The organism is Streptomyces sp. NPDC017993 (genome assembly GCF_044328065.1).
GTDB lineage: Bacteria > Actinomycetota > Actinomycetes > Streptomycetales > Streptomycetaceae > Streptomyces.
Map to the genome: position 1 here is coordinate 169,064 of NZ_JBIRGO010000001.1, position 111,955 is coordinate 281,018.

Here is a 111,955-nt window from a genome sequence, read left to right on the forward strand (position 1 = left end):
GGCGGTCGGGGCGGACAGGTTGGTCAGCTCGCGGCGGGCGGCGAGCACCCGTCGGCAGGCCCGGCGGATGCGCTGCGTGTCCAGGTCGTTCGGCGTCCGGTCGAGGGTCATGATCTGTGCGTCCAGCAGCTCGACTTCCGCCGAGATGGCCGGCATCTCTGCGTCGATCGCGTCCAGTTCCGCATCCGTCGGCTCCAGCCACGGGGCGAAGGCGGTAACGGCGTCCTGAACAGTGACGATGTGACTCATTGGGTTGTGTCCCTTCGCAGTGAGACGGCCCGAAGCGGCCCCGGTGTCTTCAGCACCGGGGCCGCGCCGTCGGGTGGTTGTGGTACTCGACGCCCTTGGGTCGGGTGGCGAAGGCCCGGCGACACTGGCCCACCTGCATGCCCTTGCAAGGCGGTGTCGCTTTCTAGAGCTGCCGAGCCTTGAGGCCCCTCTCCCGCCTTTGGGGCGGTTCGCCGGCGTCCGGGATGTGACCCCCATCTGCGTAGGTCCAGGGCCTAGAGATCCCTGCTTTGACCTCCCGTTTTCAGGTCCGGATGACCGTATGGGCAACTTCCCCTGTTGTTCCTCGGGCGTGCTGTGGTGCTCGTCCTGGCCCGCTCTGTCCCGGGCTCCTTGACCACGACCAAGCCGGATGTGAAGCCAGGCACGTCGAGGTCCGGCGCCCGCTGGTCGATCAGACCGACTCGCAGGCACATCCCTAAGGTTCCCTAGGGTTCCCTGCGGTGTCAAGCGGTAAGCTAGGGAACCTCAGGGATGTCACGAGAAGGAGCAAGCGATATGGCAGGCCAGGCCGACAATCGGGCGCCGTACGCGAAGATTGCCGCCCACTACGCGGAGCTGATTTCGTCTGGTCAGCTCCAGCCGGGGTCACTCTTGCCGAGCATCAAGAACCTCGCGGAAGAGTGGAAGGTGAGCACAGCGACGGCTGAGAAAGCCCTGCGCAAGCTGCGCAACGACGGCCTTGTGCGGGGCATTCATGGCATCGGGACTGAGGTCTTGGATCGGCCGGCCTCAATGTCTTCGGGATCCCAGCGCCAAGACCGCGGGCGCCGTACCGGATCGAGCTGGGGGAATGGCGAAAGGTCGGATTCGCATCAGGCGGCCGTCGTTCCTGCGCCCGCCGGCGTGGCTCAAGCACTGGACATCGAGCCAGGTTCGGATGTGGTCCGCCGCAGCCGGGTCTACAGGGACCGGCACGGCATCGTGGCCCACAGCACGTCTTGGATTCCTGCTCGGTACGGCAAGCTAATCCCCCAGCTAGCGACGAGTGAACGCCTGACGGGGGGGACGTCGCTCCAGCTCATTGCCCAGGCGACCGGTCACCCGATCAGCCACCGAATCGACACTGCTTCAGCCCGCCTGCTTACGCCGGAGGACGCACGGCTCCTGGAACTTGATCCTTCCAACCCGCCGGCGGAACCAGTCGTCGTGATGACTGCGAAGTTCGTCGACAGCGAGGGCAACATCGTGGAATACGGCGTGGACCTCGGCGGCCCCAGCCGCACCTGGCGCACAGAATCGGAGGTCTCCGCGTGACGGCCCCCCACCCGCCGTTCTGCGTCCTGATGGCCGGACTGCCTGGCTCTGGCAAGACCACTCTTTCGCGCGCTCTCACCGCGCGCGGGTTCGCGCGACTGTGCCCGGATGAAGAGATGTACCGCCGGCATGGTGTCTACGGCGTGGACTTCCCCCGCGGCACCTTTCCCACCCTCGAGCGGCCGGTCCTCGACGACGTGGCCATTGAGCTTAGAGAGCAACTCAAGGCAGGGCGCGATGTCGTCGTCGACCACGGCTTTTGGACCCCGGATGATCGGGCCAGATGGCAAGCCATCGCCACCGACGCCGGCGCCACCTCTGTGCTCGTCTACCTCGCGGCCAGCCACGACGAGCTTTGGGAGAGGATCAGCAAGCGCAACGATTTTCACGCGAACGATCCCAACTCCATCTACTTCTCGGAGAGCGACCTCCAGCGGTACCGCACCCGGTTCATCCCTCCTCAGGCCGATGAACCGCACCTCTTGTACGAGGGGGACACGACGGCCGTCATTGCGGCTATGAACGCTCCTCCCTTCGACCAGCGGAGCTCTAAGGGGGCTGGGTGATGGGAACTGGAGCAGTGTGGCGTCTAGGGGCATTCTCGCAAGCGCCTGAGAAACCTCTTCAGCACCGTCAGCAGTTCTTGCGGGTTGTCTATAACCTCAACCGGAATCCGATCGACATAGGCAATACCCGCATCACGCAGCAGGTGATCCCGAGACGTGTCCATCGCCCGCCGGGCCCGATGGTTGGGCCCGTCAATCTCCAAGACTCCGGCCCGCCCTCGATACGTGACAATCACGTCTGGCTCCCAGGTGTGTCCGAGAACCCGACCGTTCGGGAGGGGGAAGATCGAGATCGTTTCCTCGGAGGCTAGTTCCTTCTCCTGCAAGTGTTTTAATGCCTGATAGACACGGCGTTCACCAAAGTTAGTGAAAGCAAGCCCGTCCAACGTCCACTGCGGCTTTTCCGGCATGGTCCGCCGGGCCATGTTCGTCGGCCTGTCTGCACTCATCATTTCTTGTAGACGCTCGCGCCAATCAGGACCGACGTTGGGCAGCGTCTCGCGGAAGCCGAGCCAGTCCACCCCGTAGTTGAGCCGTTCAGCTACCTGTTTGAAGACTGAGGTCAGCAGCCTCTTGGCCTCCGGCGTGAAGGCCGAATCGTTCTGCGGATCGACCTCCAACCACAAGTCATCCGTCTGCGACTGGTCGTCATACTCGATCACCGCACTCCGGACCATAAGAAGCAGCTGAACATGGGCAGTGTCTCCGCGTTGAGCCAGCAGAGCTGCCATGTGGCCCAGCAAGGAATCCGCTTTAGCGTGTTGCGCTTCCTCTTTCGTCGACCACGCGTCGTTGATGATCTCGCCGTAGGTGCGAGGTGGAACGTTCGACTCCCCCGGTGCGGCCTGCTCCATCACTGCCCCTCCCCGAATTAGGCCCTATGTGGAAGCTACCCGATGCCTACGACAGTCCGGGGGCAGTCGTGCACGCACAGTTGAACCTGAGCAGGGCAGAGGCAGCGGTCAGAGCGCTTCCCTGTTCTCCCTTGGGGCTTCCCCCGACGTACTGGAGGCAAGACGCTCCAGGGCGACTTGTGTCCGTCAGCGCAGATGGCTCAGGACGGTATCGGGGCGGCAGACGGGGCAGGGAGCCGTGGTCTCGTGGTCGGCGAGGGCCTGTAGAGCTTCGGCGTCGCTCAGGAGCCGGTCGCCGAGGCATTGTGCGCAGTCGTCGCGGTGGATGTAGTAGTCAGACGGGCTGGTGCGGGGGGCGTCGTAGATCCGCCAGCGCCGACGCAGGTGCGCAGGCGGCGGGTTGAGGCTGCTGTAGTCCTCGCTCGGAAGGGGCTGGACGACGGGGTGCGGGGCGCTGAAGGCGATCACGCGCGTAGTAAGGGTGGGGCCGTGGCGCCGATCGTCGTCGCGGTCGGGTATCTCGACCTCCAGGTCGTACCACCACACGCCGGCGCGGTCACGACGCCGGCGAGTGACAGCAGCCCTCAGTCGCTGGCCGTCGGGCAGGGAGACTTCAGCCCGCGGGCGGGTGTTGGTCTCCTGATCGCGGGGCCACTCCATGGCTATACCGCAGTGCCTTCCGATTCGTCCTCAGGCTCGTGGGCGCGCTTGAGGGCAGATCGCGCCTTGACGACGTCGCCGGGACACGAGGCCCAGTAGTCGTGGCACGACACCGTGACCGTCAGGTCAAGCTGCCGGGCGCGCAGCTCTGCGACCTGGTTCTTTTCCTCGTCCGTGTGGCCGGGTGAGTCCTCGCGCAATCGCGGGAGCCAGAAGTCCTCGCCATGGCCCGTCATTGGCTCGACCGACCAGGGCAGTCGCGCGTACAAGGCGTGCAGCTCGGCCTGGACCTGGTGCAGCTCCAGCTGTGCGTCCAGCAGATCTTGGGGGAAGTCGAAGGTGTCAGCCACACTCCAGAGAATACGCTCACTCGTTCGATTCCTGAGTATGGCCAAGCGCGCCGCACCGGATTCACCCATTCTTGACAACGAACCGCTCCACGCGCTGTTCACCAGGCCCAGGCAGACATGCTGCGTCAGGTCCCGCGGAAGATTGCTGGGCGGGCAGGGGTCGAGCGCAGCCGTGCCCATATTCAGACCTGGGAAGTCTCCCGCGAACCCGCCGGGCCGCGGGCGGGCCGCTGGCGTGCGTAGAGCCTCGCCGTGGGGCAGCCTGGTGAGAAGGCAACCCTGGAGGTCTCCAATGGCCTATCACGAGGAAGAGCCCTGGCGGGACAGGCGCCGAGTTCGCCGGGTACGGCCAAAGATGGTGCTTGGCTGTCTTCTGGCGCTGGGGCTGGTGATCGTGATGGCCGTGATCAATTTTCAGATCGCAGCGATCATCGTAGGTCTGGCCGTCGTTACCGTCGTTCTCTTGCTCATAAGTAAGCGGGCTGATCGGCGCCGTCGTTAGCGCTGAAGTGATCCACTTCCTAGTACCGCATCAGGCAACGTTTGCCCTGTCTGTATCCCTGGTTACCCGTTCGGCTGATTCCGCAAGCCGGGCTGCCTGGCATGACTTACGGTCGCCCTGAAGGGCAAGTCGGAGGACGGAGGTACCTGTGACTCAGCGTGTGCCGGTAGCGGCTCAGCGAGAAGCGTCCCAAATCGCGAATGAGGGCCTACGTCTTCTTCAGTTGGATGAAATCTGGAGCACTCAGAAGCAGGAAGAAGTCCATTACATCGACTATGAGGACGACCGTGACCGGCAGGCGTCGCTAATTGGTCTCGGGGAGGCGATGATTGAGGTACTCCGCAGCATCGCTGGAAAGCGTGACTTCCTGACGCGCGAGTACCCCCTGTTGGCGTCCGACGCGGTCAGCCGAAATATCGATCGACTCGACATCGGTGAGCGCGAGTTTTGGGACCGGATGAAGGATGCCGTCGAGTACATTGCCGAACACAAAGGGGAGGAGATCGATCGGATTCAGCAGCAGATGCAAGAACTGGGTCGTGGCGGAATGACCGCGGGTGATCTCACTCCGCGAATGCGTGGAGCGGTCACTGTTCTGGTGGGAGCGCTCCTGCTCGCTGGCTCCCTCGTCACGGGCGTTGCTCCCCCCGTCAGCGCGGCGCTTTTGACGCTCGGTGCCACGATGATTGCCGTCGGCTGGCCAGACTTGGTCAGGTAGCTGCCAGAGGTCCGCCGCTGAATCATCTGGTGGAACAAGCACGCCTCCGATGAACGGTTCAGCCAGGTAGCCAACAGGGCGATCATTGCCTGATGGGCACTAGGGCCCTCGGCAGCTGAACCGCAGGCCAAACAAGGCGGAACGGGGCGCTTGTGGGGCCCGTGTGGGGCACGAGGGCGTTGCTAGCAAAGAAGGCCAGGTCAAAAGGGCTGTTCTGAGTGGCCTGTAAATCTGCCGGCTTCGCCTTCCCAGGTTCGAATCCTGGCGCCGCCACAGGTGTGAAGGGGCCCCTGGATCGTAGAAATACGGTCCAGGGGCCCCTTTCGTATGGGCTCGGCGGCCGCCCCCGACCCGGCCCCGGAGTCAGTGCGCGGCCACCGCGCGAACCGCCTGGGTGATCGGGACATCGCCGTTGATCAGTTCCAGCGTCCGGCCGATCATGCCCGGCTCGGCGAGCAGCTCCGCGAGGGTGGCCGCGACGTCGTCCCGCGTCACCGCGCCGCGGCCGGTCGCGTCGGCCAGGGTCACCAGGCCGGTGCCGGGGTCGTCGGTCAGGCGGCCCGGCCGCAGGATGGTCCAGTCGAGACCGGCGCGGGCCCGTACGTCCGCGTCCGCTGCGCCCTTCGCCCGCAGATACGCCGCGAAGACCGGGTCGGTGCCCTCCGGCGGCTCACGGTCCGCGCCCATGGACGACACCACGAGGAAGCGCCGTACGCCCACGGCCTCGGCCGCGTCGGCGAAGAGGGAGGCGGCGCCGCGGTCCACGGACTCCTTCCGCTCGATGCCGCTGCCCGGCCCCGCGCCCGCCGCGAAGACGGCCGCGTCCGCGTCCTGGAGGTGTCGTGAGACTTCCTCCACCGATGCCGACTCCAGATCGCAGACCACCGGCTCCGCGCCCGCGGCCAGCAAGTCCCCGGCCTGCTCCGGACGGCGGATCATGCCCGCGACCTCATCCCCGCGCCCGGCGAGCAACCGCTCCAGCCGAAGCGCGATCTGACCATGTCCACCTGCGATGACAATGCGCATGGTGCCGACCGTACGCCGAAGTCGGCCGCACGCCGAAGGACCGGGCGGCGCGGCTCACGGGCTGTCAGCGGCCGTGCGCCGCAACGCTGTCGGGGCCTCGACTCAGCGCTGTGACTGGCGGGGCAGGTCCAACGCCACCTCGGCCGCCGAGTCGCAGTACTCACGCACCGCGCTGGTGCGCGCGACAACGCGCCCCCGGTGCACCACGATTCGGCTGTAGGCGAGGGAGAGCACCCCGGCGATCCGCTCCCCGCGTACCGCCAGCAGCTCGGCGGGGAAGCCCGCCTCGACGCGTACCTCCGGCAGGCCCAGCGTCGCTCGCGCCGCGCCGCTCACCGCCTCGTACGCCGCCTCCGGCGTGGCCTCGCCCAAGGAGGCCAGCAGGTACGCCGCCTCCAGGGGGTCGCCGCGGCCGACCGGGTTCGCCACGTCGCGCAGCGCCCCGCTGCCCGCCGCGACCCGCACCCCGGCGGCGCGCAGCAGCCGCACGGGGGCGGGCCGGGACACTCGTGAGCCGTAGCGCTCCAGGGCCGTGCAGTCGCCCTGCGGCAGGCAGACGACGGTGACGTCGGCGGCGGCGAGCTGCTCGGCGACCCGGGACGCCACACTGCGCGGCATCCGCGCCATCCCGGCGCACGGCCCCAAGGCCACGCCGGACCGAAGCCCGCCCGCCATCGCCGCGAAGCGTGCCAGCCGCGCCGGGTCGTCGCCGTCCGTGTGCAGGTCCACGGGGCAGCCGTGCTCCCCGGCCATCTCCAGGACCGTCTCCATGTATCCGGCCGGGTCGGGGTCGAGATCCGGGCAGCCGCCGATGACCGAGGCGCCCATCTTCACGGCGTCCCGCAGCATCGCCAGCCCGTCCGCGCCGGCCACCCCGGTCAGCACCCGCGGCACCGCCACCGCCGCCAGCTCCGCGAGGCCGCGCAGCGACCTGCGGGCCTGGAGCACCGCCTCCAGCGACCGCAGGCCCTGGACGCCGCCGATCCGCACATGGCTGCGGGAGGCGGTGGCCCCGTGCCCGAGTTGCAGCAGCGCGGCCTCCGTCGTGCGCCGTTGGACGTCCTCGGGCGAGTCGGAGGCGGGGCCGTCGGAGTCCGCCGTCAGGGCCGTGTCGCAGTGTGCGTGGGGTTCGGCGGGAGCGGGCAGCAGGAGATAGCCGGCGAGGTCCACGCGGGAACTCTGCGCCGGGAGGCTGCCGGTCGTCCCGACGGCCTCGATGTGCCCGCCGCCGAGCCGTACGTCCACTGTGCGACCGTCGGCGAGGCGGGCGCCGCACAGCAGCAGCGCACCGTTGTCCGACCTGGCGCGCCGACCGGAACGGTCGGGCTTCCCGGGCTGTCCCGGCTGTGGTTGCGGCTGCGGCGAACCGTCGGACATCGCGCTCCTCGAAGGCACGGGCGTGCAAGATCACGCAGCGTTCAGCCGAGCCTAGGGGGCCGTCGGGAGAGCATCGAGCAGGCGCGAAAAAGTCGTACCGGTGTGGTGCGCGAGGCGGCTGTGGGACGGCCCGGATTCGGATTTCACCTTTGGCTGCGGGCCGTGTAATGTCTTCATCGCTCGCCCCAATAGCTCAGTCGGCAGAGCGTCTCCATGGTAAGGAGAAGGTCTACGGTTCGATTCCGTATTGGGGCTCTGGTGTGAGGTTCCTCGCCTTCGGGCGGGGTCTCCCACATCGCAGCGGTGTAGCTCAGTCGGTAGAGCAAGCGGCTCATAATCGCTGTGTCACCGGTTCAAGTCCGGTCACCGCTACTGACAGTAGCCGATTGTGGGCTCGGTCCTCCGATCGGCTACTCTTTTATGCGTTCACCCGTCCATCCGTCCGTCAAGGAGCACTCACGTGGCTGCCACAGACGTCCGCCCGAAGATCACGCTGGCCTGCGTGGAGTGCAAGGAGCGGAACTACATCACCAAGAAGAACCGGCGCAACGACCCGGACCGTCTTGAGATGAAGAAGCACTGCCCCCGTTGCAACTCGCACACCGCGCACCGCGAGACGCGATAACTCAGGCTCGTTCGTGAGGCCGTCCCCATTTTTTGGGGGCGGCCTCACGGCGTTGTCACCACTTCAGTACAGGGAGGTTGCGAGCCCATGGCGCTCGACCCGTCTTTTGTCGGACGCACGTACCCGCCCACCGACCCGTACGAGGTCGGCCGGGAAAAGATCCGCGAATTCGCCGAGGCCATCGGCGACAGCAATCCCGCCTACACGGACCCCGAGACGGCCAAGGCCCTCGGGTATCCCGATGTGATCGCGCCGCCGACCTTTGTCTTCGCCATCAGCTTCAAGGCCGCGGGACAGGTCGTCGAGGACCCGCAACTGGGCCTGGACTACAGCCGGGTGGTACACGGCGATCAGAAGTTCGCCTACCGCCGTCCGGTGCGCAGCGGTGATCGACTGACCGTCACCTCCACCATCGAGGCGATCAAGACCATGGCGGGCAACGACATCATCGACATCCGCGGTGAGGTGCACGACGAGGCGGGCGAACACGTCGTGACCGCATTCACCAAGCTGGTGGCCCGCGCCGCCGAGGGGGCCTGAGATGACCGCGAAGATCTCCTACGACGACGTCGAGGTCGGCACCGAACTCCCGGCGCAGTCCTTTCCCGTGAGCCGCGCCACCCTCGTCCGGTACGCCGGCGCCTCCGGTGACTTCAACCCGATTCACTGGAACGAGAAGTTCGCCAAGGAGGTCGGACTGCCGGACGTCATCGCGCACGGCATGTTCACCATGGCCGAGGCGATCCGCGTGGTCACCGACTGGGCGGGCGACCCGGGTGCCGTCGCCGAGTACGGCGTGCGCTTCACCAAGCCCGTCATAGTCCCCAACGACGAGACCGGCGCGCTGATCGAGGTCAGCGCCAAGGTCGCGGCCAAGCTCGACGACAGCGACCGCACGGTCCGCGTCGACCTCACCGCGACCAGCGCCGGCCAGAAGGTGCTGGGCATGTCCCGCGCCGTGGTCCGGCTCGCCTAGCGACGGCGCCCGCAGGCCCTGAGCCGCCCCGCCCGGGGCGGCCAGGCCGACGGCTGCCGGCCCGCCCCCGTACCCTTGGGCGCGTGCAGGAACTCCACGACGCCCCCCTCGCCCCGCTGACCACCTTCCGGCTCGGTGGCCCCGCGACCCGCCTCGTCACGGCCACCACCGACGACGAGGTGATCGCGGCCGTCCGCGCGGCCGACGACGCCGGCACCCCCCTGCTGCTCATCGGCGGCGGCAGCAACCTCGTCATCGGCGACAAGGGCTTCGAGGGCACGGCGCTGCGCATCGCCACCCGGGGCTTCGCGCTCGACGGCACGGCCCTGACACTCGCCGCGGGCGAGAACTGGTCCGACGCGGTGGCCCGCACGGTCGAGGCCGGACTGGCCGGGGTCGAATGCCTGGCGGGCATCCCGGGATCCGCGGGCGCCACGCCGATCCAGAACGTCGGCGCGTACGGCCAGGAAGTCTCCGCCACCATCACCGAGGTCGTCGCCTACGACCGCCGGGTCGGCGAGACCGTCACGATCCCCAACGCCGACTGCGGCTTCTCCTACCGCCACAGCCGCTTCAAGCAGGACCCCGAGCGCTTCGTCGTGCTGCGGGTGCGGTTCGCCCTGGAGGACGCCGGCGGGCTCTCCGCGCCCCTGAAATACGCCGAGACCGCCCGCGTCCTCGGCGTCGAGCCCGGCGAGCGGGTGCCGGCCACCACCGCCAGGGAGACCGTCCTGGCCCTGCGCGCCGGCAAGGGCATGGTGCTGGACGCCGCCGACCACGACACCTGGTCGGCCGGCTCCTTCTTCACCAACCCGATCCTCACCGAGGCCGAGCACGCCGCCTTCGTGCAGCGCGTCCACGACCGCCTCGGGCCCGACACCGCACCCCCCGCCTTCCCGGCAGGCGACGGCCGGGTGAAGACCTCCGCCGCCTGGCTCATCGACCGCGCCGGGTTCACCAAGGGCTACGGCAGCGGGCCCGCCCGCATCTCCACCAAGCACACCCTCGCGCTCACCAACCGCGGTGAGGCCACCACCGAGGACCTCCTCGCCCTGGCCCGCGAGGTGCGCGACGGGGTGCACGCGGCCTTCGGCGTCGTGCTGGTCAACGAGCCCGTGACGGTCGGCGTCAGCCTGTAGCCGACGCCCGGTCGTCCGCCAGCCAGGCGTCGATGCCCGCCAGCAGGCGTTGCTGCTCGCCCTCCGGCGCCCGTGAGCCGCGGACCGACTGCCGGGCCAGCTCCGCCAGCTCGGCGTCGGTGAAGTGGTGTGCGGAGCGCGCGATCTCGTACTGCGCGGCCAGCCGCGCGCCGAACAGCAGCGGGTCGTCCGCGCCCAGCGCCATCGGCACCCCGGCCTCGAACAGCGTCCGCAGCGGCACGTCCTCGGGCTTCTCGTAGACCCCCAGCGCCACATTCGACGCCGGGCACACCTCGCAGGTCACGCCCCGGGAGGCCAGCCGGCGCAGCAGGGCGGGGTCCTCCGCCGCCCGTACGCCGTGCCCCACCCGCCCGGCGTGCAGATCGTCCAGACAGTCCCGCACGCTCGCCGGCCCCGACAGCTCACCGCCGTGCGGCGCCGCGAGCAGACCACCCTCCCGGGCGATGGCGAACGCGCGGTCGAAGTCCCGGGCGAATCCCCGGCGTTCGTCGTTGGACAGGCCGAAGCCGATGACGCCCCGATCGGCGTAGCGCACCGCGAGGCGCGCCAGTGTCCGGGCGTCCAGGGGGTGCTTCATCCGGTTCGCGGCGACGAGCACGCGGATGCCGAGACCGGTGTCCCGGGAGGCGCTCGCGACCGCGTCCAGGATGATCTCCAGCGCCGGGATCAGGCCGCCGAGCCGCGGCGCGTACGACGTCGGGTCGACCTGGATCTCCAGCCACCCCGACCCGTCCCGGACGTCCTCCTCGGCCGCCTCGCGCACCAGCCGCTGGATGTCCTCGGGGGACCGCAGGCACGACCGGGCGATGTCGTAGAGCCGCTGGAAGCGGAACCACCCGCGCTCGTCAGTGGCGCGCAGCTGGGGCGGCTCCCCGCCCCGGAGGGCCTCCGGCAGATGGACGCCGTACTTGTCGGCGAGCTCCAGCAGCGTCGTGGCCCGCATCGAACCGGTGAAATGCAGGTGCAGATGGGCCTTCGGCAACCGGCGGACCTCACGAAAGCTCTCCATCCAGAGATCTTGCCGCATGCACCCGGCACGCCGGTAGGGCCTTTCCCGAAGGGGTGTCCCGGGGAACGTGCGAGCGGGCGCCCGGAAGCCTCCGGACGCCCGCTCGCACGTGTGCCTCCCGGCCGCCCGAGGGCGGCCGGGAGACGCACCTCAGTCCTTCGCCTCGGCCAGCAGCTTCTGCAGCCGGGAGACGCCCTCGACCAGGTCCTCATCGCCCAGCGCGTAGGAAAGCCGCAGGTAACCGGGGGTGCCGAAGGCCTCGCCGGGAACGACCGCGACCTCCGCCTCCTCCAGGATCAGGCCGGCCAGCTCGACGCTGGTCTGCGGGCGCTTGCCGCGGATCTCCTTGCCCAGGAGCCCCTTCACCGACGGGTAGGCGTAGAACGCACCCTCCGGCTCCGGGCACAGCACGCCGTCGATCTCGTTGAGCATCCGCACGATCGTGCGACGCCGCCGGTCGAAGGCGACCTTCATCTCGTCGACTGCGGCGAGGTCACCGGAGACCGCCGCGATCGCCGCCGCCTGCGCGACGTTGGAGACGTTGGACGTGGCGTGCGACTGGAGGTTCGCGGCGGCCTTGATGACGTCCTTGGGGGCGATCGCCCAGCCCACGCGCCAGCCGGTCATCGCGTACGTCTTCGCCACACCGTTGACGATGATGCACTTGTCGCGCAGCTCCGGCACGACGACCGGCAGCGAGCTGAACTCGGCGTCGCCGTAGACCAGGTGCTCGTAGATCTCGTCGGTCATGACCCACAGGCCGTGCTCCGCGGCCCAGCGGCCGATCTCCTCGACCTGCTCGCGGCCGTAGACCGCACCGGTCGGGTTCGACGGCGAGACGAACAGCACCACCTTGGTGCGGGGCGTGCGGGCCGCCTCCAGCTGCTCCACGCTCACGCGGTACCCGGTGGTCTCGTCGGCGACCACGTCGACCGGCACGCCGCCCGCGAGGCGGATCGACTCGGGGTACGTGGTCCAGTACGGCGCCGGGACGATGACCTCGTCGCCCGGGTCGAGGATGGCCGCGAACGCCTCGTAGATGGCCTGCTTGCCGCCGTTGGTCACCAGAACGTTGGCGGCCTCGATCTCGTAGCCGGAGTCACGCAGCGTCTTCGCGACGATCGCGGACTTCAGCTCGGGGAGGCCGCCGGCCGGGGTGTAGCGGTGGAACTTGGGGTTGCGGCACGCCTCGACGGCCGCCTCGACGATGTAGTCGGGCGTGGGGAAGTCGGGCTCACCGGCGCCGAAGCCGATCACTGGACGCCCGGCGGCCTTGAGGGCCTTCGCCTTGGCGTCGACGGCGAGGGTCGCGGACTCGGAGATCGAGCCGACGCGAGCCGATACCCGGCGGTCGGTGGGCGATCCCTGGGGAGGGGTGGCGGGGGACGATGCAGAAGGAGTAGCAGCGCTCATATATGCATCGTCGCAGACCGCCGACCGGCCGGGCACATGGGTTTGGCGGCGCCACCCGGGACGTTTCTGTTCGACGCCCGGCCCGGAAGCACGTACACTCGCTGACCGTTGGCTCCCAACAGGCCGCCGCGACTCACGCACTTAGTGCAGTCGGCCGCATGCGGTAGGTTGGGGGAACCACAAAGGGTCGTAGCTCAATTGGTAGAGCACTGGTCTCCAAAACCAGCGGTTGGGGGTTCAAGTCCCTCCGGCCCTGCTACACGCACTTGGTCACTGAAAGTGTGTGCACGCGTACGTACTGAAATGCACCGCCGTGCGGCTCAACCGGGCGCGGCACGGCCACGACCCGGATTCAGGTGAGGACGAGTGACGGACGCCCTGGGCTCCATCGACATGCCTGAGCGCGGTCGTTCCGAGGATGCAACCGAAGACTCCGAGAAGAAGCCCCGTCGTGGCGGTAAGCGCGGCAAGAAGGGCCCCTTCGCGAGGCTCGCGCTCTTCTACCGCCAGGTCGTGGCGGAACTCCGCAAGGTTGTCTGGCCGTCGCGCAACCAGCTGTCGACGTACACCAGCGTGGTGATCGTCTTCGTTGTCATCATCATCGGTCTCGTAACCGTGATTGACTTGGGTATCAACCGAGTCGTCGGGTACGTCTTCGGCTGACCCCGCGGAGGGCGCCTCAGCGGGCGCCTTTTCGCATGTTCAACCCCTTGAAGCAAGGAAGAAGCAGCCACGTGTCTGACCCGAACCTGAACGACGCCGCCGAGCCCGTCGCGGCTGCAGAGGCCGACGTTGACGAGGCCGTCTCGGCCGAGGTCGAGGGCGACGACACCGCTCTGGAGATCGTCGAGAACGCCGACGGCGTCGATGAGCTCGACGCCGAGGACGCTGCTGCCGGCGAGCCCGCCGAAGAGGCCGCGGTGCACGTCGAGAACGATGAGGCCGACGAGGACGAGTCGGCGGAGCCGGCGGAGGAGCAGGAGCCGGTCGACCCGGTGGCCGCCCTCCGTGACGAGCTGCGCACTCTCCCCGGCGAGTGGTACGTCATCCACACCTACGCGGGTTACGAGAACCGTGTGAAGACCAACCTCGAGCAGCGCGCCGTCTCGCTGAACGTCGAGGACTTCATCTTCCAGGCCGAGGTGCCGCAGGAAGAGGTCGCCCAGATCAAGAACGGCGAGCGCAAGACCGTCCGGCAGAACAAGCTCCCCGGGTACGTCCTGGTGCGCATGGACCTGACGAACGAGTCCTGGGGCGTCGTCCGTAACACCCCGGGTGTCACGGGCTTCGTCGGCAACGCCTACGACCCGTACCCGCTGACGCTGGACGAGATCGTCAAGATGCTCGCACCGGAGGCCGAGGAGAAGGCCGCCAAGGAGGCCGCCGCGGCCGAGGGCAAGCCGGCGCCGTCCCGCAAGGTCGAGGTCCAGGTGCTGGACTTCGAGGTGGGCGACTCCGTCACCGTCACCGACGGCCCGTTCGCGACGCTGCAGGCGACGATCAACGAGATCAACGCCGACTCGAAGAAGGTCAAGGGCCTGGTCGAGATCTTCGGCCGCGAGACCCCGGTCGAGCTCAGCTTCGACCAGATCCAGAAGAACTAGTTTCTTCCGGAACACCAGCCATACCGAGCAGGTCAGACGGGCTTCGCGGCCCGTCTGACCTGCTCGGTTTTTGGCCGCGCGACTATACCCGTTATCGTTGTGCGGTATGCCTCCATCCGGATGACCGGATCGCGAGGCGAAACAACTCTCACTAGGACCCGGAGAGAGCATGCCTCCCAAGAAGAAGAAGGTCACGGGGCTTATCAAGCTCCAGATCAGCGCCGGCGCCGCAAACCCGGCTCCGCCGGTCGGCCCCGCGCTGGGCCAGCACGGCGTCAACATCATGGAGTTCTGCAAGGCCTACAACGCAGCGACCGAGTCGCAGCGTGGCATGGTCGTGCCGGTGGAGATCACGGTCTACGAAGACCGCTCCTTCACCTTCATCACGAAGACTCCGCCGGCCGCGAAGCTGATCCTCAAGGCCGCGGGTGTGGAGAAGGGCTCCGGCGAGCCGCACACCAAGAAGGTCGCGAAGATCACCGACGCCCAGGTGCGCGAGATCGCCACGACCAAGATGCCCGACCTGAACGCGAATGACCTGGACGCCGCGGCGAAGATCATCGCCGGCACCGCGCGTTCCATGGGCATCACGGTCGAGGGCTGACCGCCACCTCGTAGGCACCCCGTGGCAGGGCCAGGCGCTGGCCCGCACCACGACTCCATCTCCATCACTCAGGAGCAGCAGTGAAGCGCAGCAAGACTCTTCGCAACGCGGACGCGAAGATCGACCGGGAGCGTCTGTACGCCCCGCTCGAGGCCGTCCGTCTCGCCAAGGACACCTCGTCCGCCAAGTTCGACGCGACCGTCGAGGTTGCCATGCGTCTGGGCGTTGACCCGCGCAAGGCCGACCAGATGGTCCGTGGCACCGTGAACCTTCCGCACGGCACCGGTAAGACCGCCCGGGTCCTGGTCTTCGCGACCGGTGACCGTGCTGCGGCCGCGGAAGCCGCCGGCGCCGACATCGTCGGCTCCGACGAACTGATCGACGAGGTCTCCAAGGGCCGTCTGGACTTCGACGCCGTCGTCGCCACCCCGGACCTCATGGGCAAGGTCGGCCGCCTCGGCCGCGTGCTCGGTCCGCGTGGTCTGATGCCGAACCCGAAGACCGGCACCGTCACCCCGGATGTCGCCAAGGCTGTCACCGACATCAAGGGCGGCAAGATCGAGTTCCGCGTGGACAAGCACGCGAACCTCCACTTCATCATCGGCAAGGTCTCCTTCGACGAGACCAAGCTGGTGGAGAACTACGCCGCGGCGCTCGAGGAGATCAACCGCCTCAAGCCGTCCGCCGCCAAGGGCCGCTACATCAAGAAGGCGACCATCACCACCACGATGGGCCCCGGCATCCCGCTGGACTCCAACCGCACCCGCAACCTCCTTGTCGAGGACGAGGCCGTCTGATCTCCTGATCGACGCCCCGTAGCGCGCGATACGTGCCCTCAGGCCCCGTCCTCCCTTGGGAGAACGGGGCCTGAGGCGTTCCGTGTCGGTGCCCTGCACTACAGTCACCCCCGAGGTCCATAAAGGTGATCTAAAAGGGGGAGCCTCACATGCGTAGCACTCGTATGACCGCCGCTGTGGCGGGAGTTGTCATGATGGCCGGTCTCACCGCCTGTAGCGGTGGCAACAGCGGTGGCGGTGGCGGGAGCGACGCGGCGGGGGAGAAGTCTCCGTTGCAGGCCGCGCTGGCCACGCTGCGGACCGCCTCGCAGCAGACGGGCGGCGAGAAGTCCGCCAAGGTCGAGGGCACGGTCAAGAACGGACCGTCGAACCAGACCATGAAGGGTGCCCTGGACTGGTCCCAGGGCATGCGGATGAACGTCGACATCACCCAGTCCGGCGCGCAGTCCCCGGTGGCGGGCAAGCCCATCAAGGCGCTCTACACGCCGCAGGCGATGTTCATGAACATGGGCGCCGCCGGGATGCCGGTGGGCGGCAAGTCCTGGGTGAAGTACGACTACGACGCCCTGGCGAAGAAGATGGGTCCGGCGGGCGCGCTGCTCAAGGACCAGATGCAGAACAACAACCCGACCCGCGCGATGGAGCTGCTGATCGCCTCGGGCAAGGTCAAGGAAGTCGGCAAGGAAGACGTCCGCGGCGTCCAGGCGACCCACTTCACCGGCACGCTCTCGGTGGCCGAGCTGACCCGTATGCAGTCCAAGAACATCAGCGAGGCGGACATCAACGCCCTCCAGCAGCAGCTGGAGCAGTCGGGCACGAAGAACGAGACCATCGATCTGTGGATCAACGCGGACAACCTGCTGGTCAAGAAGCGCGAGCTGACCGACAGCAAGACCGCCGTCTTCGACTCGACGGTGTTCTACTCCGACTACGGCACCGAGGTCACGGTCGAGGAGCCGCCGGCGGGCGACACCGTGGACTTCGACAAGATCTCCCAGTAGACGGACCGAGGGGGCGTCATGGGCGCCCCCTCTTTGCCAATTTGCCTGAGCGCAGGGCGTCCCGTACCGTATGCGAGAAGCCAAAGACCGCTGGTTGTCTCTGCGCGTCCGATCTCGGGCGTGTGGTGGCCGAAGGATCCGCTAGCTATTGCGGACGGCCTGCGCAGGTATGTGTGGATGAACTCCCGGACGTATGTCCGGTCGAGTCACGCCCCGTGCGCCTGCGCCGGGGCGTTTGTTTTGCCCAGCCCCTTCTGCGCGGTCCTCATCACCCGGAAGGAGGCCGAGGCTCATGGCGAGGCCCGACAAGGTCGCAGCTGTCGAGGAGATTACGAACAAGTTCCGTAACTCCAACGCTGCTGTAGTGACCGCGTACACCGGTCTTACCGTTGCGCAGCTCAAGGAGCTGCGTCGTTCGCTCGGTGAGAACGCTCAGTACCGTGTGGTGAAGAACACGCTGACCAAGATCGCGGCCAATGAGGCCGGGATTCAGCTGGACGAGCACCTCAAGGGCTCGACCGCTGTTGCCTTCGTTACCGGTGACCCGGTCACGGCGGCGAAGGGTCTTCGTGACTTCGCCAAGGAGAACCCCGCTCTCGTCATCCAGGGCGGTGTCCTTGACGGCAAGGCGCTGTCCGCCGACGAGATCAAGAAGCTTGCGGACCTCGAGTCCCGCGAGGTTCTGCTCGCCAAGCTGGCGGGTGGCATGAAGGCGTCCATGGCCAAGGCCGCGGCGACCTTCCAGGCCCCGCTCACGAAGTTCGCCCGCACCGCGGACGCGCTTCGCAGCAAGGTCGAGCAGGGCGGTGCCGGTACGCCGGCTCCCGCCGAGGCTGCCGAGTAGCACTCACATACCCCTCGCGGGGTGTGGCTCTCAGTAGTCCAGCGGGCCCGTACGCCCGCCATTCATGTACATCCGGCACCAGCCGAATTAGTGGAAGGACCGCCACCATGGCGAAGCTCAGCCAGGAAGACCTGCTCGCGCAGTTCGAAGAGATGACCCTCATCGAGCTCTCCGAGTTCGTCAAGCTCTTCGAGGAGAAGTTCGACGTCGAGGCTGCCGCCCCGGTCGCCGTTGCCGCCGCCGGTGCCCCGGGCGCCCCGGCCGCCGAGGTCGAGGAGCAGGACGAGTTCGACGTCATCCTCACCGGCGCCGGCGACAAGAAGATCCAGGTCATCAAGGTCGTGCGTGAGCTGACCTCCCTGGGCCTGAAGGAGGCCAAGGACCTCGTCGACGGCACCCCGAAGCCCGTCCTCGAGAAGGTCGACAAGGCCGCCGCGGACAAGGCCGCCGAGTCCCTCAAGGGCGCCGGCGCCTCGGTCGAGGTCAAGTGACTTCACTGAGTCTCTGACTCACGTCCTGGGCGCCTGAGGCGCTCGGGGCACAGCGAAGGGCGATCACCCATGCGGGTGGTCGCCCTTCGGCGCTCTCCGCCACTGCTGCGTTGGCCCGGCCCGACGTGCGAGTATGGTGATCTTCGTCGTCCGAACGTGCCCCATGTGACGATCTCCCTGAGGTGGGGGGCCTTGACGAACCGGACGCGGCGCGCAATTCTCGGGACGCGACGCAGAAGCGATCCAGGGTCCGAGGCATGGATCGCGGACGAAGAGGGAAGCATCGGTGTGCGCCACTGGCGCAGGGCTTTCGGCAGGCGCAGGGCATTGGGCGTAGAGAAGAACAACGAGGGGCTCCTCCGGTTCGGAGGATGCGCCCTCCCGGAGGGAGAAGATCGGTATCACGGTGCTGAGCCGGTCTCCGGAACCTCGCTCTGGACATCAGTGTGCCAAGTGGCTACACTGACCCTTTGCGCTGCCTGTTAGCTGCTCCCTGCCCGTCACCAGGGGCATACCTGAATCCGAGTCCAGTTGAATGACCGCCCCGACCAGGGCTTTCCGTCCGACTGCTCGATCCGGGACCGGTACGCGCGTAGTGAGTCCGAGCCCTCGGAAGGACCCCCTCTTGGCCGCCTCGCGCAACGCCTCGACTGCCAATACGAACAACGGCGACAGCACCGCCCCGCTGCGCATCTCTTTTGCGAAGATCAAGGAGCCCCTCGGGGTTCCGAACCTCCTTGCGCTGCAGACCGAAAGCTTCGACTGGCTGCTCGGCAATGCCGCATGGAAGGGTCGCGTCGAGGCTGCGCTGGAGAGTGGGCAGGAAGTCCCCACCAAGTCCGGTCTCGAAGAGATCTTTGAAGAGATCTCCCCGATCGAAGACTTCTCCGGGTCGATGTCGCTGACGTTCCGCGACCACCGCTTCGAGCCCCCGAAGAACTCCATCGACGAGTGCAAGGAGCGCGACTTCACGTACGCGGCTCCGCTCTTCGTCACCGCCGAGTTCACCAACAACGAGACCGGCGAGATCAAGTCCCAGACGGTCTTCATGGGCGACTTCCCGCTCATGACGAACAAGGGCACCTTCTGCATCAACGGCACCGAGCGTGTCGTCGTCTCGCAGCTGGTCCGCTCGCCGGGCGTCTACTTCGACAGCTCCATCGACAAGACGTCCGACAAGGACATCTTCTCGGCCAAGGTCATCCCGTCCCGCGGTGCCTGGCTGGAGCTGGAGATCGACAAGCGCGACATGGTCGGTGTGCGCATCGACCGTAAGCGCAAGCAGTCCGTGACCGTCCTGCTCAAGGCTCTCGGTTGGACGACCGAGCAGATCCTTGAGGAGTTCGGCGAGTACGAGTCCATGCGCGCCACCCTGGAGAAGGACCACACCCAGGGCCAGGACGACGCGCTGCTCGACATCTACCGCAAGCTGCGTCCGGGCGAGCCGCCCACCCGTGAGGCCGCGCAGACGCTGCTCGAGAACCTCTACTTCAACCCGAAGCGTTACGACCTCGCCAAGGTCGGCCGCTACAAGGTCAACAAGAAGCTCGGTGGCGACGAGCCGCTCGACGCGGGTGTGCTGACCACCGACGACGTCATCGCGACGATCAAGTACCTGGTCAAGCTGCACGCCGGCGAGACCGAGACGACCGGCGAGTCCGGCCGGACGATCGTCGTCGAGACCGACGACATCGACCACTTCGGCAACCGTCGTCTGCGTAACGTCGGCGAGCTCATCCAGAACCAGGTCCGCACGGGTCTGGCTCGTATGGAGCGCGTCGTGCGTGAGCGCATGACCACCCAGGACGTCGAGGCGATCACGCCGCAGACCCTGATCAACATCCGGCCGGTCGTCGCCTCCATCAAGGAGTTCTTCGGCACCAGCCAGCTGTCGCAGTTCATGGACCAGACCAACCCGCTGTCGGGTCTGACCCACAAGCGTCGTCTGTCGGCGCTGGGCCCGGGTGGTCTGTCCCGTGAGCGGGCCGGTCTGGACGTCCGTGACGTGCACCCCTCGCACTACGGCCGCATGTGCCCGATTGAGACCCCTGAAGGTCCCAACATCGGTCTGATCGGCTCGCTGGCCTCCTACGGCCGGGTCAACGTCTTCGGCTTCATCGAGACGCCCTACCGCAAGGTCGTCGACGGCCAGGTCACCGAGGAGGTGGACTACCTCACCGCCGATGAGGAGGACCGCTTCCTGATCGCGCAGGCCAACGCGCCGCTGACCGAGGACATGCACTTCGCCGAGCAGCGTGTGCTGGTTCGCCGTCGTGGCGGCGAGGTCGACCTCGTCACCGTCGACGAGGTGGACTTCATGGACGTCTCGCCGCGCCAGATGGTGTCGGCCGCGACCGCCATGATCCCGTTCCTCGAGCACGACGACGCCAACCGCGCGCTCATGGGATCGAACATGATGCGCCAGGCCGTTCCGCTGATCAAGGCGGAGGCCCCGCTGGTCGGCACCGGCATGGAGTACCGCTGTGCGGTCGACGCCGGTGACGTCATCAAGGCGGAGAAGGACGGTGTGGTCCAGGAGGTCTCCGCGGACTACGTCACCGTCGCCAACGACGACGGCACGTACACCACGTACCGCGTCGCCAAGTTCACCCGCTCCAACCAGGGCACCTCCTTCAACCAGAAGGTCGTCGTGGACGAGGGCGCGCGGGTCATCGAGGGCCAGGTCCTCGCCGACGGTCCGTCCACGGACGAAGGCGAGATGGCGCTCGGCAAGAACCTGCTCGTGGCGTTCATGCCCTGGGAGGGTCACAACTACGAGGACGCGATCATCCTGTCGCAGCGCCTCGTGCAGGACGACGTCCTCTCCTCGATCCACATCGAGGAGCACGAGGTCGACGCCCGTGACACCAAGCTGGGCCCCGAGGAGATCACCCGGGACATCCCGAACGTCTCCGAAGAGGTCCTCTCCGACCTCGACGAGCGCGGCATCATCCGGATCGGTGCCGAGGTCGTCGCCGGCGACATCCTCGTCGGCAAGGTCACGCCCAAGGGTGAGACCGAGCTGACCCCCGAGGAGCGCCTGCTCCGCGCGATCTTCGGCGAGAAGGCGCGCGAGGTGCGCGACACCTCGCTGAAGGTGCCGCACGGTGAGATCGGCAAGGTCATCGGCGTCCGCGTCTTCGACCGCGAAGAGGGCGACGAGCTGCCCCCGGGCGTGAACCAGCTGGTCCGCGTCTACGTCGCTCAGAAGCGCAAGATCACCGATGGTGACAAGCTCGCCGGCCGTCACGGCAACAAGGGCGTCATCTCGAAGATCCTGCCGGTCGAGGACATGCCGTTCCTGGAGGACGGCACCCCGGTCGACATCATCCTCAACCCGCTGGGTGTCCCGTCCCGAATGAACCCGGGCCAGGTCCTGGAGATCCACCTCGGCTGGCTCGCCAGCCAGGGCTGGAAGGTCGAGGGTGTCGAGGAGGAGTGGAAGAAGCGTCTCCACGCCATCTCCGCCGACGAGGTCGCCCCCGGCTCCAACGTCGCCACCCCGGTGTTCGACGGTGCGCGCGAGGACGAGATCTCCGGTCTCTTCGAGTCCACGATCCCGAACCGCGACGGCGAGCGCATGGTGAAGGGCTCCGGCAAGGCGCGGCTGTTCGACGGCCGCTCCGGTGAGCCGTTCCCCGAGCCGATCTCGATCGGCTACATGTACATCCTCAAGCTCCACCACCTGGTCGACGACAAGCTGCACGCGCGTTCGACCGGTCCGTACTCGATGATCACCCAGCAGCCGCTCGGTGGTAAGGCCCAGTTCGGTGGCCAGCGCTTCGGTGAGATGGAGGTGTGGGCGCTGGAGGCTTATGGCGCCGCGTACGCCCTCCAGGAGCTGCTGACGATCAAGTCCGATGACGTGACCGGCCGCGTGAAGGTCTACGAGGCCATCGTCAAGGGCGAGAACATCCCCGAGCCGGGCATCCCCGAGTCCTTCAAGGTGCTCATCAAGGAGATGCAGTCCCTGTGCCTCAACGTGGAGGTGCTGTCCTCGGACGGCATGTCCATCGAGATGCGGGACACCGACGAGGACGTCTTCCGTGCAGCGGAAGAGCTCGGTATCGACCTGTCCCGGCGCGAGCCGAGCAGCGTCGAAGAGGTCTGACGGGTCTGGGAGGGGCTCCCACAAGGAGCTCCTCCCTCCCCCAAGGCCCGATACGGCCTGGGGGGACCCCCATCCGGACCCCCAGTCAGACCATGATTGAGACTCGACCCTGAAAGAGGGATTGACGACAGTGCTCGACGTCAACTTCTTCGACGAGCTGCGGATCGGCCTCGCTACCGCTGACGACATCCGTCAGTGGTCGCACGGCGAGGTCAAGAAGCCGGAGACCATCAACTACCGCACCCTCAAGCCCGAAAAGGACGGACTCTTCTGCGAGAAGATCTTCGGTCCGACCCGGGACTGGGAGTGCTACTGCGGTAAGTACAAGCGCGTCCGCTTCAAGGGCATCATCTGCGAGCGCTGCGGCGTCGAGGTCACTCGCGCCAAGGTGCGTCGTGAGCGGATGGGCCACATCGAGCTGGCCGCTCCCGTCACCCACATCTGGTACTTCAAGGGTGTGCCGAGCCGGCTGGGCTACCTGCTGGACCTCGCGCCCAAGGACCTCGAGAAGGTCATCTACTTCGCCGCCTACATGATCACGTGGGTGGACGAGGAGCGCCGTACGCGCGACCTGCCCTCGCTGGAGGCGCACGTCTCCGTCGAGCGTCAGCAGATCGAGCAGCGTCGCGACTCCGACCTGGAGGCCCGCGCCAAGAAGCTCGAGACCGACCTGGCCGAGCTGGAGGCCGAGGGCGCCAAGGCCGACGTGCGCCGCAAGGTGCGCGAGGGTGCCGAGCGTGAGATGAAGCAGCTGCGTGACCGTGCGCAGCGCGAGATCGACCGCCTCGACGAGGTCTGGAACCGCTTCAAGAACCTCAAGGTCCAGGACCTGGAGGGCGACGAGCTCCTCTACCGCGAGCTGCGTGACCGCTTCGGCACGTACTTCGACGGCTCCATGGGTGCGGCTGCTCTGCAGAAGCGCCTGGAGACCTTCGACCTGGAGGAGGAGGCCGAGCGCCTCCGCGAGATCATCCGGACCGGCAAGGGCCAGAAGAAGACCCGTGCGCTCAAGCGCCTCAAGGTCGTCTCCGCCTTCCTGCAGACCCGCAACAGCCCCAAGGGCATGGTGCTGGACTGCATCCCGGTGATCCCCCCGGACCTGCGTCCGATGGTGCAGCTGGACGGTGGCCGCTTCGCGACCTCCGACCTGAACGACCTGTACCGCCGTGTGATCAACCGCAACAACCGCCTCAAGCGTCTCCTTGACCTCGGTGCCCCCGAGATCATCGTGAACAACGAGAAGCGGATGCTGCAGGAGGCCGTCGACGCGCTGTTCGACAACGGCCGCCGTGGTCGCCCGGTCACCGGTCCCGGTAACCGCCCGCTGAAGTCCCTGAGCGACATGCTCAAGGGCAAGCAGGGTCGTTTCCGTCAGAACCTGCTCGGTAAGCGAGTCGACTACTCGGCGCGTTCCGTCATCGTCGTCGGCCCGCAGCTCAAGCTGCACCAGTGCGGTCTGCCCAAGGCCATGGCGCTGGAGCTCTTCAAGCCGTTCGTGATGAAGCGCCTGGTCGACCTGAACCACGCGCAGAACATCAAGAGCGCGAAGCGCATGGTCGAGCGCGGCCGCACGGTCGTCTACGACGTGCTCGAAGAGGTCATCGCCGAGCACCCGGTGCTGCTGAACCGTGCACCGACCCTGCACCGACTGGGCATCCAGGCCTTCGAGCCGCAGCTGGTCGAGGGCAAGGCCATTCAGATTCACCCGCTCGTCTGCACCGCGTTCAACGCGGACTTCGACGGTGACCAGATGGCCGTCCACCTCCCGCTGTCCGCGGAGGCCCAGGCCGAGGCCCGCATCCTGATGCTGTCCTCGAACAACATTCTCAAGCCGGCCGACGGCCGTCCGGTCACCATGCCCACCCAGGACATGGTGCTCGGCCTCTTCTTCCTCACCACGGATGAAGAGGAGCGCAAGGTCATCGGCGAGGGCCGGGCGTTCGGCTCGACCGCCGAGGCGATCATGGCGTTCGACGCCAAGGAGCTCTCGCTCCAGGCGAAGGTCGACATCCGCTTCCCGATCGGCACCGTCCCGCCCCGTGGCTGGACCCCGCCGGTTCCGGAAGAGGGCGAGCCCGAGTGGCAGCAGGGCGACAGCTTCCGGCTGCGCACGACCCTGGGCCGCGCGCTCTTCAACGAGCTGCTGCCCGAGGACTACCCGTTCGTCGACTACTCGGTGGGCAAGAAGCAGCTCTCCGCGATCGTCAACGACCTGGCCGAGCGTTACCCCAAGGTCATCGTGGCGGCGACGCTCGACAACCTGAAGGCGGCCGGCTTCCACTGGGCCACCCGTTCCGGCGTCACCGTCGCCGTTTCGGACATCGTCGTCCCCGAGGCCAAGAAGGCCATCGTCAAGGGCTACGAGGACCAGGACGAGAAGGTCCAGAAGCAGTACGAGCGCGGTCTGATCACCAAGGACGAGCGCACGCAGGAGCTCATCAACATCTGGACCAAGGCGACCAACGAGGTTGCCGAGGCGATGAATGAGAACTTCCCGAAGACCAACCCCATCTTCATGATGGTGGACTCCGGTGCTCGCGGAAACATGATGCAGATGCGTCAGATCGCGGGTATGCGTGGTCTGGTGTCCAACGCCAAGAACGAGACCATCCCGCGACCCATCAAGGCGTCGTTCCGTGAGGGTCTCTCCGTGCTGGAGTACTTCATCTCCACGCACGGTGCCCGTAAGGGTCTGGCGGACACCGCCCTGCGTACCGCCGACTCCGGCTACCTCACCCGTCGTCTGGTCGACGTCTCCCAGGACGTCATCATTCGCGAGGAGGACTGCGGCACGGAGCGTGGCCTCAAGCTGCGGATCGCCACGAAGGGCGCCGACGGTGTCCTGCGCAAGGCGGACGACGTCGAGTCCAGCGTGTACGCGCGGATGCTGTCCGAGGACGTCGTCATCGACGGCAAGGTCGTCGGCCCGGCGAACGTCGACCTCGGTGACGTGCTCATCGACCAGCTGGTCGCGCACGGCGTCGAGGAGGTCAAGACCCGCTCGGTCCTGACCTGTGAGTCCGCGGTCGGCACCTGTGCCTTCTGCTACGGCCGCTCGCTGGCCACCGGCAAGCTGGTCGACATCGGTGAGGCGGTCGGCATCATCGCCGCCCAGTCCATCGGTGAGCCCGGCACCCAGCTGACGATGCGTACCTTCCACACCGGTGGTGTGGCCGGTGACGACATCACCCTGGGTCTGCCGCGTGTCGTCGAGCTCTTCGAGGCCCGTACGCCCAAGGGCGTCGCCCCGATCTCGGAGGCGGCCGGCCGCGTCCGCATCGAGGAGACCGAGAAGACCAAGAAGGTTGTCGTCACCCCGGACGATGGCAGCGACGAGACCGCCTACGGCGTCTCCAAGCGTGCCCGTCTGCTGGTGGGCGAGGGCGACCACGTCCAGGTCGGCCAGCCGCTGACCGTGGGTGCCATCAACCCGCACGACGTGCTGCGGATCCTCGGCCAGCGTGCCGTCCAGGTCCACCTGGTCGGCGAGGTCCAGAAGGTCTACAACAGCCAGGGCGTGGCGATCCACGACAAGCACATCGAGATCATCATCCGGCAGATGCTGCGCCGTGTGACGATCATCGAGTCCGGCGACGCGGAGCTGCTGCCGGGCGAGCTGGTGGAGCGCACGAAGTTCGAGGGCGAGAACCGTCGCGTCGTGGCGGAAGGCGGCCACCCGGCCTCCGGCCGTCCGCAGCTGATGGGTATCACCAAGGCTTCGCTGGCCACCGAGTCCTGGCTGTCGGCGGCGTCCTTCCAGGAGACGACCCGGGTTCTGACCGACGCGGCGATCAACGCCAAGTCGGACTCCCTGATCGGCCTCAAGGAGAACGTCATCATCGGTAAGCTCATCCCGGCCGGTACGGGTCTGTCCCGCTACCGCAACATCCGGGTCGAGCCCACCGAGGAAGCCAAGGCTGCGATGTACTCGGCCGTCGGTTACGACGACATCGACTACTCGCCCTTCGGCACCGGCTCCGGCCAGGCGGTCCCGCTGGAGGACTACGACTACGGTCCGTACAACCAGTAAGCCCGGACCGGGACACGTCCCGGAACGCGCTGTTCGCAGGGCGGTCACCCCGATGGGGTGGCCGCCCTGCGGCGTTGGAGGGGGCAAGCGGCGTCGTACGTTCCCGTATGGGTGGGGTGTGGTGCGGGCGGCCCGCGCAGGGCGTCCAGTGGCGGCGCCGACCGGCCGCAGCGCGGGGCGTACCGCGCCACCCCTCCATACGAGGGAACTTGTCCTCCCATTGCTGCGTCTCTGATGAGAAGATGGGGAGAACTGTCGAGCGGGGGGAGGTTCGCGAAGTGGCATTCCAGCCGTGGCAGGGTGGGCAGCCCGTCCAGCCGTCGAATCAGGTGCCGGCCATGCGTGCCTCGCATGCCGATCGTGAGCGTGCGGTCGATGTGCTGAAGGCGGGCTTCGCCGAGGGCCGGCTCGGGCAGTCGGAGTACGAGCAGCGGATCACTCGCGCCTATCAGGCGCAGACGCATTCCGAGCTGCAGATGCTGGTCGCGGATCTTCCGCAGGGGCCGGTGCCGCAGGCGCAGTTCCAGCCGCGGCCGTTGCCGGCGACGTTCATGCCGATGCCCATGCAGATGCCCATGCAGATGCCCATGCCGGTGCAGACGAACGGCTCCGCCACGGGCGCGCTGGTCTGCGGGATCATGGCGCCGGTGACCTGGGGTCTGACGTCCATCCCGGCCGTGATCCTGGGGCACAAGGCGCGTGCCGAGATCCGCAGGACCGGGGAGCGCGGGGACGGGCAGGCGATCGCCGGGCTGGTGCTCGGCTGGCTGGGGATCGGCGCCTGGGCGCTGTTCTTCCTGGTGTTCATCTTGCTCGCCGCTGTCAACTGACGGCGGGCGCGGGGCGTGGGGCGCCCGGTGGCCGGGGGATGTTGCGGGAGTGTGGCGCCTTCTTCCGTACCGCCGTTCATCCCACTACGGTGGCCGCAACGCCGTGAGGAGTCCGGCGTGTCCTTCGCGTGTGCATTTGTTTTGACCGCAGCCCATGCGGTAGGTACGCTCTGACCTTGTGCCTGGGGTGTCCCTGGGCTGCCGTGCGCGCATTCTTCCCCAGCTACGGCCGGGAGCGCACTGAGCACGGCAGCCGGGTTTTGACACCGCAATCTGTCGCCTCCCTCGTTCCAGCGGGGGGTTGGTCTGCAGTGTTCGACACACCCGACCGCGTGGGTCGGGAATGTTCCAGGTTAGCTTTACCGAGACTGGCACACAGAAACCGGAGAAACGGTGCCTACGATCCAGCAGCTGGTCCGAAAGGGCCGGCAGGACAAGGTCGAGAAGAACAAGACGCCCGCGCTCGAGGGTTCCCCCCAGCGCCGTGGCGTCTGCACGCGTGTTTTCACGACCACCCCGAAGAAGCCGAACTCGGCCCTGCGTAAGGTCGCGCGTGTGCGTCTGACCAGCGGGATCGAGGTCACCGCTTACATTCCGGGTGAGGGCCACAACCTCCAGGAGCACTCGATCGTGCTCGTGCGTGGCGGCCGTGTGAAGGACCTGCCGGGTGTTCGGTACAAGATCATCCGCGGCTCCCTCGACACGCAGGGCGTCAAGAACCGCAAGCAGGCTCGCAGCCGCTACGGCGCCAAGAAGGAGAAGTAAGAATGCCTCGTAAGGGCCCCGCCCCGAAGCGCCCGGTCATCATCGACCCGGTCTACGGCTCTCCTCTGGTGACCTCCCTCATCAACAAGGTTCTGCTGAACGGCAAGCGCTCCACCGCTGAGCGCATCGTTTACGGCGCCATGGAGGGTCTGCGCGAGAAGACCGGTAACGACCCGGTCATCACGCTCAAGCGCGCGCTCGAGAACATCAAGCCGACCCTTGAGGTCAAGTCCCGCCGTGTCGGTGGCGCGACCTACCAGGTCCCGGTCGAGGTCAAGCCCGGCCGTGCCGGCACCCTCTCGCTCCGCTGGCTCGTGGGTTACTCCCGCGCCCGTCGCGAGAAGACCATGACCGAGCGCCTCATGAACGAGCTCCTCGACGCCTCCAACGGCCTCGGTGCTTCGGTCAAGAAGCGCGAGGACACGCACAAGATGGCCGAGTCCAACAAGGCCTTCGCGCACTACCGCTGGTAGTCGCACCCCACATCGAGACCGAGAGAAGATTGAGCCGATATGGCCACCACTTCGCTTGACCTGGCCACGGTCCGCAACATTGGGATCATGGCCCACATCGACGCGGGCAAGACGACCACCACCGAGCGGATCCTGTTCTACACCGGTGTCTCTTACAAGATCGGTGAAGTCCACGACGGCGCTGCCACGATGGACTGGATGGAGCAGGAGCAGGAGCGCGGCATCACGATCACGTCTGCCGCGACGACCTGCCACTGGCCGCTGAACAACGTCGACAACACCATCAACATCATCGACACCCCGGGCCACGTCGACTTCACGGTCGAGGTGGAGCGCTCGCTGCGCGTCCTGGACGGTGCGGTGACGGTGTTCGACGGTGTTGCCGGTGTCGAGCCCCAGTCCGAGACCGTTTGGCGTCAGGCGGACCGCTACGGCGTGCCGCGCATCTGCTTCGTCAACAAGCTCGACCGTACGGGTGCCGAGTTCCACCGCTGCGTGGACATGATCGTGGACCGCCTCGGTGCGGTGCCGCTGGTCATGCAGATCCCGATCGGCACCGAGATGGACTTCAAGGGTGTCGTCGACCTCGTCACCATGAAGGCCCTGGTCTGGTCGGCCGAGGCTGCCAAGGGCGAGATGTACGACACCGTCGACATCCCGGCCTCGCACGCCGAGGCGGCCGACGAGTGGCGCGGCAAGCTGCTCGAGGCCGTCGCCGAGAACGACGAGGAGATGATGGAGCTGTACCTCGAGGGCAAGGAGCCCTCCGAGGAGCAGCTGTACGCGGCGATCCGTCGCATCACCATCGCCTCCACCGGCGCCGAGGGTTCCGTCACGGTCACCCCGGTGTTCTGCGGTACGGCCTTCAAGAACAAGGGCGTTCAGCCCCTGCTCGACGCGGTCGTGCGCTACCTCCCGTCGCCGCTGGACATCGGCGCCGTCGAGGGCCACTCCGTGAAGGACTCCGACGAGGTGCTCAAGCGCGAGCCCTCCGACGACGCCCCCTTCTCCGGCCTGGCCTTCAAGATCGCGAGCGACCCGCACCTCGGCAAGCTCACGTTCATCCGTGTGTACTCCGGCCGCATGGAGGCAGGCACTCAGGTGCTGAACTCCGTGAAGGGCAAGAAGGAGCGCATCGGCAAGATCTACCGGATGCACGCGAACAAGCGTGAGGAGATCGAGTCGGTGGGTGCCGGTGACATCGTCGCCGTCATGGGTCTGAAGCAGACCACCACTGGTGAGACCCTGTCCGACTCGGGCAACCCGGTGATCCTTGAGTCGATGGAGTTCCCGGCCCCGGTCATCCAGGTCGCCATTGAGCCCAAGTCCAAGGGCGACCAGGAGAAGCTGGGTGTCGCCATCCAGCGCCTCGCCGAAGAGGACCCGTCGTTCCAGGTCCACACCGACGACGAGACCGGCCAGACCATCATCGCGGGTATGGGCGAGCTGCACCTCGACGTGCTGGTCGACCGTATGCGCCGTGAGTTCCGGGTCGAGGCCAACGTCGGCAAGCCGCAGGTCGCGTACCGCGAGACCCTGCGCAAGCCGGTCGAGCGTCTCGACTACACGCACAAGAAGCAGACTGGTGGTTCCGGCCAGTTCGCCAAGGTGCAGATCGCGATCGCGCCGCTCGAGGGCGACGGGTACGAGTTCGAGAACAAGGTCACCGGTGGCCGTATCCCGCGGGAGTACATCCCGTCCGTGGACGCGGGCTGCCAGGAGGCCATGGAGTTCGGTGTTCTCGCCGGCTACCCGCTGACCGGCGTCAAGGTCACGCTCCTCGACGGTGCGTACCACGAGGTCGACTCCTCCGAGATGGCGTTCAAGATCGCCGGTTCGATGGCCTTCAAGGAGGCCGCGCGCAAGGCCTCCCCGGCCCTGCTCGAGCCGATGATGAAGGTCGAGGTCACCACGCCCGAGGACTACATGGGCGACGTGATCGGCGACATCAACTCCCGCCGTGGACAGATTCAGTCCATGGAGGAGCGCAGCGGCGCCAAGCTCGTCACGGGCCTGGTTCCCCTCTCGGAGATGTTCGGCTACGTCGGCGACCTCCGCAGCAAGACATCGGGTCGCGCAAGCTACTCGATGCAGTTCGACTCCTACGCCGAGGTTCCCCGGAACGTCGCCGAGGAGATCATCGCGAAGGCCAAGGGCGAATAGCTCCGTCTCCCGATAGTCGGAACACGCTTTAGGCTTGACACCGTCTGCCGGGGTAGACCCCGCAATCCGTGAGGAATACCCCGGCAGCCGGCATCCCAGCAAAGATCACCTGGCGCCGATGAGTAAGGCGTACAGAACCACTCCAGGAGGAACCAGTGGCGAAGGCGAAGTTCGAGCGGACTAAGCCGCACGTCAACATCGGCACCATCGGTCACATTGACCACGGTAAGACGACCCTCACGGCCGCCATTACCAAGGTGCTGCACGACGCGTACCCGGACCTGAACGAGGCCTCGGCCTTCGACCAGATCGACAAGGCTCCTGAGGAGCGCCAGCGCGGTATCACGATTTCGATCGCGCACGTCGAGTACCAGACGGAGAACCGTCACTACGCCCACGTTGACTGCCCCGGTCACGCGGACTACATCAAGAACATGATCACGGGTGCGGCGCAGATGGACGGCGCCATCCTCGTGGTTGCCGCCACCGACGGCCCGATGCCGCAGACCAAGGAGCACGTGCTCCTGGCCCGCCAGGTCGGCGTCCCCTACATCGTTGTCGCGCTGAACAAGGCCGACATGGTGGACGACGAGGAGATCCTGGAGCTCGTCGAGCTCGAGGTCCGTGAGCTCCTCTCCGAGTACGAGTTCCCGGGCGACGACGTTCCGGTCGTCAAGGTCTCGGCGCTCAAGGCGCTCGAGGGCGACAAGGAGTGGGGCCAGTCGGTCCTGAACCTGATGAACGCCGTCGACGAGTCGATCCCGCAGCCCGAGCGCGACGTCGACAAGCCGTTCCTGATGCCGATCGAGGACGTCTTCACGATCACCGGCCGTGGCACCGTTGTCACCGGTCGTATCGAGCGTGGTGTCCTCAAGGTCAACGAGACCGTCGACATCATCGGCATCAAGACCGAGAAGACCACCACCACGGTCACCGGCATCGAGATGTTCCGGAAGCTTCTCGACGAGGGCCAGGCCGGTGAGAACGTCGGTCTGCTGCTTCGCGGTATCAAGCGCGAGGACGTCGAGCGCGGCCAGGTCATCATCAAGCCGGGTTCGGTTACGCCCCACACCTCCTTCGAGGCCCAGGCGTACATCCTGTCGAAGGACGAGGGTGGCCGTCACACCCCCTTCTTCAACAACTACCGCCCGCAGTTCTACTTCCGTACCACGGACGTGACCGGCGTCGTGACCCTCCCCGAGGGCACCGAGATGGTCATGCCGGGCGACAACACCGAGATGAGCGTCGAGCTCATCCAGCCCGTCGCCATGGAAGAGGGCCTGAAGTTCGCCATCCGTGAGGGTGGCCGGACCGTCGGCGCCGGCCAGGTCACCAAGATCAACAAGTAATTGTTGATCGGGGTAACCCGGTAGCTCCTCGGAGCGTTTGAGCCTCGGCCAGCTCGTGGCTCAGGAAAGCGCCCGTACGACTTCTGTCGTACGGGCGCTTTCTGCTGTCGGCGGCCGGGTCTTGTCAGCGGGGCCGGGGTCGCCGACGATGGGCGGGTCGGCGCGTACTCCCTCGCGGAGGCGCGACCCTTTTTCCCAGGAGTGACGCCGTGCTGCGCACCATGTTCAAGTCCAAGATCCACCGTGCCACCGTGACCCAGGCCGACCTGCACTATGTCGGCTCGGTCACCGTCGACGCCGACCTGCTGGACGCCGCCGATCTGCTCCCCGGCGAGCTGGTCCACATCGTCGACATCACCAACGGCGCGCGCCTGGAGACCTACACCATCGAGGGCGAGCGCGGCTCGGGAGTCATCGGCATCAACGGCGCCGCGGCCCATCTGGTCCACCCCGGCGATCTCGTGATTCTCATCAGCTACGCGCAGGTGGACGACGCGGAGGCGCGGACGCTGCGGCCCCGGGTGGTGCACGTCGACGCCGGGAACCGCATTGTGGGGCTCGGGGCGGACGCGTCGGAGCCGGCGCCGGGGAGCGGGGCGGTACGGGGGCCGGGGGCGGTGGCACGCGCTTAGCGGGCGGCGCAGGGCCGGGGCCTTCTGCGCGCAGCGGGGGCCTTCGGTCGCGACCTTCTCGTCCGTGATAGTGACCTCCGGGCGCCGGATTCGTCGCGCGAATCTGCTGACCTCTCCTGACTCTGCGTGCGCTCCGGGGTTGACTCCGGTCGGACTCGGGTAGTGTGTTCGGCCCGATTGGCGGGTGTGGTAGCCCGTATGGCACACTAGCCAGGTTGCTCGGTTGAGTGCCGATGCTGCGCGCCTCCCGCCGGGAGGACCGGAAGCGAGTCCCAGGTATTCGTCGTCCCTTATCAGGGGCGGAAATACGGGAATCTTCCGGGAAGTGTCAGCGGGGTACCAGCCAGGCGCCCGGTGGGTGTTTCACCCCCTCTTCTCCTTCTCGAAGGATCTCCCTTGTGGAGAAACGCGGGAAGGGATGCGACACGCCCGACCGCGTGGGTCGGAGGTGGAACGGAAACGTACCGGGTCCCAGAGCGTTACGAGAGACAGGACTACTGAGTAGCCATGGCGGGACAGAAGATCCGCATCCGGCTCAAGGCCTACGACCACGAGGTCATCGACTCCTCGGCGAAGAAGATCGTCGAGACGGTGACCCGCACTGGTGCGTCGGTCGCAGGCCCGGTGCCGCTGCCCACTGAAAAGAACGTGTACTGCGTCATCAAGTCGCCGCACAAGTACAAGGACGCGCGCGAGCACTTCGAGATGCGCACGCACAAGCGCTTGATCGACATCCTCGACCCGACGCCCAAGACCGTTGACTCGCTGATGCGCCTGGACCTTCCGGCCGGCGTTGACATCGAGATCAAGCTCTGAGAGGCGCGGAACAGATGGCTAAGCAGATCAAGGGCATCCTGGGCGAGAAGCTCGGCATGACCCAGGTCTGGGACGAGAACAACCGTGTCGTCCCGGTGACCGTGGTGAAGGCCGGCCCCTGCGTCGTTACCCAGGTGCGCACCAATGACCAGGACGGCTACGACTCCGTCCAGATCGCCTTCGGCGAGATCGACCCGCGCAAGGTGAACAAGCCCCTCAAGGGCCACTTCGCCAAGGCCGACGTCACTCCCCGCCGCCACCTCGTCGAGGTCCGTACCGCCGATGCCGGCGAGTACACCCTCGGCCAGGAAGTGAACGCCGAGACCTTCGAGTCCGGCGTCAAGGTGGACGTGACCGGCAAGAGCAAGGGCAAGGGCTTCGCCGGTGTCATGAAGCGTCACGGCTTCGCCGGCGGTAAGGCCTCCCACGGTGCCCACCGCGTGCACCGTAAGCCTGGCTCCATCGGTGGCTGTGCCACCCCGGGCCGCGTGTTCAAGGGCATGCGGATGGCCGGCCGTATGGGCAATGAGCGGGTCACCACCCAGAACCTGACCGTCCATGCCGTTGACGCGGAGAAGGGTCTGCTGCTCATCAAGGGCGCAGTTCCTGGTCCGAACGGCGGCCTCGTCCTGGTCCGTACCGCGGCCAAGGGGGCCTGAGGTAACGATGAGCACCATTGACATCCTTTCGCCGGTAGGTGACAAGGCCGGGACCGTCGAGCTCCCCACGGAGATCTTCGACGCCAAGGTCAGCATTCCGCTGATCCACCAGGTCGTTGTCGCCCAGCTGGCCGCTGCCCGTCAGGGCACGCACAAGACCAAGACTCGCGCCGAGGTCCGCGGCGGTGGGCGCAAGCCGTACCGCCAGAAGGGCACCGGCCGTGCGCGCCAGGGCTCGACCCGTGCGCCGCAGTTCGCCGGCGGTGGCGTCGTCCACGGCCCCGTGCCGCGTGACTACTCGCAGCGGACGCCCAAGAAGATGAAGGTTGCCGCCCTGCGCGGTGCCCTCACCGACCGGGCCCGCAACAGCCGCATCCACGTCGTTTCCGGCGTGGTCGAGGGCGCGATCTCCACCAAGTCCGCCAAGGACCTCCTCGGCAAGGTCAGCGAGCGCAAGAACGTGCTCCTGGTCGTCGAGCGCAGCGACGAGGCCGCGTGGCTGTCCGCCCGCAACCTGCCCCAGGTTCACATCCTGGAGCCGGGCCAGCTGAACACGTACGACGTGCTCGTCTCCGACGACGTGGTCTTCACCAAGGCCGCCTTCGAGTCCTTCGTGTCCGGCGCGCCTGCTGGACAGAACGATGAGACCGAAGGGAGCGACGCCTGATGAGTGAGGCCGTCGTCACCAGCAAGACCTTCTCGGACCCGCGCGACATTCTCGTCAAGCCGGTTGTCTCGGAGAAGAGCTACGCCCTGCTGGACGAGAACAAGTACACGTTCATCGTCGCACCGGGCTCGAACAAGACCCAGATCAAGCAGGCCGTCGAGGCGGTCTTCTCGGTCAAGGTCACCGGGGTCAACACGATCAACCGTCAGGGTAAGCGCAAGCGCACCAAGACCGGTTTCGGCAAGCGCGCGGACACCAAGCGCGCCATCGTGACCCTCGCCGAGGGCGACCGTATCGACATCTTCGGCGGCCCGACCTCCTGACGGAGGTCGAGTCGTCCGGAATCGGACGAGGACTGAGAAATGGGTATCCGCAAGTACAAGCCGACGACCCCGGGCCGTCGTGGCTCCAGCGTCGCCGACTTTGTCGAGATCACGCGGTCCACGCCGGAGAAGTCGCTGGTCCGCCCTCTGCACAGCAAGGGCGGCCGTAACAACGCCGGTCGTGTGACCGTTCGCCACCAGGGCGGTGGCCACAAGCGCGCCTACCGCGTGATCGACTTCCGTCGTCACGACAAGGACGGCGTGCCGGCCAAGGTCGCGCACATCGAGTACGACCCGAACCGCACCGCGCGCATCGCGCTGCTGCACTACGCAGACGGCGAGAAGCGCTACATCATCGCGCCCCGTGGCCTGGCCCAGGGTGCCCGGATTGAAAACGGCCCTGGTGCCGACATCAAGCCGGGTAACAACCTGTCGCTGCGCAACATCCCCGTGGGTACGACCATCCACGCCATCGAGCTGCGGCCCGGTGGCGGCGCGAAGTTCGCCCGCTCCGCGGGTGCCTCCGTGCAGCTGCTGGCGAAGGAGGGCACCATGGCCCACCTTCGTATGCCCTCCGGCGAGATCCGTCTGGTCGACGTCCGCTGCCGCGCCACTGTTGGCGAGGTCGGCAACGCCGAGCAGTCGAACATCAACTGGGGCAAGGCCGGCCGTATGCGCTGGAAGGGCGTCCGCCCGACCGTGCGTGGTGTCGTGATGAACCCGGTCGACCACCCGCACGGTGGTGGCGAGGGCAAGACCTCCGGTGGTCGCCACCCGGTCTCGCCCTGGGGCAAGAAGGAGGGTCGTACTCGCTCGCCGAAGAAGGCCAGCAACAAGTACATCGTCCGCCGCCGCAAGACGAACAAGAAGCGCTAGGAGCGGGTTTAGATGCCGCGCAGTCTCAAGAAGGGGCCCTTCGTCGACGGACACCTCACCAAGAAGGTGGATGTCCAGAACGAAGCCGGCACCAAGAACGTCATCAAGACCTGGTCCCGCCGCTCCATGATCGTCCCGGCCATGCTCGGCCACACGATCGCGGTGCACGACGGCCGCAAGCACGTCCCGGTGTTCGTCACCGAGTCGATGGTCGGCCACAAGCTCGGCGAGTTTGCGCCGACCCGCACCTTCCGCGGCCACGAGAAGGACGACCGCAAGTCGCGGCGTCGTTGATCGGCGGAGTGCGAAGACTATGACTGACACCGAAGGGACAACCATGGAAGCCAGGGCCCAGGCGCGGTACATCCGCGTCACGCCCATGAAGGCCCGCCGCGTGGTGGACCTTATCCGTGGCATGGATGCCACGGAGGCTCAGGCGGTCCTGCGTTTCGCCCCGCAGGCCGCGAGCGTGCCCGTTGGCAAGGTGCTGGACAGCGCCATTGCCAACGCTGCGCACAACTACGACCACACCGACGCCGGCAGCCTCGTCATTTCCGAGGCGTACGTCGACGAGGGCCCGACCCTGAAGCGGTTCCGTCCGCGTGCCCAGGGTCGTGCCTACCGGATCCGCAAGCGGACCAGCCACATCACCGTGGTCGTCAGCAGCAAGGAAGGAACCCGGTAATGGGCCAGAAGGTTAACCCGCACGGGTTCCGGCTCGGCATCACCACCGACTTCAAGTCGCGCTGGTACGCCGACAAGCTGTACAAGGACTACGTCAAGGAAGACGTTGCCATTCGTCGCATGATGACGAAGGGCATGGAGCGCGCCGGTATCTCCAAGGTGGAGATCGAGCGCACCCGTGAGCGCGTCCGCGTTGACATCCACACCGCTCGTCCGGGCATCGTCATCGGCCGCCGTGGCGCCGAGGCCGACCGCATCCGCGGCGAACTGGAGAAGCTGACCGGCAAGCAGGTCCAGCTGAACATCCTCGAGGTCAAGAACCCCGAGACCGATGCTCAGCTCGTGGCCCAGGCCGTCGCCGAGCAGCTCTCCTCCCGCGTCTCCTTCCGTCGCGCCATGCGTAAGAGCATGCAGTCGACGATGAAGGCCGGCGCCAAGGGCATCAAGATCCAGTGCGGTGGCCGTCTCGGCGGCGCCGAGATGTCCCGCTCGGAGTTCTACCGCGAGGGCCGCGTGCCCCTGCACACGCTCCGTGCGAACGTCGACTACGGCTTCTTCGAGGCCAAGACGACCTTCGGCCGTATCGGTGTGAAGGTCTGGATCTACAAGGGCGACGTCAAGAACATCGCCGAGGTTCGCGCCGAGAACGCTGCCGCCCGTGCGGGTAACCGCCCGGCCCGCGGTGGCGGCGGCGGTGGCGGCAGCGACCGTCCCCGTCGTGGCGGTGGCGGCGAGCGTGGCGGCCGCGGTGGCCGCAAGCCGCAGCAGCAGAACGCCGCAGCCGAGGCCCCCAAGGCCGAGGCCGCAGCCGCTGCTCCGGCGGAGACCCCCGGAACGGAGGCCTGACCGACATGCTGATCCCTCGCAGGGTCAAGCACCGCAAGCAGCACCACCCGAAGCGCAGTGGCATGGCCAAGGGTGGCACCGAGCTGGCCTTCGGTGAGTACGGCATTCAGGCCGTGACCCCGGCTTACGTGACGAACCGTCAGATCGAGTCCGCTCGTATCGCGATGACCCGTCACATCAAGCGTGGCGGCAAGGTCTGGATCAACATTTACCCGGACCGCCCGCTCACGAAGAAGCCGGCCGAAACCCGCATGGGTTCCGGTAAGGGTTCTCCCGAGTGGTGGGTCGCGAACGTCAAGCCCGGTCGGGTGATGTTCGAGCTGTCCTTCCCGAACGAAAAGGTTGCCAAGGAGGCGCTGACCCGCGCCGCCCACAAGCTTCCGATGAAGTGCCGCATTGTGCGGCGCGAGGCAGGTGAGTCGTGATGGCGGCCGGTATCAAGGCGACCGAGCTGCGCGAGCTGAATGACGAGGACCTCGTCGGCAAGCTTCGTGAGGCCAAGGAGGAGCTGTTCAACCTCCGCTTCCAGGCGGCGACCGGACAGCTCGAGAACCACGGTCGGCTCAAGTCCGTCCGTAAGGACATCGCCCGGATCTACACCCTGATGCGCGAGCGCGAGCTGGGCATCGAGACGGTGGAGAGCGCCTGATGAGCGAGAAGAATGTGACTGAGACCAACGACCGCGGCTTCCGCAAGACCCGTGAGGGTCTCGTCGTCAGCGACAAGATGGACAAGACCGTCGTCGTCGCCGTCGAGGACCGTGTCAAGCACGCGCTGTACGGCAAGGTCATCCGCCGTACGAACAAGCTCAAGGCACACGACGAGCAGAACGCTGCCGGTGTCGGCGACCGTGTCCTCCTCATGGAGACCCGGCCGCTGTCCTCCACCAAGCGCTGGCGCATCGTCGAGATCCTCGAGAAGGCCAAGTAGGCAGTTCCCGCAAGGGAATTTCCGTTAGTTCAGCCTGAGCGTTTCCGCTCAGGTCAGTTCCGCCAGGCTCGGCAGGGACTTCGTTCGAAGTCCCTGCCGGGAACCGGCAGACGATCAGGAGATAGACGTGATCCAGCAGGAGTCGCGACTTCGGGTCGCCGACAACACGGGTGCGAAGGAAATTCTCACCATCCGTGTTCTCGGTGGCTCGGGTCGCCGCTACGCGGGCATCGGTGACGTCATTGTCGCCACCGTGAAGGACGCGATCCCCGGTGGCAACGTGAAGAAGGGTGACGTCGTCAAGGCCGTCATCGTTCGCACCGTCAAGGAGCGCCGCCGTCCCGACGGCTCGTACATCCGCTTCGACGAGAACGCGGCCGTCATCCTCAAGAACGATGGCGACCCCCGCGGCACCCGTATCTTCGGCCCGGTGGGCCGTGAGCTGCGCGAGAAGAAGTTCATGAAGATCATCTCGCTCGCGCCGGAGGTGCTGTAACCGATGAAGATCAAGAAGGGCGACCTGGTCCAGGTCATCACCGGTAAGGACAAGGGCAAGCAGGGCAAGGTCATTCAGGCCTTCCCCCGCGAGGACCGTGTCCTGGTCGAGGGTGTCAACCGGGTCAAGAAGCACACCAAGGCCGGCCAGACCGCCCGCGGTTCGCAGACCGGCGGCATCGTCACCACCGAGGCCCCGATCCACGTCAGCAACGTTCAGCTGGTTGTGGAGAAGGACGGCAACAAGGTTGTCACCCGCGTCGGGTTCCGGTTCGACGATGACGGCAACAAGATCCGCGTTGCCAAGCGGACCGGTGAGGACATCTGATGACTGCCACCACCAACGCGCCGCGCCTCAAGCAGCGCTACCGCGAAGAAATCGCCGGGAAGCTGAAGGACGAGTTCTCGTACGAGAACGTCATGCAGATCCCCGGCCTGACCAAGATCGTGGTCAACATGGGTGTGGGCGACGCCGCCCGCGACTCCAAGCTGATCGACGGTGCCATCAAGGACCTCACCACGATCACCGGCCAGAAGCCGGCCGTCACCAAGGCCCGTAAGTCCATCGCGCAGTTCAAGCTGCGCGAGGGCCAGCCGATCGGTGCCCACGTCACCCTCCGCGGTGACCGCATGTGGGAGTTCCTGGACCGCCTGCTGTCGCTCGCGCTGCCGCGCATCCGCGACTTCCGTGGTCTGTCCCCGAAGCAGTTCGACGGTCGGGGCAACTACACCTTCGGTCTCACGGAGCAGGTCATGTTCCACGAGATCGACCAGGACAAGATCGACCGGACGCGGGGCATGGACATCACCGTGGTCACCACGGCGTCCAACGACGATGAGGGCCGTGCCCTGCTTCGTCACCTCGGCTTCCCGTTCAAGGAGAACTGACCGTGGCGAAGAAGGCTCTGATCGCTAAGGCGGCTCGTAAGCCGAAGTTTGCTGTCCGCGCGTACACGCGTTGCCAGCGCTGCGGCCGGCCGCACTCCGTCTACCGCAAGTTCGGCCTGTGCCGCGTGTGCCTTCGTGAGATGGCTCACCGTGGCGAGCTGCCGGGCGTGACCAAGAGCTCCTGGTAAACCCTAGTTGGGTTTACCCGGAGGCTCTCGGTAAGCATCGGTCGGCAGGTGCCCCGCCCTTTATCCCGTAGGGTAGAAGGGTTGGGCGCCCCGCCGCCCGAGACCGACCGCGGGCACCGCCCGCATAACGTCGCTTACTACGCCGTAGGTCCCCGCACCGCACCCGTCCCGACTCTGATCGGGGAGAGGGATGGCGCACATAGGAAACCCCGGCGAGAGAGGCCGAAGGCCAATTCATGACCATGACTGATCCCATCGCAGACATGCTGACCCGTCTGCGTAACGCGAACTCGGCATACCACGACACCGTCGTGATGCCGCACAGCAAGATCAAGTCGCACATCGCGGAGATCCTCCAGCAGGAGGGCTACATCACCGGCTGGAAGGTCGAGGACGCCGAGGTTGGCAAGAACCTCACCCTCGACCTGAAGTTCGGCCCGAACCGCGAGCGCTCGATCGCCGGCATCAAGCGGATTTCGAAGCCGGGCCTGCGGGTCTACGCAAAGTCCACAAGTCTGCCGAAGGTTCTCGGCGGCCTGGGCGTGGCGATCATCTCCACGTCCCACGGTCTCCTGACCGGCCAGCAGGCCAGCAAGAAGGGCGTGGGTGGGGAAGTCCTCGCCTACGTCTGGTAACCAGGGAACGGAGGAATAGCTAATGTCGCGTATTGGCAAGCTGCCCATCCAGGTTCCCGCTGGTGTGGACGTCACCATTGATGGCCGCAAGGTGTCGGTCAAGGGCCCCAAGGGCTCCCTTGAGCACACCGTCGCCGCGCCCATCGAGGTCGCCAAGGGTGAAGACGGCATCATCGCCGTCACCCGCCCGAACGACGAGCGTCAGAACAAGGCCCTGCACGGCCTGTCCCGCACGCTGGTGGCGAACATGATCACCGGCGTGACCACGGGCTACAGCAAGGCACTTGAGATCAGCGGTGTCGGCTACCGAGTTCAGGCGAAGGGCTCCAACCTGGAGTTCGCGCTGGGCTACAGCCACCCCATCGTCGTCGAGGCCCCCGAAGGCATCTCCTTCAAGGTCGAGTCCCCGACCAAGCTCAGCGTCGAGGGCATCGACAAGCAGAAGGTGGGCGAGGTTGCGGCCAACATCCGCAAGCTCCGCAAGCCTGACCCGTACAAGGCCAAGGGCGTCAAGTACGCCGGCGAGGTCATCCGCCGCAAGGTCGGAAAGGCTGGTAAGTAAGCCATGGCATACGGTGTGAAGATCGCCAAGGGCAATGCCCGTAAGGGTGCCGCCCTCAAGCGGCGCCACATCCGCATCCGTAAGCGGATCGCGGGTACGCCGGTGCGTCCGCGCCTCGTCGTGACGCGTTCCAACCGCGGCATCACCGCCCAGGTCATCGACGACATCGCGGGCCACACGCTCGCGTCGGCGTCGCACCTGGACGCGTCGATCCGTGGTGGCGAAGGCAGCAAGGGCGACCAGGCCAAGCAGGTCGGTTCCCTCGTCGCCGAGCGCGCCAAGGCCGCGGGTGTCGAGACCGTCGTGTTCGACCGCGGTGGCAACCAGTACGCCGGGCGCATTGCCGCTCTGGCGGACGCCGCCCGCGAAGCCGGGCTGAAGTTCTAAGCCCCGGTTCCGGAGCTAGCGGACGTAACAGAGAGAGGTAAATCCAATGGCTGGACCCCAGCGCCGCGGGAGCGGTGCCGGTGGCGGCGAGCGGCGGGACCGGAAGGGTCGCGACGGTGGCGCTGCCGCCGAGAAGACCGCATACGTTGAGCGCGTTGTCGCGATCAACCGTGTCGCCAAGGTTGTCAAGGGTGGTCGCCGTTTCAGCTTCACCGCGCTGGTCGTGGTGGGCGACGGTGACGGCACCGTAGGTGTCGGATACGGCAAGGCCAAGGAAGTTCCCGCGGCCATCGCCAAGGGCGTCGAAGAGGCCAAGAAGAGCTTCTTCAAGGTCCCGCGTATCCAGGGCACCATCCCTCACCCGATCCAGGGCGAGAAGGCTGCGGGCGTTGTCCTGCTCAAGCCTGCTTCCCCCGGTACCGGTGTGATCGCCGGTGGTCCCGTGCGCGCCGTTCTGGAGTGCGCGGGCATCCACGACGTCCTGAGCAAGTCGCTCGGCTCGTCGAACCCGATCAACATCGTGCACGCCACGGTGACCGCGCTTCAGGGCCTTCAGCGCCCCGAGGAGATCGCGGCCCGTCGTGGCCTGCCGCTTGAGGACGTCGCTCCCGCCGCACTGCTGCGGGCGCGTGCAGGGGTGACCGCGTAATGGCGCACCTCAAGATCACGCAGACGAAGTCTTTCATCGGTAGCAAGCAGAACCACCGCGACACCCTTCGTTCGCTGGGCCTCAAGCGGCTCAACGACGTGGTTGTCAAGGAGGACCGCCCCGAGTTCCGCGGCATGGTGCAGACCGTCCGCCACCTCGTGACGGTTGAGGAGGTCGACTGACATGGCGGAGAACAACCCGCTGAAGGTCCACAACCTCCGTCCTGCCCCGGGTGCCAAGACCGCCAAGACCCGTGTCGGTCGTGGTGAGGCGTCCAAGGGTAAGACCGCTGGTCGTGGTACCAAGGGCACCAAGGCCCGTTACCAGGTTCCGGAGCGCTTCGAGGGTGGGCAGATGCCCCTCCACATGCGTCTCCCGAAGCTCAAGGGCTTCAAGAACCCCGCCCACAAGCAGTTCCAGGTCGTGAACCTGGAGAAGCTGACCGCGCTTTACCCCCAGGGTGGCGAGGTTACGGTGGCCGATCTGGTCGCCAAGGGTGCTGTGCGCAAGAACGAGCTCGTCAAGGTGCTCGGCGCCGGCGAGATCTCCGTGGCGCTGCAGGTGACGGTTGACGCCGTCTCCGGCTCCGCCAAGGAGAAGATCGCCGCTGCCGGCGGCACCGTCACCGAACTCATCTGAGTTCGTTGGTTCAACTGACCGGGGATGCCCATTGATTGGGGCATCCCCGGTTGGTCGTTCCACGGGGGTACGGACGCCGGTAAGGTGGCGTGCACTGTTGTTTTTTCCGGGCTTGCCCCGGAACCCCGCCGCGCGGGCCGTGCCTGTGCGGTAATTGGCCGCTAAGTATTCGTCGATCCTCAAGACCGTCACCTCTCGCTTACTAGGCGGGGGGCGCAGGAGGCACCGTGCTCACCGCGTTCGCCCGAGCGTTCAAGACGCCCGACCTGCGCAAGAAGCTGCTGTTCACATTGGGCATCATCGTGCTCTACCGGATCGGAGCGCACGTCCCGGTCCCCGGGGTGAACTACGCGAACGTCGAGACCTGCATGAAGCAGGCCGGCGGCAACAGCGGGTTGTTCGCCCTGGTGAACATGTTCAGCGGTGGTGCGCTGCTGCAGATCACGATCTTCGCGCTGGGGATCATGCCGTACATCACGGCGAGCATCATTCTCCAGCTGCTCACTGTGGTGATTCCGCGACTGGAGGCCCTCAAGAAAGAGGGGCAGACCGGCCAGGCGAAGATCACCCAGTACACCCGCTATCTGACCGTGGCGCTGGCCATCCTGCAGGGCACCGGCCTGGTGGCCACCGCCCGCAGCGGCGCGCTCTTCCAGAGCTGCCCGGTCGCCAGCGAGATCGTGCCCAGCGACTCCATCTTCACCACCATCACGATGGTCATCACGATGACCGCCGGCACGGCCCTGATCATGTGGCTCGGCGAGATGGTGACCGACCGCGGTATCGGCAACGGCATGTCGATCCTGATGTTCATCTCGATCGCCGCCGGCTTCCCGGGCGCCCTGTGGCAGATCAAGCTCACCGGCAAGCTGGCCGACGGCTGGATCGAGTTCTTCGCGGTCATCGCGGTGGGGCTGGCGATGGTTGCCCTGGTGGTCTTCGTCGAGCAGGCTCAGCGGCGGATTCCGGTGCAGTACGCGAAGCGGATGATCGGCCGCCGGTCCTACGGCGGTACGTCCACGTACATCCCGCTCAAGGTGAATCAGGCGGGTGTGATTCCCGTCATCTTCGCGTCATCGCTGCTCTACATTCCAGCCCTCGTTGCACAGTTCAGCGGGTCGAAGGCGGCATGGGCGACCTGGATCGCCACCAACTTCACCAAGGGAAATCACCCGGTTTACATCGTTACGTACTTCCTGCTGATCGTCTTCTTCGCGTTTTTCTACGTCGCCATCTCCTTCAACCCCGAAGAAGTTGCCGACAACATGAAGAAGTATGGTGGCTTCATCCCGGGCATCCGGGCTGGTCGCCCGACGGCCGAGTACCTCAGCTACGTGCTCAACCGGATCACGTGGCCGGGCTCGCTGTACCTGGGGCTGATCGCGCTCGTACCAACAGTGGCGTTGGTGCTTTTCAACGCGAACCAGAACTTCCCGTTCGGCGGGACGAGCATCCTGATCATCGTGGGTGTGGGTCTGGAGACCGTTAAGCAGATCGAGAGCCAGCTCCAGCAGCGCAACTACGAAGGGTTCCTCCGCTGATGCGAATCGTCCTCGTCGGACCTCCGGGGGCCGGCAAGGGTACGCAGGCTGCGTACCTTGCCAAGAACCTCGAGATCCCTCACATCTCCACGGGCGACCTTTTCCGCGCCAACATCAGCCAGGGCACGCCCCTGGGGGTCAAGGCAAAGTCGTTCATGGACTCCGGAAATCTGGTACCGGACGAGGTCACGATCGGCATGGCCGAGGACCGCCTGGAGCAGCCGGACGCTGCCAAGGGGTTCCTGCTGGACGGGTTCCCGCGCAACCTCAAGCAGGCCGAGGCGCTCGACGTCTACCTCAAGGGCAACGGCATCAAGCTGGACGCCGTCCTCGATCTCGAGGTGCCCGAGGAAGAGGTCGTGAAGCGGATCGCCGGCCGGCGCATCTGCCGCAGCAACTCCGCGCACGTCTTCCACGTCGAGTACAAGAAGCCGGCCGTCGAGGGCGTCTGCGACGAGTGCTCCGGCGAGCTGTACCAGCGTGACGACGACCACGAGGACACCGTGCGCAAGCGCCTCGAGGTCTACCACTCGGAGACCGAGCCGATCATCGACTACTACAAGGCCCAGGGCCTCGTGGTCACGATCCCGGCCCTCGGCAAGGTCGAAGAGGTCACCCAGCGCTCGATGAAGGCGCTGGGCCGCGGCGAGTAGGCACGCCGCACAAGCTCCGTATACGGCCGCGATGCCCGGCAAGGGCGTCGCGGCCGTATCGTATGGAGGGGCGGGCGCGCCCGCGTGGTGCCGGTCGGCACGCGCGAAACGCAGTTGTCGTAATCGTCGGTTCAGGAAGGCGTCAGGCGCCATGGTGGAGATCAAGACCCCGGAGCAGATCGCGAAGATGCGCGAGGCGGGGCTGGTGGTCGCCGCCATTCACGCGGCGACGCGGGAGGTCGCGGTGCCCGGCGCCTCGACCAAGGACCTGGACGACGCGGCCCGCAAGGTGCTCGCCGAGCACGGCGCGAAGTCGAACTTCCTCGGCTACGGCGGCTTCCCCGCCACGATCTGCACGTCGGTGAACGACGTCGTGGTCCACGGCATCCCCGACGCGGAGACGGTGCTCAACGACGGCGACATCATCTCCATCGACTGCGGCGCGATCATCGACGGCTGGCACGGCGACGCCGCGTACACCGCGTTCGTGGGGTCCGGTCACTCCCAGGAGCTGGTCGAGCTCAGCCGGGTGACCGAGGAGTCGATGTGGGCCGGTATCGCGGCCGTCGCCAAGGGCAACCGGCTGGTGGACATCTCCAAGGCGATCGAGGGTTACATCCGGCGCCAGCCGCGGCCCGCCGGCGGTAAGTACGGCATCGTCGAGGACTACGGTGGCCACGGCATCGGCTCGCAGATGCACATGGACCCGCACCTGCTGAACTACGTCGACCGCAAGCGCGGCCGTGGCCCCAAGCTGGTGCCCGGTTTCTGCATCGCGATCGAGCCGATGGTCAATCTGGGCACCGCCAAGACGCACGTCCTCGAGGACGACTGGACGGTCAAGACGAACGACGGCAGCTGGTCCTCGCACTGGGAGCACTCGGTGGCGCTGACCGAGAACGGCCCGCTGGTGCTCACCGCCGTGGACGGCGGCAAGGCGAAGCTCGCGGAGCTCGGAATCACCGTCGCGCCGGACCCCGCGGCCACGGCATAGGGGTCCCGGGGAGGGCCGCTGGGCTTAAGGATCACGCCTGGTGGGCAATAATCGTGGATTCGTCTTTTCGATAGCGCTGACGTAGACTGACGCGTCGGCTCTCGTGCATCCGTGTGTCTGCTTCTCGAAGCGGCCTCCGCAGGAGAGCTGATCAAGGTAGCCGATTCGAAAGGCGAAGCGTGGCCAAGAAGCAAGGTGCCATCGAGATCGAGGGCACCGTGATCGAGTCTCTGCCGAACGCGATGTTCAAGGTAGAACTCCAGAACGGTCACAAGGTCCTCGCGCACATCAGCGGCAAGATGCGGATGCACTACATCCGCATTCTCCCTGATGACCGGGTTGTGGTGGAGCTTTCTCCCTACGACCTGACGCGTGGCCGGATCGTCTACCGCTACAAGTAGATCTTGTCGCCGCCCCGCTCCCGTGGGGTGACGGCACTGACCCGGAGAACCTCACATCCCATGAAGGTCAAGCCGAGCGTCAAGAAGATCTGCGACAAGTGCAAGGTGATCCGCCGTCACGGCCGGGTCATGGTCATCTGCGACAACCTGCGCCACAAGCAGCGCCAGGGCTGACGCACGCCGACCAACCTGCATTTCGCAGTACTTCGCGCGACGCAAGCACATACGTACATACGCAGTCACCCGACCCCCGCATCTGTTGCGTGGGGACGACACCCCCGGCTCGGAGGCCGGGGACCCGGCTCGTAATTCTGAAGAGTTTTACGGGAACGGTGCTGCGGAAGACCTCCGAATAGCCATCAGGAGCCACATCAATGGCACGCCTCGCAGGCGTTGATCTCCCGCGCGAAAAGCGTGTGGAGGTCGCCCTCACCTACGTCTTCGGTATCGGGCGCACGCTGTCGCAGCAGACCCTCGCCGCCACCGGCGTGGACCCCAACACCCGGGTCCGCGATCTGGCCGAGGAAGACCTGATCAAGATCCGCGAGTTCGTGGACAACAACCTCAAGACCGAGGGTGACCTCCGTCGCGAGATTCAGGCCGACATCCGCCGCAAGGTCGAGATCGGCTGCTACCAGGGTCTGCGTCATCGTCGCGGTCTGCCGGTGCACGGTCAGCGCACCAGCACGAACGCCCGTACCCGCAAGGGTCCGCGTCGCGCGATCGCCGGCAAGAAGAAGCCGGGCAAGAAGTAGTCCTCACCGGACGCACTGCGGTGTTCCGGGGGCCACCCCCAGACCGCCGCAGGCCATCGCGGTCCGAGTAGTAGGACCGACCACCTCCACGGGAGTAATGAATGCCTCCGAAGGGCCGTACGGCCGGCGCCAAGAAGGTGCGCCGCAAGGAGAAGAAGAACGTCGCCCACGGGCACGCTCACATCAAGAGCACGTTCAACAACACCATCGTCTCGATCACGGACCCCACGGGCAACGTGATCTCCTGGGCCTCTGCCGGCCACGTCGGCTTCAAGGGCTCGCGCAAGTCCACCCCCTTCGCCGCGCAGATGGCCGCCGAGTCGGCCGCCCGCCGCGCGCAGGAGCACGGCATGCGCAAGGTTGACGTCTTCGTCAAGGGTCCCGGCTCCGGCCGTGAGACCGCGATCCGCTCGCTGCAGGCCACCGGCCTCGAGGTGGGTTCGATCCAGGACGTCACCCCCACCCCGCACAACGGATGCCGGCCGCCCAAGCGCCGCCGCGTCTGACCAGCTGACGTAGGAGACAAAACAATATGGCGCGTTACACCGGGGCCGACTGCAAGCGTTGCCGTCGGGAGAAGCAGAAGCTGTTCCTCAAGGGCAGCAAGTGTGAGAGCGCAAAGTGCCCGATCGAGATTCGTCCTTACCCCCCGGGTGAGCACGGACGCGGGCGCACCAAGGACAGCGAGTACCTGCTCCAGCTTCGTGAGAAGCAGAAGTGCAGCCGTATCTACGGTGTCCTTGAGAAGCAGTTCGTGAACTACTACAAGGAAGCGAACCAGAAGACCGGCAAGACCGGTGAGAACCTTCTGCGCATCCTTGAGACTCGTCTCGACAACGTGGTCTACCGGGCCGGCTTTGCCAAGTCCCGCGACCACGCGCGTCAGCTGGTCCGTCACGGACACATCAACGTGAACGGCCGCAAGACCGACATTCCGTCGGCTCGTGTGGCGGCGAACGACATCATCGAGGTCCGCGAGGGCTCTCGGAACCTGACCCCGTTCGCGGTGGCGCAGGCCGAGGCCGGCGACCGGACGGTTCCGGCCTGGCTGGAATCGATCCCGTCGAACCTCCGGGTCCTCGTGCACAGCATGCCCGAGCGCCAGGTGATCGACACCCAGGTGCAGGAGCAGCTGATCGTTGAGCTCTACTCCAAGTAAGAGCTGAATGGTCTGGGCGGTACGGAGCCAATGGCGCCGTACCGCCCGTACCCTTTGAAGTACAGCGGACGTCAAATAGCGGGCGTCCACGACTGAAGGATCGAACACCATGCTGATTGCTCAGCGTCCCTCGTTGACCGAAGAGGTCGTCGACGAATACCGCTCCCGGTTCGTGATCGAGCCGCTGGAGCCGGGCTTCGGCTACACCCTCGGAAACTCCCTGCGTCGTACGCTCCTCTCCTCGATCCCGGGTGCGGCGGTCACGTCCATCCGCATCGACGGTGTCCTGCACGAGTTCACCACCGTGCCGGGCGTCAAGGAGGACGTCACCGATCTCATCCTCAACATCAAGCAGCTGGTCGTCTCCTCGGAGCACGACGAGCCGGTCGTGATGTACCTGCGCAAGCAGGGTCCCGGCCTGGTCACCGCTGCTGACATCGCGCCCCCGGCCGGTGTCGAGGTGCACAACCCGGACCTGGTCCTCGCCACGCTCAACGGCAAGGGCAAGCTGGAGATGGAGCTGACCGTCGAGCGCGGTCGCGGCTACGTCTCCGCCGTCCAGAACAAGCAGGTGGGCCAGGAGATCGGCCGTATCCCGGTCGACTCCATCTACTCGCCGGTGCTCAAGGTCACGTACAAGGTCGAGGCGACCCGTGTCGAGCAGCGCACCGACTTCGACAAGCTGATCGTCGACGTCGAGACCAAGCAGGCCATGCGTCCGCGTGACGCCATGGCGTCGGCCGGTAAGACCCTGGTCGAGCTGTTCGGTCTGGCGCGCGAGCTCAACATCGACGCCGAGGGCATCGACATGGGCCCCTCGCCCACGGACGCCGCCCTGGCCGCCGACCTGGCGCTGCCGATCGAGGAGCTGGAGCTCACGGTCCGCTCCTACAACTGCCTCAAGCGCGAGGGCATCCACTCGGTGGGCGAGCTCGTCGCCCGCTCCGAGGCGGACCTGCTCGACATCCGCAACTTCGGTGCGAAGTCGATCGACGAGGTCAAGGCGAAGCTGGCCGGCATGGGCCTGGCCCTCAAGGACAGCCCGCCCGGATTCGACCCGACCGCCGCTGCCGACGCCTTCGGCGCCGACGACGACGCGGACGCCGGGTTCGTGGAGACCGAGCAGTACTGAGCCTGTCCGGCTGAGGTCCGGGGCGTGTCCCCGGGCCTTCGCCATGTGAATCTTCCGCGGGGCGGCCGCCTCGTGGGAACTGACACCGGTACCTGATACGGCCGGTGCAGCAATGAAGGAGAAACACCATGCCGAAGCCCGCCAAGGGTGCCCGTCTGGGCGGCAGCGCCGCGCACGAGCGTCTGATGCTGCGGAACCTGGCCACCGCTCTCTTCGAGCACGGTCGCATCACGACGACCGAGGCCAAGGCCCGTCGTCTGCGCCCGTACGCCGAGCGTCTGGTGACCAAGGCGAAGAAGGGTGACCTTCACAACCGCCGTCAGGTCATGCAGCTGATCTCGGACAAGAGCGTCGTGCACACGCTCTTCACCGAGGTCGGTCCGCGGTTCGAGAACCGCCCGGGTGGCTACACCCGTATCACCAAGATCGGTAACCGTCGTGGCGACAACGCTCCCATGGCTGTCATCGAGCTGGTGGAGGCGCTGACCGTGGCCCAGCAGGCCACCGGTGAGGCCGAGGCCGCCACCAAGCGTGCGGTCAAGGAAGACGCGCTGAAGAAGGACGAGGCCGTCGAGGCCAAGGCCGACGAGGCGCCGGCCGAGGAGTCCAAGGACGCCTGAGGCTGTCTGTAGTGCGCGGACGGGTCCGTTCCCTCTGGGGAGCGGGCCCGTTCCGTACGTCCGGGGGCAGGTCTTTCGAGGGTGTGGGTTTTGAGAGGATCGCGGCGTGAGCGATGAGGTGGAGCCCGGGTACGTGCGGGTGCGGCTGGATCTTTCCTATGACGGGAAGGACTTCTCGGGCTGGGCGAAACAGCGCGAGCGGCGCACCGTGCAGGGCGAGGTGGAGAGCGCGCTGCGGACGGTGACGCGGTCGGACGAGACGTATGAGCTCACGGTCGCAGGGCGGACGGACGCGGGGGTGCACGCGCGCGGGCAGGTGGCGCACGTGGATCTGCCGGAGGCGGTGTGGGCCGAGCACAGCGACCGGCTGCTGCGCCGGCTGGCGGGACGGCTGCCCAAGGACGTCCGGGTGTGGCGGGCCGTGGAGGCCCCGTACGGCTTCAACGCGCGGTTCTCGGCGATCTGGCGGCGCTATGCCTACCGGGTGACCGATCACCCGGGCGGTGTGGACCCGCTGCTGCGCGGCCATGTGCTGTGGCACGACTGGGAGCTGGACGTCGACGCGATGAACGCGGCGTCGCAGGCGCTGCTGGGGGAGCACGACTTCGCGGCGTACTGCAAGCGGCGGGAGGGCGCGACCACGATCCGGACGCTGCAGACGCTGCGCTGGGAGCGGGGCGCGGACGGGATCGTCACCGCGACGGTGCGGGCCGACGCGTTCTGCCACAACATGGTGCGGTCGCTGGTCGGCGCACTGCTGTTCGTCGGGGACGGGCACCGGCCGGTCGAATGGGCGGGCAAGGTGCTGGCCGCGGGGGTGCGGGATTCGGCCGTACATGTGGTGCGGCCGCACGGGCTGACGCTGGAGGAGGTCGGCTATCCGGCCGACGATCTGCTGATGGCCCGCAATCTGGAGGCGCGGAACAAGCGCACCCTGCCCGGTGCGGCGGGGAGCGGGTCCGGGGCGGACGGCTGCTGCTGAGGCGGCCGAGGGGCCCCGCGCCCGCGGGCGCCACCCGGGAGAAGGGCGGCGCCCGCGTGGAGGGCGGCTCAGGGCCGCCCGGGGCGGCTCAGGACTGCTTCTGGGCCCGTTCCCTGGCTTCCCTCGCCTGCTGCTGGCCGGCCTTCGTCGCCTGGTCCTTGCCACGCTGGGTGATCTGGTTGAAGGCGTACGCCGCGCCGTCCCCGCCGATCCGGCGCGCCTGGGCCTCCGAGCCGGTGACGGGCTTGCCGTTGGTGAAGCCGGAGATCGTGAAGTAGGCGTAGCGACCGGTGGCGTTGGTGTTCATCAGGCATTTCGTGCCCTGGCAGAAGGACGCCGGGACGCCGCCGCCGGCGAGCGGGGCGAGATTGGGCTTGGTCTGGTTCTTGACCCGCTCCGCCTTCGCCGGGGAGTCGAAGACCGCGATGCCGACGGTGACCGCCATGCCGCCCTTGGAGTACGTGGCGCGCAGCAGCTGTGAGCACCCGTTGTGGGCCAGTACGGAGCCGAGGGCGCCCTGGGCGGCGGCGGTGCAGTCCTTGGTGGAGGCGGTCTTCGTGCGGGTGTAGGTGTTCTCGCCCACGACCATCTTCTGCTGCGGGAAGAGAGTGGCGGGGGTGAGGGGCGCCTTGTCCTTCGCCGGGTCGGAGATGTAGTCGCGCGGGTTCGGCGGGGGCGGGACGGAGACGTCCGGGAAGGACGGTTTGTCGTCCGGCTCCTCGGTCAGACCGGACGCCGAGGGCGGCGCCGACGCGCTGCCGCCCTGTGGGTCACTTCCGCTGGTCATGACCGCGGCGGCCACGATGCCGGCCACCACGACCGTCGCGAGCGCACCTCCGCCGATGTACATCCAGCGCTTGCGGCGGGAGCGTGCTTCGCTCTCCGCGGCGAGCGCGTCCCAGTCCGGGGTCGATCCCCCTGGGCCGTCGAACGGCCCCCCTTGCCCAAAGCTCATGCCGCGCATCCTAAACCGATTGGTGGAATGGGCGGTGGGCCGTGAGAATCCAGCCCATGGGACATCTTGAAGCCGGGCATCTGGAGTACTACCTGCCGGACGGGAGGGTCCTGCTGGGGGATGTGTCCTTCCGGGTCGGGGAGGGCGCCTCGGTGGCGTTGGTGGGGGCCAACGGCGCGGGGAAGACGACGCTGCTGCGGCTGATCGCGGGGGAGCTGCGGCCGCACGGCGGGGCGGTGACGGTCAGCGGCGGCCTGGGGGTGATGCCGCAGTTCGTGGGGTCGGTGCGGGACGAGCGCACGGTGCGCGATCTGCTGGTGTCCGTCGCACAGCCACGGATCCGGGAGGCGGCCGCGGCGGTGGACGCCGCCGAACTGGCGATCATGACCTCGGACGACGAGGACGCGCAGATGGCATACGCGCAGGCGCTCAGCGACTGGGCGGAGGCGCGTGGCTACGAGGCCGAGACGGTGTGGGACATCTGCACCACGGCCGCGCTCGGCATGCCGTACGAGAAGGCGCAGTGGCGGCAGGTCCGGACGCTCTCCGGGGGCGAGCAGAAGCGGCTGGTGCTGGAGTCGCTGCTGCGGGGCACCGACGAGGTGCTGCTGCTGGACGAGCCGGACAACTATCTGGACGTGCCCGGCAAGCGGTGGCTGGAGGAGCAGCTGCGCGAGACCCGTAAGACGGTGCTGTTCGTCTCGCACGACCGGGAGCTGCTGGCCCGCTCCGCGGAGAAGATCGTCAGCGTCGAGCCGGGGCCCGCGGGCTCCGACGTGTGGGTGCACGGCGGCGGCTTCGCGACCTACCACGCGGCGCGCAAGGAGCGCTTCGCGCGCTTCGAGGAGCTGCGGCGGCGGTGGGACGAGAAGCACGCCCAGCTCAAGAAGCTGGTGCTGTCCCTGCGGCAGGCGGCCACGGTCAGCCATGAGCTGGCGTCGCGCTATGCGGCGGCCCAGACGCGGCTGCGGAAGTTCGAGGAGGCCGGCCCGCCGCCGGAGCCGCCGCGGGAGCAGGACATCACGATGCGGCTGCACGGCGGCCGTACCGGCGTCCGGGCGATCACCTGCGAGGGGCTGGAGCTGACCGGCCTGATGAAGCCCTTCGACCTGGAGATCTTCTACGGCGAGCGGGTCGCGGTGCTGGGGTCGAACGGCTCGGGCAAGTCGCACTTCCTGCGGCTGCTGGCCGGCGACCAGGAGAATCCCGTGGCGCACTCCGGGAAGTGGAAGCTGGGTGCCCGCGTCGTCCCGGGGCACTTCGCGCAGACGCACGCGCATCCCGAGCTGCTGGGCCGCACGCTGCTGGACATCCTGTGGACCGAGCACGCCAAGAACAAGGGCCAGGCGATGTCGGCGCTGCGGCGCTACGAGCTGGAGAAGCAGGCGGAGCAGCGCTTCGAGAAGCTCTCGGGTGGCCAGCAGGCCCGCTTCCAGATCCTGTTGCTGGAGCTGTCCGGTACGACGGCGCTGCTGCTGGACGAGCCGACCGACAACTTGGACCTGGAGTCGGCGGAGGCGTTGCAGGAGGGACTGGAGGCGTACGACGGCACGGTGGTGGCGGTGACGCACGACCGCTGGTTCGCGCGGTCCTTCGACCGGTTCCTGGTCTTCGGGCAGGACGGGCTGGTGCGGGAGACCCCGGAGCCGGTGTGGGACGAGCGCCGTGTCGAGCGGAAGCGCTGAGCGGGCGGCTCATAGCCTGACCGCATGACTGCGGACGAAGCGGGCATTTCTGACGTCAAGGGAATCTCTGAACCGGCCCGGGCGGGCGGGCCGGGGCGCGCCGCGGGAGGCGATCCGACGCCGGTCGGCTGGCTGCTGGCCCCGGCCTCGTGGGTGCTGCGGGCGGTCGCGCTGGGTCTGCTGGCCGTACTGGGCGTCCAGATGTACCGCACCAGCCCGAACGTCGGGATGGACAACGACTTCGTGGTGCGGGCCGCCCGGACGTTTCTGGACGGCGGGGCTCCGTACGCCGACAAGCGGTTCCTGTACCTGCCCAGCGCCGTCCTGGCGGCGGTGCCCGAGGCGCTGCTCTCCCGGGGGCAGCTGCGGATGCTGGTCCTCGGCGTGGGGATGTCGGCGGTGCTCGCGGGGTGGTGGGCGTCGCTGCGGATCTTCAAGGTGGCGTCGGGCAGCCGGCTCGCGGCGCTCGGCGTCGTCGGGCTGGTGTTCTTCGAGCCGTTCCGCAATGTGGTGAACATCGGCAACTGGACGCTGGCGTCCGTGGTCGCACTGCCGCTCGCCCTGTTGTGTGCCCGGCGCGCGCGGTGGGTGACGGCCGGGCTGGTGGTCGGGCTGGCGCTGGCGGTCAAGCCGATGCTGGTGCCGCTGTTGCTGCTGTTCGTCTTCGCACGCCGGTGGCGGGCGCTGGCGGTGGCGCTCGTGGTGCCGGTGGTGGCGTCGGTGCTCGCGGCGCTCATGATGCCGCGGCCGGGGATGTTCTTCACCCGTACGCTGCCGTTCCTGCTCGACGGGCAGGATGCCTTCGCCCGGCCGTTCGACGCCTCGCTGGGCATGATCCTGACCAGGCTGGGAGTGCCGGAGACGCTCGCGTACGGGGCGGCAGCGGCGGTGGCCGCGGTGGGCGTGGGCTGCGCCTGGCTGCGCTGGCGGCGGGGTGAGCGCGGGCCGCGGCGGCTGGCGGAGACCGCGGCCATGCTGATGCTGGCGGCGTTCCTGGTCTCCCGGCCGTCCTTCGACCACTACCTGCTGGTGGTGCTGCCGCCGCTGCTGGCGTCGGTGGCGGTGGCCGGCTCGGTGCCCCGTACGGTGTGGTTCTGGGTGGCGCTGGTGCCGCAGGTCTCCGGCTTCGCCTGGCCGCATCTGGAGGCGATCCAGCGGCGGGCCTTCCGGGACGCGGCGACGCTGTGGCTGCTGGCCGCGGTGACCGCCCGCGGTTGTGTGCGGCGGCGGGTCGTGCCGACGGTGACCCCGGTAGAGCCGGGTCAAGATCGTACGCCGGTTCGGGGCGCGTTTTGACCCGTACGGGGTCGGGTCGGTATTCTGCGAGTTCGTTATGCGTATTGGCTTGCTCTATCTCACGTGAGGGGGCCCTTACGCGGTCCACCGGGCAGATGACCGGCGGCGGACGAACGGGTTGCGTCACCCGTAGTGCTGCCAGTGCCGTTGTGATCGACCGTGGTGACCAGTACAGGACCCTTCCCCGAGGCCCTCAGGGCCGACGGGAAACCCCACCTCTGAAGAAGCGAAGGCTACGACCGTGCGTACGTTCAGCCCCAAGCCCGGCGATGTTCAGCGCCAGTGGCACATCATTGACGCGCAGGACGTTGTCCTGGGCCGTCTGGCCACCCAGGCCGCGTCCCTCCTGAGGGGCAAGCACAAGCCGGTGTACGCGCCGCACGTTGACACCGGTGACTTCGTCATCATCGTCAACGCCGACAAGGTGCACCTCTCCGGCAACAAGCGGAGCCAGAAGATGGCCTACCGCCACTCCGGCTTCCCGGGTGGTCTGCGCTCCGTCCGCTACGACGAGCTGCTCGACAAGAACCCCGAGAAGGCCGTCGAGAAGGCCATCAAGGGCATGCTCCCCAAGAACACCCTCGGCCGCCAGATGCTCTCGAAGCTGAAGGTCTACGCGGGCGCCGAGCACCCGCACGCTGCGCAGCAGCCGGTCCCGTTCGAGATCACCCAGGTCGCGCAGTAAGTCCGGCCACACCCCCTAAGACGAAAAGAATCTGAGGAGCATCGTGGCCGAGACCACTCCCGAGACCCCCGTCGTCGAGAACGAAGACGTGGCCGTCGAGGAATACACCACCGAGACCGAGGTCGTGGAGTCGGAGTACACCTCCGAGTCCCTCGCCTCCCGCTTCGGCGACCCGCAGCCGGCTGCCGGCCTGGGCCGTCGCAAGAACGCCATCGCCCGCGTCCGGATCGTTCCGGGCACCGGTCAGTGGAAGATCAACGGTCGCACCCTTGAGGGCTACTTCCCCAACAAGGTGCACCAGCAGGAAGTCAACGAGCCCTTCAAGGTGCTCGAGCTCGACAACCGCTACGACGTCGTCGCCCGCATCTCCGGTGGCGGCATCTCCGGCCAGGCCGGTGCGCTGCGTCTGGGCGTTGCCCGTGCGCTGAACGAGGCGGACGTGGACAACAACCGCGCCCCGCTGAAGAAGGCCGGCTTCCTCAAGCGCGACGACCGTGCGGTCGAGCGCAAGAAGGCCGGTCTCAAGAAGGCCCGCAAGGCGCCGCAGTACAGCAAGCGCTAACCGCGCTCGCTGCAGCTTGCAGCTCTTGGCGAACGCCCCGGTGGCACTTTCCGTGCAGCCGGGGCGTTCGGCTTTCCAAGACCAGGGGCGTATACCTGGACTTCAGTCTCTGGTCCAAGCTCATCTACTCGGAGGACACCAGTGGGACGACTCTTCGGCACGGACGGTGTGCGCGGTGTCGCCAATGCGGATCTGACGGCGGAGCTCGCGCTCGGCCTGTCGGTCGCTGCGGCGCATGTACTCGCCGAGGAGGCTCCAGGGCGAAGCCCCGTAGGCCAAGGGGGGCGGGCCGCCGACGGAACGGCTCTCGAAAGGCACCGCCCGGTGGCGGTCGTCGGGCGTGATCCACGCGCGTCCGGGGAGTTCCTGGAGGCCGCGGTCGTCGCGGGCCTGGCCAGCGCTGGTGTCGACGTCCTGCGGGTGGGTGTGCTCCCGACCCCGGCGGTCGCGTATCTGACCGGCGCGCTCGGCGCCGACCTCGGCGTGATGCTCTCCGCCAGCCACAACCCGATGCCCGACAACGGCATCAAGTTCTTCGCCCGCGGCGGCCACAAGCTCGCCGACGAGCTGGAGGACCGCATCGAGGAGACCTACCGGGGCCACAGCACCGGTGCGCCGTGGGACCGGCCGACGGGCGAGGGCGTGGGCCGGGTCACCGTCTACGACGAGGGCTTCGACAACTACGTCGCGCACCTCGTCGGCGTCCTCCCCAACCGCCTGGACGGGCTGAAGATCGTCATCGACGGTGCGCACGGCGCGGCGTCCCGCGTATCGCCCGAGGCGTTCGCCCGGGCCGGTGCCGACGTCATCACCATCGGCACCGACCCCGACGGCCTGAACATCAACGACGGCTGCGGCTCGACCCATCTGCAGCTGCTGCGCGAGGCCGTCGTCGAGCACGGCGCCGACCTGGGTGTCGCGCACGACGGCGACGCGGACCGCTGCCTGGCCGTCGACCAGGACGGCAACGAGATCGACGGCGACCAGATCCTGGCCGTCCTCGCCCTCGGCATGCGTGAGTCCGGCGCGCTGCGCAAGAACACCGTCGTCGCCACGGTCATGTCCAACCTGGGCTTCAAGCTGGCCATGGAGCGCGAGGGCATCGAGTTCCTCCGGACGGCGGTCGGCGACCGCTACGTCCTGGAGGAGATGAAGGCGGGTGGCTACGCGCTGGGCGGTGAGCAGTCCGGGCACGTCATCGTGCTCGACCACGCCACGACCGGCGACGGCACCCTGACCGGTCTGATGCTGGCGGCTCGTGTCGCCGCGACCGGCCGGTCCCTGGCCGACCTGGCGGGCGTCATGGAACGGCTGCCGCAGATCCTCATCAACGTCCCCGACGTCGACAAGTCGCGGGTCACCACCTCGCCCGAGCTGACCTCCGCGGTCACCGAGGCGGAGCGGGAGCTGGGCGCGACCGGCCGGGTGCTGCTGCGTTCCTCCGGCACCGAGCCGCTGGTCCGGGTGATGGTCGAGGCCGCCGACATCGAGCAGGCGCGGTCGGTCGCCGAGCGGCTCGCGGATGTCGTGAAGTCGGCGCTGGGATAGCGCCTGGTGGAATGCCGGCAGCGGGCCCGCTCTCCTCGTCCGAGGGGAGCGGGCCCGCTGTCGTATCTGTGGGGTGAGGCGGCTGAAGGGCGAGATCGTCGATGACCTGTTGCTGATGCATCCGGCATGGGCATGGGGCATGGGGTTGCACCCGCTCATCCACCGACCCGGTGTGCGCAGCCGGATTCGACCACGTGACTTCGTCTCTGTTCCGGAGGCGGAGAAGCTGCGGTCGAGGCTTCGGCTCTGACGCAGTGTAAGTCTTGCGGTTCACCGCGAGCGCGGTCCTTCAGGCGGGGTGTTGCGCCTGCGCCGGCTGATGGTCCAGAACGTCGCACAGGTAGTTCAGCTTCTGCTCGATCTGTTCCGCCCGGAGCCGCCCCCGATGCCAGGTGATCAGATCGTTTCCCTGGAATCGGAGAGGCTCCTCCTTGGCCCGAGGGTCGGAGGTGAGGAACTGCGCCAAAGGGCCGGTCAGGGCATTGCGCGCGGCTTCTTCGTCGTTGGCGATCAGGCGAAATGCCTCGTCGAATTCGGGGTCGCCCAGCTCAATCACCTTGCCGCCGCCGAACAGGGCGTCCGCGCGCGCGTTCACCTTGTCCAGTGCCCGCGGCCGTTTAATGACCATCCGAGGTACGGAGGTCGCCGACGTCACGGCGAATACCGTGGAGCGCTGCACCGTGCTCGGACCGTCCGCGTCCATTCCGCGCGAGTGGTACTCGAAGCAGCAGATGGAGCGACCCCGGAATTCGCCGACGATTTGGTCCACAATGGGGATATTGGTGCCCTTCATGGGCAGTGGGCCCCCGCCGCAGTAGCGGTCTCCCTGGCCGGGAGCCCAAGCAGTGTGGCTCCATCCCCGGCTTGCCACCAACTGGAGCAGCTCTTCCCGCTGTTGGGGGCTTTGGTTGTCCCTTTTATTCACGTACCGCGCGACCCAGATGAACAATCCGAAGAAACCGGCGATGAAAAGGAACAAGCCGACAATGATGAGTGTTTCCCATGGCTCGCTCATGCGGCATGAGTATGTCGGACGGCCCGACGAACTCATGTGCCGGGGGCGGCCGGTGGGAGGGGTCGCCCCCGTTTGCCCCGCTCCGCAGATGCCCCTTCAGGGCCTGCCGTCGCCGGGGCCTCGGCCGTCCCCGCTCGTCCCGTCGGTCACCCCGGCCGTGGCCGTGGCGCCGCGTCGCCGTCGCTGGCCTGCCCACAGTGCTTTCTGCGCCAGCAGGGTGGCCACCCCGGCCAGCACGATGCCCACGAGGTTGAGCAGCAGTTGCTCCGACGAGCCGCGAGCCTGGCCGAACTGCCCGTAGCTGAGGGCGACCGCGGCGTTCGCGGCGGCCGGGACGGTGGTCACCGAGATGGCCACACCGACCAGCGCGCCGGACTTGGAAGAGGTCAGCGAGAGGACACCGGCGATGCCGGCGAGGACGGCGACGACGAAGGAGAACCAGTCGGGCCGGTAGATGAAGTTGGTGTTGGGCCGGGTCGCCTTGAGGGCCTCGGCCCCGAAGAGTCCGACCGCGTCCATGAAGAACGCGAACCCGACCGTCACCGCCATCGCCACCGCGAAGCCGACGACCAGCGCCACCAGGGAGCGCCAGGCCAGCCGCGGGGCGCGCTGCACCAGCGCCGTACAGATGCCGGCCACCGGGCCGAACTCCGGGCCGACGGCCATCGCACCGACGATCAGGATCGCGTTGTCCAGGACCACGCCGCAGGCCGCGATCATCGTGGCGAGCGTCAGGAACGCCAGGTAGGTGACGGAGAGGGTGGACTCCTCGTGCGTGGCGTCGGTGAGCGACTCCCACAGGACGGCGTCGGCGCCCTCGCCCGGTGCGTCGTCCTCCGCCCGGTCGGCGCGCCGGGAGAGCGACAGGTCGATGTTCTCGACCGCGATCGAACCGGCCCGGTCCAGCCCCAGCGCCCGCAGCTCTGCCAGCAGCCGGTCGCCGGCCTCGCGCGCCACGTCGCACAGCACCACATCGCCGTGCGGATCGCGGGCGGCGCCGGTCAGGACGACCAGGTGGGCGGTGCCGACGGTGTCCTCCAGCAGCCGCACCACCTCGTCCGTACTCTCCGTCGGGACGATCAGGCGCAGATGAAGCACGGGACAGGCTCCCAGGGGTCGTGGGTGGGGACGGGGCTACGGGCGGCGCCTGCGGTCAGAGCTTGCGCAGGGACAGCCGCTGCACCTTGTGGTCGGGGCCCTTGCGCAGCACGAGGTTCGCGCGGCCGCGGGTGGGCGCGACATTCTGCTGGAGATTGGGCTTGTTGACGGTGCGCCACATCATTCGGGCGTAGTCCAGGGCCTCGCCCTCGGAGACCTGGGTGTACTTGCGGAAGTAGGAGAACGGGTTCTGGAACGCGGTCTCGCGGAGCTTGCGGAAGCGGCCGAGATACCACTTCTCGATGTCCTCGGTGCGGGCGTCGACGTAGACGGAGAAGTCGAAGAAGTCGGCCAGTCCCAGGCGGGTGCGGCCGTCCTTGCCGGGCAGCGCGGGCTGCAGGACGTTCAGGCCCTCGACGATGAGGATGTCCGGGCGGCGTACGGTCAGCCGCTCGCCGGGCACGATGTCGTAGATGAGGTGGGAGTAGACCGGGGCGCCGACCTCGGCCTTTCCGGACTTCACATCGGCGACGAAGCGGGTCAGCGCGCGGCGGTCGTAGGACTCGGGAAACCCCTTACGGGACATCAGGCCGCGCCGGTGCAGCTCGGCGTTGGGGAAGAGGAACCCGTCGGTGGTCACCAGCTCGACCCGCGGATGCTCGGGCCACCGCGCGAGCAGCGCCTGGAGGAGCCGGGCGGTGGTGGACTTGCCGACCGCCACACTGCCCGCGACCCCGATGACGAACGGGGTGCCGGGCTGGGCGCCGTGACCGCCGCCCGCGTCGCCGAGGAAGGTGTTCAGCGCCCCGCGCAGATTGCTGCTGGCGCCGACGTAGAGGTTGAGCAGGCGGGACAGCGGCAGATAGACGTCGCGTACCTCGTCGAGGTCGATGACGTCGCCCAGACCACGCAGCCGTTCGACCTCCTCCGCGGTCAGTGGCAGGGGGGTCTTCTCGCGCAGCGCGCTCCACTGCTCGCGGGTCAGATCGACGTACGGCGAGCTGTCGGCGCGGCGGCGCTGCTGCGGATCGGTCGTCAGGGGCACGCGCCCATTGTGCGCAGCCGCGGCGGAGGGTTCATCCCGGGGTGGCTCCCCAGGGGGCGGGGGTGTGACGACACGCCGCTAAGAGTGGCTTGTACGTGTGGCAGCCGGTTGAGGATGTGGGGGCGTGGTTGGGGGTGTCTCGACCGGCATGTCTGTACCGGCCAGGTATTCGCCGGTACGGTCTGCGGCGGGACACGGCGCCGATCGCGCCGGGGCGAAGGAGGGGGTGGGCGTGCGAGCGCGCCTTTTAGGGCTGCTGCGTCAGCGGGCCCGTGAGGAGAGCCGTGGCCGGGGGAGGTCCGCCGTGCCGGACGGGTACGCGGACCGGGTGCACGCCGAGCTGGCCGAGGAGCTGCCGGACGAGGACCTGGGCGAGGATCTCGCCGACTTCCTGGAGAGCTACGAACGGGGCAGCAGGCCGGGTCCGGACGAGGAAGAGTTCCTGACGACGGTGCGGGACGCGCTGGAGCGGATAGAGCGCGGGCATTGAGGGGCGTGGGCAAGCCCGTCCAGCTGGATGCCTCACCGGGCGGTTCACGGGTCACCCGGCGACACGCGTTCACTCGGCCAGATCAAGAAAACCCGCTGACCGGATTTGTCGGGGTTTGGCGCCGGGGTAAATCCCGAAATGATCAAGGAAATATCTTTCGAGGGAAAGGCTGATTCCGTGAACTCGCCGCTTAGGCGACCTGAGATCTTGCTAGCGTGGCCCGGTCAGCTGCTCGGGGTATGTGTATGTGCATGGGCGTGCGCCCGAGCGGAGCAGTAAACTCGGGGGCTTCGATGCCAAAAGAATTCCATATTGAACCTGCTGAGCTGAAGAAGCTGGGGCAAAGCTTCGCCAGCTATGCCTATGACATTGAGAGTGCTCTAAAAGGGTTCAAGGGCAAGACGGATTCAGAGGCGATCCATGATGGATTTGGCCTCCTGACCGAGTCTGTGGAGGTCACCTCCGCTTACATCGAGCTCTCCGAGAACATGTCGGAATCGTTGGGGAAGCTCCACAAGCACCTTGATGCGATCGGTGAACTCCTTCGAGAGAATGTGAAAAACAGCGAAGAGTCGGATGAGCAGATTGCTGCCGCGTTCAGCCGGGGGGAAAAGTGAGCAACGAGGGGGTCGGCGAGGAGATCGTCGAGGCCGGGCTGGAACTCATCAATCCCGGAGGCCAGCCGGACGTGCTGCGTGCGGCGGCCACGTCCTGGCGCAATATGGGCTCCGAGTTGGAGTCGGCCTTCGACGCCCTGGACAAGAAGGTGCAGGCCACACTCGGCGAGCACTGGACGGGTGAGTCGGCGGAAGCGTTCGAGCATCACTGGAACGCGCTGAAGGCAGGAATTCAGAAGACGGAGCCTACCTTCACCCATGCAGCGAAGGGCCTTGACGACGCCGCTGACTCGATCGAAGAGGTAAACGACGAGATCCACGCGATCTACGTCGAGATCGGTGTCTCGATCGGCGTCGGAGTCGCCTTGTCCTTCGTGACGCTGGGTTTCGGTGGAGCCGCCGCGGCCGCCAACGCCACCCGCCTGGCAGCGCAGGCCGCCAGAATTTCCTCACGGCTTTCCTCAATTCTTCTGCGGATCGCCTCCGCGTTCCGGCGCGTCGCGCAACTGGCGAAAGCGCATAAATTCCTTTCGAATGTGGCTATCAACTGGGTGGGAAACACCGCGGGATCCCTTGGGGGCGCGCTCTACTCGGGAGACAAGCCGAGCGGTGCTGACCTTTGGGAGGCGACCTGGCAGGGTGGATTGGCCTCGGTTGCAGGGACTGCGCCAGGGCTCATGGCGGCAAATGGACTCGCGAGCAAATTGGGGGGCGCGGCAGACGAGGCGGCGGAGGCGGCGCAGGTAGGGTCGAAACTTGCTCGCGAAGCTGCGAGCGGAGCGGCCGGTGGCGCTGTCGGCAACGTCGCCGGAGGCTGGGCGGTCGAGGGCGTCAAATTCGCGCGCGGTGAAGAGTTCAAGGGCGAAGATTTCTGGATGGGCACCGCTGCCAACGCCGTCGGTGGCGCTGCGGGTGGCGGTGCCGTGGCAGGAGCGGGCCGCCTCGGTGGGCCGAGCGAAGGTTTCCAGGCGCCCGAAGGCTGGACGCCGCCGCCTGCGCGGGAGGGGCCCTCCATGTCGATCGACGGATCGCTGGGTGGGATCAGTGCCGGCCTGGCAGGGGCAGGCCAGGCAGTGGTTCAGGGGGATGATGAGGGGGAGGCACAGAAGACCGAGGCCCAGTCGGCGCCTCAAAATCGAAGCGTGAAGGATACTTTCGGATGACTCGGACCCGCGTCATCAATGCCTGCCTTGCGGCGGCCGGTGTGGGAATGCTGGCCGCCGTGGTGCGGGTGTTGCTGAGACCCTCCATGCCACTGCCGCGGTGGGACCTCCTGGCTTGCCTCGCGCTGACGGTGGTCGGCCTCGTGGGCGCTCTGTGGTGCCTGCGGCGGGGCTCCAGTCCGCAAGCGGGTCGGGCTGAGACCCGTAGGACCTGGTGGCCCGGTTCAAATGGCGGGTGGGTTGTCGCCGGTCTGTGGGCCACCGTCATACCTGTGGGGTTGTTCTTTTATGCTGCTCTTTCGTTCTCTCCGGAAGCCGCTCGGATAGTCGAGGCCAAGGGCGGTATCCAAGCGGTATCCGTCCAGAAGGTTCTCTCCTCCGAGTACGTCCGGAAGAAGAACTCCGCTCACTACGACGTGGTTGCTCAAGCTTCCGTGCCGTTCGATTCCGGGGTCATGGTCGAGAAAGTTGAATTCACCTCGGAACGCCAGGTGGAACGCGGCGACAAGATTTGGGCGCTTTATGCGCCTTCCTCGGTGAAGCTCGGAGTACTCGTTAACAGTGACCGTGCAACCTTGGAAGAGAAGACGGGTGGCTCCATCCACTGGGGCATCGCCATTGTCGTGCTTTTCGCGACGGTCTTCTGCCTGCTATGGGGTGCACTTTTCGGTGGCTTTTCCAAGGCGTCCCGGGGGCTGCGGCGTCCGCTCAGGAAGGGGCTTTGCCGCTCACTGCCGGTCACAGTGAAGAGCGTGGGTGTGGTGATGGACAGCTCCACGACGAGTAAGGGGGTAACGACCACCCTGCCGAAGCCCCGCGTTAAACTCGAAGGATACGATTGGGAATTCCTGCTCGATCCGGCGATCGACCCGCCGCACCTTTCCCGTGAAATCAAGGGAATTCAGGGGAACTTCTACTGGGTTAAATTTGCCGCCAACCGTCCGGGGGCGAAGAGGGTGCGCGCGATGCTGGTGCTTGAGGGGCATCGGTGTTTGCAAGGTACCCTCAGGGTTTCCGGAGATACGGAGTGCCCCGAGGGTGACCCCGTACCGGTCGCCGAATCTCTGCCCGAGGGAGACGGCCTGCGGGCGATACGGACTTACCCCGCCTGGGATCCCAAGGTGCATGCCGAGGGCCTGTGGTGGCTTGTGGCGGGTGTGGCCGCGCTCAGCGCCGTCGTCTTCGGTGTCGGAAGCTGGGGGGCGAGCGTTCTGTGTTTGGCTGCATTTGGATGCCCGTTCATCGCGCGCATGATGATTAAGGACCGCCGTACCCGGTATCTGAAGGGATTTCTCCCGGACCCCGAGCCCGAAATAAGCGGCAGTGACCCTTCCCGCTGAGTGGGTGAGCAGGCATCTCAGCAGGAATGCAGGCGCTCATCGACGTGGTGCAACTTGCCCCGTTCGCCACGGTCGGCGAACGGGGCCGATAGCTGTTCCTACATGCCACCGTGGGCGGCCCCCGTCGTAGGCTGCCTCCATGTGCGGAATCGTGGGTTATGTGGGCGGGCAGTCCGCTCTTGACGTCGTTCTCGCCGGGTTGAAGCGGCTGGAGTATCGCGGCTACGACTCGGCCGGGGTCGCCGTGCTGGCCGACGGCGGGCTGGCGGCGGCCAAGAAGGCGGGCAAACTCGCCAACCTGGAGAAGGAACTGTCGGCCCGTCCGTTGCCGGCCGGGTCGACGGGGATCGGCCATACCCGGTGGGCCACGCACGGCGGGCCGACCGACGCCAACGCGCATCCGCACCTGGACAACGCCGGCCGGGTGTCCGTCGTGCACAACGGCATCATCGAGAACTTCGCCGCGCTGCGCGCCGAACTGACCGACCGTGGGCATGAGTTGGCGTCCGAGACGGACACCGAGGTCGTCGCGCATCTGCTCGCCGAGTGCTACTCCTCCTGCGGTGACCTGTCGGAGGCCATGCGGCAGGTGTGCCGCCGGCTGGAGGGCGCGTTCACGCTGGTCGCGGTGCACGCCGACGCGCCGGACGTGGTCGTCGGGGCACGGCGCAACTCGCCGCTGGTGGTGGGCATCGGTGAGGACGAGGCGTTCCTCGCCTCGGATGTGGCGGCGTTCATCGCGCATACGAGGGAAGCCGTCGAGCTGGGGCAGGACCAGGTCGTGGAGCTGCGCCGGGACGGGGTGACGGTCACCGACTTCGACGGGGCGCCCGCGGCGGTCCGCGGGTACCACGTCGACTGGGACGCGTCGGCCGCCGAGAAGGACGGCTACGACTACTTCATGCTCAAGGAGATCGCCGAACAGCCGAAGGCTGTCGCCGACACCCTGCTGGGCCGGATCGACGCCTCGGGCGTGCTCTCCCTCGACGAGGTGCGGATCCCGCCGGAGGTGCTGCGCGAGGTCGACAAGGTCGTGATCGTGGCGTGCGGGACGGCGTACCACGCGGGCATGATCGCCAAGTACGCGATCGAGCACTGGACGCGGATCCCCTGCGAGACGGAACTGGCCAGCGAGTTCCGCTACCGCGATCCGATCCTGGACCGGCACACGCTGGTGATCGCCATCAGCCAGTCCGGCGAGACCATGGACACCCTGATGGCGCTGCGGCACGCCCGTGAGCAGGGCGCGAAGGTGCTGGCCATCTGCAACACCAACGGCTCGACCATCCCGCGGGAGTCGGACGCCGTGCTCTACACGCACGCGGGTCCCGAGGTCGCGGTCGCCTCCACCAAGGCGTTCCTGACGCAGCTGGTGGCCTGCTATCTCGTCGCGCTCTATCTCGCCCAGGTGCGGGGCACCAAGTGGGGCGACGAGATCCGGGCGGTGGTGCGCGAGCTGGCGGCCATCGGCACCCAGGTGACGCAGGTGCTCGCCACGATGGAGCCGGTGCGGGAGCTGGCGCGGGGGCTCGCCGACAAGAAGACCGTGCTGTTCCTCGGGCGGCACGTCGGCTATCCGGTGGCGCTGGAGGGCGCGCTGAAGCTGAAGGAACTCGCGTACATGCACGCGGAGGGCTTCGCGGCCGGTGAGCTCAAGCACGGGCCGATCGCCCTGATCGAGGAGGATCTGCCGGTGGTCGTGGTGGTGCCGTCGCCGCGCGGCCGCTCGGTGCTGCACGACAAGATCGTCTCGAATATCCAGGAGATCCGGGCCCGCGGGGCGCGCACCATCGTCATCGCCGAGGAGGGCGACGAGGCGGTCGTGCCGTACGCCGATCACCTGGTGCGGATCCCGCAGACCCCGGTGCTGCTCCAGCCCCTGGTGTCCGCGGTGCCGCTGCAGGTCTTCGCCTGCGAGCTGGCGACCGCGCGCGGCAACGAGGTCGACCAGCCGCGCAACCTCGCCAAGTCCGTGACGGTGGAGTGAGCGCGTGATCATCGGAGTGGGGATCGATGTCGCGGAGATCGAACGGTTCGCCGCGGCGCTGGAACGGACGCCCGAGCTGGCACAGCGGCTGTTCATCGAGGAGGAGCTGCTGCTGGAGAGCGGTGAGCGCCGAGGGGTGGCCTCGCTGGCGGCGCGCTTCGCCGCCAAGGAAGCGGTGGCCAAGGCGCTGGGTGCGCCCGGTGGGCTGCACTGGACCGACGCCGAGGTGTACGTCGAGGACAGCGGGCAGCCGCGGCTGCGGGTCCGCGGCACGGTCGCGGCGCGGGCGGCGGAGCTGGGCGTGCGGTCCTGGCATGTGTCGCTCAGCCACGACGCGGGGGTCGCGTCCGCCGTGGTGATCGCCGAGGGATAGGGCTCGACGGGCCGGCCCGGGGCGGCCCGTCGGACACCTCCGGCGCCGCGTGAACCCTCGCGTGTGGCGGGGGCCGCGCGGCGGCGGGGTGTGAGACTGGCCGCATGAGGACTGCCTACAGCGTGGAGACCGTGCGGGCCGCGGAGCGGGAGCTGATGGCCCGGCTGCCGGAGGGGGCCTTGATGGGGCGGGCCGCGGCCGGACTGGCCGTCGCCTGCGGGGAGTTGCTGGGGCGGGTGTACGGCACCCGGGTGACGCTGCTGGTGGGCAGCGGCGACAACGGCGGGGACGCGCTGTACGCGGGCGCCCGGCTGGCGCGCCGCGGCGCGGGGGTCGTCGCGGTGCTGCTGTCCCCCGAGCGGGCGCACCCGGGCGGGCTCGCCGCGCTGCGGGCGGCCGGCGGGCGGGTGTCGGCCGACGCGACGCGGGACATCGCCTGGGCCGATCTGGTCGTGGACGGCGTCGTCGGCATCGGCGGCCGTGGCGGGCTGCGCCCGCGAGCGGCCGAACTCCTCGGCGCGGTACGGGAGTCGGCACTGGTGGTCGCGGTCGATCTGCCCAGCGGCGTGGACGCGGACACCGGCGAGGTGCCGGGGGACGCCGTACGGGCCGATGCGACGGTGACGTTCGGGGCGTACAAGCCGGGGCTGCTGATCGATCCGGCGCGGGGGCGGGCCGGTGCGCTGCGGCTGGTCGACATCGGTCTGACGCTGCCCGAGGAGGCCGAGGCGGAGGCGTTGCAGCACGCGGACGTGGCGGACCTGCTGCCGCGCCCCGCGGCAGAGAGCGACAAGTACCGGCGCGGGGTGGTGGGCGTGGTGGCCGGCTCGGCGCGCTATCCGGGCGCCGCGGTGCTGGCGGTGGCGGGCGCGCTGCGCGGCGGCGCGGGGGCCGTGCGGTATGTCGGGCCGGCCGCCGACGCGGTGCTCGCGCAGTTCCCCGAGACCCTGGTGCACGCCGGGCCGCCGCACAAGGCGGGCCGGGTGCAGTCCTGGGTGATCGGCCCCGGCCTGGGGGACGAGTCGGACGCGCTGGACGACGTGCTGGCGGCGGACGTGCCGGTCCTGGTGGACGCCGACGGGCTGCGTTTCCTGACGCCGCAGCGGGTCCGCGACCGGGCCGCGGCCACCCTGCTCACCCCGCACGCCGGCGAGGCGGCGGCGCTGCTCGGCAGTGGCCGGGAGGCGGTCGAGGCGGCCCGGCTGCACGCGGTGCGGGAGCTGGCCGGGAGGTTCGGCGCCACGGTGCTGCTCAAGGGCTCGACGACGCTGGTCGCGCAGGCCACCGGGCCCGTACGGGTCAACTCCACCGGTACCGGCTGGCTGGCGACGGCCGGCAGCGGCGATGTGCTCTCCGGGCTGACGGGATCGCTGCTCGCCGCCGGTCTGGCGGCCCGCGACGCGGCGTCGGTGGGCGCGTATCTGCACGGCCTCGCGGCCCGCCGCGCGGCCGGCCCGCGCGGCGCCCCGATCGTGGCCACGCAGGTCGCCGACGAGCTGGGCGCGGCCTGGCGGGACGTCCTGGACTGACGCCGGTCCGGGCCGGGAGCCGGGCGGGGCGGTTGCCCGCGGGGGGCGGGACGTGACCGCCCGGTCGATGTGGCCACCGCGCGCCCCGCTGCCGGGCGCTGACGTCCCACAAGCCCCTTGCGCCGCAACGCCGTTACGCCCGGCGGGCGAACGCCGCGGGGCACCAGGGCGAACCTGTGGCGTGCCGGGACGCGGGGACGTACCGCCACGGCATGGGTGAGTCATGAAACGCACCCTGCCGGCGCTGCTGGTCGGCGCCCTGCTGCTCACCCTCGACGGCGCGCCCCCACCGGCCGTCGCGGTGCCGCCCGTTCCGGGTGCGGCGGCCCAGGCAGCGGCGGCTCCCCGGGGCCCGCACCGGCCGCACCAGGGGCAACAGCGCGCGGCCCACCACGGGGCGCCGCCGCGCTGCAGCAGGTCCGCCGGCCCCTACCAGCAGCAGGTCGAGCGCCACCTGCGCCGTGTGGCCGACGGCCGGCAGTCAGCGGGGGACTGCAAGGCCATCCGCGGATTCCAGAGGGCGCACCACATCACGCCGGCGAACGGCTTCGCGGGACGCGTCACCGCCGCCGTGGTGCGGCTGCTGCGGGCGCAGCGAAATCCGAACAAGGCCGGCCGCTGCCCGGTCCGTGCCCGGCGGGTGGCCTGCGTCGACCTGTCGCGGCAGCTCATGTGGGTGCAGCGCGGACGGAGGGTGGTCCTCGCGCCGGTGGCGATCCGCTCCGGCCGGTCGGCCCTCGGGACCCGCACCGGCACGTACCGGGTCTACCTGCGGGTGAGGAACCACACCTCGACGCTCTACAACACGCCGATGCCCTTCGCCCAGTTCTTCGACCGGGGAGAGGCGCTGCACGGCGTCTACGGCGACATCTACGAGTCGCCCGGCTCACACGGCTGCGTCAACCTGCAATGGATGGACGCGGAGAGGTTGTGGGATGTGCTGAAGAAGGGCGACACGGTGTACGTATGGGGCCGCAGGACCGGCGTGTGAGCCCGCCCGGGCCGCGTCCCGCGGGGCACGCCACCGCCGGTCCCCCGGGGCCCCACGGCGTCGCCTGAGACACTGAGGGGGATGAACGAGACAGCGAAGCGCGCCCGCGCCACTATCGACGTCGCCGCCGTGCGGTCGAATGTGCGTGCCCTGCGGGCCCGTGCACCCCGGGCAGAGCTGATGGCCGTGGTCAAGTCCGACGGCTACGGACACGGCGCGGTGCCCTGCGCCCGCGCCGCCCGTGAGGCCGGAGCGGCCTGGCTGGGCACGGCGCTTCCCGAGGAGGCGCTCGCGCTGCGCGCCGCGGGCGACACCGGCCGGCTGATGTGCTGGCTGTGGACGCCCGGTGGCCCCTGGGGCAAGGCTGTCGAGCAGGACATCGACGTCTCGGTGAGCGGGCTGTGGGCGCTGCGCGAGGTGACGGAGGCGGCTCGCGCGTGCGGCCGTACCGCCCGCGTCCAGCTGAAGATCGACACCGGTCTGGGCCGTAACGGTTGCCAGCCCGCCGACTGGCCGGAGCTGACCGCGGCCGCCCGCGCCGCCGAGACCGAGGGCGCGCTCACCGTCACCGGTGTCTGGTCGCACTTCGCCTGCGCCGACGAGCCGGGCCACCCCTCGATCGCGCTGCAGCTGACCGCCTTCGACGAGGCCCTCGCCGTCGCGGCGGCGGCCGGGCTGCGGCCCGAGGTGCGGCACATCGCCAACACCCCGGCGCTGCTGACCCTGCCCGAGGCGCACTTCGACGTGGTGCGTGCCGGCATCGGCATCTACGGCATCTCTCCCAGCCCCGAGGTCGGCACCCCGCAGGACTTCGGGCTGCGGCCCGCGATGACCCTGGAGGCGTCGCTGGCGTCGGTCAAACGCGCCCCGGGCGGCCACGGTGTCTCCTACGGGCACCACTACACGACGCCCGGTGAGACCACCCTCGCGCTGGTCCCGCTCGGCTACGCCGACGGCGTCCCGCGGCACGCCTCCGGCAGCGGCCCGGTGCTGGTCGCCGGCAAGTGGCGGACGGTCGCCGGCCGCATCGCGATGGACCAGTTCGTCGTCGATCTGGGCGGGGACCGGGCGGAGCCGGGCGACCCGGCGCTGCTGTTCGGGCCGGGGGACCGCGGTGAGCCGACCGCGGAGGACTGGGCCGTCGCCGCCGGGACGATCGGCTACGAAATCGTCACGCGGATCGGAACCAGGGTGCCGCGCGTCTATGTGGACAGCGATGTCGAAGGGGACACGACGCTCACGGGGAGTACGGCATGACGGACGGCACGGGCGCGGCGAAGGCGGTCGAGGCAGCGGTGGAGACGGCCGTGGAGACGGCGGCCGACGCGGCCGGCAACTGGGCACGGGCGGGGCGCAATGCCGGCCTCGCCGGTGCCGCGATCGGCGTGGTCGCGGCCGGGGCGGCGGCCGGTGTGGCGATAGAGCGGCTGACGGTCGGCCGGGGGATGCGCCGCAAGGCACGGCTGGCGCTGGACGCATCGGGCCCGTTCGGCACGCTGCGCGGCACCCCCGGCACGGCGATCGCCGAGGACGGCACCGCGCTGTACTACGAGGTCGACGAGCCTGGGGAGACCGCGCAGGGGCCGGAGGAGGGCGGTCCGGGCGGCGCCGCGGGCAAGGGCGGCAGCGGCAACGCCGCCACGGCGGTGAAGGCCGACAAGAGCGCCAGGGCGGGCCGGGGCGGCAAGAACGTGCGGCCGGTCCAGGACGGTCAGGGCGGCGCCCAGGGCGGCTTCCGCAAGCGGCTGCTCTCGGCGCTGGGGCGGCGCTCCGCGGCCCCCACCGTGGTCTTCTGTCACGGCTACTGCCTCAGCCAGGACTCCTGGCACTTCCAGCGCGCCGCGCTGCGCGGCACGGTGCGCACGGTCCACTGGGACCAGCGCAGCCACGGCCGCTCCGCGCGCGGCCACGGCCAGATGGACGGCACCGAGCCGGTCACCATCGACCTGCTCGGCCGGGACCTCAAGGCGGTGCTGGACACCGCGGTGCCCCAGGGGCCGATCGTGCTGGTCGGGCACTCCATGGGCGGGATGACGGTGATGGCGCTGGCCGATCAGTTCCCCGGGTTCGTGGCGGAGCGGGTGGTCGGGGTGGCGCTCGTCGGCACCTCGGCGGGCCGGCTCAGCGAGGTCGCCTTCGGGCTGCCGTCGCTGGGCGTCAAGGCATTCCACCGCTTCGCACCGGGTGTGCTCAAGGCGATGGGCGCCCAGAGCGAGATCGTCGAGCGCGGCCGGCGGGCCACCGCCGACCTGTTCGCCGGGCTGGTCAAGCGGTACTCGTTCGGGACGCCCAAGGATGTCGACCCGGCGGTCGCGCGGTTCGCCGAGCGGCTGATCGAGGCCACCCCGATCGATGTGGTCGCCGAGTTCTTCCCGGCGTTCGCGGTGCACGACAAGACCGAGGCGCTGGTGGCGTACGACGCCCTGCCCGCGCTGGTGCTCGCCGGTGACCGGGATCTGATCACCCCCGCCGACCACAGCCAGACCATCGGCGAGCTGCTGCCCGCCGCCGAGCTGGTGTGCGTCGAAGGCGCGGGGCATCTGGTGATGCTGGAGCGGCCCGAGCTGGTCAACGACCATCTGGTGACGCTGGTGGAGCGGGCGAGCGCGGGGAGCCGCAGCTCGCGGTCGGCACGGGCCTGAAGCTCCGGCGGGCCGGGCGCCTCGGCGCCGCGCCTGCCCGGCCCGGTCCCGGCCGCTCCGCAGGTCCGGGACCGCCATGCCGGGCGGGCCGTACCATTTGCGGCATGAGCACCACCGACGCGACCGCCCGTGTAACCGTCAAGTCACCCGACCAGATGCAGGACTTGGGCCGCAGGCTGGCCACCCTGCTGCGCCCCGGCGACCTGGTACTGCTCACCGGCGAGCTGGGCGCGGGCAAGACGACGCTGACCCGGGGCCTGGGCGAGGGGCTTGGCGTGCGCGGCGCGGTCACCTCCCCGACCTTCGTCATCGCCCGTGTGCACCCCTCGCTGACCGGCGGCCCCCCGCTGGTGCATGTCGACGCCTACCGGCTCGGCGGCGGTCTGGACGAGATGGAGGACCTGGACCTCGACGTGTCGCTGCCGGAGTCGGTGGTGGTCGTGGAGTGGGGCGACGGCAAGGTCGAGGAGCTGTCCGACGACCGGCTGCATGTCGTCATCGGGCGGGCCGTGGGTGCGGACGCCCCCGGCGGCCCGGAGGGTGCGCCGGAGGCCGACGTGGACGACGTGCGCGAGGTGACGGTCACCGGCCTCGGCCCGCGCTGGTCGGGCGCCGGCCTGCCCGCGCTCGAAACCTGCTGACCAGGCGCTGCGCGCCGTACGCCGTCGCGGGATCGCAGCGGCCTCACCCGGGCGCGGGCGAGCGGCGCATGCCCGCGGGTCCCCCATCCGGTGCGAACGTCCCGTAGTTTCCGACAAGCCGTCGGTAAGATGTTGCGCGCGTGGTGCCGGGCGTGGTGACATGGGTGCAGAGCACCGGTTAGGGCAGCCTAACTTCTGCCGCTTGCCCCAGGAGCCCCGGAGGCGTCCATGTCGGCCCACCAGTCCTCCCCCACATCTGAAGGGCGCGGGGGGACCCCCTTCGCGGCGGCCCGGCGCGCCGATCACGAGGCGCCCGAGCAGTCGCCCACCATGCATGAGCTGCTCGCGGCCTGCGCCGCGGCAAGCGCCGTCTCCACGCCCCCGGACGCCCCCTCGGAAACCGCGCTGAACAGGCGCGCGGACGAGCCGGGCGAGGCCGAAACGGACGGCGAGGCCGGAGCCGCGTCCACTTCCGGGCGCGACGCGGCGTAGCCCGAACGGGTCACGCGAACGGCGCGAGCCGGCCGGCGGCGGCGCGGTCAGTTGACGACGACGACCTTGGTGCCGTGCAGCGCGAAGTCCCACATCGCCTTGCCGTCGTCCCGCGCCTCACGAATGCCGCCGGTCTTCTTCGACGGGTCCGGTTCCGGCATCGAGCCGTCCACCGCCGCGCTGAAGCCGATCACGACGCTGTCGGCGCCGGCGAACCGCACGACGTGCTCGATCGCGACGCCGTCCGAGCCCGTGATGCTGACCGAGCGCGAGGTGACGCTGTACGTCCCGACGGAGGGGCTGACGCTGCTCGGCGCCACCTCGAAGCTCCGCCGCGTCTTGTCGTCCGCGCCGACCAGCCAGACGCGCTCGGCACCGAGGGAGTACACGACCCGTTGGCCCTCGCCGGACGAGGCGGGGATCGCGACGGCACCGGGCGCCTTGTCCTTCTTCTTGTGCCGGTCGGGCTTCGAGGGGCTCTTGGGGGCGTGACTGCCGTCGCTGCGGACCTGCGTGAGCGGGTCCGTGGCGGACGCCGACGCCTGGTAGCCCACCACGCCGACCACGACCAGGGCTGCCGCGGTGAGAGCGGTGACGATCGAGCTGCTCCTAGCGGGCACCGCTGTGCCACCTTCCCGTGTATCCCGTGCTCTCCCCGCCGCCGGCCGGGAGGCCCATGTCATGCCGCGCCACTGCTCGGCCGCGCGATTACGGGCCGACGGTAGCACCGGGACGGGCACCGCCGGTCGAGCCGTAGTCTTAAGGGCGTGCTGCTGCTAGCTCTTGACACCGCCACCCCCGCCGTCACCGTCGCGCTCCATGACGGCTCCCGCGTCCTCGCCGAGTCGCGGCAGGTGGACGCGCGCCGGCACGGCGAGTTGCTGCTGCCCGCCGTCGACCGGGTGCTGGCCGAGGCCGGACTGAAACTCGACGCGGTCAGCGACATCGTGGTCGGCGTCGGCCCCGGCCCCTACACCGGCCTGCGGGTCGGACTGGTCACCGCGGCGACGTTCGGTGCCGCGCTGGACGTCCCCGTCCACGGCCTGTGCTCGCTGGACGGCATCGCCCACGCCGCGGGCCTGGACGAGCCCTTCATCGTGGCGACGGACGCACGCCGCAAGGAGGTCTACTGGGCGCGGTACGCCCCGGCGCCCGGCGACCGCCCCGAGGCCGGTCGTTCGCACCGCCCGATCCGGCTCGGCGAGCCCGCCGTGGACCGCCCCGCGGACATCGCCGACCAGGTGGCCGGCGTCCCCGCGGTCGGCGCGGGCGCGCTGCTGTACGACACGGTCTTCACCGGCGTACGCCGTGAGGGGCCCGAGCACCAGTCCGCCGGCGCGCTCGCCGCACTGGCCGCCGACATGCTCGCGGCGGGCGAGGAGTTCCTGCCCGCCCTGCCGCTGTACCTGCGCCGGCCGGACGCGCAGGTTCCGGCCAACTACAAGGTGGTCACGCCCAAGTGACGCCGGCCGCGACGCACGGACAGCCGGCCGACGGCCCGCCCACGGCGGCCCCGCCGCCCCCCGGCGCCGCCACCCTGCGCCGGATGCGCTGGTGGGACCTGGACGCGGTGCTCGACCTGGAGCGCGCCCTCTTCCCCGACGACGCCTGGTCGCCGGGCATGTTCTGGTCCGAGCTGGCGCACGCCCGCGGCTCCGACGCCAACCGCCACTACGTCGTCGCCGAGCGCTCCGGCCGACTGGTCGGCTACGGCGGGCTCGCCGCCGTCGACGGCACCGGCGACGTCCAGACCATCGCCACCGCCCGCGACCAGTGGGGCAGTGGCCTCGGCGCCCGGCTGCTGGGCGACCTGCTGTCCGCAGCCACCGCCTTCGAGTGCCGGGAGGTGCTGCTGGAGGTCCGGGTCGACAACCTCCGCGCGCAGCGCCTCTACGAGCGCTTCGGCTTCGAGCCGATCGGCTTCCGGCGCGGCTACTACCAGCCCGGCAACGTCGACGCCCTCGTCATGCGCCGTACCGCCACGGACACGGACACCGAACCGGGCTCCGGGAGCGACGCCCCGTCCGCTCCCTGCGCCCCCTGTGCACAAGGATCGTAGAAACCATGGCTGACTCACGCGGCGGACCACTCGTCCTCGGCATCGAGACCTCCTGCGACGAGACCGGCGTCGGCATCGTCCACGGCCACACCCTCCTCGCCGACGCGATCGCCTCCAGCGTCGACGAGCACGCGCGCTTCGGCGGCGTGGTGCCCGAGGTGGCCTCCCGGGCGCACCTGGAGGCGATGGTCCCCACCATCCAGCGCGCCCTGAAGGACGCCGGCGTCACGGCGAACGACCTGGACGGCATCGCGGTCACCGCAGGCCCCGGCCTGGCGGGCGCGCTGCTGGTCGGCGTCTCGGCGGCCAAGGCGTACGCCTACGCCCTCGGCAAGCCGCTGTACGGCGTCAACCACCTGGCCTCGCACATCTGCGTCGACCAGCTGGAGCACGGCCCGCTGCCGGAGCCGACGATGGCGCTGCTGGTGAGCGGCGGCCACTCCTCCCTGCTGCTCGCCCCGGACATCACCACCGACGTCCGCCCGCTCGGCTCGACCATCGACGACGCGGCGGGCGAGGCATTCGACAAGATCGCCCGGGTGCTGCACCTCGGCTTCCCCGGCGGCCCGGTCATCGACCGCTACGCACGCGAGGGCGACCCCGACGCGATCCGCTTCCCGCGCGGGCTGACCGGGCCCCGCGACCCGGCCTACGACTTCTCCTTCTCCGGCCTCAAGACGGCCGTCGCGCGCTGGATCGAGGCCAAGCGGGCGGCCGGCGAGGACGTCCCGGTCGCGGATGTCTCGGCGTCCTTCCAGGAAGCCGTCGTCGACGTGCTGACCCGCAAGGCCGTCCGGGCGTGCAAGGACAACGGGGTGGACCACCTGATGATCGGCGGCGGGGTCGCCGCCAACTCCCGGCTGCGGGCCATGGCCGCACGCCGCTGCGAGGACGCCGGCATCACCCTGCGGGTGCCGCGGCCCAAGCTGTGCACCGACAACGGGGCGATGGTCGCGGCGCTGGGTGCGGAGATGGTCGCCCGTAACCGGCCGGCCTCCTCCTGGGACCTGTCGGCGGACTCCTCGCTGCCGGTCACCGAGCCGCATGTGCCGGGCGAGGCCCACGCACCGCACCACGGGCACGACCACGTTCATGAGGTGAGCAAGGAAAACCTCTACTCCTGAGGGGCACCGGCCGCCGCTGAGACCGCTCGCGGCGCCCGGCAGGCCCACGCCCGCCGCGTGCGCCTGGCCGTCTCCCTCCCCCGCACCCGCCGGAAGTCCTACGCTGGTCCCGGCACCGGGCGCGTGCGTGGGGAGGCGGCAGGCTGTGGACTGGTTCTGGTGGGTCTTCATCTTCTTCATGGCGGGCGGCTTCGCGAAGGTGGCGGACACCGCCCGTACGGCACTGCGCACCCGCCACGAGCGCAAGATGGAGCGGCTGGAGGGCGCCCGCCGCGAGCGGCTGGAGCTCGCGGCGGCCCACAAGCCGCCGGAGCCGGTGTGCGGCTGCACCCACCACCTCGCCAAGCACGACAAGCGGGGCAAGTGCCATGAGCTGGTCGAGGTGGCGGTCGCCTGGGACGCGGACCACAAGCCGGTGCAGTACGAGGCCGGGCAGTGCACCTGCCAGCAGTACGTCGGCCCGCAGCCGCTCTCCCAGATTTACGCCGAGGACCTCACCGACCTGGCCTGAGCGGGCTGCCCCAGCAGCATGGTGGGGGCCCCGGCCACCCGGGTGAGGAAGATCGTGCAGGACTTCCGGCCGCTGCCGAGCTTCAGCTTCTTGCGCAGTTCCTCGGGTTCGACCGCCGAGCCACGCTTCTTGATCACCGCGATGCCCACCTCGCGCTCCCGCAGCAGCGCCTTGAGCTTCTTGACGTTGAACGGCAGCACGTCCGTGATCGCGTAAGCGGTCGCGTACGGCGTCCCGGTCAGGCTGTCCGCGGTGATGTACGCGATCGTCGGATCGATCAGCCGCCCGCCGACCTGCCGGGCGACATCGGCGACGAGATGGGCCCGGATGACCGCGCCGTCCGGCTCGTACAGCCAGTCCCCGACCGGGCCCGGCTCGGGATCGGGCAGATCCGCACCGAGCAGGGAGCCGCCGGAGGGCAGCAGGGTGGCGCGGCGCGCGCCCGGAGCGAGGGCGGGCGAGGAGCCGGGCGGCGTCGTCCCGAACCACAGGACCGCCTCCTTCACGTCGCCGGAGTCGGAGATCCACTCCGTCTCGGCGTCGGCGGGCAGCGCGTCGTGCGGCACACCGGGTGCGATCTTCAGCGCGGCGAACGGCGCCGCCCGCGCCGCCTCGACGGCCCACGACAGCGGCGGCGAATACGCCTCCGGGTCGAAGATCCGCCCGCCTCGCACCCGGCTCCTGCGGGCCGGGTCCACGAACACCGCGTCGTATCCGGCGGTGTCCACCTCGGTGACGTCGGCGCACCGCACCTCGATCAGCTCCGCCAGCCCCAGCGCCTCGGCGTTCGCCCGCGCCGCGGCGCAGGCCAGCGGGTCGCGGTCGACCGCGAGGACGCGGATACCGGCCCGCGCCAGCGCGATGGCGTCGCCGCCGATCCCGCAGCAGAGGTCGGCCAGGCTTCCGACGCCCAGCGCGGCGAGCCGGGCGGCGCGGTGCGCGGCGACCGTCGCGCGGGTGGACTGCTCGACGCCGTTGGGCGTGAAGTACATCAGCTGCGCGTCCGCCCCGAACTTCGCCGCCGCCCGCTGCCGCAGCCGTGCCTGCCCGAGGGCGGCGGAGACCAGCGGCGCGGGGTGGTCGCGGCGCAGCCGGGTCGCGGCCGCCAGTTCGTCGGCCGGATCGTGGTCACGCAGCGCGGTCAGCAGCGCCTGCCCCTCGGGGGCGAGGAGCGCGGAGAAGGTGTCGAGATCGGTCACCTTCCCCATTGTGGGCCAGCCGGTGGACCGCGCCGCGTGCCGGGCGGCGGGTCCGCCGCGGTGGCCGTACGCACTGCCGGAATCCGGCGGCACGCAGCTTGTCGGACTTCTGCGGGGCAGGCCGGTCCGGGACGTGGCGGTGTGGTGTGTGCTCGGTGTGGCGGCGGGCTGCGGTGCCGTGGCCGACGGGGGCGGGCAGGACAACGAACCGGGCGGCGGTGGCCCGGGCCTGGCGGAGCCGCCGCTCAGCGCCCCGAAGCCCCGGGCGAATAGCCGGGCCTGGCCCGCGGGCAGCAGTCCGGCGGCGGCCGGAAGCTGCCGGCCGTCATCTCCCGGGTGCCGACCGATCGGCGGGTGGTCTTCCTGACGATCGACGACGGTGACGACAGGGACCCGGAGTTCGTGCGGATGATGCGTGAACTGCGCGTCCCCTACGGCGTGTTCCTCAGCCACTACCTCGCCAAGGAGGACTACGGCTCCTTCCGCGGCATGCAGCAGCTCGGCACCGGGCTGCACAACCCACCCTGCACCCCCCTTCCTGCCGGGGCTGGACGCGGCCGCACAGCGCAAGGAGATCTGCGGGCAGCAGCGCAACCTGCGGCGCGAGACCGATCGCCGGCCCGGCTCTTTCGGCCGCCGTACGGCGAGTACACGGGGCAGACCCTGCGCATCGCGCGCTCCTGCGGCATCCGGGTCGTGCCGCTGTGGACACAGGACGCCTTCCCTGACCGGATCGACTACGGCGGAGCGGGCCGGCGGCTGCACCCGGGGACATCATCCTGACCCACTTCCGGGGCCGGAGGGACTGGCCGGGCGCGATGCCCGACGTGGCACGCGGGGGGCTGCGTACGGCCACCGAGCAGGGCTTCGCCCTCGCGCGGCTGGAGGACTACGGGTGAGCGCGGCGGCGGCGCCGCGACCTGTCGGCACCCGGGCCCACCGGTTCGCGCCGGCGCTGGGCGGTGTCGCTGATGCGCAGGAGCAGCGCGATCATCATCCAGTTCGCGACGAGTGACGAGCCGCCCTTGGCGAGGAAGGGCAGGGCCTTGCCGGTCAGCGGGATCAGGCCGGTGACGCCGCCGGAGACGACGAAGACCTGGAGCACGAGTGCCCCGGACAGCCCGACCGCCAGCAGCTTGCCGAACGGGTCGCGGGCGGTGAGGGCGACCCGCAGGCCGCGCTGGGCGAGCAGCGCGTACAGCAGCAGGACGGCCATCACCCCGGCCATGCCCAGCTCCTCGCCGACGGTGGTGAGGATGAAGTCGCTGTTGCCGGCGAAGCCGACCAGTTCCGGGTGCCCGCGGCCCAGACCGCTGCCGCCGATGCCACCGCTGCCGAAGCTGAACAGCGCCTGGGCGGCCTGGTCCGAGATCAGTCCCGGCGGCCGCTCGGACTCTGGCAGGAAGATGTCCATGGGATGCAGCCAGGCCATGATCCGGCCCTTGACGTGCGGCTCGACGGAGCCGACGACGGCCGCGCCGGCCGCGGCCATGGCCAAGCCGCAGAGCACCCAGCTGGTGCGCTCGGTGGCCATGTAGAGCATGATCACGAAGACGCCGAAGAAGATCAGCGAGGTGCCCAGGTCACGCTCGAAGACCAGTACCAGCAGGCTGATGACCCAGATGGTGAAGATCGGCGCGAGCTGCCGTCCCGGCGGCAGCTGCACCCCCATGACGCGGCGTCCGGCCAGCGCCAGCGCATCGCGGTTGACGGTGAGATAGCCCGCGAAGAACACCGAGATCATGATCTTCACGAACTCGCCGGGTTGCAGCGACAGCGGCCCCAGCAGGATCCAGCGCTTGGCGCCGTACATGTCGGCGCCGAAGAAGGCCGGTGCCATCAGCACGACCAGCGCGACCACCATCGTCAGATAGATGTAGCGCTGCAGGATCCGGTGGTCGCGCAGGAGCATCAGGATGGCGATGCAGACCGCCACGCCGATCACCGTCCACACCAGCTGGCCGTCCGCGGCCTGGGCCGTTTCCAGCCGAGGGTCCTCGGCGTAGGTGATGTCCAGGCGGTGCAGCAGGACGAGGCCCAGACCGCTCAGGAGGGTGGCCAGCGGCAGGATCAGCGGATCGGCGCGCGGGGCGAAGCGCCGGATCACCAGATGCGGGATCAGCGCCACGAAGAACATGGTGGCGGCGAACGCGGTCAGGCCCTCGGGCAGCCGGCCGGTCATCGCCAGGCCGGTGCTGACGTAGCCGAACACCACGATCAGTACGACGAAGCCGAGCAGCCACGCCTCGGTTCTGCGGCGGTTCGGTGCCTGGGCGAGCGCGGCGAAGGTCATCGTGCGCTCGGCGTCGCTCTCCGGCACGCCGGCCGCCCGGCGCGCGCTGGTCGGTCCACGCACGGTTTTCCTCCGCCATCGGTCGTCGGAGCCGCGGCCCCGGACCGCTCTGTCCGGTCAGGACACTCCGGACAGAGCGGTCCGGGCATCGGCTCGGCAGTCGGGGAGGTAGACGGGGCAGTCGCGGGGAGGGTTGCGACGGAGGGGAAGGTGTGGCCGATTCGGTGCAGGCCAGGGGCCGGCGGGGGCGGCCGGTGCGCGGGTGCGGCCCGGCGGTGGAGAGGGCCGCGTCAACCTGCTGCGCGCGACGCGCGCAGCACAACTGGCACTCCGCTTGACCGAGTGCTAACCGCGTCATAGTCTCGGCGTTGGCACTCTCCGCAGGGGAGTGCTAAACACGGCGACGGGCTGTTCCGGCACCCGCGACGACGGATCTACCTGGTCGCCACCTCAGACAGTTAACCCCGTGAGATCTCCGAAGGGGGAGGTCGGATCGTGACGACCGCCAGCACCAAGGTTGCCATCAAGCCGCTCGAGGACCGCATTGTGGTCCAGCCGCTCGACGCCGAGCAGACCACGGCCTCTGGCCTGGTCATTCCGGACACTGCCAAGGAGAAGCCCCAGGAGGGCGTCGTCCTGGCCGTGGGCCCGGGTCGCTTCGAGGACGGCAACCGTCTTCCGCTCGACGTTTCCGTCGGCGACGTCGTGCTTTACAGCAAGTACGGCGGCACCGAGGTGAAGTACAGCGGCGAGGAGTACCTCGTCCTCTCGGCTCGCGACGTTCTCGCGATCGTCGAGAAGTAATTCACCCAGAATTGCCTAGATCTGCGCCCCTGGTTCCCGCGTCTAAACACCCGGGGCAGGGGCGCAGTTCGTTTGAGCGATAGCGGCCACCGCTGCGTGGCCGAGGATCGCAACGAGAGGACTTGAAGCAACCCATGGCGAAGATCCTGAAGTTCGACGAGGACGCCCGTCGCGCCCTCGAGCGCGGCGTCAACAAGCTTGCCGACACGGTCAAGGTGACGATCGGCCCCAAGGGCCGCAACGTCGTCATCGACAAGAAGTTCGGCGCCCCGACCATCACCAACGACGGTGTCACCATCGCCCGTGAGGTCGAGGTCGACGACCCGTACGAGAACCTCGGCGCCCAGCTCGTGAAGGAGGTGGCGACCAAGACCAACGACATCGCTGGTGACGGCACCACCACCGCCACCGTGCTGGCCCAGGCGCTGGTCCGCGAAGGCCTGCGCAACGTCGCCGCGGGCGCCTCCCCGGCCGCCCTCAAGAAGGGCATCGACGCCGCGGTGAAGGCCGTGTCCGAGGAGCTCCTCGCGACCGCCCGCCCGATCGACGACAAGTCCGACATCGCCGCCGTGGCCGGCCTGTCCGCCCAGGACAAGCAGGTCGGCGAGCTCATCGCCGAGGCGATGGACAAGGTCGGCAAGGACGGTGTCATCACCGTCGAGGAGTCCAACACCTTCGGTCTGGAGCTGGACTTCACCGAGGGCATGGCCTTCGACAAGGGCTACCTGTCGCCCTACATGGTCACCGACCAGGAGCGTATGGAGGCCGTCCTCGACGACCCGTACATCCTGATCCACCAGGGCAAGATCGGTTCGATCCAGGACCTGCTGCCGCTGCTGGAGAAGGTCATCCAGGCCGGCTCCTCCAAGCCGCTGCTGATCATCGCCGAGGACGTCGAGGGCGAGGCCCTGTCGACCCTGGTCGTGAACAAGATCCGTGGCACCTTCAACGCCGTGGCCGTCAAGGCCCCCGGCTTCGGTGACCGCCGCAAGGCGATGCTCGGCGACATGGCCACCCTCACCGGTGCGACCGTCATCGCCGAAGAGGTCGGCCTCAAGCTCGACCAGGCCGGTCTCGACGTGCTCGGCACCGCCCGCCGCGTGACCGTCACCAAGGACGACACCACCGTCGTCGACGGTGGCGGCAAGTCCGAGGACGTCCTCGGCCGCGTCAACCAGATCAAGGCCGAGATCGAGTCCACGGACTCGGACTGGGACCGCGAGAAGCTCCAGGAGCGCCTCGCCAAGCTCGCCGGTGGCGTCTGCGTCATCCGCGTGGGTGCGGCCACCGAGGTCGAGCTCAAGGAGAAGAAGCACCGTCTGGAGGACGCCATCTCCGCGACCCGCGCCGCGGTCGAGGAGGGCATCGTCTCCGGTGGTGGCTCCGCTCTGGTGCACGCCGCCAAGGTGCTGGAGGGCTCCCTCGGCAAGGAGGGCGACGAGGCCACCGGTGTCGCCGTCGTCCGTCGCGCCGTCGTCGAGCCGCTGCGCTGGATCGCGGAGAACGCCGGCCTCGAGGGCTACGTCATCACGGCGAAGGTTGCCGAGCAGGACAAGGGCCAGGGCTTCAACGCCGCCACGGGCGAGTACGGCGACCTGGTGAAGGCCGGCGTCATCGACCCGGTCAAGGTCACCCGCTCCGCGCTGGAGAACGCCGCGTCGATCGCGTCGCTGCTGCTCACGACCGAGACCCTGGTCGTCGAGAAGCCGGCCGACGAGGAGCCCGAGGCCGGTCACGGCCACGGTCACTCCCACTGACGCACCGCCGCGCCTGCGGCTGAAAGGCCCCTGTTCCCGCTCGTGAGCGACGGGAGCAGGGGCCTTTCGTCTTGTGGCTCCTTCGGGTCAGCGCTGTCGTGTCAGCCGGTGAGCTGCCGCATCAGGCCCATCAGGTCCTCGTGCCACCAGCCTTCCTGGATCTTGCCGTCCTTGAACCGGAAGATCGTGGTGCCGGTCATGACGCACTGCCTGCCGGTCGGCGCGATGCCCATGAAGTCGCCCTTGTGGGTGCCGGTCCAGGTCCACAGCGTCACCACGTCGTCGCCCTGGCAGATCTCCCGCTCCAGGCTGAAGGTGAAGTCGAAGGCGGCACGCCACCCGCTGACGTCGCTCCGGATGTGCTGCGAGCCGACGGACTCCGTCGGCTTCGCGACGTCGTGGTCCCGGTAGTCGGACGCGAAGATCTCGTCGACGGCGTCGAGGTTGCCGCCGACGGCGATCTCGTGGAAGAACCGGCGGGAAGTTGCCTCGTTCAACTGTTCTTCGCGGACCACGTCGAGGTCGGTGAAGGTGGGGGTCCCGTCGCAGAGCGCCACCATGTCCCGGAAGATCCGCTCCGTCTCCGGCAGCTCGGAATTCTTCATGGCCTCGTCGTACGAGGGGAATTCGACGATCTCGACGATGTGGGCCTCGTCGGAGCGGTCCTTGCCGATGAGGCTGTGGGTGGCGGTCCGCTTGCCCTTGGTCTGGTCGACCCACTCGTCCATGAGTCGGTCCATGTCATCGAACCGGTCGGTCTTGAAGTCGATTATCTGTGCGAATCGCATGGTGTCTCCCGAAGTGGGTCGGACACCGCCATTTTAGTGGTTATGGGGGGATTTGAGGTTAGGCCGAGTGGTGCAGCGACTCGGGGAGCACCGTGTGCGCGAAGGGCAGCCCGGAGGCGTACCGCTCCAGCTCGTCCAGGGCCTGATCCGTCATGCGGTGCAGCTCGGTGCCCAGCGAGCCCGCGATGTGCGGGGTCAGCAGGACGTTCGGCAGCTCGTACAAGGGGGAGGCGGCGGGCGGGACTTCGGGTTCGGTGACGTCGAGTACGGCGTTCAGGCGGCCGGATACCAGTTCCGGCAGGAGCGCCGCCTCGTCGACCAGCGAGCCTCGGGAGGTGTTGATCAGGGTCGCGCCGTCCGGCATCCGGGCCAGTTCGCGGGTGCCGAGCAGGTGGTGGGTGGCAGGCAGCTCAGGAGCGTGCACGGAGACGATGTCGCTGTCGGCACAGAGGACGTCCAGCGGGACGAGGCCGACGCCCAGGGCGCTGGCCTCGGCCGTGTCGACGTACGGGTCGTGCAGCAGGACGCGCAGGTCGAACGGGCGCAGCAGATCGATGACGCGGCGGCCGATGCGGGAGGCGCCGATGATGCCGACGGTGCGGCGGTAGTTGCCGGCGCCGGCCAGCTCGCGCTGCCAGTCGTGCGGAGCGCGCAGGGTGCGGTGGCGCCGCGCGCTGTGCAGCACCTGCTTGTTGGCGAGAAGGATCATGGCCAGGGTGTATTCGGCGACGGGCAGGGCGTTGGCGGCGGCCGCGGAGGAGACGGTGATGCCGCGGGCCCAACACGCCTCCGTGACGTGGTGTTTGACGGAGCCCGCGGCGTGGATGACCGCGCGCAGGCGGGGGGCCGCGGACAGCACGCGCGCGGTGAGCTGTGGTGCACCCCAGCAGGTGAGGAGGACCTCGACTTCGGCGAGGGCGGCGGCGACCTCCGGAGTCGGCTCGGCCAACTCCTGGGCGACGAGCCGGTGGTCGGTGCGCGCGAGGGCCGCGAGGCGGGTGTGGTGACGCTCGGCGAGGAGCCGGTCGGCGATGCCGGGGCCCATGGACAGCAGCAGGGTGGGCCGGGCAGGCGGGATACCCGCAGGTCCGGGGGCGTTGTCAGTGGTGGGGTGCATGGTGGTACCGGTGCTCCTTCACGGTCGCCCGACGTTCGTCGTCATTTGACGCTGCCGGCGGCGAGGCCGGCCTTCCAGTGTCGCTGGAGGGCGACGAAGGCGATGATCAGCGGGATGACGGCGAGGAGCGATCCGGTGACGACGAGGGGGTAGTAGGACGGCTCCGCGTGGGTATTGCTGTTCCATGCGTACAGGCCGAGGCTGAGGGGGAAGAGCTGCTGGTCCGAGAGCATGACCAGGGGGAGGAAGAAGTTGTTCCAGATGGCCGTGAACTGGAACAGGAAGATGGTCACGAAGCCCGGCATGATCATGCGCAAGCCGATGGACCAGAAGATCCGCAGTTCGCTCGCGCCGTCCATACGCGCCGCCTCGATCGCCTCGCGGGGGAGATAACCGGCGCTGAAGACTCGCGCCAGATAGACCCCGAAGGGGTGTGCGAGGACGGGTATCAGCACCGCCCAGTAGGTGTTGACCAGGCCGGTCCTGGCGGCGAGCAGATACAACGGCAGGGCGAGTGCGGTGGTGGGCACCAGCACCCCCAGCAGGACGACGCCGAACAGCTTCTCCTTGCCGGGGAAGGAGTAGACGTCGAAGGCGTATCCGGCGGCCACCGACACCAACGTGGAGAGCAGCGCGCCGCCACCCGCGTAGAGCAGGCTGTTGCCGTACCACCGGAAGTAGACGCCGTCGTGGAAGGACGCCAGCCGGGAGAGGTTGCCGCCGAGGTCGAAGCCCTCGAAGGAGAAGGCGTCGCCGGCCAGCAGCCCGCCGGCGTCCTTGGTGGCGGCGGTGACCAGCCACACCAGCGGCAGCAGTGTGTAGACGACGGCGAGGACGAGGGTGCCGTTGACAGCCGCCTTGGAAAGCCGGCGGCCGGGGGCGGGGCGGGCGGCCCCGCGAAGGACCCCGCGGGGCTGCCGTACGGGCGCCGGCCCGGTGATGAACGCGGTGTCCCGCTCCGCGAGGTCGCTCTCCGCGAGGTCGGTGGCCGAGCGGGCGGCCGGGGTGTGGCTCATCAGGTCGTCCTGCCCTTCGTCCGGGTCCTGGGGGCGCGCCGCGAGAAGCGTGTGACGGCGAAGGACAGCGCCGCGGCGGTGAGCGCGAGCAGCACGGAGGCGGCCGCAGCCAGTCCGTAGTCGTTGCGGGTGAAGGCCGCGGCGTAGGCGTACATGTTCGGGGTCCACGTGGAGTTCAGCGCGGCCGACGAGGCCTGGTTGATGATCAGCGGCTCGGTGAAGAGCTGGAGCGATCCGATGACCGTGAAGAGGGCGACCATCACCAGCGAGGAGCGGATCAGCGGGATCTTGATGCCGGTCGCGATCCGCCAGGCGCCCGCGCCGTCCACCGTCGCCGCCTCGATCACCGAGCGGTCGATGGCCTGCAGGGCGGCGTAGAAGATCACCATGTTGTAGCCGAGCCACTCCCAGAGCGCGATATTGACGACGGCGGGCAGTGCGCCGGAGGGGGAGAGGAAGCTGAAGTCCAGGCCCCCTGACCGCAACGCGCCGACGACCGGGCTGAGTTGGGGCGTGTAGAGGTAGACCCAGATCAGCGCCGCGATGATGCCGGGCACGGCGTGCGGCAGGAACAGCGCGAGTTGGAAGAAGCGCCGGGCCCGTGCCAGGGCCGAGTCGAGCAGCAGGGCGAGTGCCAGCCCGCCGGCCAGCAGCAGCGGGATGTAGAGGACGCAGTAGCCGAGCAGGACGAGGAAGCCGTCGCGGAAGGCGTGGTCGCCCAGCGCGGTGACGTAGTTGCCGAGACCGGTGAAGACCGTCCGCGTCCCGCCGAAACCGAGCCCCGACTGCTGCTCGGTGAAGAGGCTGAGCCACAGCGCGTAGCCGATCGGCAGCACCATCACGACGGTGAAGAGGGCGAAGAACGGAGTCAGCAGGACGGAGACGGCACGGGCCTTGGCGCTCACCGGCCGGCGGCCTTCAGGCCGCGCTTGCGCAGCTCCTTCACCGTCGCTTCCTGTGCGGTGCGTACGGCCCCGGCGAGCGTGCCGTCACCGTCCGCGGCCTTACCGAAGGCGTCCTTGAGCGCGCTGTTGGTGGTGCCGCCGGTCGGGCCCCACGTCCAGTTCCTGCCGATGGCCGCGGCCGCGCCGTCGAAGACGTCGTAGACGTCCTGCCCGCCGTAGAACCGGGTGTCGAACGCCTTCTCGGCGACCGGGCGGAGGGACTCGGCGGCGGGGTAGGCACTGGACTCGCCGGAGGAGAGCCGGGCCTTGACGGCGTCCGGGGAGGTGGACATCCAGGTCGCGAACTTCACCGCCGCGGCTGCCTGGTCGCTGTCCTTGGTGACCGCCCAGGTAGAGCCGCCGAGCATGCCGCCGGCCGGCTTCCCGTCCCAGGTGGGCATGGGGGCGGCGGCCCACTTGCCGCTCTGGTCGGGGACGAGGCTCTTCAGTACGCCGGCGCCCCAGGACGCGCCGAGGTAGCCGACGGTGTCGCCCTTCTTGAGCGCGTGGGTCCAGCCGGGGCTGAAGGAGGTGGCGCTGTTGACCAGGCCGTCGTCGAGCAGGCTCTGCCAGTAGGCGGTGACCTTCTTGGTGGCCGGGTCGGTGGTGTCCACCTTCCAGGCGTCGCCCTGGGTGGCGAACCACTGCCCGCCCGCCTGCCACACCATCGCCTCGAAGGTGGTCGGGTCGTCCGGGAAGAAGGTGCCGATCCGCGCCGTGGGGTCGGCCTTCCTCGCCGCGGCGGCAGCGGCCTTGAAGTCGGCCCAGGTGCGGGGCACCTTGATCTTGTGCTTGGCGAAGAAGTCCTTGCGGTAGTAGTACGTCTGGGGCGCGGCGTCGAAGGGCACCGCCCAGTTCTTGCCGCCGAGTGTGGTCAGCTCCACCGCCTGCGGGAGGAGCTTCTTCTTGAGGTCGTCGCCGACGTAGCGGGTGATGTCCTGCAGCGCGCCCTGGCTGACGAACTCGGGCAGCGAGGGGTACTCGATGCTGACCAGGTCGGGGGCGTTGCCCGCCTTGACCGCGTTGGAGATCTTCGCGTAGCCGCCGGCTCCGCCGGAGGGGATCTCCTCGTACGTCACCTGGATGTCGTCGTGGGCGGCGTTGAACGCGTCGACGGTCTGCTGGGTGCCCTTCGTCCAGCCCCAGTAGGTGATGTTGACGGGCTCACCGTCGCCGCCGGCCGCGTCACCGGTGGCACCGCCACAGGCGGTCAGGGCGGCGAGGGCGGCGACGGCGCCGGCTATCGCGACGGAGGTTCTGCTCCAACTGCGGCTCATGCTGCGGCTCATGCTGCGGCTCATGACGCGGCTCCTGGGGCTGGCGGCCGAACGGCCCGGCGGCTGACGGCGGAAGGAAAGCGGGAAGCGATGGCGGCGATCCTTGGACGCGTCATGAGCGAAGTCAAGAGCGAACGATTGAATGATCGAAAAACGAACAAGAAGTGAGCGCTCCGGGGGCGCGGCCCCACACGCGCCGTCGGACCGTCAGCCCTGCGCGCGGCCCTCCTCCAGGAGTTCCGGCGCCGCGGCTCCGCACGAGGCCCGTACGCGCAGCCGGGGCAGCAGCGCGAGATGCCGTCGCGCGGCCGGCTCCGCCCCGCCCGCCGCCCGGTCCGCCGGCCTGCCGCGCACCGACCTGCCCCAGCGCTCCAGCAGCAACTCGGCTGCCAGCCGTCCCACTTCACGCTTGGGCGGTGCCACCGCCGTCAGTGGCGTGTCCGCCAGCGCGGCCACCTCGTCGTCGTAGGCGACCACGGCCAGATCGCCCGGCACCCGCACGCCCAGCTCCGCCAGCCGCTGCACCAGCTGGATCGCGTCCACGTCGTTGTGCACCAGTGCCGCCGTCGCCCGACCGGACGTCACCGCCGTCCACAGGGACTGCACACCCCGCTCGAAGCCCGCCGGGTCGCGGTCCGCCGGCGCGTCGATCACCGGATGCGGCCGCTCCAGCCCCAGGGCGCGCAGGGCCTGGTCGTAACCGGCGCGCACCGCCAGGGCCGTGGGGCTGTCCGCCCGCGCCACCAGCAAGGGGGCCGCGTGTCCCTGCCCCGTCAGGTGCCGCAGGGCCAGCAGCACGCCGTGCGCGTGGTCGGAGCACACCCGGTCCAGGCCGGCCAGGGGGCTGCCCGGATCCACCGAGCGCTCCAGAAGGACGGCCGGGACCGGGAGTTCGCCGATCCAGTCGCCGTGCTCCGCCTGGTCGGCGCGGCCGCGCCAGCCCGGCGCGATGAGCAACCCCTCGGCGCCGGCCGCGAGCAACCCCTCGGCGCGCGCCCGGTCCTCCTCCGGCCGGTAGTCGGAGATCCGCAGGATCAGCCGGGCACCCGCCCGGGCCGCGGCCTCGTGCGCACCATGGATGACATCGGCGAAGTAGTAGGTGGCCGACGGCGCGAGCAGCCCGAACACCGGGGCGGTGCCCACACCTGCCGCCCCGGCGGTGCGCGGCCGGGGCCACGACACCGATCCGTGCGCCCGGTCGACCAGGCCCTTACGGGTGAGTGTCTCGACGTCCCGCCGCACCGTCACCGGCGACACCCCGAGCCGGTCGGCGAGTTCGGTGACCCGGGCCGTGCCCTGCTCCCGCACCAAGGTCAGCAGGCGGTCGTGGCGTTGCACTGCGCTCTCGCGCACGGCGCATTCCCCCTCGCGTGTGGCGGCCCCCGGCGGCCGGATGGCGGACGAGCCTAGTCCAGCCTGATCGATCGCAACAGCAATCGATCGTTCGATCCTTTTCCCTTGACGTTCGATCACCCGAGGCTGAAGGATGCCCGCGTCGTCCGGCCGACCACCGCCCTCCGACCACCGCACTCAGGGGAGCCCATGACCGCACCCGCCACGCCGGGGTCCTTCCCACCCGCCACACCGGGCTCCTTCCCACCCGCCACGCACCGCTCCTTCCCACCCGCCACGCACCGCTCCTTCCCACCCGCCACACCCTGTCCCTTCCCCCTCCCACCCGAGAACCGCGACCTCAGCCCGTACACCGGCTGGACCCGCGCCCACTGGGAGGCGGCGGCCGACGGCCTGCTCCGCGCCACCGTTCCGTACGCGTCACCGGGCCACGGTCTGATCGCTCTCCCCGGCGCGCGCCCCAGCTCCTCCGGAACCCGCTCGGACGGCCTCGAAGGCTTCGCCCGCACCTTTCTGCTCGCCGCCCTCCGGGTCGCCGGCAGCGACGGCCACGACCCCGGCAACCACCTCGAACGCTTTGCCGCCGGACTCGCCTCGGGCACCGAAAAGCCCACCGAAGCACGGGAGTTGACGCCGGACAGCCCCGACTCCTGGCCCGGTATCGCCGCCGTCCGGCAGGCTTACGTGGAAGCCGCCTCCCTCGCCCTCGGCCTGCGGCTGACCCGCCCCTGGCTGTGGGACTCCCTCGACGACGCGGTCCGCGCCCGCGTCGTCGACTGGCTGCTGCCCGCCCTCGCCCCGTCCCCCGTCGACAACAACTGGTGGCTCTTCGGCCTCACCGTCGGCGGCTTCCTGCTCGACGTGGACATCGAGAACGTACGCGCCCGCGTCGCCGTCGACCGCGCGCTGGCCCGCATCGAGGACTGGTACCGCGGCGACGGCTGGTACACCGACGGGGACAACCGCGCCTTCGAGCACTACAACGCCTGGGCACTGCACTTCTACCCCGTCCTGCACGCCCACCTCGGCGGCGACGACGCGCTCCTGGCCACTCACGGCCCGCGGCTCGCCGCCCACCTCGCCGACTACACCCGCCTCTTCGACACCAACGGCGCCCCGCTGCCCTTCGGCCGCTCGCTCACCTACCGCTTCGCCGCCACCGCAGCCCCCTGGCTCGGCGCCCTCACCGGGCACACCCCGCTCACTCCTGGCGCCACCCGCCGACTCGCCTCCGGCACGCTGCGCCACTTCCTCGACCGTGGCGCCGTCGACCGACGCGGGCTGCTCCCGCTCGGCTGGTACGGGCCCTACCCGCCCATGCTCCAGAGCTACTCCGGCCCGGCCTCGCCGTACTGGGCGTCCAAGGGGTTCGTCGGTCTCCTGCTGCCCGCCGGCCATCCGGTCTGGACGGCCCGCGAGGAGCCGCTGCCCGCCGAGACCCGCGACGCCGCGCTGCCCCTCGGCCGGACCGGTCTACTGGTGCAGTCCACCGCCTCCGACGGCCTGGTACGCCTGCACAATCACGGCAGCAACTCCACCCTCGCCGCCCCCGACCCGTACTACGCGCGCTTCGCGTACTCCACCCGTACCGGCCCGACCGCCCTCGAAGCCCCGGCCGACAACCACTTCGCCCTGCTCGTCGACGGGCGGCCCACCACCCGAGGCCCGGCCGTCCCGCACGGCGCGGGACCCGGCTGGGCCGCCTCCACCCACACGCCGCGCCGCGCCGACGGCACCGAACTCCCCGGCGTCCGCGTGCTGTCGGCCACCGTCGTCCACGGCCGGACGGAACTGCGCGCCCATCTGGTCACCGGTGCGCCACCCGGTACCCGGGTGCGCCTGACCGGCTGGGCCACCACCCCGGACGGCCCGACCGCCCAACTCCACCCCGTCCACGGCTTCGACGGCCCACCCGCGGACACGCCGACCGGCAGCACCCTCGTCGGACCCGGCACCCGCACCGCCGTGCTGGAAGGCACCATCACGGCCCCCGAGGGCTCCCTCTTCCTGGCCCTGGCCTCGCTGACCGCGGAAGCGTCACCCGCGCCCATCCACACCCGGGCCGTCGTCCACGCGGCAGCGGACACCCTGCGCGTCACCTGGCACGACGGCACCAGTACCCACGTCCCCTTCCCGCACCACCCCGGCGCGGCAGGGGCCGGTGCTCAGGCCCCGGCGGACGGGATCTGAGCACCGGCCCCTGAAGGAAGGTCCGGCAACGACCGGCCACGAAGCACCGAGGCCGCCTCGCCCCCGCGACGAACTCGGCGCGCACCGCGGCCGCCCGCCCCGTCAGCGCGGTCCGTACTTCCGTCCCGTCCGGGAGCTGAGACCGCCGAGCACACCCCGAGGCGCCAGCTTCACGGCGCCCATCAGCGCCTTGTACCGCGGGTCCGGAATGGACAGGGACTTCCCCCGCGTCAGGTCCTTCATGGCCGCGTCCACGAGCTTGTCGGCGTCCAGCCACATCCAGCCGGGGATGTTGTCCGTGCCCATCCCCGCCCGCTGGTGGAATTCGGTGCGGACGAACCCGGGGCACAGCGCCATCAGCCGTACACCGCTGCCCGCCAGATCCCGGGCGGCGCCCTGCGTGAACTGGACCACCCACGCCTTGCTCGCCCCATACGTACCGCGCGGCACGAACGCCGCCACCGACGCCACGTTCACCACCGCGCCGCGCCGCCGGTCGCGCATCCCGCGTACCGCCGAGGTGGTCAGCCGCAGTACCGCCTCGCAGTGCACCTTCAGCATCGTCAGCTCATCGGCCATCGACACTTCGAGGTACTCGCCCTTGTTGCCGAACCCGGCGTTGTTCACCAGCAGATCCACCGGCTGCTTGGGGTCGGCGAGCCGCGCCTCGACGGCGGCGATGCCCTCCTCCGTCGACAGGTCGGCGCTCAGCACCTCCGCCTCGATGCCGTGCCGGTCGTGCAGCTCGGTGGCCTGCTCGCGCAGCCGCTTCTCATCGCGCGCCACCAGCACCACGCTGTGGCCGTCACTCGCGAGCCGACGGGCGAACGCTGCCCCGATGCCCGCCGTCGCTCCCGTGATCAATGCAGTCGTCATATAGGCACGCTATCCGTCCACGACGCGGCGGCCACGCCAGCGGCGGCCCTGCCGTCGGCCGGGCGGCCCCGCGCCGGTGGTGCAACGCCCTGCGTCCGCGTGCAGGTTGGAGCATGCCGGGTGGTCCCCCCGACACCCCCGAGGCCCACCGCGGCCGCCGTGACCTCCACACCTTCTCCACCCCGCACCCCGAAGGCGGCACCCGACAGGTGACGGGACTTCACCCGCCCGTCGTCGCGCGCCCGGCGCGCACCGGCGCCCGCCCCGCGCCCCGCCGTACCCGCCGACGCCCACACACCGTCAGTGCCCGTGTCGTTCCACGTACGCCAGGGCTTTGTCCCGCGCCAGGGGATGGAGCGCGTCGCCGGCCTCCAGCAGCCGCCTCAGCAGCGCCCGCTCCCGCGTGAGGGCGCGGAACATCAGCGCGACGGTCACCTCGTGGTCCGGGCGGTGCAGCAGCTCCACGCGGTCCCCGGCGCGGATCTCGCCCGGTTCGACCACCCGCAGATACGCGCCGGGCACCGCGGTCTCGGTGAACCGCTTGATCCAGCCGCGCTCGCCGATGCGGCCCTGGAACGTGCGGCACGGGACGCGCGGAGAGGTCACCTCCAGCAGCACCCGCGGGCCGACCCGCCAGCGCTCGCCGATCCGGGCGCCGGTGACCTCGACACCCAAGGTGGTGAGGTTCTCGCCGAAGGAGCCGTTGGGCAGCTCGCGGTCCAGCTGGCGCTCCCACTCGTCCAGGTCCTCGCGGGCGTAGGCGTACACCGCCTGCTCGTCGCCGCCGTGGTGGCGGAGGTCGACCACGGTGTCGCCGGCGAGCCCGCTTCCGCCGGTGCCCCCGGGGCCGGGGGCGGTGACCGTGACCGGCCCGGCCACCGGCCGCTTGTCGATGCCTGTCTCGCCGCTCTTGGCACGGGTGTGTTCGGAGGGCGTGGCGCGCCCCACATTCACGGTCAGCAGCTTCATGGTCGGCACGCTAGCCAGCCCCAATCAAAGCGTCGAGCCGGTTTCTCTTGATCTCTCCAAGATGCGCTTATACTCCAAATATGATCGAGGCCCGTCATCTCCGTGTGCTGCGCGCCGTCGCCAGGACCGGCTCCTTCTCCGCCGCCGCGCGCGAACTGGGCTGTACCCAGCCGGCCGTCAGCCAGCAGATGAAGGCCCTGGAGCAGTCCGTGGGCACCCCGCTCCTCGTCCGCGCGGGCCGTGGGATGCGGCTGACCCAGGCGGGTGAGGCGCTCGTGCGGCACGCGGTCGGCATCCTCGCCGGGCTCACCGCCGCCGAGGAAGAGGTCGCCGCGATCACGGGCCTGCGGGCGGGACGGGTACGGCTGGTGTCGTTCCCGTCCGGCAGCTCGACACTGGTACCCACCGCCCTGGCGAAGATGCGCGCCGCGCACCCCGGCACCCGCGTCTCGCTGGTCGAGGCCGAGCCCCCGCGCTCGATCGAGATGCTGCGCAACGGCGACTGCGAGATCGCACTGGCCTTCCGCTATCCCGAGGTGCGTGGCGCGGATCCGGCGGCCGCCGCCGAATGGGACGACCTGGTGGCCAGGCCGATCCTGGCGGACCGGCTGATCGGCCTGGTCCCCGACGGCCACCGACTGGCGACGAGCGGCACGGCCCGATTCGCCGAGCTGGCCGACGACCCGTGGATCGCGGGCTGCCCGCGCTGCCGCACCCATCTCGTCGAGGTCTGTGAGAGCGCGGGCTTCACGCCGCGCATCGATTTCGCCACCGACGACTACCCGGCGGTGATCGGACTGGTCGGCGCGGGCCTCGGCGTCGCCGCGCTGCCCGAACTCACCCTGGAGTCGGTACGCCCCAAGGGGGCCACGACGGTGCGGCTGGAGCCGGCCGTGCACCGCGAGATCGTCGCGCTCACGCTGCCCGACCTTGCGAGGGTCCCCGCGGTGGAGGCGATGCTCGACCAGCTGGCGCGGGCCGCGGGGCGCTGACGCCCGGGCGGCGGCCCGAGGGGCGGGGCCGGCAGGCGTGAGCAGGCGTGCGCAGCGCCGGGGAATCGGCGCCAGGTCTTTCCGGCCCAGAGGGGTCATGGGGCCCTGCCGGTTGTCCGGTCGGTGGGTGTTCGGTTGCTCGATCCGGGGAGGATCGTTTCTTCAGGAGTGATCCAGTCCGGGTGATCAGGCGCTGGTCACGCCGGCGTGGCCGGTCATGGAGGTCGCGGGGATCAGGCGGTGACGCGCCCGGCCCATGAGCTCCTCGCGTTCGTCCTCCGTCAGTCCGCCCCAGACCCCGTAGGGCTCGCGGACCGCCAAGGCGTGCGCCGCGCACTCCGCCCGTACCGGGCAGCGCATGCACACCTCTTTCGCTGATGTCTCACGCGCGCTGCGGGCCGCCCCGCGTTCCCCTTCGGGGTGGAAGAAGAGCGAGCTGTCCACACCGCGGCAAGCGGCGAGCAGCTGCCAGTCCCAGAGGTCTGCGTTCGGGCCCGGAAGGCGGGAGAAATCTGCCATTGCTTGTCCCCTCGAAGCGATGCTGTTTTCGGGCTCGGTGCTCACGACCGTACATCTACTGTCCAAGTAGATGTAAATATGACTCATTGCGAATCTAGCCGCAGACGCCACGAAAATGGAAGAAAGAGGGCCAAATAGGGCATAGGGTGCACGCGCGGAGGCCGGTCGATCATCAACCGTCTGCGTATCCGGCTCCTCACGGAGCGTGCTGAAGTCGGTCACCGAAGCCGTAACTCTTTCGAGTGACCGTCGTTGAGTGTGCGGAGGCGGTTGACAGAGGTAGTCCTCGGGCAGGTGTCCGAGGGCCGTCAATCGCACAGGTGACGATACGTACCAGCCTGGAGGCTCAAGGTGACGCGCATCAGCTGCGGAGGGCGGTCATGACATCCGTCCTCGTCTGCGACGACTCCCCGCTTGCCCGAGAGGCGCTCCGACGGGCGGTTGCGACCGTGCCCGGCGTCGAGCGTGTGACGACCGCGGCCAACGGGGAGGAAGTCCTCCGCCGCTGGGGTGCCGATCGCTCGGACCTGATTCTGATGGACGTACGGATGCCCGGACTCGGCGGTGTCGAGACCGTGCGCCGGCTCCTGTCCGCCGACCCCGGCGCCAGGATCATCATGCTCACGGTGGCCGAGGATCTGGACGGTGTCGCGCTCGCGGTCGCCGCCGGTGCCCGCGGCTATCTGCACAAGGACGCCTCTCGCGCGGAGCTGCGGGCGACGGTGACCCAGGCGCTCGCCGACCCGACGTGGCGGCTCGCCCCGCGTCGGCTGCGGTCCGCCGAGATGGGCGCCGCCCCGACGCTCACCGCGCGGGAGATCCAAGTGCTCGAAGGCATGAGCCACGGCCGCTCCAACGCCGAGATCGGCCGCGAGCTCTTCCTCTCCGAGGACACGGTCAAGACCCACGCCCGGCGCCTTTTCAAGAAACTGGGTGCCTCTGACCGGGCGCACGCGGTGGCGCTGGGGTTCCGCTGGGGACTGGTCCGCTAAGGCATCGTGACGTGCAGCGATGCGGGGGAGTGAGAGTCCCCGCCCGCCCTGTGGCGGGCGGGGCGGCGAAGCGCCCCGCGCGCTGCCTGTGCACCGCGGCGGTCCGTTTCCCCGCGCGGTGCCGCATCCTTGAGGTATGGAGTTCCTCGGGGACGGGTCGGTCGGGCACGAGGGGAGGGCGCAGGACATGACATCCGGCGCACCTGCCGCTCATAACGCTTCAGTGCACAAGTACGGACCTGGTGCCGCGGATCGTGTCGCGCCAAGGCACCATGGACCGATGCGCGATGACGGGAACAAGGAGATCAGCGATCTCGTCGCACGCGCCGTCGAGGGGGACCAGCGGGCCACGCACGACCTCTTGGCCCATGTGCACCCCCTCGCGTTGCGCTACTGCCGCACCCGGCTCTCCCGGCTGCCGGGTGACGCGCGGCACTTCGTCGAGGACCTCGCGCAGGAAGTCTGTGTCGCGGTGCTCTGCGCGCTGCCGCGCTACCGCGACACCGGAAAGCCCTTCGAGGCGTTCGTCTTCGCCATCGCCGGCCACAAGGTCGCCGATCTGCAGCGGGCCGCGATGCGCGGCCCGGGCAGCACGGCCGTGCCGTCCGACGAGATGCCCGAGCAGCCGGACGACTCCCTGGGCCCCGAGGAGCGCGCGCTGCTGAGCAGCGACGCCGAGTGGGCCAAGAAACTGCTGGCGAACCTGCCGGAGAACCAGCGCGAGCTGGTGCTGCTGCGGGTCGCGGTCGGGCTGACGGCCGAGGAGACCGGGCAGATGCTGGGGATGTCGCCGGGCGCGGTGCGGGTCGCCCAGCACCGCGCGCTGAGCCGGCTGCGGGCACTGGCCGAGCAGTAGGGCGAGCACCCTCCCGCGGTGTGCCCGCCGGGGCCGGACGGTCGTCCGGTGGGCGTGGGGAGCCCGTGGCCTCGGACTTACCCATCCAAGAGGCGTCCGTAGAAAGATACGAGTGATGAGGCCCTCATCGATCGTGGAATGGGACACCTGATTAGGCCGTTAGCATGGGAGTCCGCGCTGAGGCAAGAGCATTGGGGAAGGTGTCATGAGTGACAACGTCGACGGTATGCCCGCCAAATTCGCCATGCTCGGGCTGACATACGACGACGTTCTGCTGCTGCCCGGCGCGTCGGAGGTGCTGCCCAACGCGGTGAGCACCGCCTCCCGGGTCTCGCGGAACGTCACGGTCAACATCCCGCTGCTGTCCGCGGCGATGGACAAGGTCACCGAGGCCCGGATGGCCATCGCCATGGCACGTCAGGGCGGCGCCGGTGTGCTGCACCGCAACCTCTCCATCGAGGACCAGGCCAACCAGGTCGACCTGGTGAAGCGCTCCGAGTCCGGCATGGTCACCGACCCGATCACGGTCCGCCCGGACGCCACGCTCGCCGAGGCCGACGCGCTGTGTGCGAAGTTCCGCATCAGCGGCGTGCCGGTCACCGACGCCGCCGGCAAGCTGCTGGGCATCGTCACCAACCGCGACATGGCCTTCGAGCTGGACCGCAGCCGTCAGGTCCGCGAGGTCATGACGCCGATGCCGCTGGTCACCGGCAAGGTCGGGATCTCCGGCGACGACGCCATCGAGCTGCTGCGCCGCCACAAGATCGAGAAGCTTCCGCTGGTCGATGACGCGGGCGTGCTCAAGGGCCTGATCACGGTCAAGGACTTCGTCAAGGCCGAGAAGTACCCGAACGCCGCCAAGGACGCCGAGGGCCGGCTGGTCGTCGGTGCCGCGGTGGGCGTCGGCGACGCGGCGTACGACCGGGCGCAGGCGCTGGTCGAGGCGGGTGCCGACTTCCTGGTCATCGACAGTGCGCACGGCCACAGCCGCGGCATCCTCGACATGATCGCCAAGGTCAAGTCCAACATCGGCGTCGATGTGGTCGGCGGCAACGTCGCCACCCGCGACGGTGCCCAGGCGATGATCGACGCGGGCGTCGACGGCATCAAGGTCGGCGTCGGCCCCGGCTCCATCTGCACCACCCGCGTGGTCGCCGGTGTCGGCGTGCCCCAGGTCACCGCGATCTACGAGGCCGCGCAGGCCGCCCACGCGGCGGGCGTGCCGCTGATCGGTGACGGCGGGCTCCAGTTCTCCGGCGACATCGCCAAGGCGATCGCGGCCGGCGCGGACACCGTCATGCTCGGCTCGCTGCTGGCCGGCTGCGAGGAGTCGCCGGGCGAGATGGTCTTCATCAACGGCAAGCAGTTCAAGTCCTACCGCGGCATGGGCTCGCTCGGTGCGATGCAGTCCCGTGGCCAGGGCAACAGGTCCTTCTCCAAGGACCGCTACTTCCAGGACAACGTGCTCTCCGAGGACAAGCTGGTCCCCGAGGGCATCGAGGGCCAGGTTCCCTACCGCGGGCCGCTCGCCTCGGTCGCCCACCAGCTCGTCGGTGGTCTGCGCGCCTCCATGGGCTATGTCGGCTCCGCGGACATCGACGAGCTCAAGGAGAAGGGCCGCTTCGTCCGCATCACGTCCGCGGGCCTCAAGGAGAGCCACCCGCACGACATCCAGATGACGACCGAGGCGCCGAACTACTCTCGACGCTAGGCGGGACTTCGGGGACGCGCCCTAGCATGTCCCCGCACCCGAGCCCGCGGCCGCACCCCGGCCGCGGGCTTCGGTGTGTCGGGGATACTGGAACGGCAGACGTAGAGGAAAGGCCACACACGTGACTGAGATCGAGATCGGACGCGGCAAGCGCGGCCGCCGGGCATATGCCTTCGACGACATCGCCGTCGTACCGAGTCGCCGCACCCGCGACCCGAAGGAGGTCTCGATCGCCTGGCAGATCGACGCCTACCGTTTCGAGCTGCCGTTCCTGGCCGCTCCGATGGACTCGGTGGTCTCCCCGCAGACCGCCATCCGCATCGGTGAGCTGGGCGGCCTGGGCGTACTCAACCTGGAGGGTCTGTGGACCCGCTATGAGGACCCGGAGCCGCTGCTCGCGGAGATCGCCGAGCTGGACGGCGCCACCGCCACCAAGCGGCTCCAGGAGATCTACGCCGCGCCGATCAAGGAAGAGCTGATCGGCCAGCGGATCAAGGAGGTGCGCGACTCGGGCGTCGTCACCGCCGCCGCCCTGTCGCCGCAGCGGACCGCGCAGTTCTCCAAGGCCGTCGTGGACGCCGGCGTGGACATCTTCGTGATCCGGGGCACCACGGTCTCCGCCGAGCACGTCTCGTCGGCCGCCGAGCCGCTCAACCTCAAGGAGTTCATCTACGAACTCGACGTCCCGGTCATCGTCGGCGGCTGCGCCACGTACACCGCGGCCCTGCACCTGATGCGGACCGGCGCGGCCGGTGTGCTGGTCGGTTTCGGCGGCGGCGCCGCGCACACCACCCGCAACGTCCTGGGCATCCAGGTGCCGATGGCGACGGCGGTCGCGGATGTCGCCGCCGCGCGCCGCGACTACATGGACGAGTCCGGCGGCCGGTACGTCCACGTCATCGCCGACGGCGGCGTGGGCTGGTCCGGCGACCTGCCGAAGGCGGTCGCCTGCGGTGCGGACGCGGTGATGATGGGCTCCCCGCTGGCCCGTGCCACGGACGCGCCCGGTCGCGGCCACCACTGGGGCATGGAGGCGGTCCACGAGGACGTGCCGCGCGGCAAGCGGATGGACCTCGGCGCGGTCGGCACGACCGAGGAGATCCTGTGCGGTCCCTCGAACACGCCGGACGGGTCGATGAACTTCTTCGGCGCGCTGCGCCGGGCGATGGCGACCACCGGTTACTCCGAGCTCAAGGAGTTCCAGCGGGTCGAGGTGACGGTCTCGCCGTCCCAGCACGACAACGCCTGACGCGCAGCAGCACACCCCGCACACCACAGCTCGGCGACGCGATGTCGCCGAGCTGTGGTGCGTTCTGCGCCCGGCCGGTCAGAGCCGGTGCGCCGCGCCCGTCGGGGTCGCGCCGCGGGTGTCGAGGAGCAGCTGCGCCTTGACGGAGAGGCCCTGGAGGTCGTAGGTGCGGTGCGGCTGGAGCAGGATCGTCAGGTCGGCGGCGGCCGCGGCCTCGTAGAGGGAGTCGGCGCGGGGGACCGGGCGGTCCAGGACGTTCCATTGGGGGACGTAGGGGTCGTGGTAGGTGAGGTGTGCGCCGAGCTCCATGAGGCGGGAGGCGATCTCGCGGGCGGGGGAGCCTTCCTGGTCACCGATGTCCGGCTTGTAGGTGACCCCGAGCAGGAGGACGCGGGCGCCGCGGGCGGACTTGCCGTGTTCGTTGAGCAGGGTCGCGCAGCGCTGGATGACATAGCGCGGCATCCGGCCGTTCACCTCTTGCGCCAGTTCGACCATGCGCAGTGGGTAGCCGAGTGAACGGCCTTTGTACGAGAGGTAGTTGGGGTCCACGGGGACGGCGTGGCCGCCGATGCCGGGGCCGGGGCGGAAGGCCTGGAAGCCGAACGGCTTGGTCTCCGCGCAGCGGATGACATCCCAGAGGTCGACCCCGATGTCGTGGCAGAAGACCGCCATCTCGTTCATCAGGGCGATGTTGATGTGGCGGTAGTTGGTCTCCAGCACCTTGGCCGTCTCCGCCTCGCGGGGGCCGCGGGCGCGGACGACCTTGTCCGTCAGCCGGTTGTAGAACGCCGCGGCGGCCTCGGTGCAGGCGGGGGTGAGGCCGCCGATGACCTTGGGGGTGTTGGCGTAGCGGTGGGTGCGGTTGCCGGGGTCGTGCCGGCTGGGGGAGCAGGCGAGGTGAAAGTCCCGCCCGGCGATGAGCCCCGAGCCCTCTTCGAGGAGGGGACGCAGGAATTCCTCGGTGGTGCCGGGGTACGCGGTCGATTCGAGGATGACCGTGGTGTGCGGGCGCAGGTGCGCGGCCAGCGTACGGGCGGCGTCGGCGATGGCGGTCAGGTCCAGGGCGCGGTCCTCGCCGAGTGGCGTGGGCGCGCAGATGACGGCGGTGCGGACCTTGCCGAGGGCGGCCGGGTCTGTGGTGGTGCGGAAGCCCGCGGAGAGCAGGCGGCGGATCTCGGTCGCGGACAGCGGCCCGTCGGCCCCCGCGGGGGTGGCCGCGCGCGGGTCGGGGTCGTAGCCGAGGGTGCTGATGCCGGCGGCGGTGGCGGCCTGGGCGAGGGGGAGGCCGAGGTGACCGAGTCCGATGACGGCGAGGTCTGCGGGCATGGCTGCTGCCGTCCTTCCCGAGCGATTCCGGATGGCGCATAAGTAGACTAAGCCGACATTTGACCCAGAATGGGGATTGGTGGATCAAGGTGGCGGGGTGTTGCCGTACTGGGCGGAGGGTGGATACCGGCACGTAGCGCGGACAGAATCGACGGACGGGGGGTGTGGCCCCGATCACAGCGGGAGGCAGTGGTGAAGACAGCGACACTGGGACCGGCGCAGCGTGCGGAGGCGCTCGCACGAATGGCGGAGCGGGAGCTGGACGTTCTGGTGGTCGGCGGCGGAGTCGTCGGCGCCGGCACGGCACTGGACGCGGCGACACGCGGGCTGAGCACCGGGCTGGTAGAGGCGCGGGACTGGGCATCGGGCACGTCGAGCAGGTCGAGCAAGCTCATCCACGGCGGCCTGCGCTATCTGGAGATGCTGGACTTCGCGCTGGTCAGAGAGGCGCTCAAGGAACGCGGGCTGCTGCTGGAACGGCTGGCGCCGCATCTGGTGAAGCCGGTGCCGTTTCTCTATCCGTTGCAGCACAAGGGCTGGGAGCGCTGGTACGCCGGCTCCGGCGTCGCGCTGTACGACGGCATGTCGATCTCGTCGGGACACGGCCGCGGGCTGCCCGTGCACCGGCACCTGTCCCACAAGCGAGCCCTGCGGGTGGCGCCCTGCCTGAAGAAGGACGCCCTGGTCGGCGCGTTGCAGTATTACGACGCGCAGATGGATGACGCCCGGTATGTCGCGACGATGGTGCGTACTGCCGCCGCCTACGACGCACAGGTCGCCAACCACGCGCGCGTGGTGGGGTTCCTGCGCGAGGGCGAGCGGGTCGTCGGCGCACGGGTGCAGGACGGTGAGGGGGGTGGCGAGTACGAGATCCGCGCCCAGCAGATCGTCAACGCCACCGGCGTGTGGACCGACGACACCCAGGCGATGATCGGCGAGCGCGGGCAGTTCCACGTACGGGCCTCGAAGGGCATCCACCTGGTGGTGCCCAAGGACCGGATCCATTCGACGACCGGGCTGATCCTGCGGACCGAGAAGAGCGTGCTGTTCGTCATCCCGTGGGGACGGCACTGGATCATCGGGACGACGGACACCGACTGGGACCTGGACAAGGCGCACCCGGCGGCCTCCAGCGCCGACATCGACTACCTGCTGGGGCACGTGAACGAAGTGCTCGCCGTGCCGTTGACCCGGGACGACGTCGAGGGGGTGTACGCCGGTCTGCGGCCGCTGCTGGCGGGCGAGTCGGACGCCACCAGCAAGCTGTCGCGCGAGCACACGGTCGCGCATCCGGTACCCGGCCTGGTGGTCGTCGCGGGCGGCAAGTACACGACGTACCGGGTGATGGCCAAGGACGCCGTGGACGAAGCGGTGCACGCGCTGGACCACCGGGTCGCGGAGTGCGTGACGGAGGACGTCCCGCTGGTCGGCGCAGAGGGCTACAAGGCGCTGTGGAACGCACGGGCCCGGATCGCCGCACGCACCGGCCTGCACGTGGTGCGCATCGAGCACCTGCTGAACCGTTACGGCTCGCTCACGGAGGAGCTGTTGGAGCTGGTGGTGGCCGATCCTTCACTGGGCGAACCGCTGACGGGCGCGGACGACTACCTGCGTGCCGAGGCCGTCTACGCCTGCACCCACGAGGGCGCCCGGCACCTGGACGACGTGCTGACCCGGCGGACCCGCATCTCGATCGAGACCTTCGACCGGGGCACCCGCTGCGCCCGCGAGGTGGCCGAGCTGATGGCGCCCGCGCTGGGCTGGGACAGCGACCAGGTCGAGAAGGAGATCACGCACTATGAGAAGCGGGTCGAGGCGGAGCGCGAATCGCAGCGGCAGCCGGACGACCTCACGGCGGACGCGGCCCGACTGGGCGCGCCGGACATCGTTCCGCTGTAGCCGTCCGGACCGGAACGGGAAGTGACGGTGGCGGGCGGTTGCCGGGAGACGCGGCGGCCGCCCGCCGTTCGCCGTCCGGACGCGGGACGGCGGGTGGCTGACGAGCTGTCGGGGCGGCGGGCACCTAGCCGGCGGACGGCGGGCAGAACTCCGCCGTCAGGACCGCCGTGCCGTGCTCCGGATCGGCCAGGGCGTCGGTGTTGACGCGATAGCTGACGAGGTGCCGGCCGTCGACGCTGCCCGCGGTCTGCGCGTACGAGCCGTTGATGTCGCCGTTGTGTCCCCAGACCTGTACGCCGCAGGGCAGCTGGGTGGCGTACAGGCCGAGGCCGTAGGTGCCGTCGGTGGCTGCCTCGCTGCGCAGCTGTGCCATCTGGTGCGGGGGCAGGAGCTTGCCGCCGAGCAGCGCGGAGAAGAAGCGGTTGAGGTCGTCGAGGGTGGTCACCATCTCGCCGGCCGCGCCCGCCCGGCTGGGATCCAGGGACGTGGTGTCCACCCGGTGGGTGCCGATGCGGGAGTAGGCGCGGCCGTGCGGCTCGGGCAGCGCCGGGTCGGTGCCGGGGAAGGAGGTGTCGTGGAGCTGCACGGGGGTGAGGATGCGGCGGCGGATCTCCTCGGCGTAGGAGCGCCCGGTGACCGCCTCGATGACCAGGCCGAGGACGATGTAGTTGGTGTTGGAGTAGGTGAAGGATGCGCCCTGCCCGCTCCGGGAGCCGGCGCCGGCGGCCGGTGGATGGCGGAGGGCGACGCGCAGGAGTTCGGCCGGGGTGTGGCTGTCGTAGCGGTGGGCGGCGAAGCCCTTGCCGTACAGCTCACGGGCGAGCCGGGCGTCCTCGGTGTAGTTGAACAAACCGCTCGTATGGTCGAGGAGCTGGCGGATCGTCACATTTCGAAGATCGCCGAGGTGGTCCTTTTCGGTGGCGGACACGGATTTCGGCAGGCGTGCGGCCGCGGCGTCCGTCAGGGACAGCTCGCCCTCGGCGACGAGTTGCAGCACGACGGTCGCCACCAGCGTCTTGGTGAGGCTGCCGGCCCGGAAGTGGTCCGGGCGGGCCATGGGGCGGCCGTTGCGGACATCGGCGACGCCGGACGTGGAAAAACGGGAACCGTGGAAGCGGCCGCCGCGGGTTATCAGGGAAGCGGCGCCCGGCGCCCCGTCCCGCACCAGGCGCTGAAGGGCCCGCACGGTCGTGGCGGACGGCTGCTCGACACGCCCCACGGGCCGGACCGGGACCGTGCGCTCCCCGCCCGTACAGGCCGTCAGGGCCAGTACGGTCAGGGTGGCCTGCAGAACGAGCGCACGCGGGCGTACCGCGGCCCCCCGGCGGCGCGCGGCCGACGGCGGCGCCGTGCGGGCGGCGCCGGCCGAGGCGGCGCGGGGCGAGCGCTTCGTCATCGGGCCTCCCGTTCGTCGGGGGCCATCATGACGGGTGCGCGTGGCGTCGTTCCGCATGGACCCGGGCCTTCCCCACCGCCGCGGATGAGGGAGAATGAAGGCTCTGCCAGGGTGGGTTGTCCGAGTTGAGCCAGTTTGGTGATCGATGAGAAATCGAAGCTGCCAACTCGGCTGGATTGCAGAGGGGATTCAGTGGGCGACGAGGTCGAGATGGACGGCAAGGAGGGCAGGCTGCTCGCCGGCCGGTACCGGCTCGCCGATGTTCTCGGCCGGGGCGGTATGGGCACGGTCTGGCGGGCACGCGACGAGGTGCTGGGCCGCACGGTCGCGGTCAAGGAACTGCGCTTCCCCGGTGGGGTGGAGGAGGACGAGAAGCGTCGTCTGATCACCCGCACGCTGCGCGAGGCGAAGGCCATTGCCCGGATCCGCAACAACGGAGCCGTGACGGTCTACGACGTGGTCGACGAGGACGACCGCCCGTGGATCGTGATGGAGCTGGTCGAGGGCCGCTCGCTCGCCGAGGTCATCCGCGACGACGGCGCGCTCACCCCGCGCCGCGCCGCCGAGGTGGGCGTGGCCGTGCTGGACGTACTGCGCGCCGCGCATCGCGAGGGCATCCTGCACCGCGATGTGAAGCCGTCCAACGTCCTGATGTCGGACGACGGCCGGGTCGTGCTGACCGACTTCGGCATCGCCCAGGTCGAGGGTGACCCCTCCGTCACCTCCACCGGCATGCTCGTCGGCGCGCCTTCCTACATCTCGCCGGAGCGGGCCCGTGGCCAGAAGCCGGGCCCGCCGGCCGACATGTGGTCGCTCGGCGGCCTGCTGTACGCATGCGTCGAGGGTGTGCCGCCGTACGACAAGGGGTCGGCCATCGCGACCCTGACGGCGGTGATGACCGAGCCGGTCGAGCCGCCCAAGAACGCCGGTCCGCTGGAAGAGGTCATCTTCGGCCTGCTGGTGAAGGACCCCGCAGGCCGGCTGGACGACGCGGGCGCGCGTTCGATGCTGCTGGCCGTCACACACGCCCCGGAGCCGAAGCCGGAGCCTCCCATGGACGCCACGCGCGCGATGGCGCTCCCGGCGGCGCCCGCCGAGGCGTCGAAGCCCGCGGCCCGGCCTGCGAAGCAGAAGCCGGCACCCAAGCCGCGGACGCAGCGCAAGCCCAAGGCGAAGCCCGAGGTGGCGTCGGGAGCCGCCGAGGCGGCGGCCGGCGCCGGGACGGCCGAAAAGGCGGCAGACGCCGACGCGGCGGAGCGCACGCCGGCGACGGCGAAGTCCGGCCGCCCGCGCCCCGCCACCGCTACGGAACGGAAGGCGGCGGGCGGTTCCGACGCGAGCCGGGCCGGCTTCGACACGGACGCCGCGAAGGAGCGGATGCGCGGCGCCCTGCAGTCCGTGCGCAACGCGGCCGCCGCGGCGACCGCGACGGCACGCCCGGAGTCCAGACCCGGCGACGGGGAGCGCGCCGGATCCTCACGCCCGTCGGTGACGGATGTCGTTCCGCGCCGCACCCTGATCATCGGGGCCGTCGTGGTGGCCCTGGCGGTTCTGGGCGCGATCCTCGCCTTCGCGCTCAGCGGGGGCGACGAGAAGAAGGGCGCCAAGCGGGCCGCCAAGGACGACAAGGCGGCCGCGGCGACGGCGAGCAAGGAGAAGCCCTCCGAGGACACGCCGGAGCCGAGCGAGGATGCGCCGAAGGAGGAGGAGCCCGCTCCGCCGTCGCCGAAGCAGCCGAATGCCACCCCGGACGACGCCAAGGCGCTGCCGGCAGGCTTCGCGCCGGTCTCCAACGGCCGGTTCCACTTCGCCATGGCGATGCCCAAGGGCTTCAAGCAGACCGGTACGGCGGGGCAGAGCTCCGGCGCCATATACAGCGGCTCCGGCGGATTCCCGCGCATCCAGATCGACTACAACGCCAAGCCCGGCACCGACGCGGCGGCCTCCTGGCGCAGCCTGGAGCCCAGCGTCCGCAACTCCAGCGAGAACTACCACCTGATCGGCATCAAGTCCGTGAAGTGGCGGGGCTATCCGACCGTCGCGGACTGGTCGTTCACCCGCAAGCAGAGCGGCGAGAAGGTGCGGGTGCTCAACCGCGGCTTCCGGGCCGACGACCAGCACGGCTACGCCATCATGATCACGTGCAAGGCGGGCGCCTGGTCGGAGAAGGAGTGCAAGGAGCTGCGCGAGACGGCCTTCAAGACGTTCGCCGTGAAGGACTGACCGGGTCTCTCCCGGGCGCGGCGCGGGGCGGGCGGCTCCCGTGCGGACCGCCCGCCCGGTCCACGGGGTTGGGTCGAGCAGGTCTCAACCCGGGGGCCGGGCACGTATCGTGAGACTTCGAAGTCCGTACGCATCCGCAACGTGCGGTAGTGCGACCGGAAACCGACCGGCGGCGTGCGCGTCACCGGCCGGCTCCGCGAGGACGGTGGCCAGCACGCGCTCCGGGGAGGCGTCGTGGACGAGTACGCGGGAAGAGTGCTCGCCGAGCGCTACCGTCTGCCGCTGCGCTCCCCGGGCGACGACGACTTCACCGAGACCCGGGCGTTCGATACGTACAGCGGGCAGGAGGTCCTGGTCCGCCAGGTCCCGCTGCCCGAGGTGGTGGACGCGGAGGTCGTGGAGGCGGAGCCGGCGGACGGACGCCACGCGCACCGGCGCACCACCGACGCGGGGGTGCGCACGGCCCCTGTGGTGGGCGCGGCAGGCGTGGCCGACCGCAGCCCTCGCGATCCCGCCGTACGCCGCGCGCTGGAGGCCGCGACGGCTGCCGCGCAACTGCCCGATCACCCGCGGCTGGAACAGGTCTTCGACGTCTTCGCGCAGCACGGCAGCCTGTGGATCGTCGGTGAACTCGTCGCGGCACGCCCGTTGTCCGGGCTGCTCGCCGAGCGGGCCCTGTCCGCGCACCGCGCCGCGGAGATCGCCGCCGATGTGCTCACCGCCCTGCGGGCCTTGCACACGCAGGGCTGGATCCACCGCAACATCACCGCTCGCACGGTCCTGGTCTGCGTCGACGGCCGGGCGGTGCTGACCGGTCTGGCGGTGGGCGCTGCCCAGGAGGCGCTGTGCGGCTACGCGCCGGTGCCGGACGAGCGGGAGAGCGAGCCGGGGGCCGCCCCGCGTGCGGCCGGCGGCGCGGGCGAGGTGCGGGACGACGCGGCTGCCGGTGCGGCGGGTGCGGTGTCCGCCGGGGCTTCCGGTGTGCCCGCCGGCGGTCCGTCGTACCGGCACGCGGCTGCACCCCCGGGAGCGGCTTCGGGGCCGGGTGTGCCGCATCCGGCCGCGGCCCCGGATGCCAACTGGCCGCCCCTGTCGGGCGGCAGAGGCGGCACGACAGGGAGTGGTCCGGCGGGTGGTACGAGGAGTACGGACGGCACGGGCGGTGCCGATGTGTCGGGTGAGCCCGATGGGACGGGCGCGGACGCGGCGGCGGGCCGGGGCCCCGGGGGCGGCGAGGTGGACCCGCGGCGGGTACGGGCGGGCGCCATCGCCGCCTACCGTGCCGGTGCTCGCGCGGCCGCCGTCCGGGCGGCGCTGCCGGAGGCCGAGGCCGGGCGCCACGGCTCCGCATCCGACGCGTCGGGCCGGCCCGTGCCGGGCGCCGCAGCCACCGGGGCGCACGGTGTGCCGGGGGCCCGGCAGCACGACGACACCGACTTTCCGCCGGCCGACGCGGACCCCGACGGGGGTGCTGACCCGGGCCCGGTGACGGGCTTCCCGGAAGGCTCGGCTCCCGGCTCCCCGGGGCGTCCGGAGGGCGGAATCGTTCCGCCGGCCCGTCAGGGCGCCGCCGAAGGGCCGCGGTTCAGCCCGTACAGCGATCACATCGAGGGGAGTGCCGGGCGAGGCGCCGACCGACCGGAGGACACCGGCGGTACGCGCGCCGCGGATGACCGGGGGGTGGCCCGGCCGGGCAGTGGCGGCCAGGGCGGCGGCCCGCCGGGACCGGCGCCGGCGGCCGGCGGTGGCCGAGGGGCCGATCCGCTTCCCGCGCCGCGCCGGGAGGCACCCGGGGTGGCGCCCACCGGGTCGGGCACGGGGGTGGCGCCCACCGCCGAGACCGGCGGGTGGCCCACGGCGGCCGCGCCGGCCCGGACCTCCCTGACGAAGACCGTTGCTGCCCCCGCTTCCGGGGCGGAGCACCGTGGCCCCGCCTCCCTCGCCTACGGCCGTCCCTCCGCAGCGCTCGCCGCGGAACGAGCCCGGCAGGCCCGGTTGCAGGTCATCGGCCCGGTCACCGAACGCTGGGCGCCCGAACAGGCTGGCCCGGTGCACGAGAACCGGCAGCCGGCGCCGCCGATCGGCCCGGCCGCCGACCTGTGGGCCGTGGGCGCGCTGCTGTTCCGCAGTGTGCAGGGGCATCCGCCGTTCCCCGAGGAGAGCGCGGTCGAGCTGGCACAGCTGGTCTGTTCGCGGCCACCGGCCCCCGCCGAGGAGTGCGGGGCGCTGCGGCCCGTCGTCGAGTCCTTGCTGCGCGAGGACCCCGTCGACCGACCGGACGTCGAGGAACTGCGCGGCCGGCTGCGCTCGTTGATCCGTACGGCCCCGGAGCCGGAGCTGGGCAGCCGGGTGGTGACCGTGCCGTCGTCGGACCATGTCGCCGATCCGGGGCGGCTGCCGATTCTGCGGCGCCGAGGTGAACTCGTCCGCAAGGGGCGCCACAAGAAGAGCCGGGCGCGGCGCGAGCGACGTCCGCAGGTCCCGGCCGCCGCGCAGGCGGCAGCCGCCCCCGCGGCCCGTCCGCAGCGGCTCCCCAAGCAGCCGAAGCCGCTGCGCGGGCCCGCTCCCGCCACGCTGACCGAGCCGCTGCGGCCCGCCAGGGCGACCAGGCCCGCCGCCTCCCGCCGGCGCGGTGATCCGGCCGCGGAGCCCTTGGCGCAACAGAGTCCGGTACAGGTCGGATGGGACGGCGCCGGGCCGCGGCGGTCGTCCGCCGGGGCGGCGCGAGGGCCCCGTCGTCTGGGCCTGCTGTTGCTCGGGCTGGTGTTCCTGATGCTGGTGGCCGCGGTCGTCTACGCCATGGTGTTCCTGCCGAAGTCCGGTGGGGAGGCCGGGCAGGGTGGCGCGGACCGGGTGGACACGCCCGGCCCGTCGAACCCCGGAAGCAGCGCGGCTCCCGGGGACGGACAGGGTGACGGCGGGGACGGCGGTGAGAGCGGCACCCGGGCGCCGCAGACCGGCGCGCCCGCCGACCTGGACCAGGGTTTCGAGGTGCGCAGCGACCCCGAGGGCTTCCAGGTCGGCGTCCGCAAGGGCTGGGAGCGGCGCGGGGAGAACGATCGGGGCCAGGTGCGGTACGTCGGCGGGGACTACGAGCTGGTGGTGGTGCCCGGCCGCGACACCACGGCCCGCTTCGGCGCCGACCCGATGGCCTACCAGCAGGACAAGGAGGCCGAACTGGCGCCGTACCGCGACTCCAGCTGGTCCTCCGCCTCCGGTCTCCGGCGAATAGACGTCGGGAAGACGGCGATGGCGGAGGGCACCTTCACCTGGCGGGACGGCAGCGGCCGCGAGGTGTACGTCCGCAATCTCGCGATGATCCACGAGGGGCGCTACCACCTCGTGCTCCTCATCGGACCGGACAACGAGCGGCGCGAGGTCGACCACCTCTACGACCAGGCGACGGATGCCTACCGCCCCGGCTGACCCCGCACCACGCGGCGTTGCCGCGCGGGCAGTTTCGCTACGCGGTCAGCCGGGTCAGCCGGTGAGCTCCCGCTCCAGGGGTGTGCGGAAGCGCGGTGTGATGCGGACCTCGCCGACCCAGGCCGCGAGCCGAGCCGCCTCGTCCGCCACCGCGGCGGCGGCCTCGCCGCCCCCGTCGCCCGTGAGCAGACTCCAGACGATCTCGCCGTCCGCGCGCTGTGCCCAGCCGCCGATGATCCGGCCGTTCCACCACACGGTCGGGCCGATGTTGCCGCTGCGGTCGAAGAGCCGCGGTACGTGTCCGGGGTCGAGATACCAGTCGCGGGCCTTCCAGCCCATGGCCGTGGGGTCGAGGCCGGGCAGTAGCGCGGCCCACGGTTCGGGCTGCTGGACGGGTTCGAGGTCCTCCGGCAGGGCGAGGCCGTCGGCGCCGTCGTCCAGACGTACCTCGGCCGCGCCGGTCGAGGCCAGCGCGCGCCGGGTGTCCGTCAGCGTCCAGCCGGTCCACCACTTGAGGTCCTCGACGGTGGCCGGGCCGTAGGCCGCGAGCCAGCGGCGGGCGAGGTCGGCGCGGGCCTCGGAGGCGGGCGGTGCGGGCCGGCCGGTGTGTGCGGCGCCCGGTGCCCAGCGGAAGGAACTGCTGGTCCAGCCGCCGCGCGGGCGGCCGCGCCGGATCCTGCCCTCGGCGGCGAGCACCCGCAGGATGCGGCTGGAGACGGCGACCGTGGCCTGGTACGGCTTGCCGGGGGCGACCACGATCGTCTCGCGCAGACCGGGCACGTCGGCGGCGAGTTCGGCGGCGGTGGCCTCACCGCGCGCCGCCAGCGCGGCCAGGGTCCGCGCCTCCACGTCGGCCAGTCGCGGCTCGTCCCAGCCGGGCACGCCGTCCAGCACCCAGGTGGTCATCCGGCGCCGTTCCCGCGCGGCGATGGCCTGCGCGGTCGAGGACCAGACGGCGGGCACCAGGTCGGCGCCGACGGCGAAGAGGGTGTTGCGCATGCACAGCAGCCTGACGAGGGAGACATCGTCGTAGAGGGCGCGCTCCACCGCACCGGGGTCCGGCGCGGCGAGCCGTGCTCCGGCGGCCAGATGGACGGTCGCGGCGTCGGTGGCATGAAGCCCGAGGATGGCGTCGCCGACCTCCTCAGGGGTGGCCGCCCGGTACGCCGGCGCGAGGAGGTGGCGCCGCCCGAGGCGGGCCCGGCGGCCGGCGGAGTCGATGCGGGGACGGGGGTCGTTCATGCGGCGAAGGTACGGGGCATCGCGGACAGTCGGTGTCCGCTTCACGGTCGGCCGGCTGCGGTGTCGCCGCCGAACCGGTCCCGGAGTTCCTGTTTGAGTACCTTGCCGAGCGTCGCTCCGCGCGGCAGCGCGGCAAGCACCTCCAGCTGTTCGGGAAGCTTGTGCGGTGCCAGGCCCTGGGCGCGCAGGTGGGTGGTGACGTCCGGGAGCGTCAACTCTCCTGCGTACGGGGGCTGTTCGATGACGGCGCAGACGCGTTCGCCGCGGGCGGGGTCCGGCAGCCCGATGACGGCGGCGTCCGCGACGTCTGGGTGGCGCTGGAGGAGCGCCTCGATCTCCTGGGGAGAGATGTTCTCGCCCTTGCGAATGATGAGGTCCTTGAGGCGGCCGGTGACGACGAGATGGCCGGTGGGGGTGAGACGGCCGAGATCGCCGGTGGGGAGGAAGCCGTCGGCGTCGAAGGGGTCCGGCTCGTCCAGATAGCCGCGGCAGACGGCGGGGCCGCGCAGCCGTATCTCACCGGTGCCCGGGGTGATCCGGATGTCCATGCCGGCGGGCGGCCGGCCGGCGGTCGTGGCGAGGTGCTCGGGGAGGTCCGTCGGATCGCCCATGGTCACCATCGGCGCCTCGGTCATGGCGTAGCCGTGGGCGAGCCGGCAGCCCAGCTCGGCGACGACCTCGTGGTACAGCGCGGGCGGCAGAGGCGCGCCGCCGCCGGCCAGCAGGCGCAGTGACGG

Annotated in this window: 115 protein-coding genes and 3 tRNA genes (2 of these 118 cut by a window edge); 90 read left to right on the forward strand and 28 right to left on the reverse strand. The window is 69.5% G+C overall.

Annotated elements, in window-relative coordinates:
* A protein-coding gene (locus tag ACH4FH_RS00810; RefSeq protein ID WP_398553572.1) for a DUF6284 family protein crosses the window boundary here: on the reverse strand, positions 1-249 show its 5' portion. It extends 21 nt beyond the left edge of the window; the window shows 249 of its 270 coding nt (coding positions 1-249); the start codon lies at positions 247-249; its stop codon lies beyond the left edge, outside the window.
* A 537-nt stretch (positions 250-786) separates the two neighbouring features.
* On the opposite strand from ACH4FH_RS00810, the gene ACH4FH_RS00815 reads away from it, so the two are divergent.
* Together ACH4FH_RS00815 and ACH4FH_RS00820 are read left to right on the forward strand one after the other, a co-directional pair.
* On the forward strand, positions 787-1,545 hold the full coding sequence (locus tag ACH4FH_RS00815) for a GntR family transcriptional regulator (RefSeq protein WP_398553573.1): 759 nt from the start codon (positions 787-789) through the stop codon (positions 1,543-1,545).
* Positions 1,542-2,111, forward strand: coding sequence for an AAA family ATPase (locus ACH4FH_RS00820; RefSeq protein WP_398553574.1), 570 nt, complete (start codon positions 1,542-1,544; stop codon positions 2,109-2,111). The genes ACH4FH_RS00815 and ACH4FH_RS00820 overlap by 4 nt, the downstream gene beginning before the upstream one ends.
* A 23-nt stretch (positions 2,112-2,134) precedes the next feature.
* On the opposite strand, the gene ACH4FH_RS00825 is transcribed toward ACH4FH_RS00820, so the two are convergent.
* From ACH4FH_RS00825 to ACH4FH_RS00835, 3 genes are all read right to left on the reverse strand, one after another.
* Positions 2,135-2,965, reverse strand: coding sequence for a hypothetical protein (locus ACH4FH_RS00825; protein ID WP_398553575.1), 831 nt, complete (start codon positions 2,963-2,965; stop codon positions 2,135-2,137).
* A 186-nt stretch (positions 2,966-3,151) separates the two neighbouring features.
* Positions 3,152-3,625, reverse strand: coding sequence for a DUF6233 domain-containing protein (locus ACH4FH_RS00830; RefSeq protein WP_398553576.1), 474 nt, complete (start codon positions 3,623-3,625; stop codon positions 3,152-3,154).
* A gap of 2 nt (positions 3,626-3,627) precedes the next feature.
* Complete coding sequence (locus ACH4FH_RS00835) at positions 3,628-3,975, reverse strand: hypothetical protein (protein ID WP_398553577.1); 348 nt, start codon at positions 3,973-3,975, stop codon at positions 3,628-3,630.
* 650 nt (positions 3,976-4,625) lie between these two features.
* On the opposite strand from ACH4FH_RS00835, the gene ACH4FH_RS00840 reads away from it, so the two are divergent.
* Positions 4,626-5,195, forward strand: a complete 570-nt coding sequence (locus ACH4FH_RS00840) for a hypothetical protein (protein ID WP_398553578.1) — start codon at positions 4,626-4,628, stop codon at positions 5,193-5,195.
* Positions 5,196-5,558: 363 nt separating this feature from the next.
* On the opposite strand, the gene ACH4FH_RS00845 is transcribed toward ACH4FH_RS00840, so the two are convergent.
* Together ACH4FH_RS00845 and ACH4FH_RS00850 are read right to left on the reverse strand one after the other, a co-directional pair.
* Complete coding sequence (locus tag ACH4FH_RS00845) at positions 5,559-6,221, reverse strand: SDR family oxidoreductase (protein ID WP_398553579.1); 663 nt, start codon at positions 6,219-6,221, stop codon at positions 5,559-5,561.
* A gap of 102 nt (positions 6,222-6,323) precedes the next feature.
* Positions 6,324-7,598 (reverse strand): amidohydrolase family protein, encoded by a 1,275-nt coding sequence (locus ACH4FH_RS00850; protein WP_398553580.1) that lies wholly within the window; start codon positions 7,596-7,598, stop codon positions 6,324-6,326.
* Positions 7,599-7,780: 182 nt separating this feature from the next.
* On the opposite strand from ACH4FH_RS00850, the gene ACH4FH_RS00855 reads away from it, so the two are divergent.
* From ACH4FH_RS00855 to ACH4FH_RS00880, 6 genes are all read left to right on the forward strand, one after another.
* A tRNA-Thr gene (locus ACH4FH_RS00855) sits at positions 7,781-7,853 on the forward strand.
* Positions 7,854-7,897: 44 nt separating this feature from the next.
* Positions 7,898-7,970: transfer RNA gene (locus ACH4FH_RS00860), tRNA-Met, on the forward strand.
* An 88-nt stretch (positions 7,971-8,058) separates the two neighbouring features.
* On the forward strand, positions 8,059-8,223 hold the full coding sequence (gene rpmG / locus ACH4FH_RS00865) for a 50S ribosomal protein L33 (RefSeq protein WP_006604855.1): 165 nt from the start codon (positions 8,059-8,061) through the stop codon (positions 8,221-8,223).
* 87 nt (positions 8,224-8,310) lie between these two features.
* Positions 8,311-8,763 (forward strand): MaoC family dehydratase N-terminal domain-containing protein, encoded by a 453-nt coding sequence (locus ACH4FH_RS00870; protein ID WP_398553581.1) that lies wholly within the window; start codon positions 8,311-8,313, stop codon positions 8,761-8,763.
* A gap of 1 nt (position 8,764) precedes the next feature.
* On the forward strand, positions 8,765-9,199 hold the full coding sequence (locus ACH4FH_RS00875) for a MaoC family dehydratase (RefSeq protein ID WP_398553582.1): 435 nt from the start codon (positions 8,765-8,767) through the stop codon (positions 9,197-9,199).
* Between the two features lie 83 nt (positions 9,200-9,282).
* Positions 9,283-10,338 carry a UDP-N-acetylmuramate dehydrogenase gene (locus ACH4FH_RS00880; RefSeq protein WP_398553583.1) on the forward strand — a complete coding sequence of 352 codons (1,056 nt, stop codon included), beginning with the start codon at positions 9,283-9,285 and terminating at the stop codon, positions 10,336-10,338.
* On the opposite strand, the gene ACH4FH_RS00885 is transcribed toward ACH4FH_RS00880, so the two are convergent.
* Positions 10,328-11,368 (reverse strand): adenosine deaminase, encoded by a 1,041-nt coding sequence (locus ACH4FH_RS00885; protein ID WP_398553584.1) that lies wholly within the window; start codon positions 11,366-11,368, stop codon positions 10,328-10,330. The two genes, ACH4FH_RS00880 and ACH4FH_RS00885, sit on opposite strands and share 11 nt — an antisense overlap.
* 150 nt (positions 11,369-11,518) lie before the next feature.
* Positions 11,519-12,781, reverse strand: a complete 1,263-nt coding sequence (locus tag ACH4FH_RS00890) for a pyridoxal phosphate-dependent aminotransferase (protein WP_398553585.1) — start codon at positions 12,779-12,781, stop codon at positions 11,519-11,521.
* A gap of 183 nt (positions 12,782-12,964) precedes the next feature.
* On the opposite strand from ACH4FH_RS00890, the gene ACH4FH_RS00895 reads away from it, so the two are divergent.
* From ACH4FH_RS00895 to truA, 48 genes are all read left to right on the forward strand, one after another.
* A tRNA-Trp gene (locus ACH4FH_RS00895) sits at positions 12,965-13,037 on the forward strand.
* A gap of 110 nt (positions 13,038-13,147) precedes the next feature.
* Positions 13,148-13,444, forward strand: a complete 297-nt coding sequence (secE, locus tag ACH4FH_RS00900; protein ID WP_398553586.1) for a preprotein translocase subunit SecE — start codon at positions 13,148-13,150, stop codon at positions 13,442-13,444.
* 71 nt (positions 13,445-13,515) lie between these two features.
* Positions 13,516-14,385, forward strand: coding sequence for a transcription termination/antitermination protein NusG (gene nusG, locus ACH4FH_RS00905; RefSeq protein WP_398553587.1), 870 nt, complete (start codon positions 13,516-13,518; stop codon positions 14,383-14,385).
* Between the two features lie 169 nt (positions 14,386-14,554).
* On the forward strand, positions 14,555-14,989 hold the full coding sequence (rplK, locus tag ACH4FH_RS00910; RefSeq protein WP_398553588.1) for a 50S ribosomal protein L11: 435 nt from the start codon (positions 14,555-14,557) through the stop codon (positions 14,987-14,989).
* Between the two features lie 80 nt (positions 14,990-15,069).
* The gene (gene rplA / locus ACH4FH_RS00915) at positions 15,070-15,786 is read left to right on the forward strand and encodes a 50S ribosomal protein L1 (protein ID WP_398553589.1); all 717 of its coding nucleotides are present in this window, start codon (positions 15,070-15,072) and stop codon (positions 15,784-15,786) included.
* A gap of 149 nt (positions 15,787-15,935) precedes the next feature.
* On the forward strand, positions 15,936-16,787 hold the full coding sequence (locus ACH4FH_RS00920; RefSeq protein WP_398553590.1) for a hypothetical protein: 852 nt from the start codon (positions 15,936-15,938) through the stop codon (positions 16,785-16,787).
* 292 nt (positions 16,788-17,079) lie between these two features.
* Positions 17,080-17,631 (forward strand): 50S ribosomal protein L10, encoded by a 552-nt coding sequence (rplJ, locus tag ACH4FH_RS00925; protein ID WP_393892715.1) that lies wholly within the window; start codon positions 17,080-17,082, stop codon positions 17,629-17,631.
* 107 nt (positions 17,632-17,738) lie between these two features.
* Positions 17,739-18,122 carry a 50S ribosomal protein L7/L12 gene (rplL, locus tag ACH4FH_RS00930; RefSeq protein ID WP_398553591.1) on the forward strand — a complete coding sequence of 128 codons (384 nt, stop codon included), beginning with the start codon at positions 17,739-17,741 and terminating at the stop codon, positions 18,120-18,122.
* Between the two features lie 625 nt (positions 18,123-18,747).
* Positions 18,748-22,233, forward strand: a complete 3,486-nt coding sequence (gene rpoB, locus ACH4FH_RS00935) for a DNA-directed RNA polymerase subunit beta (protein WP_398553592.1) — start codon at positions 18,748-18,750, stop codon at positions 22,231-22,233.
* 130 nt (positions 22,234-22,363) lie between these two features.
* Complete coding sequence (locus ACH4FH_RS00940) at positions 22,364-26,263, forward strand: DNA-directed RNA polymerase subunit beta' (protein ID WP_398553963.1); 3,900 nt, start codon at positions 22,364-22,366, stop codon at positions 26,261-26,263.
* A gap of 338 nt (positions 26,264-26,601) precedes the next feature.
* Positions 26,602-27,093 (forward strand): DUF1707 and DUF4190 domain-containing protein, encoded by a 492-nt coding sequence (locus ACH4FH_RS00945; RefSeq protein WP_398553593.1) that lies wholly within the window; start codon positions 26,602-26,604, stop codon positions 27,091-27,093.
* Between the two features lie 393 nt (positions 27,094-27,486).
* Positions 27,487-27,858 carry a 30S ribosomal protein S12 gene (rpsL, locus tag ACH4FH_RS00950; protein ID WP_003948652.1) on the forward strand — a complete coding sequence of 124 codons (372 nt, stop codon included), beginning with the start codon at positions 27,487-27,489 and terminating at the stop codon, positions 27,856-27,858.
* A 2-nt stretch (positions 27,859-27,860) separates the two neighbouring features.
* The gene (gene rpsG, locus ACH4FH_RS00955) at positions 27,861-28,331 is read left to right on the forward strand and encodes a 30S ribosomal protein S7 (RefSeq protein ID WP_085925683.1); all 471 of its coding nucleotides are present in this window, start codon (positions 27,861-27,863) and stop codon (positions 28,329-28,331) included.
* A 39-nt stretch (positions 28,332-28,370) separates the two neighbouring features.
* Positions 28,371-30,494, forward strand: coding sequence for an elongation factor G (fusA, locus tag ACH4FH_RS00960; RefSeq protein WP_398553594.1), 2,124 nt, complete (start codon positions 28,371-28,373; stop codon positions 30,492-30,494).
* Positions 30,495-30,649: 155 nt separating this feature from the next.
* Complete coding sequence (gene tuf, locus ACH4FH_RS00965) at positions 30,650-31,843, forward strand: elongation factor Tu (RefSeq protein WP_398553595.1); 1,194 nt, start codon at positions 30,650-30,652, stop codon at positions 31,841-31,843.
* Between the two features lie 209 nt (positions 31,844-32,052).
* Positions 32,053-32,475, forward strand: coding sequence for an aspartate 1-decarboxylase (gene panD / locus ACH4FH_RS00970; protein WP_398553596.1), 423 nt, complete (start codon positions 32,053-32,055; stop codon positions 32,473-32,475).
* A gap of 507 nt (positions 32,476-32,982) precedes the next feature.
* Positions 32,983-33,291 (forward strand): 30S ribosomal protein S10, encoded by a 309-nt coding sequence (gene rpsJ / locus ACH4FH_RS00975; protein ID WP_014054162.1) that lies wholly within the window; start codon positions 32,983-32,985, stop codon positions 33,289-33,291.
* A gap of 14 nt (positions 33,292-33,305) precedes the next feature.
* A complete protein-coding gene (gene rplC, locus ACH4FH_RS00980; RefSeq protein ID WP_398553597.1) occupies positions 33,306-33,950 on the forward strand; it encodes a 50S ribosomal protein L3 in 645 nt (214 codons plus the stop codon).
* Between the two features lie 7 nt (positions 33,951-33,957).
* Entirely contained in the window at positions 33,958-34,617 is a 660-nt protein-coding gene (gene rplD, locus ACH4FH_RS00985) for a 50S ribosomal protein L4 (protein WP_393892707.1), read from the forward strand.
* Positions 34,617-34,940, forward strand: coding sequence for a 50S ribosomal protein L23 (gene rplW / locus ACH4FH_RS00990; RefSeq protein WP_393892706.1), 324 nt, complete (start codon positions 34,617-34,619; stop codon positions 34,938-34,940). The genes rplD and rplW overlap by 1 nt, the downstream gene beginning before the upstream one ends.
* Before the next feature lie 39 nt (positions 34,941-34,979).
* Positions 34,980-35,816: a 50S ribosomal protein L2 gene (rplB, locus tag ACH4FH_RS00995; RefSeq protein ID WP_393892705.1), complete on the forward strand. Its 837-nt coding sequence runs from the start codon at positions 34,980-34,982 to the stop codon at positions 35,814-35,816.
* Between the two features lie 12 nt (positions 35,817-35,828).
* The gene (gene rpsS / locus ACH4FH_RS01000) at positions 35,829-36,110 is read left to right on the forward strand and encodes a 30S ribosomal protein S19 (RefSeq protein ID WP_052859621.1); all 282 of its coding nucleotides are present in this window, start codon (positions 35,829-35,831) and stop codon (positions 36,108-36,110) included.
* Positions 36,111-36,153: 43 nt separating this feature from the next.
* The gene (gene rplV / locus ACH4FH_RS01005) at positions 36,154-36,501 is read left to right on the forward strand and encodes a 50S ribosomal protein L22 (protein WP_006604878.1); all 348 of its coding nucleotides are present in this window, start codon (positions 36,154-36,156) and stop codon (positions 36,499-36,501) included.
* Entirely contained in the window at positions 36,501-37,346 is an 846-nt protein-coding gene (rpsC, locus tag ACH4FH_RS01010; protein WP_398553598.1) for a 30S ribosomal protein S3, read from the forward strand. Before rplV ends, rpsC begins: the two co-directional genes overlap by 1 nt.
* Before the next feature lie 5 nt (positions 37,347-37,351).
* On the forward strand, positions 37,352-37,771 hold the full coding sequence (rplP, locus tag ACH4FH_RS01015; RefSeq protein WP_006604880.1) for a 50S ribosomal protein L16: 420 nt from the start codon (positions 37,352-37,354) through the stop codon (positions 37,769-37,771).
* Positions 37,771-37,995 carry a 50S ribosomal protein L29 gene (rpmC, locus tag ACH4FH_RS01020; RefSeq protein WP_030074787.1) on the forward strand — a complete coding sequence of 75 codons (225 nt, stop codon included), beginning with the start codon at positions 37,771-37,773 and terminating at the stop codon, positions 37,993-37,995. The genes rplP and rpmC overlap by 1 nt, the downstream gene beginning before the upstream one ends.
* Positions 37,995-38,276, forward strand: a complete 282-nt coding sequence (gene rpsQ, locus ACH4FH_RS01025; protein ID WP_393892703.1) for a 30S ribosomal protein S17 — start codon at positions 37,995-37,997, stop codon at positions 38,274-38,276. The genes rpmC and rpsQ overlap by 1 nt, the downstream gene beginning before the upstream one ends.
* A 127-nt stretch (positions 38,277-38,403) precedes the next feature.
* Positions 38,404-38,772, forward strand: a complete 369-nt coding sequence (rplN, locus tag ACH4FH_RS01030) for a 50S ribosomal protein L14 (RefSeq protein WP_003974257.1) — start codon at positions 38,404-38,406, stop codon at positions 38,770-38,772.
* A gap of 3 nt (positions 38,773-38,775) precedes the next feature.
* Positions 38,776-39,099, forward strand: a complete 324-nt coding sequence (gene rplX, locus ACH4FH_RS01035) for a 50S ribosomal protein L24 (RefSeq protein ID WP_393892702.1) — start codon at positions 38,776-38,778, stop codon at positions 39,097-39,099.
* Positions 39,099-39,659, forward strand: a complete 561-nt coding sequence (rplE, locus tag ACH4FH_RS01040) for a 50S ribosomal protein L5 (RefSeq protein ID WP_393892701.1) — start codon at positions 39,099-39,101, stop codon at positions 39,657-39,659. The genes rplX and rplE overlap by 1 nt, the downstream gene beginning before the upstream one ends.
* Before the next feature lie 2 nt (positions 39,660-39,661).
* Positions 39,662-39,847, forward strand: coding sequence for a type Z 30S ribosomal protein S14 (locus tag ACH4FH_RS01045; protein WP_004571834.1), 186 nt, complete (start codon positions 39,662-39,664; stop codon positions 39,845-39,847).
* Positions 39,848-40,083: 236 nt separating this feature from the next.
* Positions 40,084-40,482, forward strand: coding sequence for a 30S ribosomal protein S8 (gene rpsH / locus ACH4FH_RS01050; protein ID WP_398553599.1), 399 nt, complete (start codon positions 40,084-40,086; stop codon positions 40,480-40,482).
* Positions 40,483-40,504: 22 nt separating this feature from the next.
* Positions 40,505-41,044: a 50S ribosomal protein L6 gene (rplF, locus tag ACH4FH_RS01055; RefSeq protein WP_398553600.1), complete on the forward strand. Its 540-nt coding sequence runs from the start codon at positions 40,505-40,507 to the stop codon at positions 41,042-41,044.
* 3 nt (positions 41,045-41,047) lie between these two features.
* Positions 41,048-41,431 (forward strand): 50S ribosomal protein L18, encoded by a 384-nt coding sequence (gene rplR / locus ACH4FH_RS01060; protein ID WP_398553601.1) that lies wholly within the window; start codon positions 41,048-41,050, stop codon positions 41,429-41,431.
* 46 nt (positions 41,432-41,477) lie between these two features.
* The gene (gene rpsE / locus ACH4FH_RS01065) at positions 41,478-42,080 is read left to right on the forward strand and encodes a 30S ribosomal protein S5 (RefSeq protein ID WP_381679244.1); all 603 of its coding nucleotides are present in this window, start codon (positions 41,478-41,480) and stop codon (positions 42,078-42,080) included.
* Positions 42,080-42,262, forward strand: coding sequence for a 50S ribosomal protein L30 (rpmD, locus tag ACH4FH_RS01070; RefSeq protein ID WP_398553602.1), 183 nt, complete (start codon positions 42,080-42,082; stop codon positions 42,260-42,262). The genes rpsE and rpmD overlap by 1 nt, the downstream gene beginning before the upstream one ends.
* Before the next feature lies 1 nt (position 42,263).
* Positions 42,264-42,719 (forward strand): 50S ribosomal protein L15, encoded by a 456-nt coding sequence (rplO, locus tag ACH4FH_RS01075; protein WP_398553603.1) that lies wholly within the window; start codon positions 42,264-42,266, stop codon positions 42,717-42,719.
* Between the two features lie 227 nt (positions 42,720-42,946).
* Positions 42,947-44,260 (forward strand): preprotein translocase subunit SecY, encoded by a 1,314-nt coding sequence (secY, locus tag ACH4FH_RS01080; RefSeq protein WP_398553604.1) that lies wholly within the window; start codon positions 42,947-42,949, stop codon positions 44,258-44,260.
* Entirely contained in the window at positions 44,260-44,913 is a 654-nt protein-coding gene (locus ACH4FH_RS01085) for an adenylate kinase (RefSeq protein WP_398553605.1), read from the forward strand. Before secY ends, ACH4FH_RS01085 begins: the two co-directional genes overlap by 1 nt.
* Before the next feature lie 151 nt (positions 44,914-45,064).
* A complete protein-coding gene (gene map, locus ACH4FH_RS01090; RefSeq protein ID WP_398553606.1) occupies positions 45,065-45,907 on the forward strand; it encodes a type I methionyl aminopeptidase in 843 nt (280 codons plus the stop codon).
* A gap of 179 nt (positions 45,908-46,086) precedes the next feature.
* Positions 46,087-46,308, forward strand: a complete 222-nt coding sequence (infA, locus tag ACH4FH_RS01095; protein WP_003956442.1) for a translation initiation factor IF-1 — start codon at positions 46,087-46,089, stop codon at positions 46,306-46,308.
* Positions 46,309-46,368: 60 nt separating this feature from the next.
* Entirely contained in the window at positions 46,369-46,482 is a 114-nt protein-coding gene (gene rpmJ, locus ACH4FH_RS01100; protein WP_003956441.1) for a 50S ribosomal protein L36, read from the forward strand.
* A gap of 200 nt (positions 46,483-46,682) precedes the next feature.
* Positions 46,683-47,063 carry a 30S ribosomal protein S13 gene (gene rpsM, locus ACH4FH_RS01105; protein ID WP_129295752.1) on the forward strand — a complete coding sequence of 127 codons (381 nt, stop codon included), beginning with the start codon at positions 46,683-46,685 and terminating at the stop codon, positions 47,061-47,063.
* Between the two features lie 101 nt (positions 47,064-47,164).
* The gene (rpsK, locus tag ACH4FH_RS01110) at positions 47,165-47,569 is read left to right on the forward strand and encodes a 30S ribosomal protein S11 (protein ID WP_004571845.1); all 405 of its coding nucleotides are present in this window, start codon (positions 47,165-47,167) and stop codon (positions 47,567-47,569) included.
* A 26-nt stretch (positions 47,570-47,595) separates the two neighbouring features.
* Positions 47,596-48,222, forward strand: coding sequence for a 30S ribosomal protein S4 (rpsD, locus tag ACH4FH_RS01115; protein WP_398553607.1), 627 nt, complete (start codon positions 47,596-47,598; stop codon positions 48,220-48,222).
* A gap of 109 nt (positions 48,223-48,331) precedes the next feature.
* Positions 48,332-49,354 carry a DNA-directed RNA polymerase subunit alpha gene (locus tag ACH4FH_RS01120; protein WP_003956430.1) on the forward strand — a complete coding sequence of 341 codons (1,023 nt, stop codon included), beginning with the start codon at positions 48,332-48,334 and terminating at the stop codon, positions 49,352-49,354.
* Positions 49,355-49,482: 128 nt separating this feature from the next.
* The gene (gene rplQ, locus ACH4FH_RS01125; RefSeq protein WP_398553608.1) at positions 49,483-49,974 is read left to right on the forward strand and encodes a 50S ribosomal protein L17; all 492 of its coding nucleotides are present in this window, start codon (positions 49,483-49,485) and stop codon (positions 49,972-49,974) included.
* Between the two features lie 106 nt (positions 49,975-50,080).
* Positions 50,081-50,956 (forward strand): tRNA pseudouridine(38-40) synthase TruA, encoded by an 876-nt coding sequence (truA, locus tag ACH4FH_RS01130; RefSeq protein WP_398553609.1) that lies wholly within the window; start codon positions 50,081-50,083, stop codon positions 50,954-50,956.
* Between the two features lie 88 nt (positions 50,957-51,044).
* Here the strand turns inward: truA and ACH4FH_RS01135 are convergent, their stop codons facing one another.
* Complete coding sequence (locus tag ACH4FH_RS01135) at positions 51,045-51,911, reverse strand: hypothetical protein (RefSeq protein WP_398553610.1); 867 nt, start codon at positions 51,909-51,911, stop codon at positions 51,045-51,047.
* A 56-nt stretch (positions 51,912-51,967) separates the two neighbouring features.
* Here ACH4FH_RS01135 and ACH4FH_RS01140 point away from each other — a divergent pair, with 56 nt between their 5' ends.
* The 5 genes from ACH4FH_RS01140 to glmM all read left to right on the forward strand — a co-directional run bounded on the left by ACH4FH_RS01140 (position 51,968) and on the right by glmM (position 57,687).
* The gene (locus ACH4FH_RS01140; RefSeq protein ID WP_398553611.1) at positions 51,968-53,596 is read left to right on the forward strand and encodes an ABC-F family ATP-binding cassette domain-containing protein; all 1,629 of its coding nucleotides are present in this window, start codon (positions 51,968-51,970) and stop codon (positions 53,594-53,596) included.
* Between the two features lie 24 nt (positions 53,597-53,620).
* Positions 53,621-54,892: a glycosyltransferase family 87 protein gene (locus tag ACH4FH_RS01145; protein WP_398553612.1), complete on the forward strand. Its 1,272-nt coding sequence runs from the start codon at positions 53,621-53,623 to the stop codon at positions 54,890-54,892.
* 241 nt (positions 54,893-55,133) lie between these two features.
* Positions 55,134-55,577 (forward strand): 50S ribosomal protein L13, encoded by a 444-nt coding sequence (gene rplM / locus ACH4FH_RS01150; protein WP_398553613.1) that lies wholly within the window; start codon positions 55,134-55,136, stop codon positions 55,575-55,577.
* Between the two features lie 43 nt (positions 55,578-55,620).
* Positions 55,621-56,139: a 30S ribosomal protein S9 gene (gene rpsI, locus ACH4FH_RS01155; RefSeq protein WP_393892685.1), complete on the forward strand. Its 519-nt coding sequence runs from the start codon at positions 55,621-55,623 to the stop codon at positions 56,137-56,139.
* 141 nt (positions 56,140-56,280) lie between these two features.
* Positions 56,281-57,687, forward strand: coding sequence for a phosphoglucosamine mutase (glmM, locus tag ACH4FH_RS01160; protein ID WP_398553614.1), 1,407 nt, complete (start codon positions 56,281-56,283; stop codon positions 57,685-57,687).
* A 289-nt stretch (positions 57,688-57,976) separates the two neighbouring features.
* On the opposite strand, the gene ACH4FH_RS01165 is transcribed toward glmM, so the two are convergent.
* From ACH4FH_RS01165 to coaA, 3 genes are all read right to left on the reverse strand, one after another.
* Complete coding sequence (locus ACH4FH_RS01165; protein WP_398553615.1) at positions 57,977-58,702, reverse strand: hypothetical protein; 726 nt, start codon at positions 58,700-58,702, stop codon at positions 57,977-57,979.
* 96 nt (positions 58,703-58,798) lie between these two features.
* Positions 58,799-59,800, reverse strand: a complete 1,002-nt coding sequence (locus ACH4FH_RS01170) for a DUF389 domain-containing protein (protein WP_398553616.1) — start codon at positions 59,798-59,800, stop codon at positions 58,799-58,801.
* A gap of 55 nt (positions 59,801-59,855) precedes the next feature.
* Positions 59,856-60,845: a type I pantothenate kinase gene (gene coaA / locus ACH4FH_RS01175; protein ID WP_398553617.1), complete on the reverse strand. Its 990-nt coding sequence runs from the start codon at positions 60,843-60,845 to the stop codon at positions 59,856-59,858.
* Positions 60,846-61,149: 304 nt separating this feature from the next.
* Between coaA and ACH4FH_RS01180 the strand changes: the two genes are divergently transcribed.
* The 12 genes from ACH4FH_RS01180 to ACH4FH_RS01235 all read left to right on the forward strand — a co-directional run bounded on the left by ACH4FH_RS01180 (position 61,150) and on the right by ACH4FH_RS01235 (position 73,110).
* Positions 61,150-61,335, forward strand: coding sequence for a hypothetical protein (locus ACH4FH_RS01180; RefSeq protein WP_398553618.1), 186 nt, complete (start codon positions 61,150-61,152; stop codon positions 61,333-61,335).
* Between the two features lie 293 nt (positions 61,336-61,628).
* The gene (locus ACH4FH_RS01185; protein ID WP_398553619.1) at positions 61,629-61,952 is read left to right on the forward strand and encodes a hypothetical protein; all 324 of its coding nucleotides are present in this window, start codon (positions 61,629-61,631) and stop codon (positions 61,950-61,952) included.
* The gene (locus ACH4FH_RS01190) at positions 61,949-63,115 is read left to right on the forward strand and encodes a WXG100 family type VII secretion target (RefSeq protein WP_398553620.1); all 1,167 of its coding nucleotides are present in this window, start codon (positions 61,949-61,951) and stop codon (positions 63,113-63,115) included. The genes ACH4FH_RS01185 and ACH4FH_RS01190 overlap by 4 nt, the downstream gene beginning before the upstream one ends.
* 272 nt (positions 63,116-63,387) lie before the next feature.
* Positions 63,388-64,455, forward strand: a complete 1,068-nt coding sequence (locus tag ACH4FH_RS01195) for a hypothetical protein (protein WP_398553621.1) — start codon at positions 63,388-63,390, stop codon at positions 64,453-64,455.
* A 139-nt stretch (positions 64,456-64,594) separates the two neighbouring features.
* On the forward strand, positions 64,595-66,442 hold the full coding sequence (gene glmS / locus ACH4FH_RS01200; RefSeq protein WP_398553622.1) for a glutamine--fructose-6-phosphate transaminase (isomerizing): 1,848 nt from the start codon (positions 64,595-64,597) through the stop codon (positions 66,440-66,442).
* A 4-nt stretch (positions 66,443-66,446) separates the two neighbouring features.
* A complete protein-coding gene (locus ACH4FH_RS01205) occupies positions 66,447-66,815 on the forward strand; it encodes a holo-ACP synthase (protein ID WP_398553623.1) in 369 nt (122 codons plus the stop codon).
* Positions 66,816-66,919: 104 nt separating this feature from the next.
* Complete coding sequence (locus ACH4FH_RS01210; protein WP_398553624.1) at positions 66,920-68,344, forward strand: NAD(P)H-hydrate dehydratase; 1,425 nt, start codon at positions 66,920-66,922, stop codon at positions 68,342-68,344.
* A 223-nt stretch (positions 68,345-68,567) separates the two neighbouring features.
* On the forward strand, positions 68,568-69,335 hold the full coding sequence (locus tag ACH4FH_RS01215; protein ID WP_398553625.1) for a L,D-transpeptidase: 768 nt from the start codon (positions 68,568-68,570) through the stop codon (positions 69,333-69,335).
* An 81-nt stretch (positions 69,336-69,416) separates the two neighbouring features.
* The gene (alr, locus tag ACH4FH_RS01220; RefSeq protein WP_398553626.1) at positions 69,417-70,592 is read left to right on the forward strand and encodes an alanine racemase; all 1,176 of its coding nucleotides are present in this window, start codon (positions 69,417-69,419) and stop codon (positions 70,590-70,592) included.
* Positions 70,589-71,977 (forward strand): alpha/beta fold hydrolase, encoded by a 1,389-nt coding sequence (locus tag ACH4FH_RS01225; protein ID WP_398553627.1) that lies wholly within the window; start codon positions 70,589-70,591, stop codon positions 71,975-71,977. The genes alr and ACH4FH_RS01225 overlap by 4 nt, the downstream gene beginning before the upstream one ends.
* Before the next feature lie 104 nt (positions 71,978-72,081).
* Entirely contained in the window at positions 72,082-72,618 is a 537-nt protein-coding gene (gene tsaE, locus ACH4FH_RS01230; protein WP_398553628.1) for a tRNA (adenosine(37)-N6)-threonylcarbamoyltransferase complex ATPase subunit type 1 TsaE, read from the forward strand.
* Between the two features lie 228 nt (positions 72,619-72,846).
* A complete protein-coding gene (locus ACH4FH_RS01235; RefSeq protein WP_398553629.1) occupies positions 72,847-73,110 on the forward strand; it encodes a hypothetical protein in 264 nt (87 codons plus the stop codon).
* Between the two features lie 47 nt (positions 73,111-73,157).
* Here the strand turns inward: ACH4FH_RS01235 and ACH4FH_RS01240 are convergent, their stop codons facing one another.
* Positions 73,158-73,730, reverse strand: a complete 573-nt coding sequence (locus ACH4FH_RS01240; RefSeq protein WP_398553630.1) for a hypothetical protein — start codon at positions 73,728-73,730, stop codon at positions 73,158-73,160.
* A 147-nt stretch (positions 73,731-73,877) separates the two neighbouring features.
* Here ACH4FH_RS01240 and tsaB point away from each other — a divergent pair, with 147 nt between their 5' ends.
* From tsaB to ACH4FH_RS01260, 4 genes are all read left to right on the forward strand, one after another.
* The gene (gene tsaB / locus ACH4FH_RS01245) at positions 73,878-74,573 is read left to right on the forward strand and encodes a tRNA (adenosine(37)-N6)-threonylcarbamoyltransferase complex dimerization subunit type 1 TsaB (RefSeq protein ID WP_398553631.1); all 696 of its coding nucleotides are present in this window, start codon (positions 73,878-73,880) and stop codon (positions 74,571-74,573) included.
* 83 nt (positions 74,574-74,656) lie between these two features.
* Positions 74,657-75,169: a ribosomal protein S18-alanine N-acetyltransferase gene (gene rimI, locus ACH4FH_RS01250; protein WP_398553964.1), complete on the forward strand. Its 513-nt coding sequence runs from the start codon at positions 74,657-74,659 to the stop codon at positions 75,167-75,169.
* Between the two features lie 5 nt (positions 75,170-75,174).
* Positions 75,175-76,293 carry a tRNA (adenosine(37)-N6)-threonylcarbamoyltransferase complex transferase subunit TsaD gene (gene tsaD / locus ACH4FH_RS01255; RefSeq protein WP_398553632.1) on the forward strand — a complete coding sequence of 373 codons (1,119 nt, stop codon included), beginning with the start codon at positions 75,175-75,177 and terminating at the stop codon, positions 76,291-76,293.
* 145 nt (positions 76,294-76,438) lie between these two features.
* Positions 76,439-76,804, forward strand: coding sequence for a hypothetical protein (locus tag ACH4FH_RS01260; protein ID WP_398553633.1), 366 nt, complete (start codon positions 76,439-76,441; stop codon positions 76,802-76,804).
* On the opposite strand, the gene ACH4FH_RS01265 is transcribed toward ACH4FH_RS01260, so the two are convergent.
* A complete protein-coding gene (locus ACH4FH_RS01265) occupies positions 76,774-78,012 on the reverse strand; it encodes a methyltransferase domain-containing protein (protein WP_398553634.1) in 1,239 nt (412 codons plus the stop codon). The genes ACH4FH_RS01260 and ACH4FH_RS01265 overlap by 31 nt on opposite strands.
* A 327-nt stretch (positions 78,013-78,339) precedes the next feature.
* On the opposite strand from ACH4FH_RS01265, the gene ACH4FH_RS01270 reads away from it, so the two are divergent.
* The gene (locus tag ACH4FH_RS01270) at positions 78,340-78,786 is read left to right on the forward strand and encodes a polysaccharide deacetylase family protein (RefSeq protein ID WP_398553635.1); all 447 of its coding nucleotides are present in this window, start codon (positions 78,340-78,342) and stop codon (positions 78,784-78,786) included.
* 106 nt (positions 78,787-78,892) lie between these two features.
* Here ACH4FH_RS01270 and ACH4FH_RS01275 read toward each other — a convergent pair whose 3' ends face one another.
* Positions 78,893-80,296 carry an FtsW/RodA/SpoVE family cell cycle protein gene (locus ACH4FH_RS01275; RefSeq protein ID WP_398553965.1) on the reverse strand — a complete coding sequence of 468 codons (1,404 nt, stop codon included), beginning with the start codon at positions 80,294-80,296 and terminating at the stop codon, positions 78,893-78,895.
* Positions 80,297-80,791: 495 nt separating this feature from the next.
* On the opposite strand from ACH4FH_RS01275, the gene groES reads away from it, so the two are divergent.
* Complete coding sequence (groES, locus tag ACH4FH_RS01280; protein WP_251419252.1) at positions 80,792-81,100, forward strand: co-chaperone GroES; 309 nt, start codon at positions 80,792-80,794, stop codon at positions 81,098-81,100.
* Positions 81,101-81,234: 134 nt separating this feature from the next.
* A complete protein-coding gene (groL, locus tag ACH4FH_RS01285) occupies positions 81,235-82,857 on the forward strand; it encodes a chaperonin GroEL (RefSeq protein WP_398553966.1) in 1,623 nt (540 codons plus the stop codon).
* A 101-nt stretch (positions 82,858-82,958) separates the two neighbouring features.
* Here the strand turns inward: groL and ACH4FH_RS01290 are convergent, their stop codons facing one another.
* From ACH4FH_RS01290 to ACH4FH_RS01315, 6 genes are all read right to left on the reverse strand, one after another.
* Entirely contained in the window at positions 82,959-83,645 is a 687-nt protein-coding gene (locus tag ACH4FH_RS01290; protein ID WP_398553636.1) for an ester cyclase, read from the reverse strand.
* Between the two features lie 58 nt (positions 83,646-83,703).
* The gene (locus tag ACH4FH_RS01295; RefSeq protein ID WP_398553637.1) at positions 83,704-84,762 is read right to left on the reverse strand and encodes a hydroxyacid dehydrogenase; all 1,059 of its coding nucleotides are present in this window, start codon (positions 84,760-84,762) and stop codon (positions 83,704-83,706) included.
* A 41-nt stretch (positions 84,763-84,803) separates the two neighbouring features.
* On the reverse strand, positions 84,804-85,778 hold the full coding sequence (locus ACH4FH_RS01300; RefSeq protein ID WP_398553638.1) for a carbohydrate ABC transporter permease: 975 nt from the start codon (positions 85,776-85,778) through the stop codon (positions 84,804-84,806).
* Positions 85,778-86,683 carry a carbohydrate ABC transporter permease gene (locus ACH4FH_RS01305; protein ID WP_398553639.1) on the reverse strand — a complete coding sequence of 302 codons (906 nt, stop codon included), beginning with the start codon at positions 86,681-86,683 and terminating at the stop codon, positions 85,778-85,780. Before ACH4FH_RS01305 ends, ACH4FH_RS01300 begins: the two co-directional genes overlap by 1 nt.
* Positions 86,680-87,999, reverse strand: a complete 1,320-nt coding sequence (locus ACH4FH_RS01310; protein WP_398553967.1) for an ABC transporter substrate-binding protein — start codon at positions 87,997-87,999, stop codon at positions 86,680-86,682. Before ACH4FH_RS01310 ends, ACH4FH_RS01305 begins: the two co-directional genes overlap by 4 nt.
* A 207-nt stretch (positions 88,000-88,206) precedes the next feature.
* Entirely contained in the window at positions 88,207-89,352 is a 1,146-nt protein-coding gene (locus ACH4FH_RS01315) for a LacI family DNA-binding transcriptional regulator (protein ID WP_398553640.1), read from the reverse strand.
* Between the two features lie 189 nt (positions 89,353-89,541).
* Between ACH4FH_RS01315 and ACH4FH_RS01320 the strand changes: the two genes are divergently transcribed.
* Positions 89,542-91,542 (forward strand): DUF2264 domain-containing protein, encoded by a 2,001-nt coding sequence (locus ACH4FH_RS01320; RefSeq protein WP_398553641.1) that lies wholly within the window; start codon positions 89,542-89,544, stop codon positions 91,540-91,542.
* Between the two features lie 102 nt (positions 91,543-91,644).
* Here the strand turns inward: ACH4FH_RS01320 and ACH4FH_RS01325 are convergent, their stop codons facing one another.
* On the reverse strand, positions 91,645-92,418 hold the full coding sequence (locus ACH4FH_RS01325; protein ID WP_398553642.1) for an SDR family NAD(P)-dependent oxidoreductase: 774 nt from the start codon (positions 92,416-92,418) through the stop codon (positions 91,645-91,647).
* 300 nt (positions 92,419-92,718) lie between these two features.
* On the reverse strand, positions 92,719-93,387 hold the full coding sequence (locus tag ACH4FH_RS01330) for an MOSC domain-containing protein (protein ID WP_398553643.1): 669 nt from the start codon (positions 93,385-93,387) through the stop codon (positions 92,719-92,721).
* An 80-nt stretch (positions 93,388-93,467) separates the two neighbouring features.
* Here ACH4FH_RS01330 and ACH4FH_RS01335 point away from each other — a divergent pair, with 80 nt between their 5' ends.
* Positions 93,468-94,379, forward strand: a complete 912-nt coding sequence (locus ACH4FH_RS01335) for a LysR family transcriptional regulator (protein WP_398553644.1) — start codon at positions 93,468-93,470, stop codon at positions 94,377-94,379.
* 186 nt (positions 94,380-94,565) lie between these two features.
* Here ACH4FH_RS01335 and ACH4FH_RS01340 read toward each other — a convergent pair whose 3' ends face one another.
* Entirely contained in the window at positions 94,566-94,898 is a 333-nt protein-coding gene (locus ACH4FH_RS01340; RefSeq protein WP_393892655.1) for a WhiB family transcriptional regulator, read from the reverse strand.
* A 380-nt stretch (positions 94,899-95,278) separates the two neighbouring features.
* Between ACH4FH_RS01340 and ACH4FH_RS01345 the strand changes: the two genes are divergently transcribed.
* From ACH4FH_RS01345 to ACH4FH_RS01360, 4 genes are all read left to right on the forward strand, one after another.
* Complete coding sequence (locus ACH4FH_RS01345) at positions 95,279-95,890, forward strand: response regulator transcription factor (RefSeq protein WP_003948568.1); 612 nt, start codon at positions 95,279-95,281, stop codon at positions 95,888-95,890.
* Between the two features lie 280 nt (positions 95,891-96,170).
* Positions 96,171-96,746, forward strand: coding sequence for a sigma-70 family RNA polymerase sigma factor (locus ACH4FH_RS01350; RefSeq protein ID WP_398553645.1), 576 nt, complete (start codon positions 96,171-96,173; stop codon positions 96,744-96,746).
* Between the two features lie 205 nt (positions 96,747-96,951).
* Complete coding sequence (gene guaB, locus ACH4FH_RS01355) at positions 96,952-98,457, forward strand: IMP dehydrogenase (RefSeq protein ID WP_398553646.1); 1,506 nt, start codon at positions 96,952-96,954, stop codon at positions 98,455-98,457.
* Between the two features lie 121 nt (positions 98,458-98,578).
* Complete coding sequence (locus ACH4FH_RS01360) at positions 98,579-99,706, forward strand: GuaB3 family IMP dehydrogenase-related protein (protein ID WP_398553647.1); 1,128 nt, start codon at positions 98,579-98,581, stop codon at positions 99,704-99,706.
* Between the two features lie 78 nt (positions 99,707-99,784).
* On the opposite strand, the gene ACH4FH_RS01365 is transcribed toward ACH4FH_RS01360, so the two are convergent.
* Positions 99,785-101,032 (reverse strand): nucleotide sugar dehydrogenase, encoded by a 1,248-nt coding sequence (locus tag ACH4FH_RS01365; protein WP_398553648.1) that lies wholly within the window; start codon positions 101,030-101,032, stop codon positions 99,785-99,787.
* Between the two features lie 192 nt (positions 101,033-101,224).
* Between ACH4FH_RS01365 and ACH4FH_RS01370 the strand changes: the two genes are divergently transcribed.
* A complete protein-coding gene (locus ACH4FH_RS01370; RefSeq protein ID WP_398553649.1) occupies positions 101,225-102,931 on the forward strand; it encodes a glycerol-3-phosphate dehydrogenase/oxidase in 1,707 nt (568 codons plus the stop codon).
* 124 nt (positions 102,932-103,055) lie between these two features.
* On the opposite strand, the gene ACH4FH_RS01375 is transcribed toward ACH4FH_RS01370, so the two are convergent.
* Positions 103,056-104,327, reverse strand: coding sequence for a serine hydrolase domain-containing protein (locus ACH4FH_RS01375; RefSeq protein ID WP_398553650.1), 1,272 nt, complete (start codon positions 104,325-104,327; stop codon positions 103,056-103,058).
* Positions 104,328-104,519: 192 nt separating this feature from the next.
* On the opposite strand from ACH4FH_RS01375, the gene ACH4FH_RS01380 reads away from it, so the two are divergent.
* Both ACH4FH_RS01380 and ACH4FH_RS01385 read left to right on the forward strand, forming a co-directional pair.
* Positions 104,520-106,550 carry a protein kinase gene (locus tag ACH4FH_RS01380; protein ID WP_398553651.1) on the forward strand — a complete coding sequence of 677 codons (2,031 nt, stop codon included), beginning with the start codon at positions 104,520-104,522 and terminating at the stop codon, positions 106,548-106,550.
* Between the two features lie 234 nt (positions 106,551-106,784).
* Entirely contained in the window at positions 106,785-109,976 is a 3,192-nt protein-coding gene (locus tag ACH4FH_RS01385; protein WP_398553652.1) for a protein kinase, read from the forward strand.
* A gap of 54 nt (positions 109,977-110,030) precedes the next feature.
* On the opposite strand, the gene ACH4FH_RS01390 is transcribed toward ACH4FH_RS01385, so the two are convergent.
* Together ACH4FH_RS01390 and ACH4FH_RS01395 are read right to left on the reverse strand one after the other, a co-directional pair.
* Entirely contained in the window at positions 110,031-111,218 is a 1,188-nt protein-coding gene (locus ACH4FH_RS01390; RefSeq protein ID WP_398553653.1) for a winged helix DNA-binding domain-containing protein, read from the reverse strand.
* A 41-nt stretch (positions 111,219-111,259) separates the two neighbouring features.
* A protein-coding gene (locus ACH4FH_RS01395) for a class I adenylate-forming enzyme family protein (protein WP_398553654.1) crosses the window boundary here: on the reverse strand, positions 111,260-111,955 show its 3' end. Its footprint extends 834 nt past the window's final position; only the last 696 of its 1,530 coding nucleotides appear in the window; its start codon lies off the right edge, out of view — the gene reads right to left on this strand; it ends in the stop codon at positions 111,260-111,262.

Excerpts from the sequence above, each read along its gene's own strand:
- ACH4FH_RS01145 (WP_398553612.1), top strand. The coding sequence starts at position 53,621 with ATGACTGCGGACGAAGCGGGCATTTCTGACGTCAAGGGAATCTCTGAA.
- glmS (WP_398553622.1), top strand. The coding sequence starts at position 64,595 with ATGTGCGGAATCGTGGGTTATGTGGGCGGGCAGTCCGCTCTTGACGTC.
- rplK (WP_398553588.1), top strand. The coding sequence starts at position 14,555 with ATGCCTCCCAAGAAGAAGAAGGTCACGGGGCTTATCAAGCTCCAGATC.
- ACH4FH_RS01375 (WP_398553650.1), bottom strand. The coding sequence starts at position 104,327 with ATGACGAAGCGCTCGCCCCGCGCCGCCTCGGCCGGCGCCGCCCGCACG.
- rplW (WP_393892706.1), top strand. The coding sequence starts at position 34,617 with ATGAGTGAGGCCGTCGTCACCAGCAAGACCTTCTCGGACCCGCGCGAC.
- ACH4FH_RS01320 (WP_398553641.1), top strand. The coding sequence starts at position 89,542 with ATGACCGCACCCGCCACGCCGGGGTCCTTCCCACCCGCCACACCGGGC.
- ACH4FH_RS01345 (WP_003948568.1), top strand. The coding sequence starts at position 95,279 with ATGACATCCGTCCTCGTCTGCGACGACTCCCCGCTTGCCCGAGAGGCG.
- ACH4FH_RS01300 (WP_398553638.1), bottom strand. The coding sequence starts at position 85,778 with ATGAGCCACACCCCGGCCGCCCGCTCGGCCACCGACCTCGCGGAGAGC.
- rplC (WP_398553597.1), top strand. The coding sequence starts at position 33,306 with ATGGCTAAGCAGATCAAGGGCATCCTGGGCGAGAAGCTCGGCATGACC.
- map (WP_398553606.1), top strand. The coding sequence starts at position 45,065 with ATGGTGGAGATCAAGACCCCGGAGCAGATCGCGAAGATGCGCGAGGCG.
- rplV (WP_006604878.1), top strand. The coding sequence starts at position 36,154 with ATGGAAGCCAGGGCCCAGGCGCGGTACATCCGCGTCACGCCCATGAAG.
- ACH4FH_RS01290 (WP_398553636.1), bottom strand. The coding sequence starts at position 83,645 with ATGCGATTCGCACAGATAATCGACTTCAAGACCGACCGGTTCGATGAC.
- rplQ (WP_398553608.1), top strand. The coding sequence starts at position 49,483 with ATGCCGAAGCCCGCCAAGGGTGCCCGTCTGGGCGGCAGCGCCGCGCAC.
- rplP (WP_006604880.1), top strand. The coding sequence starts at position 37,352 with ATGCTGATCCCTCGCAGGGTCAAGCACCGCAAGCAGCACCACCCGAAG.
- ACH4FH_RS01310 (WP_398553967.1), bottom strand. The coding sequence starts at position 87,999 with ATGAGCCGCAGTTGGAGCAGAACCTCCGTCGCGATAGCCGGCGCCGTC.
- rplL (WP_398553591.1), top strand. The coding sequence starts at position 17,739 with ATGGCGAAGCTCAGCCAGGAAGACCTGCTCGCGCAGTTCGAAGAGATG.
- rpsM (WP_129295752.1), top strand. The coding sequence starts at position 46,683 with ATGGCACGCCTCGCAGGCGTTGATCTCCCGCGCGAAAAGCGTGTGGAG.
- rplD (WP_393892707.1), top strand. The coding sequence starts at position 33,958 with ATGAGCACCATTGACATCCTTTCGCCGGTAGGTGACAAGGCCGGGACC.
- ACH4FH_RS01215 (WP_398553625.1), top strand. The coding sequence starts at position 68,568 with ATGAAACGCACCCTGCCGGCGCTGCTGGTCGGCGCCCTGCTGCTCACC.
- tsaE (WP_398553628.1), top strand. The coding sequence starts at position 72,082 with ATGAGCACCACCGACGCGACCGCCCGTGTAACCGTCAAGTCACCCGAC.
- rplF (WP_398553600.1), top strand. The coding sequence starts at position 40,505 with ATGTCGCGTATTGGCAAGCTGCCCATCCAGGTTCCCGCTGGTGTGGAC.
- rpsS (WP_052859621.1), top strand. The coding sequence starts at position 35,829 with ATGCCGCGCAGTCTCAAGAAGGGGCCCTTCGTCGACGGACACCTCACC.
- ACH4FH_RS00875 (WP_398553582.1), top strand. The coding sequence starts at position 8,765 with ATGACCGCGAAGATCTCCTACGACGACGTCGAGGTCGGCACCGAACTC.
- ACH4FH_RS01165 (WP_398553615.1), bottom strand. The coding sequence starts at position 58,702 with ATGAGCGAGCCATGGGAAACACTCATCATTGTCGGCTTGTTCCTTTTC.
- ACH4FH_RS01085 (WP_398553605.1), top strand. The coding sequence starts at position 44,260 with ATGCGAATCGTCCTCGTCGGACCTCCGGGGGCCGGCAAGGGTACGCAG.
- ACH4FH_RS00830 (WP_398553576.1), bottom strand. The coding sequence starts at position 3,625 with ATGGAGTGGCCCCGCGATCAGGAGACCAACACCCGCCCGCGGGCTGAA.
- fusA (WP_398553594.1), top strand. The coding sequence starts at position 28,371 with ATGGCCACCACTTCGCTTGACCTGGCCACGGTCCGCAACATTGGGATC.
- ACH4FH_RS01390 (WP_398553653.1), bottom strand. The coding sequence starts at position 111,218 with ATGAACGACCCCCGTCCCCGCATCGACTCCGCCGGCCGCCGGGCCCGC.
- rplO (WP_398553603.1), top strand. The coding sequence starts at position 42,264 with ATGGCGGAGAACAACCCGCTGAAGGTCCACAACCTCCGTCCTGCCCCG.
- ACH4FH_RS00945 (WP_398553593.1), top strand. The coding sequence starts at position 26,602 with ATGCGTGCCTCGCATGCCGATCGTGAGCGTGCGGTCGATGTGCTGAAG.
- rpsE (WP_381679244.1), top strand. The coding sequence starts at position 41,478 with ATGGCTGGACCCCAGCGCCGCGGGAGCGGTGCCGGTGGCGGCGAGCGG.
- ACH4FH_RS01295 (WP_398553637.1), bottom strand. The coding sequence starts at position 84,762 with ATGCACCCCACCACTGACAACGCCCCCGGACCTGCGGGTATCCCGCCT.
- ACH4FH_RS00825 (WP_398553575.1), bottom strand. The coding sequence starts at position 2,965 with ATGGAGCAGGCCGCACCGGGGGAGTCGAACGTTCCACCTCGCACCTAC.
- groL (WP_398553966.1), top strand. The coding sequence starts at position 81,235 with ATGGCGAAGATCCTGAAGTTCGACGAGGACGCCCGTCGCGCCCTCGAG.
- ACH4FH_RS01185 (WP_398553619.1), top strand. The coding sequence starts at position 61,629 with ATGCCAAAAGAATTCCATATTGAACCTGCTGAGCTGAAGAAGCTGGGG.
- ACH4FH_RS01135 (WP_398553610.1), bottom strand. The coding sequence starts at position 51,911 with ATGAGCTTTGGGCAAGGGGGGCCGTTCGACGGCCCAGGGGGATCGACC.
- rpmJ (WP_003956441.1), top strand. The coding sequence starts at position 46,369 with ATGAAGGTCAAGCCGAGCGTCAAGAAGATCTGCGACAAGTGCAAGGTG.
- rimI (WP_398553964.1), top strand. The coding sequence starts at position 74,657 with ATGCGCTGGTGGGACCTGGACGCGGTGCTCGACCTGGAGCGCGCCCTC.
- rpsC (WP_398553598.1), top strand. The coding sequence starts at position 36,501 with ATGGGCCAGAAGGTTAACCCGCACGGGTTCCGGCTCGGCATCACCACC.
- ACH4FH_RS01210 (WP_398553624.1), top strand. The coding sequence starts at position 66,920 with ATGAGGACTGCCTACAGCGTGGAGACCGTGCGGGCCGCGGAGCGGGAG.
- tsaD (WP_398553632.1), top strand. The coding sequence starts at position 75,175 with ATGGCTGACTCACGCGGCGGACCACTCGTCCTCGGCATCGAGACCTCC.
- rpsK (WP_004571845.1), top strand. The coding sequence starts at position 47,165 with ATGCCTCCGAAGGGCCGTACGGCCGGCGCCAAGAAGGTGCGCCGCAAG.
- alr (WP_398553626.1), top strand. The coding sequence starts at position 69,417 with ATGAACGAGACAGCGAAGCGCGCCCGCGCCACTATCGACGTCGCCGCC.
- ACH4FH_RS01335 (WP_398553644.1), top strand. The coding sequence starts at position 93,468 with ATGATCGAGGCCCGTCATCTCCGTGTGCTGCGCGCCGTCGCCAGGACC.
- rpsG (WP_085925683.1), top strand. The coding sequence starts at position 27,861 with ATGCCTCGTAAGGGCCCCGCCCCGAAGCGCCCGGTCATCATCGACCCG.
- rplJ (WP_393892715.1), top strand. The coding sequence starts at position 17,080 with ATGGCGAGGCCCGACAAGGTCGCAGCTGTCGAGGAGATTACGAACAAG.
- ACH4FH_RS01340 (WP_393892655.1), bottom strand. The coding sequence starts at position 94,898 with ATGGCAGATTTCTCCCGCCTTCCGGGCCCGAACGCAGACCTCTGGGAC.
- ACH4FH_RS00815 (WP_398553573.1), top strand. The coding sequence starts at position 787 with ATGGCAGGCCAGGCCGACAATCGGGCGCCGTACGCGAAGATTGCCGCC.
- ACH4FH_RS01350 (WP_398553645.1), top strand. The coding sequence starts at position 96,171 with ATGCGCGATGACGGGAACAAGGAGATCAGCGATCTCGTCGCACGCGCC.
- guaB (WP_398553646.1), top strand. The coding sequence starts at position 96,952 with ATGAGTGACAACGTCGACGGTATGCCCGCCAAATTCGCCATGCTCGGG.
- ACH4FH_RS01120 (WP_003956430.1), top strand. The coding sequence starts at position 48,332 with ATGCTGATTGCTCAGCGTCCCTCGTTGACCGAAGAGGTCGTCGACGAA.
- ACH4FH_RS00870 (WP_398553581.1), top strand. The coding sequence starts at position 8,311 with ATGGCGCTCGACCCGTCTTTTGTCGGACGCACGTACCCGCCCACCGAC.
- rplX (WP_393892702.1), top strand. The coding sequence starts at position 38,776 with ATGAAGATCAAGAAGGGCGACCTGGTCCAGGTCATCACCGGTAAGGAC.
- ACH4FH_RS00845 (WP_398553579.1), bottom strand. The coding sequence starts at position 6,221 with ATGCGCATTGTCATCGCAGGTGGACATGGTCAGATCGCGCTTCGGCTG.
- rpsD (WP_398553607.1), top strand. The coding sequence starts at position 47,596 with ATGGCGCGTTACACCGGGGCCGACTGCAAGCGTTGCCGTCGGGAGAAG.
- rpmD (WP_398553602.1), top strand. The coding sequence starts at position 42,080 with ATGGCGCACCTCAAGATCACGCAGACGAAGTCTTTCATCGGTAGCAAG.
- rpmC (WP_030074787.1), top strand. The coding sequence starts at position 37,771 with ATGGCGGCCGGTATCAAGGCGACCGAGCTGCGCGAGCTGAATGACGAG.
- ACH4FH_RS01225 (WP_398553627.1), top strand. The coding sequence starts at position 70,589 with ATGACGGACGGCACGGGCGCGGCGAAGGCGGTCGAGGCAGCGGTGGAG.
- rpsQ (WP_393892703.1), top strand. The coding sequence starts at position 37,995 with ATGAGCGAGAAGAATGTGACTGAGACCAACGACCGCGGCTTCCGCAAG.
- ACH4FH_RS00885 (WP_398553584.1), bottom strand. The coding sequence starts at position 11,368 with ATGGAGAGCTTTCGTGAGGTCCGCCGGTTGCCGAAGGCCCATCTGCAC.
- ACH4FH_RS01265 (WP_398553634.1), bottom strand. The coding sequence starts at position 78,012 with ATGGGGAAGGTGACCGATCTCGACACCTTCTCCGCGCTCCTCGCCCCC.
- ACH4FH_RS01275 (WP_398553965.1), bottom strand. The coding sequence starts at position 80,296 with ATGACCTTCGCCGCGCTCGCCCAGGCACCGAACCGCCGCAGAACCGAG.
- rplE (WP_393892701.1), top strand. The coding sequence starts at position 39,099 with ATGACTGCCACCACCAACGCGCCGCGCCTCAAGCAGCGCTACCGCGAA.
- ACH4FH_RS01235 (WP_398553629.1), top strand. The coding sequence starts at position 72,847 with ATGTCGGCCCACCAGTCCTCCCCCACATCTGAAGGGCGCGGGGGGACC.
- ACH4FH_RS00850 (WP_398553580.1), bottom strand. The coding sequence starts at position 7,598 with ATGTCCGACGGTTCGCCGCAGCCGCAACCACAGCCGGGACAGCCCGGG.
- ACH4FH_RS01325 (WP_398553642.1), bottom strand. The coding sequence starts at position 92,418 with ATGACGACTGCATTGATCACGGGAGCGACGGCGGGCATCGGGGCAGCG.
- rplR (WP_398553601.1), top strand. The coding sequence starts at position 41,048 with ATGGCATACGGTGTGAAGATCGCCAAGGGCAATGCCCGTAAGGGTGCC.
- rplB (WP_393892705.1), top strand. The coding sequence starts at position 34,980 with ATGGGTATCCGCAAGTACAAGCCGACGACCCCGGGCCGTCGTGGCTCC.
- ACH4FH_RS01140 (WP_398553611.1), top strand. The coding sequence starts at position 51,968 with ATGGGACATCTTGAAGCCGGGCATCTGGAGTACTACCTGCCGGACGGG.
- ACH4FH_RS00920 (WP_398553590.1), top strand. The coding sequence starts at position 15,936 with ATGCGTAGCACTCGTATGACCGCCGCTGTGGCGGGAGTTGTCATGATG.
- ACH4FH_RS00890 (WP_398553585.1), bottom strand. The coding sequence starts at position 12,781 with ATGAGCGCTGCTACTCCTTCTGCATCGTCCCCCGCCACCCCTCCCCAG.
- ACH4FH_RS01365 (WP_398553648.1), bottom strand. The coding sequence starts at position 101,032 with ATGCCCGCAGACCTCGCCGTCATCGGACTCGGTCACCTCGGCCTCCCC.
- rpsH (WP_398553599.1), top strand. The coding sequence starts at position 40,084 with ATGACCATGACTGATCCCATCGCAGACATGCTGACCCGTCTGCGTAAC.
- ACH4FH_RS01330 (WP_398553643.1), bottom strand. The coding sequence starts at position 93,387 with ATGAAGCTGCTGACCGTGAATGTGGGGCGCGCCACGCCCTCCGAACAC.
- rpsJ (WP_014054162.1), top strand. The coding sequence starts at position 32,983 with ATGGCGGGACAGAAGATCCGCATCCGGCTCAAGGCCTACGACCACGAG.